107 protein-coding genes and 7 tRNA genes (2 of these 114 cut by a window edge) are annotated in these 115,343 nt (G+C 63.2%); 50 read left to right on the top strand and 64 right to left on the bottom strand.

Annotated elements, in window-relative coordinates:
• A protein-coding gene (locus tag AC1TQG_RS22745; RefSeq protein WP_482140500.1) for a phytoene desaturase family protein crosses the window boundary here: on the top strand, positions 1–327 show its 3' end. The gene continues 1,257 nt to the left of window position 1, outside the view; only the last 327 of its 1,584 coding nucleotides appear in the window; the start codon falls outside the window, past its left edge; its stop codon occupies positions 325–327.
• 26 nt (positions 328–353) lie between these two features.
• Here AC1TQG_RS22745 and AC1TQG_RS22750 read toward each other — a convergent pair whose 3' ends face one another.
• On the bottom strand, positions 354–1,343 hold the full coding sequence (locus AC1TQG_RS22750; protein WP_482140502.1) for a GAF and ANTAR domain-containing protein: 990 nt from the start codon (positions 1,341–1,343) through the stop codon (positions 354–356).
• A gap of 12 nt (positions 1,344–1,355) precedes the next feature.
• On the opposite strand from AC1TQG_RS22750, the gene AC1TQG_RS22755 reads away from it, so the two are divergent.
• The 3 genes from AC1TQG_RS22755 to AC1TQG_RS22765 all read left to right on the top strand — a co-directional run bounded on the left by AC1TQG_RS22755 (position 1,356) and on the right by AC1TQG_RS22765 (position 3,581).
• Positions 1,356–1,604 (top strand): hypothetical protein, encoded by a 249-nt coding sequence (locus AC1TQG_RS22755; RefSeq protein WP_482140503.1) that lies wholly within the window; start codon positions 1,356–1,358, stop codon positions 1,602–1,604.
• 297 nt (positions 1,605–1,901) lie between these two features.
• Positions 1,902–2,366 (top strand): STAS domain-containing protein, encoded by a 465-nt coding sequence (locus AC1TQG_RS22760; RefSeq protein ID WP_482140505.1) that lies wholly within the window; start codon positions 1,902–1,904, stop codon positions 2,364–2,366.
• Between the two features lie 291 nt (positions 2,367–2,657).
• Positions 2,658–3,581: a manganese catalase gene (locus tag AC1TQG_RS22765; RefSeq protein ID WP_482140507.1), complete on the top strand. Its 924-nt coding sequence runs from the start codon at positions 2,658–2,660 to the stop codon at positions 3,579–3,581.
• A gap of 30 nt (positions 3,582–3,611) precedes the next feature.
• Here the strand turns inward: AC1TQG_RS22765 and AC1TQG_RS22770 are convergent, their stop codons facing one another.
• The 7 genes from AC1TQG_RS22770 to AC1TQG_RS22800 all read right to left on the bottom strand — a co-directional run bounded on the left by AC1TQG_RS22770 (position 3,612) and on the right by AC1TQG_RS22800 (position 11,426).
• Positions 3,612–4,289, bottom strand: coding sequence for a TetR/AcrR family transcriptional regulator (locus tag AC1TQG_RS22770; protein WP_482140509.1), 678 nt, complete (start codon positions 4,287–4,289; stop codon positions 3,612–3,614).
• 52 nt (positions 4,290–4,341) lie between these two features.
• On the bottom strand, positions 4,342–5,487 hold the full coding sequence (locus tag AC1TQG_RS22775; protein ID WP_482140511.1) for an acyl-CoA dehydrogenase family protein: 1,146 nt from the start codon (positions 5,485–5,487) through the stop codon (positions 4,342–4,344).
• Positions 5,488–5,509: 22 nt separating this feature from the next.
• Positions 5,510–6,727: an acyl-CoA dehydrogenase family protein gene (locus AC1TQG_RS22780; RefSeq protein ID WP_482140513.1), complete on the bottom strand. Its 1,218-nt coding sequence runs from the start codon at positions 6,725–6,727 to the stop codon at positions 5,510–5,512.
• Positions 6,724–8,412 carry a class I adenylate-forming enzyme family protein gene (locus tag AC1TQG_RS22785; RefSeq protein ID WP_482140515.1) on the bottom strand — a complete coding sequence of 563 codons (1,689 nt, stop codon included), beginning with the start codon at positions 8,410–8,412 and terminating at the stop codon, positions 6,724–6,726. The genes AC1TQG_RS22780 and AC1TQG_RS22785 overlap by 4 nt, the downstream gene beginning before the upstream one ends.
• A gap of 4 nt (positions 8,413–8,416) precedes the next feature.
• Positions 8,417–9,169 (bottom strand): SDR family NAD(P)-dependent oxidoreductase, encoded by a 753-nt coding sequence (locus tag AC1TQG_RS22790; protein WP_482140517.1) that lies wholly within the window; start codon positions 9,167–9,169, stop codon positions 8,417–8,419.
• A gap of 10 nt (positions 9,170–9,179) precedes the next feature.
• Positions 9,180–10,001: an enoyl-CoA hydratase-related protein gene (locus AC1TQG_RS22795; protein WP_482140518.1), complete on the bottom strand. Its 822-nt coding sequence runs from the start codon at positions 9,999–10,001 to the stop codon at positions 9,180–9,182.
• A gap of 111 nt (positions 10,002–10,112) precedes the next feature.
• The gene (locus tag AC1TQG_RS22800; protein WP_482141431.1) at positions 10,113–11,426 is read right to left on the bottom strand and encodes a lipase family protein; all 1,314 of its coding nucleotides are present in this window, start codon (positions 11,424–11,426) and stop codon (positions 10,113–10,115) included.
• Positions 11,427–11,899: 473 nt separating this feature from the next.
• Between AC1TQG_RS22800 and AC1TQG_RS22805 the strand changes: the two genes are divergently transcribed.
• Positions 11,900–13,183 carry a competence/damage-inducible protein A gene (locus AC1TQG_RS22805; RefSeq protein ID WP_482140520.1) on the top strand — a complete coding sequence of 428 codons (1,284 nt, stop codon included), beginning with the start codon at positions 11,900–11,902 and terminating at the stop codon, positions 13,181–13,183.
• Between the two features lie 80 nt (positions 13,184–13,263).
• Here the strand turns inward: AC1TQG_RS22805 and AC1TQG_RS22810 are convergent, their stop codons facing one another.
• Complete coding sequence (locus tag AC1TQG_RS22810) at positions 13,264–13,863, bottom strand: NADPH-dependent F420 reductase (RefSeq protein ID WP_482140522.1); 600 nt, start codon at positions 13,861–13,863, stop codon at positions 13,264–13,266.
• A gap of 73 nt (positions 13,864–13,936) precedes the next feature.
• Complete coding sequence (locus AC1TQG_RS22815) at positions 13,937–14,668, bottom strand: SDR family oxidoreductase (RefSeq protein WP_482140523.1); 732 nt, start codon at positions 14,666–14,668, stop codon at positions 13,937–13,939.
• A gap of 104 nt (positions 14,669–14,772) precedes the next feature.
• On the opposite strand from AC1TQG_RS22815, the gene AC1TQG_RS22820 reads away from it, so the two are divergent.
• Complete coding sequence (locus tag AC1TQG_RS22820) at positions 14,773–15,621, top strand: LysR family transcriptional regulator (protein WP_482140525.1); 849 nt, start codon at positions 14,773–14,775, stop codon at positions 15,619–15,621.
• A gap of 64 nt (positions 15,622–15,685) precedes the next feature.
• On the opposite strand, the gene AC1TQG_RS22825 is transcribed toward AC1TQG_RS22820, so the two are convergent.
• The 16 genes from AC1TQG_RS22825 to AC1TQG_RS22900 form a co-directional block, all read right to left on the bottom strand.
• Positions 15,686–16,312, bottom strand: coding sequence for a thiamine pyrophosphate-dependent enzyme (locus AC1TQG_RS22825; protein WP_482140527.1), 627 nt, complete (start codon positions 16,310–16,312; stop codon positions 15,686–15,688).
• On the bottom strand, positions 16,309–16,821 hold the full coding sequence (locus AC1TQG_RS22830; RefSeq protein WP_482140529.1) for a thiamine pyrophosphate-binding protein: 513 nt from the start codon (positions 16,819–16,821) through the stop codon (positions 16,309–16,311). The genes AC1TQG_RS22825 and AC1TQG_RS22830 overlap by 4 nt, the downstream gene beginning before the upstream one ends.
• Complete coding sequence (locus AC1TQG_RS22835; protein WP_482140531.1) at positions 16,818–20,141, bottom strand: molybdopterin cofactor-binding domain-containing protein; 3,324 nt, start codon at positions 20,139–20,141, stop codon at positions 16,818–16,820. Before AC1TQG_RS22835 ends, AC1TQG_RS22830 begins: the two co-directional genes overlap by 4 nt.
• A complete protein-coding gene (locus tag AC1TQG_RS22840; protein ID WP_482140533.1) occupies positions 20,138–20,596 on the bottom strand; it encodes a (2Fe-2S)-binding protein in 459 nt (152 codons plus the stop codon). Before AC1TQG_RS22840 ends, AC1TQG_RS22835 begins: the two co-directional genes overlap by 4 nt.
• 6 nt (positions 20,597–20,602) lie before the next feature.
• Entirely contained in the window at positions 20,603–21,613 is a 1,011-nt protein-coding gene (locus tag AC1TQG_RS22845) for an ABC transporter substrate-binding protein (protein WP_482140534.1), read from the bottom strand.
• Between the two features lie 180 nt (positions 21,614–21,793).
• The gene (locus tag AC1TQG_RS22850; protein WP_482140536.1) at positions 21,794–22,579 is read right to left on the bottom strand and encodes a UTRA domain-containing protein; all 786 of its coding nucleotides are present in this window, start codon (positions 22,577–22,579) and stop codon (positions 21,794–21,796) included.
• Positions 22,580–22,664: 85 nt separating this feature from the next.
• A complete protein-coding gene (locus AC1TQG_RS22855) occupies positions 22,665–24,011 on the bottom strand; it encodes an NtaA/DmoA family FMN-dependent monooxygenase (protein ID WP_482140538.1) in 1,347 nt (448 codons plus the stop codon).
• A gap of 12 nt (positions 24,012–24,023) precedes the next feature.
• The gene (locus AC1TQG_RS22860) at positions 24,024–25,121 is read right to left on the bottom strand and encodes an LLM class flavin-dependent oxidoreductase (protein WP_482140540.1); all 1,098 of its coding nucleotides are present in this window, start codon (positions 25,119–25,121) and stop codon (positions 24,024–24,026) included.
• Positions 25,122–25,152: 31 nt separating this feature from the next.
• A complete protein-coding gene (locus AC1TQG_RS22865) occupies positions 25,153–26,838 on the bottom strand; it encodes an asparaginase domain-containing protein (protein WP_482140542.1) in 1,686 nt (561 codons plus the stop codon).
• Between the two features lie 152 nt (positions 26,839–26,990).
• Positions 26,991–27,758, bottom strand: a complete 768-nt coding sequence (locus AC1TQG_RS22870; protein ID WP_482140544.1) for an ABC transporter ATP-binding protein — start codon at positions 27,756–27,758, stop codon at positions 26,991–26,993.
• Positions 27,759–27,787: 29 nt separating this feature from the next.
• Complete coding sequence (locus AC1TQG_RS22875) at positions 27,788–28,651, bottom strand: ABC transporter permease (protein WP_482140545.1); 864 nt, start codon at positions 28,649–28,651, stop codon at positions 27,788–27,790.
• Between the two features lie 10 nt (positions 28,652–28,661).
• Entirely contained in the window at positions 28,662–29,516 is an 855-nt protein-coding gene (locus tag AC1TQG_RS22880) for an ABC transporter permease (RefSeq protein ID WP_482140547.1), read from the bottom strand.
• Between the two features lie 179 nt (positions 29,517–29,695).
• Positions 29,696–30,535, bottom strand: coding sequence for an IclR family transcriptional regulator (locus tag AC1TQG_RS22885; RefSeq protein WP_482140549.1), 840 nt, complete (start codon positions 30,533–30,535; stop codon positions 29,696–29,698).
• Between the two features lie 221 nt (positions 30,536–30,756).
• On the bottom strand, positions 30,757–31,503 hold the full coding sequence (locus AC1TQG_RS22890; RefSeq protein ID WP_482140550.1) for an IclR family transcriptional regulator: 747 nt from the start codon (positions 31,501–31,503) through the stop codon (positions 30,757–30,759).
• A 5-nt stretch (positions 31,504–31,508) separates the two neighbouring features.
• Entirely contained in the window at positions 31,509–32,798 is a 1,290-nt protein-coding gene (locus AC1TQG_RS22895) for a hypothetical protein (RefSeq protein ID WP_482140552.1), read from the bottom strand.
• On the bottom strand, positions 32,776–33,669 hold the full coding sequence (locus AC1TQG_RS22900; RefSeq protein WP_482140553.1) for a VOC family protein: 894 nt from the start codon (positions 33,667–33,669) through the stop codon (positions 32,776–32,778). Before AC1TQG_RS22900 ends, AC1TQG_RS22895 begins: the two co-directional genes overlap by 23 nt.
• A gap of 252 nt (positions 33,670–33,921) precedes the next feature.
• On the opposite strand from AC1TQG_RS22900, the gene AC1TQG_RS22905 reads away from it, so the two are divergent.
• Entirely contained in the window at positions 33,922–35,010 is a 1,089-nt protein-coding gene (locus AC1TQG_RS22905; RefSeq protein WP_482140555.1) for an acetamidase/formamidase family protein, read from the top strand.
• A gap of 135 nt (positions 35,011–35,145) precedes the next feature.
• Here the strand turns inward: AC1TQG_RS22905 and AC1TQG_RS22910 are convergent, their stop codons facing one another.
• Together AC1TQG_RS22910 and AC1TQG_RS22915 are read right to left on the bottom strand one after the other, a co-directional pair.
• Entirely contained in the window at positions 35,146–36,381 is a 1,236-nt protein-coding gene (locus AC1TQG_RS22910) for an MFS transporter (protein WP_482140557.1), read from the bottom strand.
• A gap of 277 nt (positions 36,382–36,658) precedes the next feature.
• Positions 36,659–37,534 carry an ABC transporter substrate-binding protein gene (locus tag AC1TQG_RS22915; protein WP_482140559.1) on the bottom strand — a complete coding sequence of 292 codons (876 nt, stop codon included), beginning with the start codon at positions 37,532–37,534 and terminating at the stop codon, positions 36,659–36,661.
• A gap of 450 nt (positions 37,535–37,984) precedes the next feature.
• Between AC1TQG_RS22915 and AC1TQG_RS22920 the strand changes: the two genes are divergently transcribed.
• Together AC1TQG_RS22920 and AC1TQG_RS22925 are read left to right on the top strand one after the other, a co-directional pair.
• Entirely contained in the window at positions 37,985–38,776 is a 792-nt protein-coding gene (locus AC1TQG_RS22920) for a GntR family transcriptional regulator (RefSeq protein ID WP_482140561.1), read from the top strand.
• A gap of 269 nt (positions 38,777–39,045) precedes the next feature.
• The gene (locus AC1TQG_RS22925) at positions 39,046–39,597 is read left to right on the top strand and encodes a flavin reductase family protein (RefSeq protein ID WP_482140563.1); all 552 of its coding nucleotides are present in this window, start codon (positions 39,046–39,048) and stop codon (positions 39,595–39,597) included.
• 7 nt (positions 39,598–39,604) lie between these two features.
• Here AC1TQG_RS22925 and AC1TQG_RS22930 read toward each other — a convergent pair whose 3' ends face one another.
• A complete protein-coding gene (locus AC1TQG_RS22930) occupies positions 39,605–40,174 on the bottom strand; it encodes a DinB family protein (RefSeq protein ID WP_482140565.1) in 570 nt (189 codons plus the stop codon).
• 199 nt (positions 40,175–40,373) lie between these two features.
• Here AC1TQG_RS22930 and AC1TQG_RS22935 point away from each other — a divergent pair, with 199 nt between their 5' ends.
• The 3 genes from AC1TQG_RS22935 to AC1TQG_RS22945 all read left to right on the top strand — a co-directional run bounded on the left by AC1TQG_RS22935 (position 40,374) and on the right by AC1TQG_RS22945 (position 45,287).
• On the top strand, positions 40,374–42,611 hold the full coding sequence (locus tag AC1TQG_RS22935) for an NADP-dependent isocitrate dehydrogenase (protein ID WP_482140567.1): 2,238 nt from the start codon (positions 40,374–40,376) through the stop codon (positions 42,609–42,611).
• 394 nt (positions 42,612–43,005) lie between these two features.
• Positions 43,006–43,650 (top strand): GAF domain-containing protein, encoded by a 645-nt coding sequence (locus tag AC1TQG_RS22940; protein WP_482140568.1) that lies wholly within the window; start codon positions 43,006–43,008, stop codon positions 43,648–43,650.
• 140 nt (positions 43,651–43,790) lie between these two features.
• Entirely contained in the window at positions 43,791–45,287 is a 1,497-nt protein-coding gene (locus AC1TQG_RS22945; RefSeq protein ID WP_482140570.1) for a sugar transferase, read from the top strand.
• 16 nt (positions 45,288–45,303) lie between these two features.
• On the opposite strand, the gene AC1TQG_RS22950 is transcribed toward AC1TQG_RS22945, so the two are convergent.
• Positions 45,304–46,482: a polysaccharide biosynthesis protein gene (locus AC1TQG_RS22950; protein ID WP_482140572.1), complete on the bottom strand. Its 1,179-nt coding sequence runs from the start codon at positions 46,480–46,482 to the stop codon at positions 45,304–45,306.
• A 354-nt stretch (positions 46,483–46,836) separates the two neighbouring features.
• Here AC1TQG_RS22950 and AC1TQG_RS22955 point away from each other — a divergent pair, with 354 nt between their 5' ends.
• The gene (locus tag AC1TQG_RS22955; RefSeq protein WP_482140574.1) at positions 46,837–48,198 is read left to right on the top strand and encodes a hypothetical protein; all 1,362 of its coding nucleotides are present in this window, start codon (positions 46,837–46,839) and stop codon (positions 48,196–48,198) included.
• Positions 48,191–49,708, top strand: a complete 1,518-nt coding sequence (locus AC1TQG_RS22960; protein WP_482140575.1) for a tyrosine-protein kinase domain-containing protein — start codon at positions 48,191–48,193, stop codon at positions 49,706–49,708. Before AC1TQG_RS22955 ends, AC1TQG_RS22960 begins: the two co-directional genes overlap by 8 nt.
• Positions 49,709–49,735: 27 nt before the next feature.
• Here the strand turns inward: AC1TQG_RS22960 and AC1TQG_RS22965 are convergent, their stop codons facing one another.
• On the bottom strand, positions 49,736–51,361 hold the full coding sequence (locus tag AC1TQG_RS22965) for a glycosyl hydrolase family 28-related protein (RefSeq protein ID WP_482140577.1): 1,626 nt from the start codon (positions 51,359–51,361) through the stop codon (positions 49,736–49,738).
• Complete coding sequence (locus AC1TQG_RS22970) at positions 51,354–52,523, bottom strand: glycosyltransferase family 4 protein (protein WP_482140579.1); 1,170 nt, start codon at positions 52,521–52,523, stop codon at positions 51,354–51,356. The genes AC1TQG_RS22965 and AC1TQG_RS22970 overlap by 8 nt, the downstream gene beginning before the upstream one ends.
• 258 nt (positions 52,524–52,781) lie before the next feature.
• On the opposite strand from AC1TQG_RS22970, the gene AC1TQG_RS22975 reads away from it, so the two are divergent.
• Positions 52,782–53,897, top strand: a complete 1,116-nt coding sequence (locus AC1TQG_RS22975; RefSeq protein WP_482140581.1) for a glycosyltransferase — start codon at positions 52,782–52,784, stop codon at positions 53,895–53,897.
• A gap of 57 nt (positions 53,898–53,954) precedes the next feature.
• On the opposite strand, the gene AC1TQG_RS22980 is transcribed toward AC1TQG_RS22975, so the two are convergent.
• The 7 genes from AC1TQG_RS22980 to AC1TQG_RS23010 form a co-directional block, all read right to left on the bottom strand.
• Positions 53,955–54,983 carry an ABC transporter ATP-binding protein gene (locus tag AC1TQG_RS22980; RefSeq protein WP_482140583.1) on the bottom strand — a complete coding sequence of 343 codons (1,029 nt, stop codon included), beginning with the start codon at positions 54,981–54,983 and terminating at the stop codon, positions 53,955–53,957.
• A gap of 5 nt (positions 54,984–54,988) precedes the next feature.
• Entirely contained in the window at positions 54,989–56,053 is a 1,065-nt protein-coding gene (locus tag AC1TQG_RS22985; RefSeq protein WP_482140585.1) for an ABC transporter ATP-binding protein, read from the bottom strand.
• 28 nt (positions 56,054–56,081) lie between these two features.
• Positions 56,082–56,984: an ABC transporter permease gene (locus AC1TQG_RS22990; RefSeq protein WP_482140587.1), complete on the bottom strand. Its 903-nt coding sequence runs from the start codon at positions 56,982–56,984 to the stop codon at positions 56,082–56,084.
• A complete protein-coding gene (locus AC1TQG_RS22995) occupies positions 56,981–57,937 on the bottom strand; it encodes an ABC transporter permease (protein WP_482140589.1) in 957 nt (318 codons plus the stop codon). The genes AC1TQG_RS22990 and AC1TQG_RS22995 overlap by 4 nt, the downstream gene beginning before the upstream one ends.
• Positions 57,938–58,374: 437 nt before the next feature.
• Positions 58,375–59,952 (bottom strand): AMP-binding protein, encoded by a 1,578-nt coding sequence (locus AC1TQG_RS23000; RefSeq protein ID WP_482141432.1) that lies wholly within the window; start codon positions 59,950–59,952, stop codon positions 58,375–58,377.
• Positions 59,953–60,013: 61 nt separating this feature from the next.
• Positions 60,014–60,829: an alpha/beta hydrolase fold domain-containing protein gene (locus AC1TQG_RS23005; RefSeq protein ID WP_482140591.1), complete on the bottom strand. Its 816-nt coding sequence runs from the start codon at positions 60,827–60,829 to the stop codon at positions 60,014–60,016.
• 10 nt (positions 60,830–60,839) lie between these two features.
• Positions 60,840–61,736, bottom strand: a complete 897-nt coding sequence (locus AC1TQG_RS23010; protein ID WP_482140593.1) for an IclR family transcriptional regulator — start codon at positions 61,734–61,736, stop codon at positions 60,840–60,842.
• 103 nt (positions 61,737–61,839) lie between these two features.
• On the opposite strand from AC1TQG_RS23010, the gene AC1TQG_RS23015 reads away from it, so the two are divergent.
• The 5 genes from AC1TQG_RS23015 to AC1TQG_RS23035 all read left to right on the top strand — a co-directional run bounded on the left by AC1TQG_RS23015 (position 61,840) and on the right by AC1TQG_RS23035 (position 68,105).
• Positions 61,840–63,810, top strand: coding sequence for a flavin-containing monooxygenase (locus tag AC1TQG_RS23015; RefSeq protein WP_482140595.1), 1,971 nt, complete (start codon positions 61,840–61,842; stop codon positions 63,808–63,810).
• 71 nt (positions 63,811–63,881) lie between these two features.
• A complete protein-coding gene (locus AC1TQG_RS23020; protein WP_482140597.1) occupies positions 63,882–64,706 on the top strand; it encodes an SDR family NAD(P)-dependent oxidoreductase in 825 nt (274 codons plus the stop codon).
• A gap of 54 nt (positions 64,707–64,760) precedes the next feature.
• The gene (locus AC1TQG_RS23025) at positions 64,761–65,570 is read left to right on the top strand and encodes an SDR family NAD(P)-dependent oxidoreductase (RefSeq protein WP_482140598.1); all 810 of its coding nucleotides are present in this window, start codon (positions 64,761–64,763) and stop codon (positions 65,568–65,570) included.
• A 108-nt stretch (positions 65,571–65,678) separates the two neighbouring features.
• Positions 65,679–66,449, top strand: a complete 771-nt coding sequence (locus tag AC1TQG_RS23030; protein WP_482140600.1) for an SDR family NAD(P)-dependent oxidoreductase — start codon at positions 65,679–65,681, stop codon at positions 66,447–66,449.
• 84 nt (positions 66,450–66,533) lie between these two features.
• Positions 66,534–68,105 (top strand): ABC transporter substrate-binding protein, encoded by a 1,572-nt coding sequence (locus AC1TQG_RS23035; protein WP_482140602.1) that lies wholly within the window; start codon positions 66,534–66,536, stop codon positions 68,103–68,105.
• A gap of 10 nt (positions 68,106–68,115) precedes the next feature.
• Here the strand turns inward: AC1TQG_RS23035 and AC1TQG_RS23040 are convergent, their stop codons facing one another.
• The gene (locus AC1TQG_RS23040; protein ID WP_482140603.1) at positions 68,116–68,343 is read right to left on the bottom strand and encodes a hypothetical protein; all 228 of its coding nucleotides are present in this window, start codon (positions 68,341–68,343) and stop codon (positions 68,116–68,118) included.
• Positions 68,344–68,653: 310 nt separating this feature from the next.
• On the opposite strand from AC1TQG_RS23040, the gene AC1TQG_RS23045 reads away from it, so the two are divergent.
• Positions 68,654–69,343 carry a M23 family metallopeptidase gene (locus AC1TQG_RS23045; RefSeq protein WP_482140605.1) on the top strand — a complete coding sequence of 230 codons (690 nt, stop codon included), beginning with the start codon at positions 68,654–68,656 and terminating at the stop codon, positions 69,341–69,343.
• Between the two features lie 409 nt (positions 69,344–69,752).
• Here AC1TQG_RS23045 and AC1TQG_RS23050 read toward each other — a convergent pair.
• From AC1TQG_RS23050 to AC1TQG_RS23060, 3 genes are all read right to left on the bottom strand, one after another.
• Positions 69,753–69,829, bottom strand: a tRNA-Phe gene (locus AC1TQG_RS23050).
• Positions 69,830–69,900: 71 nt separating this feature from the next.
• Positions 69,901–69,974 (bottom strand) — tRNA-Asp (locus AC1TQG_RS23055).
• Between the two features lie 35 nt (positions 69,975–70,009).
• A tRNA-Glu gene (locus AC1TQG_RS23060) sits at positions 70,010–70,082 on the bottom strand.
• A gap of 165 nt (positions 70,083–70,247) precedes the next feature.
• Between AC1TQG_RS23060 and AC1TQG_RS23065 the strand changes: the two genes are divergently transcribed.
• The 4 genes from AC1TQG_RS23065 to AC1TQG_RS23080 all read left to right on the top strand — a co-directional run bounded on the left by AC1TQG_RS23065 (position 70,248) and on the right by AC1TQG_RS23080 (position 75,320).
• Positions 70,248–71,093 (top strand): helix-turn-helix domain-containing protein, encoded by an 846-nt coding sequence (locus tag AC1TQG_RS23065; RefSeq protein WP_482140607.1) that lies wholly within the window; start codon positions 70,248–70,250, stop codon positions 71,091–71,093.
• 167 nt (positions 71,094–71,260) lie between these two features.
• Positions 71,261–72,166, top strand: a complete 906-nt coding sequence (locus AC1TQG_RS23070) for an ABC transporter ATP-binding protein (protein WP_482140609.1) — start codon at positions 71,261–71,263, stop codon at positions 72,164–72,166.
• Positions 72,163–73,221 (top strand): iron-siderophore ABC transporter substrate-binding protein, encoded by a 1,059-nt coding sequence (locus tag AC1TQG_RS23075; RefSeq protein WP_482140611.1) that lies wholly within the window; start codon positions 72,163–72,165, stop codon positions 73,219–73,221. The genes AC1TQG_RS23070 and AC1TQG_RS23075 overlap by 4 nt, the downstream gene beginning before the upstream one ends.
• Positions 73,218–75,320 (top strand): iron ABC transporter permease, encoded by a 2,103-nt coding sequence (locus AC1TQG_RS23080; RefSeq protein WP_482140613.1) that lies wholly within the window; start codon positions 73,218–73,220, stop codon positions 75,318–75,320. The genes AC1TQG_RS23075 and AC1TQG_RS23080 overlap by 4 nt, the downstream gene beginning before the upstream one ends.
• A gap of 22 nt (positions 75,321–75,342) precedes the next feature.
• On the opposite strand, the gene AC1TQG_RS23085 is transcribed toward AC1TQG_RS23080, so the two are convergent.
• Positions 75,343–76,245, bottom strand: a complete 903-nt coding sequence (locus AC1TQG_RS23085; protein ID WP_482140614.1) for an alpha/beta fold hydrolase — start codon at positions 76,243–76,245, stop codon at positions 75,343–75,345.
• A 49-nt stretch (positions 76,246–76,294) separates the two neighbouring features.
• Here AC1TQG_RS23085 and AC1TQG_RS23090 point away from each other — a divergent pair, with 49 nt between their 5' ends.
• Both AC1TQG_RS23090 and AC1TQG_RS23095 read left to right on the top strand, forming a co-directional pair.
• Positions 76,295–76,750: a nitroreductase/quinone reductase family protein gene (locus AC1TQG_RS23090; RefSeq protein ID WP_482140616.1), complete on the top strand. Its 456-nt coding sequence runs from the start codon at positions 76,295–76,297 to the stop codon at positions 76,748–76,750.
• 7 nt (positions 76,751–76,757) lie between these two features.
• Positions 76,758–77,267, top strand: a complete 510-nt coding sequence (locus AC1TQG_RS23095; RefSeq protein ID WP_482140617.1) for a flavodoxin domain-containing protein — start codon at positions 76,758–76,760, stop codon at positions 77,265–77,267.
• 43 nt (positions 77,268–77,310) lie between these two features.
• On the opposite strand, the gene AC1TQG_RS23100 is transcribed toward AC1TQG_RS23095, so the two are convergent.
• The 3 genes from AC1TQG_RS23100 to AC1TQG_RS23110 all read right to left on the bottom strand — a co-directional run bounded on the left by AC1TQG_RS23100 (position 77,311) and on the right by AC1TQG_RS23110 (position 80,221).
• Positions 77,311–77,895 carry a DUF1269 domain-containing protein gene (locus AC1TQG_RS23100; RefSeq protein ID WP_482140619.1) on the bottom strand — a complete coding sequence of 195 codons (585 nt, stop codon included), beginning with the start codon at positions 77,893–77,895 and terminating at the stop codon, positions 77,311–77,313.
• Between the two features lie 164 nt (positions 77,896–78,059).
• The gene (locus tag AC1TQG_RS23105) at positions 78,060–78,974 is read right to left on the bottom strand and encodes an alpha/beta fold hydrolase (RefSeq protein ID WP_482140621.1); all 915 of its coding nucleotides are present in this window, start codon (positions 78,972–78,974) and stop codon (positions 78,060–78,062) included.
• On the bottom strand, positions 78,971–80,221 hold the full coding sequence (locus AC1TQG_RS23110) for an MFS transporter (RefSeq protein ID WP_482140623.1): 1,251 nt from the start codon (positions 80,219–80,221) through the stop codon (positions 78,971–78,973). Before AC1TQG_RS23110 ends, AC1TQG_RS23105 begins: the two co-directional genes overlap by 4 nt.
• A gap of 124 nt (positions 80,222–80,345) precedes the next feature.
• On the opposite strand from AC1TQG_RS23110, the gene AC1TQG_RS23115 reads away from it, so the two are divergent.
• On the top strand, positions 80,346–80,942 hold the full coding sequence (locus AC1TQG_RS23115) for a TetR/AcrR family transcriptional regulator (RefSeq protein ID WP_482140625.1): 597 nt from the start codon (positions 80,346–80,348) through the stop codon (positions 80,940–80,942).
• 65 nt (positions 80,943–81,007) lie between these two features.
• Here AC1TQG_RS23115 and AC1TQG_RS23120 read toward each other — a convergent pair whose 3' ends face one another.
• Positions 81,008–81,814, bottom strand: coding sequence for a helix-turn-helix domain-containing protein (locus tag AC1TQG_RS23120; RefSeq protein WP_482140627.1), 807 nt, complete (start codon positions 81,812–81,814; stop codon positions 81,008–81,010).
• 98 nt (positions 81,815–81,912) lie between these two features.
• On the opposite strand from AC1TQG_RS23120, the gene AC1TQG_RS23125 reads away from it, so the two are divergent.
• Positions 81,913–82,749 (top strand): SDR family NAD(P)-dependent oxidoreductase, encoded by an 837-nt coding sequence (locus AC1TQG_RS23125; RefSeq protein ID WP_482140629.1) that lies wholly within the window; start codon positions 81,913–81,915, stop codon positions 82,747–82,749.
• Positions 82,750–82,857: 108 nt separating this feature from the next.
• On the opposite strand, the gene AC1TQG_RS23130 is transcribed toward AC1TQG_RS23125, so the two are convergent.
• The 3 genes from AC1TQG_RS23130 to AC1TQG_RS23140 all read right to left on the bottom strand — a co-directional run bounded on the left by AC1TQG_RS23130 (position 82,858) and on the right by AC1TQG_RS23140 (position 83,161).
• Positions 82,858–82,934: transfer RNA gene (locus AC1TQG_RS23130), tRNA-Phe, on the bottom strand.
• Between the two features lie 44 nt (positions 82,935–82,978).
• Positions 82,979–83,052: transfer RNA gene (locus AC1TQG_RS23135), tRNA-Asp, on the bottom strand.
• Positions 83,053–83,088: 36 nt separating this feature from the next.
• Positions 83,089–83,161: transfer RNA gene (locus AC1TQG_RS23140), tRNA-Glu, on the bottom strand.
• A 198-nt stretch (positions 83,162–83,359) separates the two neighbouring features.
• On the opposite strand from AC1TQG_RS23140, the gene AC1TQG_RS23145 reads away from it, so the two are divergent.
• Positions 83,360–83,788, top strand: coding sequence for a hypothetical protein (locus AC1TQG_RS23145; RefSeq protein ID WP_482140631.1), 429 nt, complete (start codon positions 83,360–83,362; stop codon positions 83,786–83,788).
• Complete coding sequence (locus AC1TQG_RS23150; protein ID WP_482140633.1) at positions 83,785–84,006, top strand: hypothetical protein; 222 nt, start codon at positions 83,785–83,787, stop codon at positions 84,004–84,006. The genes AC1TQG_RS23145 and AC1TQG_RS23150 overlap by 4 nt, the downstream gene beginning before the upstream one ends.
• A gap of 50 nt (positions 84,007–84,056) precedes the next feature.
• On the opposite strand, the gene AC1TQG_RS23155 is transcribed toward AC1TQG_RS23150, so the two are convergent.
• Positions 84,057–84,974, bottom strand: a complete 918-nt coding sequence (locus tag AC1TQG_RS23155) for an NmrA family NAD(P)-binding protein (protein ID WP_482140635.1) — start codon at positions 84,972–84,974, stop codon at positions 84,057–84,059.
• Positions 84,975–85,078: 104 nt separating this feature from the next.
• Between AC1TQG_RS23155 and AC1TQG_RS23160 the strand changes: the two genes are divergently transcribed.
• Positions 85,079–85,648 carry a TetR/AcrR family transcriptional regulator gene (locus AC1TQG_RS23160; RefSeq protein WP_482140637.1) on the top strand — a complete coding sequence of 190 codons (570 nt, stop codon included), beginning with the start codon at positions 85,079–85,081 and terminating at the stop codon, positions 85,646–85,648.
• Between the two features lie 3 nt (positions 85,649–85,651).
• Here the strand turns inward: AC1TQG_RS23160 and AC1TQG_RS23165 are convergent.
• A tRNA-Lys gene (locus tag AC1TQG_RS23165) sits at positions 85,652–85,727 on the bottom strand.
• A 271-nt stretch (positions 85,728–85,998) separates the two neighbouring features.
• On the opposite strand from AC1TQG_RS23165, the gene AC1TQG_RS23170 reads away from it, so the two are divergent.
• Positions 85,999–86,754, top strand: a complete 756-nt coding sequence (locus AC1TQG_RS23170) for a hypothetical protein (RefSeq protein WP_482140639.1) — start codon at positions 85,999–86,001, stop codon at positions 86,752–86,754.
• 15 nt (positions 86,755–86,769) lie between these two features.
• On the opposite strand, the gene AC1TQG_RS23175 is transcribed toward AC1TQG_RS23170, so the two are convergent.
• Positions 86,770–87,768 carry an oxygenase MpaB family protein gene (locus AC1TQG_RS23175; protein ID WP_482140641.1) on the bottom strand — a complete coding sequence of 333 codons (999 nt, stop codon included), beginning with the start codon at positions 87,766–87,768 and terminating at the stop codon, positions 86,770–86,772.
• 107 nt (positions 87,769–87,875) lie between these two features.
• Between AC1TQG_RS23175 and AC1TQG_RS23180 the strand changes: the two genes are divergently transcribed.
• The 4 genes from AC1TQG_RS23180 (at position 87,876) to AC1TQG_RS23195 (ending at position 92,509) form a co-directional block, all read left to right on the top strand.
• Complete coding sequence (locus tag AC1TQG_RS23180) at positions 87,876–88,484, top strand: TetR/AcrR family transcriptional regulator (protein ID WP_482140643.1); 609 nt, start codon at positions 87,876–87,878, stop codon at positions 88,482–88,484.
• A gap of 89 nt (positions 88,485–88,573) precedes the next feature.
• On the top strand, positions 88,574–89,056 hold the full coding sequence (locus AC1TQG_RS23185; protein WP_482140644.1) for a nuclear transport factor 2 family protein: 483 nt from the start codon (positions 88,574–88,576) through the stop codon (positions 89,054–89,056).
• Positions 89,057–89,237: 181 nt separating this feature from the next.
• Complete coding sequence (locus tag AC1TQG_RS23190) at positions 89,238–91,457, top strand: MMPL family transporter (protein WP_482140646.1); 2,220 nt, start codon at positions 89,238–89,240, stop codon at positions 91,455–91,457.
• The gene (locus AC1TQG_RS23195; protein ID WP_482140648.1) at positions 91,454–92,509 is read left to right on the top strand and encodes a PHP domain-containing protein; all 1,056 of its coding nucleotides are present in this window, start codon (positions 91,454–91,456) and stop codon (positions 92,507–92,509) included. Before AC1TQG_RS23190 ends, AC1TQG_RS23195 begins: the two co-directional genes overlap by 4 nt.
• Positions 92,510–92,847: 338 nt before the next feature.
• Here AC1TQG_RS23195 and AC1TQG_RS23200 read toward each other — a convergent pair whose 3' ends face one another.
• Positions 92,848–93,576 carry a guanylate cyclase gene (locus AC1TQG_RS23200; RefSeq protein ID WP_482140650.1) on the bottom strand — a complete coding sequence of 243 codons (729 nt, stop codon included), beginning with the start codon at positions 93,574–93,576 and terminating at the stop codon, positions 92,848–92,850.
• A 62-nt stretch (positions 93,577–93,638) separates the two neighbouring features.
• Between AC1TQG_RS23200 and AC1TQG_RS23205 the strand changes: the two genes are divergently transcribed.
• Positions 93,639–93,809: a hypothetical protein gene (locus AC1TQG_RS23205; RefSeq protein ID WP_482140651.1), complete on the top strand. Its 171-nt coding sequence runs from the start codon at positions 93,639–93,641 to the stop codon at positions 93,807–93,809.
• 20 nt (positions 93,810–93,829) lie between these two features.
• Here the strand turns inward: AC1TQG_RS23205 and AC1TQG_RS23210 are convergent, their stop codons facing one another.
• Entirely contained in the window at positions 93,830–94,297 is a 468-nt protein-coding gene (locus tag AC1TQG_RS23210) for an SRPBCC family protein (RefSeq protein ID WP_482140653.1), read from the bottom strand.
• Between the two features lie 101 nt (positions 94,298–94,398).
• Between AC1TQG_RS23210 and AC1TQG_RS23215 the strand changes: the two genes are divergently transcribed.
• Positions 94,399–95,052, top strand: a complete 654-nt coding sequence (locus tag AC1TQG_RS23215; protein WP_482140654.1) for an NUDIX hydrolase — start codon at positions 94,399–94,401, stop codon at positions 95,050–95,052.
• Positions 95,053–95,123: 71 nt separating this feature from the next.
• Positions 95,124–96,134, top strand: a complete 1,011-nt coding sequence (locus tag AC1TQG_RS23220) for an iron-containing redox enzyme family protein (RefSeq protein ID WP_482140656.1) — start codon at positions 95,124–95,126, stop codon at positions 96,132–96,134.
• Positions 96,135–96,145: 11 nt separating this feature from the next.
• Here the strand turns inward: AC1TQG_RS23220 and AC1TQG_RS23225 are convergent, their stop codons facing one another.
• Complete coding sequence (locus AC1TQG_RS23225) at positions 96,146–96,355, bottom strand: CDGSH iron-sulfur domain-containing protein (protein ID WP_482140658.1); 210 nt, start codon at positions 96,353–96,355, stop codon at positions 96,146–96,148.
• Positions 96,352–97,095: a HemK2/MTQ2 family protein methyltransferase gene (locus AC1TQG_RS23230; RefSeq protein ID WP_482140659.1), complete on the bottom strand. Its 744-nt coding sequence runs from the start codon at positions 97,093–97,095 to the stop codon at positions 96,352–96,354. The genes AC1TQG_RS23225 and AC1TQG_RS23230 overlap by 4 nt, the downstream gene beginning before the upstream one ends.
• A gap of 243 nt (positions 97,096–97,338) precedes the next feature.
• Here AC1TQG_RS23230 and AC1TQG_RS23235 point away from each other — a divergent pair, with 243 nt between their 5' ends.
• The 4 genes from AC1TQG_RS23235 (at position 97,339) to AC1TQG_RS23250 (ending at position 101,412) form a co-directional block, all read left to right on the top strand.
• Positions 97,339–98,811, top strand: a complete 1,473-nt coding sequence (locus tag AC1TQG_RS23235; protein WP_482140661.1) for an NCS2 family permease — start codon at positions 97,339–97,341, stop codon at positions 98,809–98,811.
• A 130-nt stretch (positions 98,812–98,941) separates the two neighbouring features.
• Positions 98,942–100,189, top strand: a complete 1,248-nt coding sequence (locus AC1TQG_RS23240) for an MFS transporter (protein ID WP_482141434.1) — start codon at positions 98,942–98,944, stop codon at positions 100,187–100,189.
• Between the two features lie 66 nt (positions 100,190–100,255).
• Complete coding sequence (locus AC1TQG_RS23245; RefSeq protein ID WP_482140663.1) at positions 100,256–101,176, top strand: alpha/beta fold hydrolase; 921 nt, start codon at positions 100,256–100,258, stop codon at positions 101,174–101,176.
• An 80-nt stretch (positions 101,177–101,256) separates the two neighbouring features.
• Entirely contained in the window at positions 101,257–101,412 is a 156-nt protein-coding gene (locus AC1TQG_RS23250; protein WP_482140665.1) for a hypothetical protein, read from the top strand.
• Positions 101,413–101,469: 57 nt separating this feature from the next.
• Here the strand turns inward: AC1TQG_RS23250 and AC1TQG_RS23255 are convergent, their stop codons facing one another.
• The 4 genes from AC1TQG_RS23255 to AC1TQG_RS23270 all read right to left on the bottom strand — a co-directional run bounded on the left by AC1TQG_RS23255 (position 101,470) and on the right by AC1TQG_RS23270 (position 106,609).
• A complete protein-coding gene (locus tag AC1TQG_RS23255; protein ID WP_482140667.1) occupies positions 101,470–102,162 on the bottom strand; it encodes a DUF305 domain-containing protein in 693 nt (230 codons plus the stop codon).
• Positions 102,159–103,661, bottom strand: a complete 1,503-nt coding sequence (locus AC1TQG_RS23260; protein ID WP_482141436.1) for an LVIVD repeat-containing protein — start codon at positions 103,659–103,661, stop codon at positions 102,159–102,161. The genes AC1TQG_RS23255 and AC1TQG_RS23260 overlap by 4 nt, the downstream gene beginning before the upstream one ends.
• A gap of 135 nt (positions 103,662–103,796) precedes the next feature.
• Positions 103,797–104,612 (bottom strand): hypothetical protein, encoded by an 816-nt coding sequence (locus tag AC1TQG_RS23265; protein WP_482140669.1) that lies wholly within the window; start codon positions 104,610–104,612, stop codon positions 103,797–103,799.
• Entirely contained in the window at positions 104,609–106,609 is a 2,001-nt protein-coding gene (locus AC1TQG_RS23270) for a serine/threonine-protein kinase (protein ID WP_482140671.1), read from the bottom strand. The genes AC1TQG_RS23265 and AC1TQG_RS23270 overlap by 4 nt, the downstream gene beginning before the upstream one ends.
• A gap of 157 nt (positions 106,610–106,766) precedes the next feature.
• Here AC1TQG_RS23270 and AC1TQG_RS23275 point away from each other — a divergent pair, with 157 nt between their 5' ends.
• The 6 genes from AC1TQG_RS23275 (at position 106,767) to phoU (ending at position 113,161) form a co-directional block, all read left to right on the top strand.
• Entirely contained in the window at positions 106,767–107,231 is a 465-nt protein-coding gene (locus AC1TQG_RS23275) for a DUF8021 domain-containing protein (RefSeq protein WP_482140673.1), read from the top strand.
• Positions 107,232–107,276: 45 nt separating this feature from the next.
• The gene (locus AC1TQG_RS23280) at positions 107,277–107,777 is read left to right on the top strand and encodes a nuclear transport factor 2 family protein (protein WP_482140675.1); all 501 of its coding nucleotides are present in this window, start codon (positions 107,277–107,279) and stop codon (positions 107,775–107,777) included.
• Positions 107,778–107,976: 199 nt separating this feature from the next.
• Positions 107,977–108,969, top strand: a complete 993-nt coding sequence (locus AC1TQG_RS23285; protein ID WP_482140677.1) for an acyl-ACP desaturase — start codon at positions 107,977–107,979, stop codon at positions 108,967–108,969.
• A gap of 28 nt (positions 108,970–108,997) precedes the next feature.
• Entirely contained in the window at positions 108,998–110,158 is a 1,161-nt protein-coding gene (dusB, locus tag AC1TQG_RS23290; RefSeq protein ID WP_482141438.1) for a tRNA dihydrouridine synthase DusB, read from the top strand.
• Between the two features lie 198 nt (positions 110,159–110,356).
• Complete coding sequence (locus tag AC1TQG_RS23295; RefSeq protein ID WP_482140678.1) at positions 110,357–112,408, top strand: LCP family protein; 2,052 nt, start codon at positions 110,357–110,359, stop codon at positions 112,406–112,408.
• 93 nt (positions 112,409–112,501) lie between these two features.
• The gene (phoU, locus tag AC1TQG_RS23300) at positions 112,502–113,161 is read left to right on the top strand and encodes a phosphate signaling complex protein PhoU (RefSeq protein WP_482140680.1); all 660 of its coding nucleotides are present in this window, start codon (positions 112,502–112,504) and stop codon (positions 113,159–113,161) included.
• Between the two features lie 10 nt (positions 113,162–113,171).
• Here phoU and AC1TQG_RS23305 read toward each other — a convergent pair whose 3' ends face one another.
• Together AC1TQG_RS23305 and AC1TQG_RS23310 are read right to left on the bottom strand one after the other, a co-directional pair.
• Positions 113,172–114,026, bottom strand: a complete 855-nt coding sequence (locus tag AC1TQG_RS23305) for a serine/threonine protein kinase (protein WP_482140681.1) — start codon at positions 114,024–114,026, stop codon at positions 113,172–113,174.
• Positions 114,016–115,343, bottom strand: the 3' portion of a protein-coding gene (locus AC1TQG_RS23310; RefSeq protein ID WP_482140683.1) for an FHA domain-containing protein. Its footprint extends 76 nt past the window's final position; 1,328 of the gene's 1,404 nt are visible here — the last part of the coding sequence; its start codon lies off the right edge, out of view; it ends in the stop codon at positions 114,016–114,018. Before AC1TQG_RS23310 ends, AC1TQG_RS23305 begins: the two co-directional genes overlap by 11 nt.

Here is a 115,343-nt window from a genome sequence, read left to right on the forward strand (position 1 = left end):
CCGGGATTCGGGGACCTGCTCGTCGGCCGACACGTACAGACCCCGGCCGACTTGACGGCCGCCGACGCCAACCTTCACGCCGGCGCCGTCAACGGCGGTACGTCCCAGCTGCATCAACAGCTGATCTTCCGGCCGACACCAGGGCTGGGACGGGCGGAGACGCCTGTGGAGCGCTTGTATCTCGGAAGCGCCTCAGCCCATCCAGGCGGTGGAGTGCACGGTGCGTGCGGACGTAACGCGGGGCGGGCCGCACTCTCTGCCGACGGCGTCAAAGGGCTCCCGCGTCGCTTCCTGGCGCGCAAGACCATCGATCTGTTCACCAGATAGCAGAAGGCGAGGCTCGCTCGAGGCGACTATCCGGTCTCCACCAGTTTCCGCGCCACCTCTGCAAGCGGCACGTTGCTGTCCTGAGACAGCTTGCGTAACAGTTCGAACGCCTGCACCGCATCGACGGAAAACCGCTCCATGATCATGCCCTTGGCCTGCCCGATGAGGTCACGACTCGCGAGCGCACTGTTGAACTGCACCTGTTGGCGCGCCCTGAACATGGCCAGCGCGGTGTGGGTGGCGTAGACGAAACCCACTTCTTCAGACTCCCGGGTGAACGCGTTCACCTCCTCGGAGAACAGATTCAGCGCGCCCATGGCACCTTCATGGGTGAACAGTTGAAATGACAGACTTGACCTGACGGCAGTTTCGCTTATTGCTCGCGCGGCGAACGCAGGAAACCGCTGCTCGTCATAGAAGTTGTTCATCCAAACCGTCGGCTGCTCCCACGCAGCTTCGAGGCAGGGACCTTCTCCCACCTGCTTCTGAATCTGATCGAGTTGTTCCACCACCGGATCCGTGACCCCGAGCGATTCGAACTCTTTCTTCTTCCGGACCAACAGCACGCCTGCGAATTGCGCCCCCGGCACATGAGTCACCGCGCCCGAGGAGATCGAGCCGATCAAGGCATCGACATCGTCCTGCGCCGATGACAGTTTGTGCATGTCTCGCACCAGTTCGGCAATGGTCGTGTGCACTTCGGCGTCCATCCAACTCACCGTTTCTGTCCAACGCTCACGGCGGGCTTCTTCCACCGACTCGCGGGTCAGTATACGCACGACACGGGTGGCCAACTTGCCGATGCTCCGCAGGACACACGGGGACGCCAACGGGAAGAATTGCTGAATTCGTTGTGCCGCCCGGTTTTCCCTCATGCGTTCGCAGAGGAAGCAATCTTGTGGCCATACATCCGCCGCCGTATCCCCAAGGGTGAAGACGTCCGGGATGAAGAAGATCGACTGCTGCCACTGCTGCAGGCCAATTCGTCCGAACGCACACTGGTTCGTCTCGGCCACGCCTGGGAGGCCGTGCGCCGTATCGCGCCGACCCGCCCCCACCCGGTGGTCGCCCGCCGACCTCCGGGCAACGCCGTTGCGGCACTTCCATTGACGATTCTCGATCGTGCGCGCGATCGCCTCGACGGACACGTGCGCAGCGACTCGGCCCTCGCGTCAACAGCGGCGGCGGGTAGCCGGACCATCGCCGGACTGGCCGGCCGAATCGAACACATGACCCCGCTGACCCGCGGCGACGATCCGTCGACCCACCGAAGCTGACCGGGGCCTGCTCTCACTCGACCGGTATCGGCGCCTCGATGTCGGCAAGGCCGTCCGCTGGTGGCCGCAAACGACGCGCGGACCTTTCCGTCCTGGACTGACGTCCCTGGTGACGAATTACCCTGCACCCCACATTCTTTCAGCCCACACCGAATCTCGGCCGGCGGCGGGACGACCTGAGGGGTTGCAAAGCCGGTCGATGACTGCAACTATTGGTCCAGGTTAAATGACTAGCCGTGCTCTGCGCCGGCGGTACCCTCATGCCTGCGCTTCCCATATCGTGTTCAGGGAGCGATTGTGAAGTCAGAATTCGAATTCGCCGAATATTCCAGTGCGGCTACATCCGCGTGTGGCCAATTCTCTATTTCCACGATCGCTTGCCACGACCTTTTTGTCCTGAGTGTGCGCGGCGACCTCGACTTGTTGACGGGCGATCAGCTGAGTCAGACCATCGACGAGGCCCTCGCCTCGGGTGCGAAAAGCCTGGTCATCGACATGACGATGACCGACTTCCTCGGCGCCGCCGGCCTCACCGCGCTCGACTACGGACGCCGACGAACCGAGACCGCGGGCGGACGATTTGCCGTGGTGGCCGCCGGCCGCGCGACAGCCCGCCCCATCACGGCACTCGGACTCGACAAGACGCTGAACATGCACCGCAGCGTCAACGACGCGATGGCTGCTTGCGGCCGAGGTGGCCCGGCGAGCCGCCGTCTCGTAACCGACGCAATCGGAGTGCATGGCCTCACCCGGCCTGCATGAACCGGCTACGCCATCCCGAAGACACCGGCTTGGCGCGATTCGTTCACCTTTTCTGATTGCCAGATATACGGCAGATTCACGGCTCGAATGCGGTGCCGGTGATCTGGGATGACAAGCACTCTCCGCAGGCAGATACCGATGTATGTCGCCGCGGCATCAGTTGCCGAAACAACTTGGGTTGCAACCTTTTCACTCCATTGGACCCGTTTGCCTCGGCGGTTGCCACCTCACGGCATGCCCTGCCACGGAAGGTCGAACACCTGCGATTTCCATAAACGACTGGATTCCAATATGTTTCGTCACACCGACTACCTGCAGTTCGATGTCAAGCCGGAGACTCCCGACCCCGTCTACGCCCGAAAGCTACAGGAGCTACTCGGCGGCGCGTTCGGTGAAATGACCGTCACCATGCAGTATCTGTTCCAAGGATGGAACTGCCGGATGCCCGGCAAGTACAAAGACATGATCATGGACATCGCGACCGAAGAGATCGGTCACGTCGAGATGATCGCAACGATGGTGGCCCGACTTCTGGAGGGCGCCCCGGCAACCGAGTCGAGCAAGGCCGCCGGGGGAGATCCGGTGACCGCAGCTGTGCTCGGTGGAATGGATCCGCAGCAGGCCATCGTTGCCGGCGGAGGTGCCCTCCTCGCCGACAGCAACGGGGTCCCGTGGAACGGCCGTTACATCATCGCCAGCGGCAATCTCCTCGCAGATTTCCGTGCGAACGTCACTGCGGAGGCCCAGGGCCGTTTGCAGACAGCTCGCCTGTACCACATGACCGACGACCCCGGCGTGAAGAACATGTTGAAGTTCAACCTTGCCCGAGACACCCACCATCAAAACCTCTGGCTCGCCGGGATCGAAGAGCTCAAGGCCGACGGTCTCGAGGAGACCATCGCCCCGAACGCGTTGCTGGACGAGGAATACTCCGAACACGCCGAGAACCTCTGGCATCTCTCCGACGGTGTGCACTCGGCCGAAGGTGGCTGGGCGAACGGAGTGGCCCCGGACGGTAGGCGCAACATGGGGATTCTCACGGATCCGCAGCCACTGGGCGGCAAAGGCCAAGCGCCGGCACCAGATCCCAAGCTCTACGCCACTTACGATGGCTCGCTCGGGACACCACGTGAGGCTGCACTCGGTACCGAAAAGGGTCTCATGGGCAAGGTGAAAGATGCCCTTGATCCCGACTCGTCACGCGACAAGGCCTAAAAGCGGACCACCCGTGTGCACTCAGGCACGTCAGTCACGATCAGAGCCGGCGAGTTTCTCCAGATAGGCGTCGAGCACCGCAGGGACGATCAGTGCGGACAGCTCATGTTGCAGCTGAGCCCGGATGTAGCTGTCCACCGTGAACTTCGGTGCGAAATGCCAGTGCTTCAGAGCCCAGCCATGCGCCAGCATCATCAGATCGAAGACCACCAGGTCGACATCGACGGGCTTCATCAAACCGAGTTCGATGCCGGTCTCGATGGCACCGCGCATCGGTGCGGAGGTCTCGACCTCCAGGTCCTTGATCTGCTCGCGGCCGGCCGCATCCAGGGTTCGACTCTCGCGGTATGTGAGGATCACGGCATCGCGATTCTCGTCGACGATGGTGGTGTACCGAGCGAATCCGGCTACCAACCGGTCAACCGGGTCGTCACCGGCACTGTCCATCGCGGGCTTGAGCTGGTCGCGGAACGTCTCCAGAATGTCGACGATCGTGGCCAGCAGGATGTCTTCTTTGTTGCCGAAGTACTTGTAGATCAGGCCCACGCTCACCTCGGCCTCGTCGGCCAGTGCCTGCATCGACATCTGGTGAAAGCCGGTGCGCTGCATCACGGTCACCGCCGCATCGAGCACCTGGCGCCGCCGGGACGAGACCCGTACCGCACGGACTGCCTCGTCGACAGTCAACTGCGCGTCTGACTTGGCCATGCGGTCCTCCTCTTCCACCTGATGCGAATTGATTCATCACCGTAGCGGATTGTCACATCTGCAGATCTTTGGCGATGATCGTCTTCATGATCTCGGTGGTGCCGCCGTAGATGGTCTGTATCCGGGCATCGACAAAAGCCCGTGCCACCGGGTACTCCCGCATGTAACCGTAACCGCCGTGCAGTTGCAGGCAGCGGTCCGCGGTACGCACCTGCAATTCGGTGGTCCACCACTTGAGTTTCGCCGCGCGGGTGGCGCTGAGCTCCCCCTTCACGTGTGCGGCGATGCAGTCGTCGAGATAGGTTCGGGCGATGTCGATCTCGGTCGACAGTTCGGCCATGACGAACTGTGTGTTCTGAAATCCCGAGACGGGCCGGCCGAACGCGGACCGCTCGCGCACGTACTCGAGAGTCCGGGCGAACACACCCTCCGCCGCCGCGACCGCACCCACCGCGAGTGACAGCCGCTCCTGCGGAAGGTTGTGCACCAGTTGGTAGAAACCCTGCCCTTCTTCACCGAGCAGGTTCGTCGCCGGCACACGCATATCCGTGAAGGCGAGTTCGGAGGTGTCCTGGGCGTGTAATCCGATCTTGTCGAGATTGCGGCCACGTGTGAATCCCGGGGTCTCTGCGTCGACGACGAGCAACGACAACCCCTTGTGACGATCCGGAGATGTTCGCACGGCGACGACGAACAGATTTCCGTTCTGTCCGTTCGAGATGAATGTCTTCGCACCGTTCACGACGTAGTGGTCGCCGTCTCGCACAGCCGAGGTGCTGATACCGGTCAGATCACTGCCGGTACCCGGCTCGGTCATGGCGATGCCCAGTACGGTGTCGCCGGTGACGACCCCGGGCAGCCACCGTGCTTTCTGCTCGGCGGTGGTCATATCGGTGAGGTACGGCAGCACCACGTCGTTCTGCAAGGAGAACGCGATCGCTTCGGAAGCCGCTCCGGTGCGGGCCGTCTCATCGATGACAATCGCGTTGTACCGGAAGTCATCAACGCCGGGACCGCCGTACTCTTCGGCGACCGTAAACCCCAGGAGCCCTTGTTGACCCGCGTCCGTGAGCAGGGAACGATCAAGCATCTTGTCCTCTTCCCACTTCTCATGGGCGGGGACGATGCGTTCGGCCACGAAACCGGCGACGGCATCACGGAAGTCCAGGTGTTCGACGTCGTGTGTCAGTGCGCTCATGTCGGTACTCCTTCGCCGCGTGTCAACGGAATGCGTTCTGACCGGTGAGGGCCTGCCCGAGGACCAGCTGGTGCATCTCGGGGGTGCCTTCATATGTGAGCACCGATTCAAGGTTCACCATGTGCCTGATGACCGGATATTCGAGGGATACGCCATTGCCGCCCAGTATCGTTCGTGCCGTGCGGCAGATCTTGATCGCTTCGCGGGTGTTGTTGAGTTTGCCGAAGCTGACCTGATCGGGACGCAGGCCGACACTGTCCTTGAGCCGGCCCAGGTGCAGGGCCAGGAGCTGGCCTTTGTGCAGTTCGACGGCCATGTCGGCGAGCTTGCCCTGGGTCATCTGGAATCCGGCGATCGGTCTGCCGAACTGCGTGCGCTGTGTCGAATAGTCCAGTGCGGCCTCAAAAGCTGACCGTGCTGCGCCCATCGATCCCCAGATGATCCCGAAGCGGGCCTCGGTGAGGCTGCTGAGCGGGGCCTTGACACCCCCGCCGCCACGCAGATCTGTGCTGGGCATCAACGCAGATTCGGGTAGACGGACGTTGTCGAGAACGATCTCTCCGGTGGCCGAGGCGCGAAGTGACAGTTTGTGTTTGATCTCCGGAGTACTCACCCCCGGAGTATCGGTCGGCACGATGAATCCACGAATCCCGCTCTCCCCCTGCCCGTCGTCGGTCTGGGCCCACACCACCGCCACATCGGCGATCGGCGAGTTGGTGATCCACATCTTGCTGCCGTCCAGGATCCAGTCCGAGCCGTCCTTACGTGCCCGGGTCTTCATCGCAGACGGATCCGATCCGGCATCCGGTTCGGTGAGTCCGAAGCAGCCGATGATGTTGCCTTCGGCCATCTGCGGCAACCATTGCTGCTTCTGCTCTTCGCTTCCGTTGTTCCAGATCGAGAACATCGCGAGAGATCCCTGCACCGACACCATCGATCGGATACCGGAGTCGCAGGCTTCCAGTTCGAGACTCGCCAGGCCATAGTGGACCGAGGTCGATCCGCCACAGCCATAACCCTCGAGATGCATTCCGAGGACACCGAGTGATCCGAACTCTTTGAAGAGTTCACGCGCATGTGGAATGCCGCCCTGCTCAAACCATTCCGCGATGTTCGGTGCGACGTGCTCGTTCAAAAATCCTCGGACGCTGTCCCGAACAGCGAGTTCGTCGTCGGAGTACGACAGATCCAGACCCAAGAGGTCGGTGCGGTCGAAAGTCGGTGCAGTTCTGGTATTCAAGATCCGGCTCCTTGTGTTTCGGGCGTCGGGCGGTGAAAGTGGCCGTCGGCCATATCGGTGCGTGCGGCCTCAGCCGCTTTGTAGTGAAGCTTCTTACCGGTCGCCGACAGTGGCAAGGATCCGACGAGGCGGTAAGCGCGGGGACGTTTGAAGGTCGACAACATGGGGTGATCGCGACAGTATCGGTCGAGTTCGTCGACGCCGAGTGCCGGATCGGATGTGACCACGTAGGCGACCACGACCTGGCCCCAACGGTCATCCGGTACCCCGACCACAAGGCAATCCGTGACGCCGGGGTGGCCGTTCAGCGCCTCTTCGATCTGCACGGGGTGGACGTTCTCGCCGCCGGAGATCAGCATGTCGTCTTTGCGCCCGACGATGGTGACGAACTCATTTTTGTCCCAGGTCGCCAGGTCACCGATGTGCAGCCAACTGCCCGAATACTTCGCCGCTTCCTGCTCGGGTGATTTGTAATAGGCCATCGCACTTTTCGGCGACCGCACGATGATCTCCCCGACCTCGGAGCCGTCGCGTGCGACCGTCTGATCCGGTCCGGCGAGTGAGCCGTCATCGAGGATCTTCACCACGGCGACGTCGTCGTCGATACATGCCCGACCGGCCGTACCCGCCATGGCCGGCAGGTCAGCCGGACGCAGGAAGGTGTTCCAGAAGCCTTCGGTGCTGCCGTATCCGTTGAAGATCCGGGGCGTGAGCACCCGCTGGTAGAGCAGTGCCGCGTCTCGTTCGAGTGGCGCGCCCATCGTGACGATGCCACGCAGGGACGACAGGTCTCGGGGTCGGTCCTGCTGTGCCTTCGCGAGCATTCCGAGGTTGGTTGGTGCCCCGATGAGGAAGGTCAATCCGAACTCCTCGACGTAATCGAGAGTGAGATCGGCATCGAATGTGCGTTGCGGCACCAGCGATGAACCGAGATAGAACGTCGGATTCGGTCCCGCACAATACAATCCGCCGCGATGGAACCAGGGTGTCATGTTGAGGGTGCGATCTTCTGGCGCCAGCGGAAAATGCATGATGACGTCGTGTGCGCTGAAGATCTCGATGGCACTGTTGAGCGGCACGGCTTTCGGCATGCCGGTGGTACCGGACGTGTAGAGACGGGAGGTCTCATCGAAGACGCCGCGGGTGACGGTCGGCGGATCGGCGGGACCTGTGGTGAAGTCATCGAACCTGATCGAGGTATGCCCGACGACCGGCTCTCCCGGACCGACCGCCACCAGCAGTTCGGGCACGTGGGCGGCGCGCTGGAGTGCGTCGGCCACCATGGCCGACAGGTCCACGTCGTAAATGAAGACACGGGGCCTGCTGATGTCGATGATCGTGGCCGTTTCACCGGCCGCCAGACGATAGTTCAGCGGCGACCCGACCGCCCCGGCGGCTTGGGTGGCGAGATAGAGTTGCGCGAACTCCGGGCCGTTGAACAGTTGGTAGGCAACAACATCACCGGGGCGCACCCCGGCCGCAACCAGCGCGGTCGCGATGCGGTCCACCCGGTCGCCCAACTCGGCGTAGGTCCACTGCGCCCCGGTGACCGGGTCGATCATCGCGACGCGGTCAGCGTAACGATGGACGTTGCGTCGAAAACCGTTGAGATAGGTGAACTCAGTTTCGAAATACGCCCGATAGGCGTGGGCGTCGTACTCTACGGGTGTGTCGGCATCGCTCATGGTGCTATCCCGCCATGGTCAGGCCGCCGCTGACACTGATCACCTGTCCGGTGATGAATGATGCGGCGGACGAGGAGAAGAACAGGACTGGCGCGGCGACCTCGTCGGGCCGGGCCAACCGTCGGAACGGAATCGCCCGGACCAGAGCATCTTTGAGCTTCTCCGCTTGCGCCTGGAACAACGGGGTGTCGGTCGGCCCCGGGCAGACACAGTTGACGGTGATGCGATGCCGGGCCATCTCCCGGGCCAGCGATTTGCTCAATGCGATGACACCGCCTTTGGCTCCGGCATAGATGGCCTCGCCTGAGCTACCGACACGACCGGCATCGGACGCCAGGTTGATGACCCGGCCGCCCGGGTGATCGGGATTGTCGGTTGCCACCTGAACCATTCCGGGCAGGAAGGCACTGCACATGTGCACGGGTCCGAGATAGTTGATGGCGACCACCTTCTCGGCGAATTCCGTTGATGCGTTGAGGAATTGATCCGTGCGATCCCAGCCTGCCGCGTTCACCAGGATCGTGGGAATCCCCAGCTCGGCGTTGACCTGGTCGCGGAGGGCATCCACCTGCGACCGATCTGCGATGTCCACACCCATCGGGGTGATCAGATCGCTGTGCTCGGCGGTCCGCTTGGCGGCTTCGAGATCCAGATCGGCGGCGGCGACGGCGATACCCTGGTCGGCCATCGCGAGCGTGATGGCCTTGCCGATGCCCGACCCTGCGCCGGTGACCACGGCGATTGTCTTGGTTCTCATGGTTGTCCTCTCAGCTTCCGACGTACTTGCCGAAGTCGGGGATCCGTTTCTCGGCGAAGGCGTGGGCGCCTTCGAGCCCCTCGGGTGAATGGGTGAACAGATCGAGGGCAGACATCGCGAGGTTGCTCAGACCGGCTTGATGATCGGTGTCGGCGTTGAAGCTCTGCTTGAGGAATCGCAGCGCAGTCGGGCTCTTCTCACCGATCTCGGCGGCGATGGCCTTCGCCTCGTCGAGCAGCTGGTCGGCGGGGACAACGAAGTTCACCAGACCCCAGCGTTCAGCCGTCGCGGCGTCGTACTGCCGGCACAGGTACCACATCTCCCGTGCGCGTTTCTCGCCGACGACCCGGGCCAGGAATGCCGAGCCGAAACCCGCATCGAAGGACCCGACCCTGGGTCCGGCCTGCCCGAACTTCGCGGTCTCGGAGGCGATCGACAGATCGCAGAGCACGTGGAGCACGTGGCCACCGCCGATCGCCACACCGTTGACAGCCGCGATCACCGGCTTGGGGACGTCCCGGATCAGCTTGTGAAGGTTGCCGATCTCGAACATGCCGCTCTCGGTGGGGCCGTAGTCCCCGGTTTCCGCACGTTGCTTGACGTCACCGCCGGTGCAGAAGGCCTTCTCCCCGGTCCCGGTCAGGATGATCGCCGCGATGCCGTTGTCAGCCCACGCCTTGCGGAACGCGCCGATCAACTCCTCGACAGTCTTGCCGCGGAAGGCGTTGTAGCGGCTCGGACGGTTGATCGTGATGACGGCGGTGCGGCCGTCGACCTCGTAAATGATGTCCTCGTACGTCGGAGAATCCCCATTGAGTGATTGAGTGTTCATAGTGAATGAATGTACATTCACTATACTTGCGTGTCAACGGTCACAGAAAGAAACAGCAGTTCACGTGCTGTTTTGCACACGCATCACGCCGCAAGGTGAGGGCGTGAATACCTAGCCTGCAGGAATGGGCAGCGGTGCCAGAGAGTTGCCAGGGGGGATCGAGGAGCAGTTGTCCGGAGGGGCTGCCCCGGCGAAATGCTGATCGAGGAAGCGGGCCGCTTCCGCCTGGAACGGGACGTACGCCTGGCCGTGGCTCAGTCCGGCGTACCGCGTGTAGTTGACCGGCACTCCCCGACCGCAATACGTGTGGGCCAGAGCCTGGACGTCTCGGGTGATCATGACCTGGTCACCGGTTTCATCGATTTGGCCGACGGCCAGGAACAGGGGCACATCAGGGGTTCCGGCGGTGCCCATGATGTTGTCGTTGATGGCACGGACCACCTGGGGTACCTGCAGCAGCGAAGTAAGGGGCGGGGCGACCATCTGGGCGTCGGTGAGTCCGGGATAGGCCGCGACGAACTGGTCGATGCACTGGTCCTGGACACGCTTGACGATCTCGGCGCCGTAGGAAGACAGAAACGACGAGGGGTTGAGATCGTAAGTCCGGTTGTACGCCACCACCAACGCCGGGATGACGCCCGACCAGTTCTGGCTCCCACTCACGTAGGGCAAATTGTGCGCCAGGTCGACGGGCAGACCGCCGCCCGCCGCAGCCACGATGTTCAGGTCGGGCGCGTAGGTGGGTGCAACCTCGGCGCCCCACTCGGTCGGGACCGACCCGCCCGAGTATCCGACAAGTCCGACCGGCGTGGACGAGGGCAGGCGCAGGACGGCTTCGGCCGCCCGGACGCCATCGAGTGCGGCGTATCCGGATTGACGCCCCACGGTCCATTCCAACCGTTGACCTTCGTAATCGGGGACGCTGACGTGGTAACCGGCAGTCAGATAGCCCGCGATCACCGACTGTCCGGCCAGCGACAGTTGACTGGGGTTGTTGCCCTGCAGGGTGTACGACGGGTCGCACTGCGAGCCGAGGGCGTCGTATGCGGTGTGGAAGGAGACGATCCGGGTATCTGCGGTTGGTGTGATCGGCCGGAATACCGTGGTCACGGTCGTCACCGGGGCACCTTGCTGATCGGTGGTCCGGTACAGCGCCTGCGTACCCGCGATCGGCGTCCTGAGTTCGCCTGCCGCGAAGGTGATGTCGCGGGTGCGGAGCACGGTCCCCGGCGCCACCGCATCCAACGGTCCGGTGTACGCGTAGAACGGATCCTCCGCGGGCAGTGGCGCCGCGGTCGCTGTCCCGGTGGATGATTCGATGGTCACCGGCACCACGAGTGCTGCGACCAGCAATGCCACGAACGCAACGACACCGAAGAAAGCCGAGCGTGAGCTGGTGTACCACCGACCATGAATCCAATTCATCGGGCTCATGGGAACTCCTTGTCGCCACTGCCGAAATCCAGACCGCCAGCAAAATCCAGACCGCCCGGAAGAATGTGCCAATTTTGTCACATTCAGGCAGCATTTACTCCATTTATTCCCGAATTGCCGAACGTAGTTCCCCTTGGCGTACGACAATCGGTATATTCCAGACTCGGAGATACCCGTCATCGATGGATAGTTAGATGCCCAAAACAGTTGCTGCGGTAGGCTTTCCGCCATTCTTGAACCACCACGCCGCCGTGGAGTGAGTTCGCCGACGGTCTCACCTATTGATATTCGGGCTATTGCGACAACTGGGACAATATGTCGATCTACGCCTCATTCCCTGACCTGCCAACCTGAAGCGGGCAAACACGAGTCCTGCGAGGGTAGATCGCCCTGGACACCCTCCTATTCGACGGTTTCAGGTCCGCGACCAGAAGGTGCCCACTGGCCCCACTAAGCTCGGGTACATGACAGTGCGGGCAGGCGTGATCGTGACCGGAACCGAGGTTCTCACCGGTCGGATCACCGATCAGAACGGCCCCTGGGTGGCTCAACAGCTCCTCGAGCTCGGCGTCGACATCGCGCACATCACGGTGTGCGGCGACCGTCCCGACGACCTGACGGCACAATTGCAGTTCCTCGCCGATCAACACGTCGATCTCATCATCACAACCGGAGGTCTCGGACCGACCGCCGACGACCTGACCGTCGCGACGGTCGCGGCGTTCTGCGGTCGTGAACTGCTCCTCGATACCGACCTCGAGGAACACATCGGCGGAATCATCAAACGGTGGCGCGGACGCCTGTCCTCCGATCCCGATCCTGCGCCGTTGCAAGCAGGTATCCGTAAACAGGCGATGGTTCCGCAAGGTGCACAGTCGATTCCGCCGACCGGCACCGCACCGGGCGTGGCGATCGGGGCAACCGGGCTACCTGCCATCCTGGTGCTCCCCGGCCCACCGCTTGAACTGCAGGCGATGTGGCCTGCGGCGCTGAAGACATCTGCGGTTACAGAGGCCATGGCCAACCGATCAGTGTTGCAGGAGTCCATCATTCGAGCTTATGGCCTCTCCGAAGCCGACCTTGCCGCGACATTGCGCGCCGCAGAACAAGATCTGGCCGGATTCGAAACCCTCGAGATCACCACTTGCCTGCGACTCGGAGAGCTCGAAATGGTGACCCGCTACCCTGATTCGTCGACTGCCGCCTACGCCGAGTTGTCATCGATCGTCACGGAACATCATGGCGCACGGATTTTTTCGACGGACGGTTCGACCATCGACGACCAGATCGCGGAACGACTTGCCGGGCATCTGACCGCCACCGCCGAATCATGCACGGGCGGCCTGCTCGCCGCGCGGCTCACCGACCGACCCGGGTCGTCGGTGTACGTCGTCGGCGCAGTCGTGGCCTATGCCAACGTGATCAAGACCGGCCTGCTCGATGTGCCATCGGAATTGATCGCGCAGCACGGAGCCGTCAGCGAACAGGTGGCCGCGCGGATGGCCGAGGGTGCGTTGAGCCGGCTCGGAGCCGATGTCGCGGTGTCCACGAGCGGGATCGCCGGCCCCGGCGGCGGAACCGATCTCAAACCGGTGGGTACCGTCTGCTTCGCCATCGCGGTCGCGGGTGAGCCGACGGTGACACGGACACAACAACTCCCGGGTGACCGCGCAAATGTTCGAGCACTCGCCGTCACGTCGGCGATGCATCTGCTCGCAGAAGTGCTGGACGCCACACCCCCCACGTGACGCTGTGCGCAACCCGGGCCGCAATATGGTGATGCATCAACCATTTCAGTTGTGGCTGAGCCTTGTTCCGCGGACCGGATTCACCGCGAGACGGTGATGTTGAACGTGGCGGTCTGCAAGGCGCCAACGAGTACGAAGAACATCGGGGCAAGGTGCTCGGTCGCCAACGCACTGTCGACACCGCCCAGATCGAGAATGCTCTCGTCGGGCCATCCCAGGTCGGTCAGCAAACCGGCGACCACAGTCTTGGCGGTGCTGTCATCGCCGCTGACGAAGACGGACGCCCGGGGCAGGGAGGCCAGTGGATCGACCATGATGGTGAAGTTCATCGTGTTGAGGGTTTTCACGACGCGGAGCTGCGGGAACCGGGCCTGTACCTGTTGGGCCACGCTGTCGCCTGGATACGCCATCGTCATCTGCGAGGTGAAAGCGCCTGACGGGTCCAGCACGATCTTGTCGCGCAAGACATCCGCCCCGATGTCCTGCAACGTGGCGAGTACGGCAGTGCCGGGGATCGCGGTGATCACCACATCAGCTGGGGCAACAGCGTTCTGTTGGCTGACGGTTCCGGCTTGCCCCGAAGGTGTCCGTGACCCGTAGACGACGTGGTGGCCGGCGGAAGCCAGTCGTGCGCCGAGTGCGGATCCGACTTTGCCAGTGCCCAGTATTGCGATGTTCATGAACTCTTCCTGTTTCGTGGACGCAAGTACCCACGGTGACGCGGGCTCGAACTGAGAATGAGATCGGCGACGATCACCAGGGAACGACCCCGGCGTCCTCGAAGAAGCCCCCTGTCGGACCGTCGTCCGCAAGAGTGGCCAGGGCGATCGCGGTCTGGGCGCCTTCTGTCGGACTGCGGACGCCGCGGAAGCCATTGAGGTCGGTGGCGACAAATCCTGGGCAAGCACAGTTGATCAGGATGTTGGTGTCTGCCAGTTCCTGGGCGTATTGCAGGGTCACCGCATTCAGGAAGGTTTTCGAGGGCGCATAGGCCACCGCAACCGGACCGGTTGTCGTTTCGCTGCCGGGACCAGATTGCCGGGTCAGCGAGCCCACGCTGCTGGACATGTTCACGATTCGTGGCGACGGCGATCGACGCAGCAACGGCAGCATGGCGTTGGTGACCCGAATGACGCCGATGACGTTGGTCTCGACGACCGCACGGACGAGAGCCGGATCGACAGTGGTCGGCTGTTGCGGACCGCCGCCGGTGATGCCCGCGTTGTTCACCAAAGCGTCCAGACGGCCTGCTCGCTCATCTATCAGGTCAGCGGCCGCAGCAACACTGCGGTCGTCGGTGACGTCCAATGGGACACCGAAGGCGTCGATGCCCGCTTCTCGAAGTCGGGCCACCGACTGCTCCCGTCGTGTCTGGTCCCGGGCTCCCACACCGACGCTCCAACCCAGCGCACCCATACCCGCCGCGATCTCGTAACCGATGCCCTTGTTTGCGCCCGTCACCAGGACGATCTTCGTTTCGCTCACGCCATCGATCATGCGTCCGGTCGATCAGATCCGTCCAAGACTGTTCAGGTCACAAGCGATACCCGCAAGGTATTGGAACTGGCCGCTGTGAGTACGCTGTTGCCGTGGAATCACGAGAGCTGCGGTACTTCGTCGCTGTCGCCGAAGAACTACATTTCGGCCGGGCGGCGCAGCGCTTGGGTATGGCTCAGCCACCCCTGTCCAGAGCGATCAGCCTACTCGAGCGGCGACTGGGCGCAGAGTTGTTGCGGCGCAACAGCCGAGAGGTGTCCCTGACCGACGCCGGCACCGTATTGCTGCGCGAAGGTCGGGTGGCGCTGGATGCGATGGAGGCCGCCGAACACCGCGCTCGTCGCGCAGCCCTGGCAGGCGCCGGCCAAGCCGAAGTGATCCTGGCTTCCAAAGCAGGAGCATCGAGCGAACTGCTGACGAAGCTACTGCACGCCTACGCCGCTGAACCCGGATCGATTCGCGTCGATGTGGTTCTGTGCGCGCCCGGCGAGCAAGCACAACTACTACGCAACGGTCGCGCCGACGTCGCCATACTGCACCAACCTTTCGACGACACAACAGGTTTCGATACCGAGGAACTTGTCACCGAAGATCAGATCGCGGTGCTTCCGGCCGGCCATCGCCTCACCACTCGATCCGACCTGCACCTCCGTGATCTGGCCGACGTACCCGAGCTACCCATGCCTCGCTGGCCCAGATCAGACGGCACCTATGCAGAGGGCCCAGGCCCCCAAGTCCACAGCCACGCCCAAGTTCTGCAGCTCATAGCCCTTGGCCGAACTCTGATGGTGGCGCCTGACTCCTGTAGGACGCAACTACACGATGACCTCGTCGCCGTACCGATTGTGGACGCGCCGAAAATCACCACGGTCATCGCCTGGCCACCACACAGCCGGTCGCGAGCTGTCGCCGAACTCGTTCAAACTGCACTTCGACTCTGAATCCGAGGTTCGTTCGGCCGTCCAGGTGAAGCGCTCACCTGGATTCAGGCCACTGAACGTGCCATCAGCTGTCGAGGATCGCACCCGGGGCACCCGTAGGATTCTCGTCGGCGTCGCGAGCAGCCAGGGCTTCTTGAAACAGCGTGCGGCACTGGACTCCTGAGTGTTGTCCCGGTCCGCCATAGGGCGACGGCTCCGGGGCCACCTCGACAACGGCAAGGCCCGGACCGGGACAGGACAAGAACTCGGCAAAGAGGATTCTCAGCTGTTCCTCGGTTGTCTCCGCAGCGATCAGTTGGACGCTGCGCAGTCCGGCGCCGCGTCCGATCGCAGCGAAATCCGCCGTTGCGTGCGTGCCGAGCGGTTGGCCACCACCCGTTTCGTACCGTCCGTTGTTGAAGACGACGATGTGGAGGTTCGGCGGAGCCGTGTTTGCGATGGTGAGCAGAACCCCGAGGTTCATCGCCAGGTCACCATCGCCTTCCAACAAGACGAAATGTAGGTGCGGCCGACTCACGGCAGCCCCGAGTGCCAGGGCAGGCGCGGTTCCCATCGGGTCGGACGCGTAGTACGTGAGCTGACTCGCGCCCTGATCACGCCAGGCCCGGCCTGCCGTTCCGAGGCTCGCGAAGACCACGGCGTCTTTGTCGAGACCGTGGTCGAGCGCACGTGCCACCGATGATCGCTTCATTCTTCAGAACCCGCCAGCACTCGTTTTGTGCACAGCAAGACCACGGGACGCTGCGTCATTTCTGCTTCGTCGAAGGCAGTCTCGAAGATCTCGCTGTCCGAAGAGGATTGCACCTGGTGAACGCGCAGGCCCACCGCGGACATGACACCGTAGGTGACCGAATGCTTGTAGGCCTGATAGTAGAAGTTGTCACCGGCGGCGCCACGGTCGGCGGCGATGACCACGAACGGAATCTGATGGTGGAGGCCGTAGCCCGCAAGGGCATTGGTGGCCAGAAGTAATCCGGCGTTCTGGCACAACAGGACCGACCGCGCGCCCATCAACGAGGCACCCGCGCAGATACCCACACCATCGTCCTCTCTGACGACGGACACGTGGCGAATGCTCTCTTCTTCCTCGACCTCGGCGATCAGGGGGCCGAGCCAACTGTCGGGCAGTGCGGCCGAGACCGTCACCCCGGCCCGTACCAGACTCCGCGTGATCGGTCCGGTCTGCGTTGAGGTGCTCAACGGGTTTCGCTCCATCGGCGGTATGCCTTGCGGGTCAGGCCGATCGCGGCCTGCATCTTCCACTCGTTACCCGGTAACGGATGTGCGCGATGCGCCAGTTCGAAGTCGAGCGCCTTCACCAGTTCCCCTTCGGTCGGTCGTACGTCCCGGAACGCGGATTCGACTGCAGTGGGATGCCATGGAGTGGGTGCCAGTGCACCGAAACACAGTCTGGGCCCCGACCACTGGCCACCATCACCGACGTGGGCGGACAAGATCAGCGACAACATCGCAAAGTCGCCGTCGTAGAGCCGGATCTTCTCGAAGACGGACCTGGCCACACCCGCCTGTGACGGCACGGTGACCGATTCGATCATCTCGTCCGGCAGGAGACTGAGTTCGCCAGGCCCGGAATAGAGTTCGCCGATGCTGACCGTCCGGGACCGACCGGGGCCGGTGATCTGGATCCGAGCGCCCAAACCGGAGAACACGGTCGCGAGATCCGACGGTGTCACGGCCTGACAGCGGTGCCCACCGAGTGCCGCGTGGTGGAACCGATGATCGCCGTCGACGGCATAACACGGACACGTGACGCCGCCGCGCTTGTAACAATCGAATCCGTTGCGGAAGTACCAGCATCTCTTGGCCTGCGAAAGGTTCCCACCCACTGTGGCAACGGCGCGGATCTGGGCGGACGCGATGGAGTCGACGGCTTCGGCGATCACCGGCATCGGTCCTCGGGCCCAGTCGGCGAGTTCGGTCAGGGTGACGGCGCCGCCGATCGTGAACGCCCCGTCCGCGTCGCGGATTACCCGGCGCATCGCGGTCACGTTCGCGGTACTGATCAACACCCGTGGCGCGATCAACAACTGTTGCTGCTGAACAAGGACATCCGTTGCCCCACCGACGACCACGGCGGCTCCGGCAGGTTCGTCGGCGAGCATCGTCACCGCTTCGTCGACACAGGTCGGAGAAGCCACCACTTCGACCTCCCTGCTCTCGGATCGGCGTGCCCAGCGTGTGCCATATCGGTCGAGAAGATGATGCAGACCAAGGGGATACAGTCGCCGAAAGGCCTCGATCTGCCACCGGGACGGCCTGCGGGCCAGGTGAAAGTGCCGGGTGGCCGGGACCGCAACGGCGCCGTTGTCGCGCAGCGCGGCGAGCAGGACGTCAGGTGTCAACGGAAGGGACCGGAACCGGATCCCGATGGCGTCGTACACAGCGTTGAGGACCGCGGGTGCCACTGGCACGATTGCCATCTCGGCCACGCTCTTTGCATCGAACGGACCCGCCGGCTCTGGCCCTTCGATCAGGATCGAACGGATCTCGGGGGCGGTGGTCGATCGCGGGACGGGGTAGTTGAGGTAGCTCGTATTGACCGTTCGCCCACCCTCGTAGATGAGATGCTCCCCCACCACGGCTCCGAGCCCCTGAACGACACCGCCGATGATCTGGCCATCGACGAGCGCCGGATTGATCGCGCGTCCCACGTCGTGCGCGGCAACGTACTCGATGATCTTCAATTCACCTGTGTCGAAGTCGATCTCGATCTCCACCGCGTGCGCCGCGAACGCGTAACTCGCCGAGATGTTCGGCCGGTCCAGACCGGTCCAGTAGGGCTCCATCTTCTCTTCGAGATATTCCGCCTCGACGCGCAACACCCCGGCACTGCTCTCCGGCGCATGCACGATCAGGTCTGCAAAATCTCCTGCCCCGGTGCGGCCCAGCTCTTCGAGGCGATCACGCAATGCCGTCGCGGCCTTGACCACCGCATGTCCACCCATGTGCGTTCCGCGTGAGCTCCAGGCGCCCATCTCCGGAGGCGCCTCATCCCAGTCGGTCATCACGACATCAACCAGGTCGAGAGGTACGCCAAGAATGTCCGCGGCGAGCTGTCCGAGGATCGTGCGCTGTCCGGTCCCGGCATCACTGCCACCGAATTTGACTGTGATGCGCCCGGTTTCGGAAGCCTCCACCGCCGCCGCACTGACATTGCCGCCGGGGTAGGCGTACGAGCCACTACCGTGCATACCGGCCGCAACGCCGACTCCACGGTAGGGCACCTTCGCAGACTTCTTCTCTGCCCAGCCGATCCCATCGCGCACCGCGTCGAGGCATTCGACGAGTCGATTCGATCCGATGCGCGCACCGGCCAGAGCGCGAGTATTCGGCAGGCCCGCGTTGAGCCGACGGAACTCGATCGGGTCGATCCGGCACTTCTGGGCCAACTCGTCGACCAACGATTCGACGGCCAGTGCGGTCTGCGGTTGCCCATATCCCCGGAACTGACCACCGGGAGTGAGGTTGGTGTCGACGAGTCGCGCACGCCAGATCGCAGCATCAGGCCGGTACATCGACCCGAGCACCTTGATGCCGGCACTCATCACGGATGGCCCGTAGTGGTTGTACGCGCCATTGTCGACGTCGATATCTGCTTCCAGCAGGCAGATTCGACCATCGGCATCTGCGTGGACGGTCATCTCGTTCCGGAAACCATGGCGCGGTTTGCTGAAAGCCAGCTCCTCGACCCGTGAGAACTCCACCATCACCGGCGCTCCGGTGCGTATCGACAGCAGTGCCGCGATGACCTCGTGCTCACTTACCTTGGATTTGGAACCGAAGCTTCCACCGACTGCGACGTCCCGACAGACGATCTGATCGGGGCGGAGCTCGAGCAGTTGCGCTAGTTCATGGATCACAAAGTGTGCCGCCTGAGTCGAGGTCCACAGTTCCAGTCGGTCGTCGTGCCACCAGGCCAGTGTCGTATTCGGTTCCATACAGGCATGTGACACGCGGGGATAGACGAAGACTCCGCCCGCGCGATGTGCACTGTTGCGCCTACCGAGACCCGGGTCGCCCCAGGCTCCTTCCGATTCGACAGCCACGTTCGAGCCCGACGATCGTCGGTGGATGCGGTGGGCAGATTTTGCCAGTGCGGCGGCGACGGTCAGCGCTGCCGGTCGTCTCCGGTACCGCACCACGATCTGGCGCAGGGCCTTCTCGGCGGCTTCCGGCGTCTTCGCTGCGACTGCGGCGATTTCCTGGCCGTGAAATCGGATCTCCCCCACCGCAAACGGTGTGCGGTCGGAGAACGTGCCACCGCTGTGCAGATAGCGTGCATTCGGTGGTAGATCTCGGGAGTCGACAACTGCAATCACGTCGGGCGACGCCAACGCGCCACTGAGGTCGACATGCTCGATCCGCGCACTGGCCGTCGTCGACCGCAGAATCTTGGCGTACAGCATCCCCTCGGGATGCATATCTCCTGCATATAGCGCTGTGCCGGAGGTCTTCTCATCCCAATCAAGCGCGCGGACACGCCGTCCCACGGAAGTCACCGCTGCGCCCCTCTCCGCTGCGCGACTGACTCGACTGCATCGATGATCTGAACGTATCCGGTGCAACGGCAGATGTTCCCGGCCATGGCCGTGACGATGTCTTTGCGCCCGGGTTCGGCCAGCTCACGCAGCAGAGCCGCCGCTGCGACAACCTGCCCCGGCGTACAGAAGCCACATTGGAATCCCGCATGGTCCGCGAATGCTTCACGGAGGTCGCGATCACCTTCGCCGAGGCCTGCCGCCGTGGTCACCGGCCCGGTGACCACGGCGGCGAGGCTGACGCAGGACAGCACGGCTTTCGAACCGACGAAGACGGTGCAGGCCCCGCACTCCCCCCGGCCACACGCAGCCTTGGGTGCGGTGTGGCCGTGCGCGCGGAGGACACGCAGCAGCGTATCCGCGGGGGCGATGTCCACGACCAATTCGGCACCGTCGACGGTGAGTGTCTTCTTCACTGCGACTTACGAGGTGACCACGAAGTCGGGCACGTAGCTCGATGCATCGGCCGGATCGTCCAAGATGTTCTCGTCTTTCATCATCTCGGCCATCCGGTCGAGTGCCGCAATGTTCACCGCGGCCGCATAGGGCGGCTCTGTCAGAGACTTGAGCACAGTGGCGTCCTGCTTGCATGCCTGCGCCTGGATCGCGTAGCGCTCGTCCTGGTTTGCCGGGAGCTCGATCTGTTCCGAAGCCTCGATAAGCGCTGCCTGGAATTCTTTGAAACTCTCGGGATCACTCTGGGCGGCATCGCCTTTGGCCACATACCCGGCAAAGACAAGCGGCTGGCCCGCACCCGCCACGACATAGGGGTTACCGAGTGATTTCAACTCGGGGAGCATGTTCTGTTCGGTGATCTGGGCAGCATCGATTCGGCCGGTCGCCACCGCGGGCCCCAGGTCCGCGAAGGGTAGCGCGACAAAATCCACCGTGGACGGATCGGCGCCGCCCGCCCGCATCCATTCGCTGGTGATGATCTGATTGATCCCGGCGACCTCGTTGACCCCGATCTTGGTTCCTTCCAGCGACTTGGCGTCGGTGTACTTCGAGTCCTTCTTCACAGCAACGGCATTGGCCTTGTTCGCCGAATCGGTCGGCGTCTCGTAGGCGGTTGCGATCCAGGCCAGGTCGATCCCCTGGTCGAGCGCGCGCATCGTCGAGAACGGGTTCGTGAACGCAAGGTCCACCTCACCGCTCTGCAACGCGGACAAACCTGCCGCGCCACCCTGGGCCCGAACCAATTCCACGTCGAGTCCGTGTTCGGTGAAGATGCCCTTCTCCTGCGCCCAGTACACCGGCATCTCGTTGCACAGTCCGAGTGTCGTCACGGACACCGAGCGAACTCCGTCCGCCGATTCGGCAGCAGGGGCCGGCGATGAGTCCGACCCGCAGGCGACGAGCACAGCGGCCATCAGGGATGCGGCGAAACCGGCACCGATCTGTCTGCCGTAGTGGCGGGAGGAAGCGTCGTTCATGAGGATCCTTACGCGATGTGGGAGATCCGACCACGGCGAGTGCGCGGTCGTTGATGCAATGCCATCAATGACGCGTTTCGGTTGTGAGTCCCGGCTATGTCCACGATGTTTCGCCCCTTGGCCGCTGGATCCGACCGCCTCGAGCAGCGTGTGACGACACCCGATGCCGTGTTACGCCGATCAGCCTCGTGGAGGATCGAGGGCAACAGTCACCATGTCGCTTCGATAGCGCGCATGGGAAACCAGCACGGTGTGTCCTCGTTCATCGAAGACCGTGGTGTCCATGTACAGGATCGGGGTTGTGGTGTCGACCTCGAGCAGCGCTGCGGCGGACTCACCTGCCGCGACGGCCGAAATGCGGCGATCAGCGGTCAAAGTTCCGTAGCCGAACCGATTTTCAAGGATCTGGTATAGGTCGTCGATTGCATCGTCGCGAGTGAATTCGTCATTCGGGCGCAGCGCCAGATAGTAGGTCCGCAGCTGCCTGGGCACACCATCGCCGATACTCAGCCGTTCGAAGATCGCCACCGATGTGGCATCGGGTGGAAAGACCTCGGCCAACGGTCCCGGTATGTCGGAAGAGACCTTCCAGCCGATGATCCGAATCCCGTTCCGATCGTCGTTCACACCCCCGGCAGCCGAATCGATCAGAAGGTCGAACCGACTGCGCCGATGGACGTTTGTGGTGTACGTACCGGCTCCCACCGAGCGGTGCAGGCGTTTCTCCGCAACGAGTGTCTGCAACGCCAGGCGGACACAGTTGCGCGAGGAATGAAAGGCACGCGCGATGTCCTCGTCGGCGGGCAATCGAGCGGCCGAACCGAGCCGGGTGACAACAATTGCCGAGATCAGATCGCGGAGACGACGCACCTCATCTTGGCGCCGATTGCCCTCGAGCCGCAGCAGATTGCTGTTGACGCGGTCCTGACGAAAGCGCGGCGGCCGGAAAGACGGAGGCGAACTCATTCTCCGATACCGTGATCCGTCACCGCATCCCTCCCAGGTCGCATGTTGTCGGTGCGAATGTGGCCACCGACGGCTGCGCTCAATGCTAGCCGAATGCCTCCAGCCCCAGGTTCTCCCGCAGGGTCGCGCCTGCGTACGACTTGCGGAATCGGCCGCGCCTCTGTAGCTCCGGAACCAGGAGGCCCACGACGTCGACGACGTCCCCGGGGGTCGATTGTGGGTGCGAGATCATGAAGCCGCCACGACTGCCCGTGGCTTCGAAACTCTCCTCCAGATAATCGGCGACCTCGCTCGGGGTCCCGACCACCGTGTGGTCGTAACCGGTGGCCTCGCGCCAGCCGTTGTCGATGAGTTCGGTCCGGGTCATCTCGTGATTTTCGTCGTACTTCGCGAAGAGGTCCCGGAAGGCCATCGGACTTGCATTGCGGGCCTTGGCCTCCGCCTGCAGATCACCGAGGGTGAAGGTCTCGGGCAGCGCCGCGAGGTCGAGACCGGTCTGATGAGACATGAACGCCGCGGCCCCGTCGCGGGGCAGGACATCCCGCAGCATCTCGCGCCGCGCCAGCGCCTCGGACCGGTCCCGGGCGACGATCACCTGGATGTCCCAGAGGATTCCGACCTTCTTCGGGTCGCGGCCACTACGGACCAGAGCGGCGTCGAGTTCGGTCCGGTGGTTGATGCGCTGACCCGGGTCCCAGGCCCCACCGAAGACGACATCGGCGAACTTCGAGGACGCGTCGATACCCCGGGGTGAGCCGCCTGCCTGAATCAGCACCGGTGCACCCTGTGGGCTCGGGACGGTGTTCAACGGTCCCACGACGTCGAAGAACTCGCCCACATGATCGATGGGCGCCACCATCGAGGCATCGGCCACCTGCCCGGTGACCTCGTCCCAGACGAACGCGTCGGGGCCGACACTGCGCCACAACGCCTGGCAGACGTCGATGAACTCTTCCATCCGTCGATACCGCGCGTCGTGGTCAGCCAACTCTTTGAAGCCGTAGTTGGCGGCATCTGCGCCCCGCGAAGAGGTCACCACATTGAAAGCTATTCGGCCGGAGGTGATGTGATCGAGCGAGTTCAGCAACCGCGCGACGTAGAACGGGTGCATGAAGGTCGAGGAATATGTCAGACCGAACCCCAGACCCGTCGTACCCTGCGCGAGTGCGGCGATGAAGGGACTCATGTCCTGCCTGGGCCAGCCGACCCCCCAGTGCACCGCTGCGTCGATCGACCCGCCGTAGGTCGACGGAATGCCGGTGCCGTCGCCGAAGAAGATCATGTCCAGACAACCGCGTTCGGCCATCATCGCGACTTCCTGGTACATCTTCAGATCCGGGAATGTGGCACCTGCCCACGATCCCGGCAGCCGCCAGCGGCCTTGGTGATGTGCAAAGGACATGTCGAGCGCCAGGCTCATTTCGTAGGACATGGGAAGCCGACCTCAGGCGGCGGGAAAAGTCGAAGGGACGGATGTCTCCGAAGGTGTCACCGGGTGGTCGAGCAACGGGACGACGTCGCGACCGAAGCGCTCCATACCTTCGAGAAAATCGTCAAAGGTGAGCATGATTCCCGAAGTGCCGGGGACTGCGGCAAGTTCGTTGAGCCGATCGGCGATGGTTTGCGCCGATCCGGTCAGCGGAGCGGCGCCGTAGAAGGGGCTGATGTCGGTCCGGTGACGCTGCGCGACTGCTGCGCTCGACCCGGTGGTGGCGGTATCCCTGGAATACTCAGCCACCATCGCGGCCAATGCTTCGTGATCGGCTCCCGCCACGTAGCGACTCACGATCCGGTCGGCCTCGGCGTCCGTGTCGGCAATGACCAGCGTTGCATTGGCGATCGCGGTGGGGTTCCTTCCGGAGTCGCGGCACGCCTGCGCCAACGCCGTGTTCGATCGCAGCACCGCTTCCGGCGTCGACCCGGCACCGAAGTGATAGTCGGCATACTCGGCGACGAAACGTCTTCCGCGGGGCGAAGAACCGGCCGAGACGAGGTCGATATGGCCTGCGGGTTTCGGTAGGCACTGGGCGTCATCGACCTGGAAGTATTCGCCGCGATACGTTGCCGCACCCTCGGCCCACAGCGTCTTCGCGATATGGGTGAACTCGGAGAGCCAGTCGTAGCGCACGTTGTAGTAGTCGTCGCCCGGCCACGCACCCATCTGCTGGTACTCCGTCTGGTTCCAGCCGGCGACCAGATTGAGTCCGAAACGGCCGCCGGACACATCGTCGAGCGTCGCCGCGGTCTTGGCGGCCACGAGTGGATTGATGGTCAACGGCGATACGGTTGCGTAGAGCTTGATGGTCGAGGTGACGGCGCACAGCGCCGCCGTCAGCGCCAACGGATCAACTGTGTTGTCCCAGTGAGACGTTGCGCCGCCGAACCCGCGGTATTTCAGCATCGACAAAGCGAAGGCGAAATCAAGTTCTTCTGCCTTGGCGACGATGCGCCGATTCAGGTCATAGGTGGGCATGTACTGCGGTGCGTCTCGCGACAGCACCCAGCCGTTGTTGCCCACGGGGAGGAAAACTCCATACTTCATTGTCAGCTTCTTCCGTACGATTTCCGTTGGTTCAATGTGTGTCGAAGACAGCCTGGTACGCGCGCACTTTCACCCGGATCGCGTCGATCTCCTCGTCGGTCGGCGCCTGCGGATCGGCTGCCGGGGGCACGCATCCGAACTTCAGCAGACATGCCATCAACAGCATGCGCGCCTTGGTCGCGGTGAGATTGCCTGCAGTGACGAACAATCCGCCCTGCCCGCCGTACCGCGAGACGTAACCTCCACCGCCACGACCCACCGCGACAACCGGAATGCCCGAATGGACTGCGAGTTTCATCGCAGCAAGCAGTGATTCGTACAGTCCCCCGTACGGCGACGATCCTTCGGCGATGATCCCGGACAGCGGGTACCGCGCGAGATTCGCCTTGATCCGGGCCAGTACCTCGACCTCACCGTCGACGGAGTCCGAGAAATCGTCGGCGCCGAAGTTGGCATATCGGTTGATGGTGACCTTGGGTAGGGCCGACTCGAGTAGGTTTCCTTCACCGTCCTTGATCGAAACATCGACCAGGACAGTGGATCCATCGACAGAAGCAACGCCTTGGACGGAATCGGGAAGCTGGGTCAGGCGCACCGCGGATGTGTGCGTGTGCCGCGCAACCGGAATGAAGGACAGCACGGGATCCCAGACGGTATTGCCCACGATGCCTCCATGCCCACCGGTGGCGATATAGCCGCCTGGACGTGCATCGGCCTTCTGCACCTCACGCGAGGTGAAGATCTGGCCGTTCTGCACCATGACGACACCCACTCGGTCCGAACCGGCCTCATCGGCCCACACGCGTGAGGCGATGTACTTCGTCGACTGGATCAGGTTGTGGTCACCGTCGTTACCGATGACCCCGTGTGGATACTGAGAGGCGTTGCCCACGATCGGATTCCCGGTATCGATCAGCAGGTTCAACCAATACAGCGTCTCCTCCGCCGTGGGACTTCCCTCCAGCCAGATGGCGCCGTCGTAGCCGCCCGCGCCGAGCGTCTGGGCGACCGAATTGGTCAGCCGCGCCAGCGTGGGCAGAGCGGGTTCGTGCCGAGTCGGCTTGTAAGGAAAATAGTCTTCGCCCAGCACCTCGGGTGAGATGTCGCCGTCACCGATGTCGGTACGTGCCGCCGCGGGTAGCCCCTTGGTGTAGCCGCCCGAAGGAGCAGCGCGCACGAAGTCGAAGTCCGCGACATCGCTGAGCAGGTTGTTGTACCCGAACTCGTCGATCCCGAAGCGGTCGATCTCGGAGAAGATCTGCGACGCATCGGGATAGAACTGTTGGCGAGGCTCCCCTGTCGAGGTGAACCCCGTGTCCCACGGGCGGCCGTCGGATTGGCGTCCGGCATAGGGCAGCAGATACGGGCCATCGGAAGGCCGGACGGTGACCCGGTACACGGGGATCCCGTCGACGCCCGAAGTTGTGCTGAAGTCACCGGTCACCGGATCGACGAAACCGTCCGGAGATACGTGGGATTCGGCAGCATCACGTTCCAACGGATGGGCCGAGAGGGCTTCGACATATACCGTCGCGGCGGCCGCGAGCCGCTGCGAGCGAATCGTGTCGAAGCCGACGCCCTGACCCGGCAGGCCACGGTCACGGCGCACGGAATCGCTTGTCCTCAGCACGCCGCTGTTCTGAATGGTTGCTCGCGGGCCCGAGAACACCGCGATCCGCGGCTTCCCGTTCGCACTCGACTGGTCTCCTGAACTCATACCCAAAGTAAAGACCAGCGGTGTTGCCATGGTGTAAAGCGCTGCAACGCAAGTGGTTACGCCATCCTGCGGGCTACCAATGGGCCTGTGTCCAGGCATTTGCGGTCAGACCCGAGTACTTGCGCCACTCATCGGTTGCCTTGCGGACAACGTCAGGCCACGACCGCTTCGGTCGGCCGCATCACGAGCTGGAAGACCTCGGTACGCAATTCGGCGAATCGCGGTTTCAGCTTGGTGGTCACCTGATCTCGGACATGCCCGAGATCCACCGGGATGTCTGCGACCAGATGACCCGGGTGTGCCGCCAGAACCAGCACCCGATCCCCGAGGTAGACCGCCTCATCGATGTCATGGGTGACAAAGGCGATGGTCACCTTGTACTCGTCGCGGACCTTCAGCACCAGGTCTTCGAGGTCCGCTCTGGTCTGCGCGTCGACGGCGGCGAAGGGTTCGTCCATCAACATCACCTTGGGTTCGACGACCAGCGCCCGTGCGATCGCAACGCGTTGCTGCATACCGCCCGACATCTGCCAGGGGTACATGTCGCCTTGTCCTGGCAGCCCCACCGAGGTCAACGCATGTTCGACCCGTTGGGCCACTTCCGATTTCGGCAGCTTGTACGCGGCCGCGGCCATGACCAGGTTCTTTCGAACGGTCATCCAGGGGAACAGCGACCGGCTGTAGTCCTGGAACACGACCGACAGACCGAAGGGAGGACCGTCGACCTGTTGGTCGCCGAGCATCACCTGCCCGCTGGTCGGTGACAGCAAGCCGGCCATCATCATCAGCAGCGTCGACTTGCCACATCCCGACGGTCCGACGATCGAGACGAACTCCTGTTCGCCGATCGCGACCGTGGTGGAGGCAAGCGCCAAACGCTCACCATAGGTCTTGGTGACCCCTTCGATACGAAGCTTCATGGCTCTCCCTGCGTGCGTTGTGGGTTGGTCTACAGATCGCGTAGCGAGCTTCGGCGCTGCCACCGCAGGACTCGCTTCTCGACGGTGGTCATGATGGCGTTCAGCGCGACACCCAGCACCGCGATCAGTAAGAATGCGGACCACATCTGCCGGTACTGAAAGGTCTGCTGATAGACCATGACGTTGTAGCCCAGACCCGCGGTCGTCGCATACAGTTCCGAGATGATCATCAAGATGAGCCCGATGCCGATACTCACCCGTAGCCCGGCCATGATCTGGGGCATCGCCGCCGGGAGCAGCACGCGGCGATAGAGGTCCAGTTTCCCGAGCTGCATGCTACGAGCACTTCGAATCCATTGCGGATCAACGCCCGCGACTCCGTCTGCGGTGTTGACCACGATCAGCCACACCGTGCCGAAGAAGATCAGGAAGATGTTCATCGAGCTGTTGGGACCGAAGATCTGGAACACGATCGGCAATAACGCGGCGTTCGGCAACGACATGAAGAAGCGCACGATCGGGTTGTACATCCCGGCCAGGATCGGGCTGCGACCCAGTGCCATGCCGAACACGACTCCGACAACCGCGGCCAGTCCCCATCCCGCAGCGAGCCGTCCGAGACTGACCGGAACGGTGTCGTAGAAGTCGCTGGAGAGGAACAACATCGACGGATCGCTCGACAGCCAGTCCTTGCGGAACTGCACAAGAACATCACTCAACGGCGGAAAGAACACCGTCGGCGAGGTCTGAGCGAATACTTCCCAGGCGATGAGCAGTGCCACGAGCAACCACAGCGCCCCGATCGGCGTCAGGATCCGACGAGCAGCGGCGAAGGTGGTCCGGGACTTCCGCTGGACGACCGGGGGCTGCGCCGCAACAACTTCAGGCCGCAACTCGGTGACGCTAGACAATGTGCACCCACTTCATCGAAGTCTTCTCGATTCGCACGAGAACTGTGTAGACGGTCATTCCGATGACACCGATCACCAGCAGCATCGCGTACACCACGTCAATCCTCAGCGCTTGCTGATACTGGACCATCAAGGTCCCCAAACCGGACTTCGCGCCGAGTAATTCGGCGCTGATGACCACGACCAGCGCAACACCGGAGGCGATACGCAGCCCGATGACGATGGACGGGAGCGCGCTGGGCAAGGTGACGTAGGTGTGTGTCCGGAGCCAGCCCCACTGCATGGATCGGGCGGCATCTTTTCGCATCGGTTCCGTGGATGCAACCCCATACATCGTGTTGATCAGGACGATCCAGAACGTCGCATACACCGCGACGGACACCTTCATGTCCAGGCCGAGTCCGAAGATCAGGATCACCACCGGGATCAGAGCCGTCGCCGGTATCGAGCGAAACACGTTGACCGCCAATGTAGCGGGGAGCGTGAGCCACGGAATCGTGCTGATGAGCAGTCCGACCGCAATGGCGGTGACCGAGCTGAGCACCAACCCGGCAAGCCACGCCCACATCGTGTCGCCCAGGCTCGACAGGAACTCGCTGTCGGTCAACAGGTCGGGCAGAGCGGCGGCTACCGCCCAGGGATACGGCAGGGAACTCGACGGCACGAGTTCCAGTGCAACGGCCACCGTCCACGCCAGCAACAACGTGACGATTCCAAGGGCACCCAGGCCGACGGCACGAGCCCGATCCGGATTCATCATCACCTTGCGCACGCTTGCGACAGCTCGGATACCCGTGGAGGGCTTCGCGTGCGACGCAAGCTCTTGTTGCGACGTCGTCGTGATCATGGGCTGCACTCTCGATTTGTATGTGAGTTCAGTGCGAGACGTTGTCTCGCACTACGCGACAATTCGACCAAGGCGTGACTGCGCTGTCAATTCGCCGAGGTTCCCAATCCCAAGATTTACCAGCGTGTTTCACACCCGTAACCTGCCGATCCGACCAGAAATACACGCGTCCACCGCAGTCAGCCCGGTCCGAGCTCGGAGGACAGAGCCTCCGCGGCGCTCTTGAGGGCGGTGATATGCCGGTCGATGTCTCCGCTGACCGACACAGACGTGGCAACCACTGCCAGGGCCGCCACGATCCGGTCACCGGCGAACACCGGGGCCGACAACGTCCGAAAACCGTTGACCACTGGCGATTTCACCGAGACGTAGGTGGAACGGATGCGTTGGAGCTCGTCAGCGAATTCCGGATTGGTGCGAAGTTCCGTGCGCGCCATCGCAGCGTCGGATTCGGGAAGAAACGCACAGAAAACCCTTCCCTGCGCCGAGGCCGTCGGGGAAAGCCGTGCACCGACGCGGACCGTCACCCGTGCCACCTGCTCGGTATTGTCGTTGGTGGCCACCACAATTGGACTCTCCCCATCCCAGACGCTCAGGACCACCGTCTCCCGGACCTCGGCGAGGAGTTTTTCCATATGGACTTCGGCACTCTTGATGACTGGCAGACCCGCGCGGGCCGCTGCCGCGAGCGTCATGACATGTGGCCCCAATGAGTACATGGATTCACCGTCATCGAATCGAATGAGGTTCGCGTCCCGCAGCGCCTTGGTGTAGCGATGCGCGGTCGCCTTGCTGGTATTGAGCACCACGGTGATCTCACCCAGGCTCATCCGCGGACGCTGGGGGGTGAACGCCGCGAGGATCGTTGCGGCTCGCTCGACTGCCTGAATGGCCGGTAGGGCCTTGGCTTCCGGTTCCGGCACCGGGATCGGCACCGTCACCGCGGGTTCATCCGCCATGACCGCCCACGTCCGCTCCCACTGGATCGCCGGCGGATTCCGCGATTCGATACCGCACATGATTCCTCTCCCTGGATGCCGATGTCGACCGGCGTGACCACGGCTGCTGCCCGAATGCGGGCCGGAGCATGGCGCTACTGGGAGGCTAAGTCGCGAACCACGTCTACGTCAATGCGGGATACCATCTCGCAATATGACAGACAGTTCGTATCGCCGTCGTAACAATCTGCGTCGGTCAGCGGACACACAACACCCCGGACAGTAGGTGTGCCCGACGCATGTCATCCGTTGCCGAGGGCCGCCGACAGACGCTCGGCGCTGCTGCGAAGCGCGTCGATATTTCGCTGAACCTGTTCATCGGTTGCGACCGACGTCGCCACCACCGCGAGTGCCGCAACAACGTGATCGGCCTGGAACACCGGGGCGGCCAACGTGCGAAGTCCGTTGACAACAGGAGATTTGACCGAGACGCCACTCTCACGAATGCGTACCAGTTCGGCGGCGAACTCGGGATCGGACTGGATTTCGCGGCGCAGCATCGGGACCTCCTCGTCGGGGAGGTAGGCGCAGAACACCCGCCCTTGCGCGGACGCGGTCGGCGACAGCCTGGCACCGAGGCGCACGGCGACGCGCGCCACATGATCGGTGTTGTCGTTGGAGGCGACCACGATAGGGCTTTCGCCGTCCCACACACTGAGCACAACCGTCTCCTGGACCTCCCGGAGGAGCTGCTCCATCAGCGGTTCTGCAAGCTTGATCACCGGTAGCCCGGATCGGGCCGCGGCCGCCAACGTGAGCACCTGGGGGCCAAGCGAATACACCGTTTCGTTGGGGTCGTAACGGAGTAGGTTCACCTCGCGCAGCGCCTTGGTGTAGCGGTGCGCCGTCGCCTTACTGGTGCCCAGCGCCGCGGTTATCTCGTTCAGCGACAACCGCGGACGAGCCGGGGTGAAGGCAGACAGGATGACAGCAGCACGTTCGACCGCCTGGATGACTGGCGCACCCTTTTCTTCCGGTGTCTTGGCCACCACCGTCACCTCTTCTCTCCAGCCGCCCATCTGCCACCGATGTCGGCGTAAATATGCGCAAAGCGCATCAGTTCGCTGACTCGCAGCACGTCGCGATCGGCATCGTTGTCGTCCGCCACACTAACCGGCCCTGTCCGGACGGTTTCGACACCGGCCTCGCGGAGCAACGCACCGTCTGTGGATCCGGTCCAACCGGTCACGTCAGGGGCACGTCTTCCGTGGTGACTCTGCCATACTGCGCGGGCAGTGTTCACGAACACAGAATCTTGTGGCGTGACACCGGCATCCTGCGGCGTCGTCAGCTCCACTGCGACAGTGCAGCCCTCGAGGGGACTGCCCGCGAAGGCCCGGTCCATTGCCGAACAGAGATCGGCGGCCAGGTCGGCGACGACATCGCCGGACAGGGTGACCAGGTACACGTAGAGGTCGACATGGGACGGCAGCAGATCGGGTTTGCGAACCGACCCCGCCCTGATCGCGCCGATCCCCGCCTCACGCCCGATCTGACCATCGCGGTGGCCACTGCGCGTCAGCCGGTGGCGCCAGTCCTCGAATGCGGCGCATATCGCGCCGATGTGAACGGGGAGGCCACCGGGTGGATGTGCACGGTCCCGGCTCAGCACCGCCCCCCGCTGACCCGAAACCCGGATACGCAGATATCCCGCGCCGGGTTCCTCCCACAGCACTCCCGGCGGACCACATTTCGCGACAATCGCGGCGCCAGGTGGTGGGTAGGCCTCGAGATGGTCCTTCAGACCGCTGTAGACCGCATCGGCAGGACCGGGACGCTCACCAAGCGTGTTCTCATGTGTTCCGCCACCGGCAAGCACCAGTCGAAGGGAGCGGGGTGCGGACGTCGACAACAATGTTGCAGCACTGGCGAATCCGACCAGCGCCGCTGCCGCCGGACCGCGCGCCACCCCGAGACCGAACGCCGACACGGCATCTCCTCGCCGGGTGAAGCCCACCTGTGCGTCTGCCCAGGACCCGGTGACGTCGTGATCGGCTGAGCCGATCCCCGTCAGGGACGTGTCGAGGTGGGAGTAGACAAGCAGATCGTCGCGCGACGCAACTCTCGTGCAGCACACCAGGTTTGCGCCGCCACTACCGATCTCGTCCACCGTGAACGCCAAGGCCGGCCAGCGTCGGCAGGCCCACCGGGCGAGCGCATACGCGGTTTGCCGCTCATCACCCCGCGGTGTCGGCGCTCCGGTGAGAACACCGATCGCCCCGAGCAGGCTGTCGATGCCTGTCGGGTCGGTGTCGTCAGGGTCAGTGTGCCCAGGTCCGGTCATCGGCCTCCGCACGCCAGATGTCGATATTTCGCGGATCTCGTTTGAGACGACGCGGACGGTGCGTCTCATGTTCCTCCGCGGAGAAGATGCGGTGTCCGTCACAGAGTTCGTAACGGGGCCCGTGCTTTTCGTCGAACAGATAGAACGCGATCGAGGTCGACGCCGAGTGGTTCACCACGTCGCCGAGAATCTTCACGCCTTTGTACTGGGCTCGCGCACGGCGCCGCATCACACCGTCCATGTCGCCCATGATGAAGCACAGGTGCTCCAGTGCGAACTTCGTACTGCGACGTATGGCCAGGCTGTGGTGATAGCGGTCTTCACACCGCAGAAACGCCGTGAAGTCCTCGACATAGTCAGACGGCATGAACCCGAGGACATCGAGGTAGAAGGCCAGGGTCTGCTCGTACTTGTCGGTCACGATGAACGGATGGACCAGCCGCTGCGGCCGCAGGTCCGGCCACGGCTCCTCCGCATATTCGAGGAGGCCCGTGAACAACTCCACCAGAGTGCCGTTGGGGTCACGAACCGCAAAACCTTCCTGGCACAGCCCTTTTGTCCCATCGGTCAATGGCAAGACCTCATGCCCCGAATCGGCAACCCGGCGCCGAAGATCCGCGAGATCTTCATCGGCGACGTGGAAACCCACACCGTCGTAACGGAACTCGGTCAGCGACGGATCGGAGATCAATTCGATACTGTGGTGCTCCAGGCCGACCCGAAGGTAGGCATGGGTGTCGTCATGGCCTTCGACGGCAAGGCCGACATGGTATTCGAGGAACTCGATGGTGGCGGCCATGTCGGGGACCGCGAGGCGCACAAATGCTGCGCCTGCGGGCCCCCGACGGCGGTTGATGCCTGGTTCGGACACGGACCTTGCCTTTCGTATGCGTGGAAGCCGTTGGCGCCCACGTGTGACCACCGTTCGCCAGCGGATACGAAAAGGGTAAGAGCCCTAAGACTGACCGTCAAGCGATGTGGGACAACGTCTCGTAATGCAACACGTACGTAACCTAAGGGCAGTGATCGGTCACTAACGTCCATGTTGGGGCGAGAAGCTCGTGCCCCACCCCCAGACACCCGACCCTCACCCTCATCTCCCCGCTCGAAAGGTTCATCCTCCATGCCCATCTTGCAACCACACTCCGGGGAACGTCTCGGCGATCACTACGTGGCCGCGTCCCCCAAGACGGTGTCGTGGGGACGGCTGCCGACTCCGGATCGTGAACCCGTTCTCACCATCGCCTCCGGCGAGACCGTCACCATCGACACCATCTCCCACGAGGGCCTGATGGAAGATCAGGGACGAGATCCACTGTCATACTTCGGCTCCCACGGTGTATCGGCGGGAGATGTCCTCGAAGACCTCGTCGAACTGGCCGCATCCGACGTGGTGCACACCAGGGGGCCGGACGGCCCACACGTTGTCACCGGACCGATTCACATCGACGGCGCAAAGCCCGGCGACATCCTCAAGGTCGAGTACCTCGACCTCACACCCCGTGTGCCCTACGGCGTCGTCTCGAGCCGTCACGGACTGGGCGCATTGGCCGGCGAACGGCCGGTCAGCGATGAGACCGGTGAGCCCGTACCGATCATCAGCCAGTTTTGCACTGCGGACATCGACGAGTTCACCGCAACGATGAGGTGGGGTGACAAACGACGAATCACGTTCCCGCTCAGCCCATTCATGGGCCTGTCCGGACTCACCGCCAACACCGATGTCGCCCTGAACACCATCCCACCCGGGGCACACGGCGGCAATCTGGACGTCCGCGACCTGGGACTGGGGTCGACGATGTACCTACCGGTCCAGGTGGACGGCGCCGGTTATTACATGGGCGACCCGCACTTCGCGCAGGGCAACGGCGAGGTCTCGTTGACCGCGCTCGAGGCGTCGCTGCGTACGACCGTTCGGCTGACGGTTCTCTCTGCGGCGCAGGCCTATCCCGCCACCGGGGCCATCGACGGCCCGTTCGGCGAGAGCCCCACCCACTGGATCACCATGGGGTTGGATCAAGACCTCAACGAAGCCATGAAAAAGTGCATCCGCGAGGCGATCCGGCTGCTCAGCCAGGTCGCCTCCGTCCCGGAGTCCATCGCCTATCTGTACCTCAGTGCCGCAGGCGATTTCGTGGTCAGCCAGGTCGTGGACGACGTCAAGGGCGTGCATTGCCTGATCCGCAAGGCCGACTTCCCCGCCTGGATCTAGAACAGGAAGCAGATCCGCCCCTGCCGGTAACCTTTCGCGGGCTGCCTGCAGGGGCGGATCTGTCCATCCGGGGTGTTCGAGCACGCTGTTCATCACGCCGCCCGTTGATCCCACGACGAATCGCAGCAGCGAGGTTCAACCCGTCGGCGTCGACCGGGTGGCAATTCTGATCCGTTTCAACACCGCGGCGGCGACCGCCGCGACGCAGGCGACGCACGCGAAGGCGAATGGCCACGACGTCGTCTCGACGATCACCCCCATCAGCGGCGGGGTGATCGCCATCCCCGCCGCGACGGCGGTGTTCTGCACCCCCAGCAACAGCCCGATCCTCGTGGGTCCGGCCAACTCCCCGATCGCCGTGAACGCGAGGCCGTTCCAGCTGATCGACGACAGACCGGCGCATACCAGCACGATGACCGCGACGGCCCCGCCGATCATCTCCCCGACGACGGCGAGCGCAAACAGCACGCTGGTCACCACCGCTACGTGCTGCAACGGGGCCAGACGCACCCCCTTGCGATCCGACCACGCACCAAGTCCGATACGTGCCGCGCCCCCACCGAGTTGGACGAGTGCGAGCACTCCGGCGGCCGCGATCGCCGACATCGCGTGCCCATCAACCAGATAGACCACCAGAAATCCCACGACCGTCAGTTGCGGCACGACAAGAAGAAACGAAACGACGCAGAGTTGCACGAGGACGCGGGTGCTGCCCGCGTGAACATCGGACTCGCGCGTCCGCCCCTCCGCTTCCACCGGCCCGTCGGGTTCGCGGATGAACACGAGCACCACGACCGCACCGACGCCACAGACAGCCGACGCGAGGAATAGCGCACCACTGAGTCCCCATGCCCTGGCCGCCGCAGGCAGCGTCACTGCCGCCACGGCCGCGCCGAGGGGGATCGCGGTCTGCCGCACACCCATCGCAAGTCCGCGTTCGGAGCGCGGGAACCACAGGATGACCGCACGCCCACTGGCGGCGTTCACGCTTGCACATGAGGCCCCGGCCAGCGCCATCGACACCATCAGCGCCCACATCGATGTCGAGAGGGCGGCGCCGATCAGGCCGCAGGCGCCGAGCACGAGACCGACCGTCATGACCCATCGTTCACCGATCCGATCGGCGAGAAAGCCCCACGGCACGAGAAACAACATCAGCCCGATCGTGCTCGCGGCCAACACGAATCCCAGCGCGGTGAGCGACAGGGAGAACTGCGATCGCAACACGGGCGACAGGCTGGGCATGCCCTGCAGCACCGACGCTGCCGAAGCCTGGGCAAAAACACCTGCGGCCAGCACAACCCATCGGTATCGGGGTTTGCGGGCGGCCGCGGGCACCACGACCAACGCTTCTTCTTTCATCTGCGTCATGCCGCGCCACTCTCCGCCCACCACATAGTTCATCTTGTAATGCGCGATACCGTCGTGTCAACCAAGATAACCGTTCCCGATGTGCTTTCGCCGCGGTCGGCCCGGATCAAATTGCCCACCACCACGACCACGATGAGAGACCGTCGAATGCCTGCCCCTACCAACACCTCTGGGGCCACGACCACCGGCGGGGCCGGGTGATCAGGCGGCAAACAGCGATGGCCCCCGGATTCCTCCGGGGGCCATCTCTGTCTTCGGGAGTCGGAGTCAGCCGAACTCAGCCGACCTGGACACCTGGAGCCACCAGGGATTCGAGGTCGGGCATGCTCTCGAGCTGATCGGACTTCAGTGCCATCTGGGCCATGTCCTCGAGGACCGCCATGTCGACGGACGAGGTGATGGTGTTCCCGGGCAGTTCCAACAATGTGGCGGCGGGCGTCTTGCAGACGGCACTGGCGATCTCGAAGGACTCCGCCTCGTTCGCCGGGTCGTGAATCTGCTCAATCGACTCGTTCATCGCCGCAAGCCACTTGTCCTCCACGCCCGGATGATCCTTGATCCAGTCGGTCATGCCCGTATACGTCGCATAGATCGCGTAGCCACCATTCGCGGACGTGAACGCGTTGCCGATGGAGTCCAGGGTGCCGGAATTCATGGCGAGAGCCGAGGCCGGAAGCTGACCTGCATCGACTCGACCCGACACGACTGCCGGCCCGAGCTCGGGAAAGGGCAGTGCGACGAACTCGACCTTCGACGGATCGCCATCGGCCTCACGCACCCAGTTCTCGATCATGATCTGATTGATGCCTGCGAGTTCGTTGACGGCAACCTTCTTGCCCTCGAGATCGGCGGCGCCCTTGATGTCCGACCCCTTCTTCACCGCGACACCACCGGCCTGCGGCGCGGGTGGCTGAGCGCTTGTATACGCGGCACTGACAACAGTCAGATCGATTCCCTGCGCCTCGGCACGGAAGATGCTGAACGGGTCGGTGAACGCGAGATTCACCTCACCGGGCTGCAACGCCGCGATCCCCGGCGCCCCACCGACTCCCGGCACAACGGTGACGTCGAGTCCGTGTTCGGCAAAGACTCCCTTCTCGACGCCCCAGTAGAGGTAGCGCTCATCGCAGAGATTGAGGCTGCTGACCTTCACGGAAATCGGCGCGTTGGGATCGGCCGAGCTTCCCGAATCCGATGAACTCCCGCCACAGGCGGCCACCATCAACGTGGCTGCGACGGCTGCAGTGACTCCAAAAGTCCTGACTGTTGGACGCGTACAAATCACGGGGCATTCCTCCTGAGCGGACAGAGCCGCACATGCATAGTCGGTGAACACATCTCTGGACACGCGATGCGATCTTGCTATGGGAGATGGTGTTCTCATCAGATTGCCCGTCGGTCGCGGGGCCGTAACACTCGCGTTTCGCCGGGCATCCGGCATCAAACCCGACGTCTTCGCGCAGCTCACGCGGCCGCAACCACAGTCGACCAATCCGGCTTCGCCACCCCGACACGGGTTGGTAAGTCCTTGCCACACCCGGCGGTCCGTGTTGGTAACCTCACCGTTTCGTTGCAGCAACACCAGTTCCGTAGATGTACAGGTGTGGAGTACGGAAAGTTCCCTCGGAGCGTCACCAGCCATGCCCTCCGGGTTCGCACCGGTGAGCGTCGGCGTGAGGAAGCACGTCGCCTACGGGACATCCTCAGCGGCACACTCGAGCACCAACCCGATCAAGTGACACGACTACCTGACGAGTCCGCCCTCTCGAAAGGTCATGGCGCATCGCGAAACACCGTCCGCGAAGCCTTGCACCTACTGGCCGACGAGGGACGCATTCGGCGTCAAGTCGGAACCGGCAGTTTCCCCGGCATGATCCCGAGTCGGTACAGATTCGACAGGTTGTTGGACGGCTCGGAGATCGCGGGGCGCTACGCACGCCTCGATTCCGCTCTCCTGGGACTGAGCGTTCTCGAGTCGATCCCGGACACCCTGAGAACGAGTCTGGACCTGCCTGCTGATGCAACGCGTCTGGCCGTCTTCGAGCGCGTCGAGTCTGCTGATGGCACACCCGTGGAACTGCGCACCTACCTGCTCCCCCTGGTGGCCGCAGATGTCATCGACGAGACAATCGCGGCCGGCGACGTGTACGCGTACATCGAGATGGGACAACAGAGGTCCATCGCATCGGCGGCTCGCGCGGTCTCGGCCGTCGCCGCCGATGCCGGTGTCGCGACCATCCTGGGCGTGCCGGAGAGCACACCGCTGCTCTTTCTCGAATCAACCCTGTTCGACGACGACGGTCGCGTGCTCCTGGTGACCTACGGCCGACATCGCAACGACCGTGTCACCGTCACGTTCAACGCCGTGCGAGAACGCAGCCTGCCCGACACCTGATAGGCACGCAGGCGCTTCGAGGTTGCCTCCATGTGAGCATTCCGTGTTGGGCACGTTTCGCCAGGTGAGGACGTGGCGTTCGCGCTTCTGAGCGGGTACAACCGGCCCCAAACCAGGCCCTGCGCCACCCGGCCCTCGGCTGCTTAGATGCAACAGTCCCCCTCCCGTCGCCGCCAGAACGCATCCTCGTCCGACCTCGATGCCATCCACAGAATCTCAAGGCCGATGGCGATCCGGAATCAAGTAACTGACAGAAAGAGGCATATCGCATGCAGGTCACCATCGTGGCGGACACGAAGGCCGATTCCGCTCGAACGGCATCGGCCGTGACACCGACCCACACCGACGAACGAGTACTGCGGGATGCCTTCGGACACTTCCCGAGTGGCGTGATCGCGATCTGCTCGATGGTCGACGGCGAGCGGACAGGTTTGGCGGCGAGCACCTTTGTGCCCGTGTCACTCGACCCACCACTGGTGGCGTTCTGTGTGCAGAACAGCTCGACCACCTGGCCGAAGATGCGCGGCTCATCGCATCTGGGTATCAGCGTGCTCGGCGAGGCACACGACGCGACGGCGCGCCTGTTGGCCGCCAAGACCGGTGATCGTTTCGCCGGTCTGGTGACCGAAACCAGCGAAGCAGGAGCGGTTTTCATCGACGGCACCAGCATCTGGCTCGACACCTGCGTGGTCGATGAGATTCCGGCCGGTGACCACGCGATCGTCCTGCTGTCGGTCAACGGACTCACCGTATTCGACGACGTCGCACCGATCGTGTTCCACCGCAGCGCCTTCCGAAAGCTGCAACGCACCGCCCCGTGACGGCTGCTCACTCGGCCGGAAGACCGGCCCAGTCCGAACCCTCCGAGATGGCAGCCATGGTGCTCTGTCCGTCGAGAGCCTCACGGATGATGTCGGCGTGCCCGCAGTGATGCGCCGTCTCGCGAAGCAGATGCAGCACCATTGTGCGGACGGACGCCCACTCCCGCTCGGGCTGCCAGGGTGCCGTCGGTTGCGGGATCAACTCGTCGAGGCTCGCCACCTCGGCGATGACGCGGTCGTAGCCGGCGGCGGCGCTGTCGTATTCGTTGATCCAGTACTCGAGCGTTTCGTCGTCCCGGAGCGTGTACACGTCGGCGAGCTGGCTCATGTCGAACTCAGCGTTCTCGTCGCGCTCCCGGATCGTCTGCGCGTGTCCACGTTCGCCTATGGCGAGGTGCTTGATCAGACCGCCGATGGTGAGTTCGCTGACAGTCGTCCGTGTGCGGGCCTGAGCGTCGGTGAGGTTGCGTGCCGTGACTTTCAGCAGGGCCCGCTGGTCGGAGAGAAGCGTCAAAATGTCCGCTTTTTCGCCGGTGACGGGGACAGTGAGAGCGACGGAGGTGTAGGTGCCTGCCATGATCGAGTCCTTTCGGGAACTGATGTGAACAGTGCCCACGTTATGACCCATATAGGACAGTTACGGTCCGCAATTGTGGCCGCAACTATAGAGTGCTTCCGAGGTGTCCGCGCTCACAGGGGCCTCGGGTCCTAAGATTACGGACACGGGGGTAGACGGACCGATGCATGACGCGACGAAACTGGAGACGAAGGCGAATATGAACGCAAAGCAGCCGACCATCATCTACACACTGACGGACGAGGCGCCGATGCTTGCGACACACGCATTCCTCCCGGTTGTACGTGCGTTTGCCGATGCGGCCGACATCAACATCGAGTCGAGTGACATCTCGGTTGCGAGCCGCATCCTTGCCGAGTTCCCCGATTACCTGACGGACGATCAGCGGGTGCCGGACAACCTCGCCGAACTGGGCCGTCTGACACAACTGCCCGAGACCAACATCATCAAACTGCCGAACATCAGCGCCTCGGTACCGCAGCTGGTCGAGGCCATCAAGGAACTCCAGGCAAAGGGCTACAAACTCCCCGACTACCCGGGCAACCCGAAGACCGAAGAAGAAGCCAAGGTTCGGGATCGCTACACCAAGTGCCTCGGAAGCGCAGTGAATCCGGTTCTCCGCGAGGGTAACTCGGACCGCCGCGCACCGAAGGCCGTCAAAGAATTCGCCCGCAAGCATCCGCACAGCATGACCGAGTGGTCGATGGCCTCGCGGACCCACGTGGCGCACATGCGCGAAGGCGATTTCTACCACGGCGAGAAGTCGATGACCGTCGACGGCGACCGCGACGTGAAGATGGAACTGCTGACCAAGAGCGGCAAGACGATCGTCCTCAAGCCCAAGGTCTCCCTGACCGACGGCGACGTCATCGACAGCATGTTCATGAGCAAGAAGGCCCTGATCGAGTTCTACGAGGAGCAGATGGAGGACGCCTACAAGACGGGCGTCATGTTCTCGCTCCACGTGAAGGCGACGATGATGCGGGTCTCGCACCCGATCGTCTTCGGGCACGCCGTGCGGGTCTTCTACAAGGACGCATTCGCCAAGCACGGCGACCTGTTCGACGAGCTGGGCGTCAACGTAAACAACGGCCTGTCGGATCTGTACAGCAAGATCGAGTCGCTGCCCGCCTCGAAGCGTGACGAGATCATCGAGGATCTGCACAAGTGCCACGAGCACCGGCCGGAACTCGCCATGGTGGATTCGGCACGGGGTATCTCCAACTTCCATTCGCCCAGCGACGTCATCGTCGATGCGTCCATGCCCGCGATGATCCGGGCAGGCGGCAAGATGTGGGGCGCCGATGGTCGCCCCAAGGACACCAAGGCCGTCAACCCGGAGTCCACCTTCTCCCGGATTTACCAAGAGATGGTCAACTTCTGCAAGACCAACGGCCAATTCGACCCGACCACCATGGGCACTGTCCCCAACGTCGGCCTGATGGCACAGAAGGCCGAGGAGTACGGCTCACACGACAAGACCTTCGAGATCTCCGAGGACGGCGTCGCCAACATCACCGACCTGGCCACCGGTGAGGTCCTGCTGTCGCAGAACGTAGAGGCCGGCGACATCTTCCGTCTGTGCATCGTCAAGGACGCCCCGATCCGCGACTGGGTCAAGCTGGCCGTGTCGCGCACCCGCGATTCCGGGATGCCGGTCATCTTCTGGCTCGATCCGTACCGCCCGCACGAGAACGAGCTGATCAAGAAGGTCAAGACGTACCTCAAAGATCACGACACAGAGGGCCTCGACATCCAGATCATGTCTCAGGTCCGCGCCATGCGGTACACCCTCGAGCGAGTGGTCCGCGGCCTGGACACCATCTCCGCGACCGGCAACATCCTTCGTGACTACCTCACGGACCTGTTCCCCATCCTCGAACTCGGCACCAGCGCCAAGATGCTCTCGATCGTGCCGTTGATGGCCGGTGGCGGCTTGTACGAGACAGGCGCAGGCGGTTCGGCTCCCAAGCATGTCAAGCAGTTGCTGGAAGAGAACCATCTGCGCTGGGATTCGCTCGGCGAATTCCTTGCTCTCGCCGTCAGTTTGGAAGACCTCGGCAAAAAGACCGGCGACGCCAGGGCAGTGATTCTGGCCAAGACGCTGGACGCGGCGACCGGCAAGTTGCTGGAGACCAACAAGGGTCCTTCACGCACCACCGGTGAACTCGACAACCGGGGCAGCCAGTTCTATCTCGCCATGTACTGGGCGCAAGAGCTGGCCAACCAGACCGAGGACGAGGAACTGCGGAAACACTTTGCCGCGCTGGCAGATACGTTGGCGAAGAACGAAGACTCCATCGTGAAAGAGCTCAATGACGCCCAGGGCAAGCCCGTCGACATCGGCGGCTACTACCTGCCGGACGCCGAGGCGGCAACTGCTGTGATGCGCCCGAGCAAAACCTTCAACGAGGCTCTGAGTTCCGCGCAGGCCTGAACCACGGTTCACTGATCCGCTCCACTTCCACGAATCCGCTCCAGTTGCAGCACGACGCAACTGGAGCGGTTCGCTATGGGTGGAGCGGATCGCTTTAGGTGGAGTGGATTTCTGTTGTGGCATCCATGCCAATTATCGTCAAATCTGAAATAGCCGTCGCGAAACGTCATCCTCGCAATGGTCGCGAAATGCATCCTCACGGCATACTCGGAGTCAGCCCTCCCTGGCCGACCGGGTTATCGATGGTCTGGCAGGCACAGTGGCGGCACCAAATGTGTACTCGACAGGCCGATCGCGGTAGTACAAAAGCGTGCTACCGCTTCACGAAAGATGAGAAATGGATCCACTGCGCTCGACGGACGCAAAAAGTTCTGCCAATTCGAGCGACCACGGAGTGGGTGAACGACAAGAGACGATCGCGGATTCCCCTGACCGATCCGAACGCGCCCCTCGCGACCATTTCTCAGCCGTCACCGGTGCATATGCCGATCCTGCTCTTCTTGCCGTTCTCGAAGGTCTACGTTCGCCCGACGGGGGTGCGCAATCCCCACTCTGGTCGGTGCTCGGCGACAGCGAACGGCTGCGCGCGGCTCACGACACCGGACTACTCGAGCCGGGACCTCATCCGGCGGTCGATCAGATTGTCGGCCTGACCATCGAGGCAATCGGGATCCCGTATGCCGCGCTGAACATCATCACCGACGTCGAGCAGGTACACGCCGCGATCGCCTCCCGCTCAGGTGACATCGGAGACCGACGGACGTATCCCCTCACCGATTCGCTCTGCGTGTACGCGGTGGCCAGCGGAGCCCCACTCATCATCGACGACATCGCCGACCATCCGGTACTCGGGGACCATTCGTCCGCCCGAAGCGGTGCGGTCGGCGCATACATCGGCATTCCGATCATCGACGACGCGGGTCAGGCGGTAGGTACGCTCTGCGCCTGGGACACCGATCCGCATCATTGGTCGAGCGGCGAGATTCAGATAATGAGCGACCTTGCCGACGTAGTCCGAAACGTCATTTTCGATCATTAAAATCTCAGCACCCGATATTAATTCGAAGGTCGACTGAGACCAATGATCCGCGCTCGAACCGAGCGCGGATTGCGACGGCACAGATAGAGTGTGATTAATTGTGAGTGCGCCAATTTTATCGGTGAACTGGCTCGTCGTGAATGGAGTGGGAATTGCCACAATTACTGGAGGTCGAACCATCGACCAGCCCCAGTGGCCCCCCGCGTATTTCTCCGACTTCTCGAAGAACATTCGGCGAACTCATTCGGACCGATCCGTTGAGCACCATCACCACAATTTCCATAGATGTGTTGTCTGCGTCGATCGCGGTCGGACTCGCCTGGTGGTGGGTGCTCACGTCGGATTCACCCCACCCACCTTTGTGGTGGCTCGCGCTTTTTGTTCCTGTCGTCGTGATCGTGATGGGGTTGCGATCGTTATATCACCGCTCACTCAACCGCCGATTCCTCGACGAGTTCTATGGAATCCTCTCCTCTGCCGCGATCGCGACGATGCTCTTGCTGTGCAACCTGGTCATTTTCGGGATCACCGATCGGCCCGGGATAGCCGTGACGAAGTTGTGGGTGTGCGCCAGCATTCTCATACCGGTCGGGCGCCTTGTTCGTGTGTTGGTCCAACGCCGATTGCAACGGCACTCCCATCTGGTGTCCCCCACGCTGGTCATCGGGTCCGGGCCGGTCACCCAGCACGTCATCGATCGAATGATCGCGGCTCCGGAACACGGGATGAACCCCGTCGGCGTGCTGTCGGCCGAAACCCTCACCCGCGGTGACCAAAGGCTCGACACCGACCAAGTGCCATACCTGGGCACTGTTGACCAGCTGGAAGACGCCATTGCCAGCACTCAGGCCGAACGTCTCGTCGTGGCATTCACAAACGTTCGCTGGGAGATGCTGACGGCAGCGGTCCGCATCGCGCACCGCCACGGACTACGGGTGTGGGTGGTGCCCCGCATGTACGAGGTGATCGGCTCGAAGAGCGTCGTCGACCACATCGGCGGTATGCCGCTGCTGTCTGTGCCCCACACCAATCCACGCGGGTGGCAATTTCGCGCCAAACACATCAGCGACCGCGTCACCGCGGGCCTTATCCTGCTGGCGATCTCACCCATCTTCCTGTTGCTCGTAGCGTTGGTGCGGTTGAGTTCTCCCGGGCCGATCTTCTTCGCTCAGCAACGGGTGGGGCGTGACGGGCAGGTCTTCGGCTGCCTCAAGTTCCGGTCGATGCGGCTGCCCGATCCCGCCACGCCTGCGTATGTTCCGAAAGTCGGCAACGCACCGGGCGGAGTCGAGGGTGTCGATCGACGGACACGGATCGGAAAGCTCATGCGGTCGACGTCGATGGACGAACTCCCCCAGCTGCTCAATGTCCTTCGGGGTGACATGAGCCTGGTCGGACCTCGACCCGAACGTCCCGAATTCGTAACCCTTTTCGAGGCGCAGATCCGCCGCTACGGCGAGCGACACCGGGTCAAGGCCGGCGTCACGGGGTGGGCCCAGGTCAACGGCCTGCGCGGGCAGACATCCATCGCGGACCGCGCCGAATGGGACAACTACTACATCGAGAACTGGTCGCTGTGGCTGGACATCAAGATACTGCTGCTGACCGTGCTCGCAGTGCTCAAACGGGCCGAATGATTCTGGCGCACAGTCTTCATGCCTTCTCGGATGCGAGTCTGTGAGCTCGCTTCCTGTTCACGAAGACCGATTGGTACTCCGGCGCCAACCTTGAAGCGGCCACGTGATACGGCACGAACATGAGTACCTCGGTGATGACAAACGACACGAATACCGCAGTGCTGGAGTGAAAACCGAACAAGAAGGCCAGTCCCAGCACAACGTAGAGAGCGGTGTTCGCAGCTCTGAGCCAGAAGACCATCTTCGTTTGCCCCGCCCGTCGCAGCGCGGCAAACGGAATGGTCGTGATCAGCATGCACACCTTCCACATGCATGCGATTGCCAGACCGACATACAGCGAGCTGCTCCAGGCGGGACCGAAGATCAAGCTCCACAGTCCCAGGTACGCACTGCCGAAGATCGCAGCCGTGCCGGCAACAAGGATCAACGCGACGCCTGCCACCTCACCCTTGTGCCCATGGGCGAGTTGGCGCACGCGGCCATAGGCGAGGATCGGTTCAAGAATTCCCGAAATGGTTGAGACAACCCGGAAACCAACAGCTGCCGACGGGCCGAGAATCGCCAGGATGAACGACGCCAATGCTGGTTGCACCATGCCAACTGTCGCGGTTTCGCCGGTAACCCACGCAGCTCTGGTCAGGTCAGGCGGTAGACCCGTTTCCCGCCGGTCCGGCAGTGGCCAACACCTGATGAGGATGGCCAGCAGAGCACCCGCGGCCAGAACCCTTATACAGTTGGAGTTCTCGTGCACGGCAAGGATCAAGGCGCTCAGACAGCCAACCATGAGGACTGAGGCGGCAACAGATTCGAGCTTCCAACTGCCCCGCACGACTCCGATCGTGCGGGCCATCAGCAATCCCGACGACAGTCCCAGCACACCGATCAGCGTGATGACCGTTGGCGGTACCGGTGGACTCACGATGAGAAGGGTCCCGGACACAAGGCTCAGCAACACCATCCACCAGGGCATCGATATCTTGTGGTCTGCCTCTGGGGTGGCAAGGCGGGACTCGACGACGAACGCCGACAGTAGCTGGGCCACGTAGGTTCCGATCGCCAGCGAAACAGCCAGGCGGCCCTGTTGGTCGATGGGCGCGACGCGCGCGAATACTGCGATGAAAATTGCGGGGAAAGCGTTGAGTGCCAGCCCGGCGGCGATTTGCACCAGCGGCTCGACGCGCTTCCCGTCAACCACTGACCGTATTCGTGTCACCACACGTCGGCCTCGCCGGTCACGTCCATGAATTCTTCGAAATAGGTGTCGTAGACCGCTCCACGATGCGACGCCCGAATATTCTCGCCAGTGGGATTCAAGCTGGTCGGGGTAATTCCTGGTAGCAAGTGAGTTATTGCACTTCTGCACCGAAATGTACGCTCCACCTGTAGTACTCTATGTCACGGATTGGCTACCGTGCTCGCTGAGATCGAGCCACTTTTGTTTGTGATGGAGAGGACTCAGCGATGGGTTGTGCGACATCCTTTTCCACCGGTCGATATTTCGGTCCCGCCCGGCCGCAGAATTGTTGCGCAATCACACCCCGCCATCAACATGCAGTTTGATTTTCTGCCGAAATCGGCCGCGGAGAGTTTGCCGCGTAGCAATGCACCGACATGGTGGCTCGCGCCGGCCGTTGTAATCCTCATCCCGGTCCTCGGGTCGTTCATTGCGTGGGCGTCCTTGATCGGCTGGTGTTCGGCCGGGGGATGCCCGGCGGGCTCATGGATGGACCTGCGCGGATTTCTTCAACCGGCCCCGTTCACCGTTCCCGGCGTGACGTTGCTGGCTGTCTGGTACGGAGCTGTCGTTGTCCTGGCGACAGTAGGTTGGCGACTGGGGCTCGGGACAACGCCGACACCGGAATTCGTCGAGCGCACCACCGGTCCGACGTTCGAGCGGCGGTACTTTTTCCTCATCCTCGCGGTGTCCGCGATCGGCGTCGGGTATGCGTACTCCCGAATCGCCGCCGCGACATCGATCAGCGACGCTTTGACCACCCAGACCGGCAATACGTTCACGGAGGCGCTACCGGATTCGGCCGGTATGGCGACGCTTCGGTATGCGACCATCCTGGCGGCACCCATCAGCGTCTACCTGTGGCGAAAAAAGGTGCTGCACCCCGGATTCATGCTGTTCGCAGTCTTACTCCTGGTGGCGAACTCGATGATTGCGTCTCGCCTATCGCTGCTGATGGCGGTCGTGGTGTACGTCGTCTTGCAGACCGCGGTTCCCCGCGAACCTGCCGGTGCCGACCGTAAATCAGTACGGCCTTGGCAGCTGTTCGTCGCGGTTGCGATCATGTTCACGCTCCTCACCGCACTCAACTTCATCCGGAACGGCAACTATTACCGCGATGCGGGTGTGTCGAATCCGATCGCGATGAACCTCTACCAGTCCGGCGCCTACCTTGCCGTGCCTGCACAGGTGTCCATTGGAGTGGCAGATGCGGTCATGCGCGGATCCTTCGACAACCCCGGGGCCCCGGTCGACTCGGCGGCGGCTGCGCTGCCCAGCTTCCTGGTCCCGGCGCACGAGGTCAGGGCCAAGGAATCACTGGGCGGCGACTCGTACGAATTCACTGTCTCATTTGCGCCGAACTTCACGACCAACTCCGAATTCGCCGATACCTACGCAGATTTTGGAGCGTGGGGATGGCTTTACACGCTTCTGCTGTTTCCGCTGGCCGGTTACGTCTTCGGGCGGTTCCTGACATACGGACCAGTGGTTGCCGGATCGGCCGGGGTTATTGCCTACTGCTTTGCCGAAGTGTGGCGTATTCAATTGTTGACCCAGGGAATTACCCTTTTCCTCGTCCTGCTGACGCTTGCTTGCGTGTTCTTGGCGGCACGGGGACCGTCCATCGGAAAGCTGGAACGCATGGTTCCGAGAGGAAATGTGAAGTCACTTGACTAGCAACTTTGCGGGTACTGCATATCGACCGGGCAATGCGGGCAGCGAATGGCTACGGTCCGCGGTTGCCGCGGTCCGCAATCGCTGGATCGTCTTACTACTGGGAGCGTTGGTCGGCGGGCTCCTGGGCGCGGTCCTGACCACTGCGCAGTCGCCGAGCTACGAGTCGTCGGCGGTGATCTACCAGACGCCCCACTTCGGTGACACCGATGGTATGAGTCGTCAGCGGACCGAGGCGTACACGAAATTGCTGACCTCTGACCTGGTCATCGAAACCGCGCTTGAAAACACGGGACTGGCGATGTCGATCTCCGATGTGCGTGAAATGACCACGGCCAGCGCCAACGTCGGAAGCGCGATCCTGACGGTGACGGTCCGTGCGGACGACGCGGACACGTCCGCAGAGCTTGCCAACGGCCTGGCACAAGCGCTTCCGGGCACCGTCTCGTCGCTGGACGGGATCACCTCTGCGCCCGAACAGCCGGCGACGGTGGACGGGATCACCTCTACGCCCGAACAGCCGGCCACGGTGGACGGGATCACCTCTACGCCCGAACAGCCGGCGACGGTGGACGCCGACCCGGTGCGGTTGTCCGTGATCAGCCCGGCTCTGTCCGACGACGCCGAGGGCGGCCCGAAGTATGTGCGCAACACCGCACTCGGCGTGGTCGCGGGACTGCTGGTGGGCTTGCTCTACGCGTATCTGCGGACACAGGTGAGCCGAAGAGTTCAGGATGCGGGCGCACTCGGCAAGTTTCTGTCCGGGCCGGTGTCGGCAGGCATTCCTACCGACAAGGCTCTGGAATCCGGTCTCGTCGACTATCAAAGCAACAGTCCTGCGGCCGAAGCATTCCGCCGGCTTCGCGCCGTGATCGCCGACCACGAACCCGGCCGGGGCGATTGCCGAACCATCGTCGTTTCAAGCGCGGTCAGCGGTGACGGCAAGACAGCGGTCGCGGTGAACCTCGCAGTCGCTCTCGCAGAGAGCGGAAACGAGGTCGTATACGTCGACGCGGCCCCACCAGACACCGAGGGCTCCGGGGACCAGGCCGCACCGGCCGGGTTGTCCACCTACCTTCAGGGTGATGGTGACATCGGCCGATATGTCTCTGCGAGTAGATATTCGAAACTCTCGCTCATCTCAAGCGGTCCCGCGGCGGCCGGTTGGTCCGAGCTGATCGGCACCGGTCGGATGCGCACCGGACTGGCAGATCTCGCCACTCGCGCCGACTACATCATCGTGGACACCGCACCGCTGGGTACCCGATCCGATGCGCTCGTGCTGGGACGTTGGGCCGACGGCATCCTGCTGGTGGCGCGGTCCGACCACACCAGGTATGCAGAGCTGAGTGCTGCCCTCGAGCGCTTGTCATTGGCCGGAGTCCGCATGTGCGGCGTTGTGCTCAATGACTTTCCGAGGCCACTGGTCCGCAGCGTGCGCAAACGAGGCAAACGATTGTCAGGTACTCATCTGCTGGCACCTGCGTCCCGTCCCGTCAAAACAATCGTCTGACCAAGGGCCGGTGGGACATCGGGTTCGTCATCGGCAGGCCACGAAGATCGGCTCTCCCTTCGGCGGGTTGGTGGTCACGGCGCCGATGGTCACCTCGGTGTTGCCGGGTGACCCACCGACGCACCGGTCGCTATAGATCAAGATCGGCAGCCACCCCGAAGGCGCTTGCGTCCAGACCAATTCCGCGGTCGACACCGTCCCGGACGAGCCGAGGAACTGGACGAATGGTCCGCCACCTTCGGAACTGATCGGAGGGCCGGTCACCGTCACGCTGAGCTGGTCGATCTCGAAGTCCGGTGAGTTGTGAGCAGAGAACGCCAGCCCCGGCTTCGTGCTCGTTACGGAGACGGTTCCCAATGAGATGCCCTGCGCGGTCTGCAACCCGACGGCCCCGGTGCCCTGGGCGATCTCTGTGTCGGTCACGGAACAATCCGCCAGTCGGACACCGGTGACCGGTTGTGCTGCGACTGATTCCATGAGAACGGACCAACTACGGCAATCGGATACGGTGACCCCCGAGATGTCGAGGTCGAAACGGCTGAACGCGTCGCCGGTTGACCCGTTCGGTCTTGCGAGTACGTGCAACCCCATCTGCGAGTTCTCAATGGAGAGCCCAGTGAGGCTCACTCCTCGCGATGCCACGTAGCGCCACCCGGCATTTGAGTCAGCCGCGGCCGAATCGACCATGACACCTGCACCATTCGTCTTGCCACTGACCGTTACCCCGGTGATCGTCGACCGGTTGACACCGGCCAGACGCATCCCGTTCGCCGCACCGCCCGTCACGACCACATCGGAGATGCTGAAGTCGGCATTCGACCACCCGGTCAGAGCGGGGAACGAGAAGGTCTCGGAAGCATTGTCGAACTGGTTCTCCGCGGTGTGATAGGTCACCAGGGCCAGACCGTCGTCACCAGTATTGGTCGCTGAAAAGCGTTCGATGCTTCCGCGGCGGCAAGCGTTGAAGTGAAGTCCGTCGGCCATCGTGTTCTCGACGTGGAGGCCGTCGACACTGATGTCGGAAACGCCCATCATGATCACACCCGCCTGCGGGCTCGACTCCACTCTGCAGTTCAGCAGGCTCACCTCGCTCGCCGGACCGTTGGAGCCGGTCCAACCACTGGGGACGGCGGACGTTTCCGATGGGTAGCCCACGACCCGGATACCGTCGCCCATGGACCGCTGCGCCGGCTGCGTTGCCCATCGCACCGTCACGTTCTGCAGGGTTACGCGCTCCAACGGGCCGCGCAACACGATGCCGTGGCTCGTGCCGGCACCGTTGGCGTCGAGATTGTCCATCAGCAGTTCGGCGCCTGCGTCGAAGTCGATGGAAACGTCGGAGATCCCGGCTATCGAGATCGCCGCGGCGCCTGTCGGATTACGCTCCGCGAAGCGATACCGGCCAGCCGGGAAACGTAAGACGTCTCCAGCCCTCAACGCGGCGACGGCATTGCGGATGGCAACGGAATCATCGTGTAAGCCATCACCCACGGCGCCGAAAGCGCGGACATCGCGGATCTCGCCGTCGTCGGCGACGAGGCGAACGCCGTGGGTGGATACGGGCAAGGCGGCGGAACACGAGGTGAGCACCAACGCTGCCGGGAGCACACCGAGAAAACTACGACGCGATAGCGCCGGCGACCTGTCAGGCAATGGATCTCCTCTTCAATACCGAACAAATCGTCTCGGCCGTCACCGGCGACGAAATCTCCGACTGGCGCTGCTTGACATGCAGCTGCCCACGATCACTCAACAATGCCCTGGCGGCGTCGTCATTGCAGTACTTCTTCATGAGCAGCGCCAACGCCGCAGCGTCATGCGGGTCGAAATACTCGGCGCCGTGACCACACGTTTCCACCAGGACCGGGATGTTCGACGACAGGACAGCGGTATTCGATGCCATTGCCTCCAGCGGCGGGAGGCCGGCACCCTCGTACAGCGATGGCATCACCAGCAAGTCCGCGCGCGCCACCAGTGCGCGCAACCGGTCGAAGGGAAGTCGGCCCGTCAGCTGCACCCGGTCACCCAGGCTGTCCACGAGCCGGTTGACTCGCTCGTCGAGCGTTCTGAGCGACTCATCGCCACCGGCTATCACCAGTTTGTGCGGAACCGAATCCGATATCGCCGCAAACGCATCGAGAAGCACCGGCAGGTTCTTGTGCCGCTTGATGTTCCCGACATACAACACATACGGCGGCTGAATCGGTGACGGTGCAGGTTCGGGCGGAGAAAACCAAATATCGTCGACTGCGATGGGCGTCACGAGCATCTCGGCCGAAGGGGCGATCGCGGCCATGGAACGCGCGGTCGCCTGGGACGGCGTGAAAATTGTTTCCGCCCGCCGTGCGCTGAGTCGCAGCATTGTTCGTGCGTACGCGTTCTTGGCCAGATTCTGGTCGCTCAACTTGTTGTCTTCGATATGGAGGGTGTCGTGCACCGTAGAAAAAAATCGGACGTTTCGACGACGTGGAGACAAAAGAGCAAGAGGAAAAGGATAGTGCGGAACCCATAGTGCCTGGGGACGCGTCAATGACAATGCGCGACCCCACGCACGTTGTTCCTGCGTCGAATACATCCGGGCATCGGCAGGATCCGAGAGAACCACGCGCGTGTTTGCGCTGATCACAGGTATCGCGTTTCGATCGGCGAGTATGGCCAGACTCAATCTACGATCGTTGAGTACCTGTTCGAGAAACGGGATCTGGGTCCTGATGTAAGTGCCGATACCGCTCTGACGGATATGCCGGGCATCGAACAACACGTCAACGGGTAGCACGCTGTCGCTGCTCGCCTGAGCGGCGCGGGAAGTGTCCACGAATTCATTGTCGCAGGTTTGACAATTCGACGGAAACGTTTGTTCGTGTGGTGACACGACGACCCCCAATATAAAATGATATCTTCGGGCACGAACGAACTGACTATCTGCTGGGGCAGCGGAAGTTCTTCAGCAGCATTTCTCGGCAAGCGAAGGGCGACTTTGCGTGGATATCCGCAATTCTCAATTGGCCGGTTCCCCGGATGAAATGGACGTATGCCGAGTGATTGCCACCTGTCGCGGACTCCCGAAACAATCATGACCGATCCCCGGTTGGCAATAGTCCACGAGCGATTCACGGAGATCGCCGGTTCTGAACACGTCGTCGAGCAGATGTCCGTGACGTGGCCGCACGCCGCCGTCCACGTTCCACTTGCCCGTCCGGCGGGCATACCGGCAGGCCTGTCGTCCCCTCCGGTCACGACTTGGGTTGACGGCGCTTACCGCCTGCTGGGGAAGTCTTCTTACGCCCCGTTGATGCCGTTGCTGCCAAGAGCCTTTCGCGGCATGAAACTGGGTCCGGTAGATGCGGTGGTGGTGAGCCATCACGCCTTTGCCACGCAGGTCGCATTCGCCACCGACGCCCCGGTGATCGCATACGTACACAGTCCGGCGCGCTGGGCTTGGGATCCTGCCTTTCGCGCGCAAGAAGCCGGGGGCGCCGCCGGTGCGGTCGTGCTCGCAGGACTGGCGCGGGTGGCGCGGCGAGACGAGTTGAGAGCCGTGGACCGGCTCACGCAGATCGTCGCGAACTCGACCGAGGTCGCCGACAGAATTCACCGTTGGTGGGGCCGGGACGCAGTGGTGGTGCATCCACCCGTGGACACAAACGGTTTCACGCCTGATCACTCGATCGAGCGGGAGGACTTCTTCCTGCTCGCCGGTCGTCTGGTCCCCTACAAACGGCCGGATCTCGCGATCATGGCCGCGCGGCGGGCCGGTAAACGACTCGTCGTCGTAGGTGATGGCCGATGGATGGACGTCTGCAAAGAGCTGGCTGCCGCCGACACGATCTTTGCCGGGAGACTCCCCCACGATCAACTGCTGGCACTCTACCGGCGCGCACGAGCTCTGATAATGCCCGGTGTCGAGGACTTCGGCATCGTTCCGGTCGAGGCGATGGCCACCGGGACGCCGGTGATCGCTTTGGGCGAGGGGGGCGCGCTCGACACGGTCATCCCGGGCGAGACCGGGGTTCTTGTTCCCACCGGTGACGACGAACAGGTGGTCAGCGGCCTCGCCCACGCCATGCAGGCGTTCGATCCGACCGATTTCGACTCAGAGAAGATCCGCACGTGGGCCGAGGGTTTCTCGCGGAAAATGTTTGGTGAGAACATGATCGGTGTTGTCGACGGCGTACTCAAAGCCCGCTGACGACACCGACGTCCGGCAACTTCTGCTGCACTGTCAGGGACCCGTTGCCGCGTAGCACTAACCCACAAGTCTTTTGGCGGACCTTTCTTCGTTGCTCTCGGGCGTTGGTTCGAGCGGGAAGTGACAGGCGGCGAACTGCCCGGATTGAATCTCCCTGACTTCGGGTTCCGTTGTGGCGCAGAGATCTTGGGCGTTGGGGCAGCGAGTGCGGAAACGGCATCCGGTCGGCGGGGCCAGGGGTGAGGGTACGTCGCCTTCGAGCGCCGGTCCGGCGAATCCCTTGTCGGGGTCGGTCAGTGGCACCGAGTCCAGCAGTGCGCGGGTGTAGGGGTGAGCGGGGTTGTCGTACACCTGGACCGAGTCGCCGAACTCGCAGACCTTGCCCAGATACATCACCATGACGTTGTCGCTGACGGTGCGCACGACGCCGAGGTCGTGGGCGATGAACACCACGGTGAGGTCGAACTCCGCTTTGAGTTCTTCGATGAGATTGAGGATTTGGGCTTGCACCGATACATCGAGTGCGGAGACGGGTTCGTCGCAGATCAACAGTCGCGGGTTCAGCGCCAGAGCGCGGGCGATGGCCACGCGTTGGGCTTGGCCGCCGGAGAGCGCACGTGGGAGGACGTCCGAATAGCGTTCCGGGGAAAGACCCACCGAATCGAGGACCTTGGCCGAGGTGGTGGCGCGGTCAGCTTTCGGAGCGCCCGCCACGGCCATCCCTTCCACGACGATGTCTTTGACGGATCGGCGCGGATTCAGGGAACTGACCGGGTCTTGAAAAATCATCTGCATGTCACGCCGCAGCACCCGCATGGCCTTTTCGTCGGCCTTTTCGATCCAATCATTCCCGAACCGGATCCGGCCCGCGGTGACCCGGTCCAGGCGCAGGACCGCCCGGCCGGTGGTCGATTTGCCGCAACCGGATTCCCCGACGATGCCCAGGGTTTCGCCGGGCAGCACATCGAAGCTGATCTTGGAGACCGCCTGCACGGTGCCGGCGCTGGTGGGATATTCCACGACGAGGTCTTCGACGCGCAGGAGTGCCTGATCGCCGCGTAGATGCGCGGTGCCGCTGCCAGCCATGAGTTCTACCTTCCGGACAGTTCGAGGGTTTTGATGGGCTGCGGCAGCACCGGGTGCAGACACGCCACCTGGTGATCGCCGCCGGCTGACTGCAGCGTCGGGCCCGGTGTGACGCAGTCGGATTGGACGTGTTCGCATCGCGGCGCGAACCGGCATCCGGGCGGTGGCACGGTGGGGTCGGGCAACGAGCCCGAGATCACCCGCAAGGGCGCATGCCGGGCATGGTCGATCGTCGGTGTGGCACCCAGCAGCGCGTGGGTGTAGCGATGCATCGGCGCCTCGAACACCTCACGGGTGGAACCGACTTCGGCGAGGCGGCCTGCATACATGACCGACACCCGATCGGTGCGTCCGGCGACGACGGCGAGGTCGTGGCTGATCAGCATCATGCCCATGTCGCGTTCGCGTTGCACCCGCCGCAGCAGGTCCAGGATCTGGCGCTGGATGGTCACATCAAGCGCGGTCGTCGGCTCGTCGGCGATCAGCAGGTCCGGCTCACACGCCAGCGCGATCGCGATCATCACCCGCTGACGCATCCCGCCCGACATTTCATGCGGATAGTTCTTCAGCCGCCGTTCCGGATCGGGAACCCCCACTTCCTGAAGGAGTTTCAGTGCCCGGCTGCTCGCTTCGGAACGACTGACCCCGAGGTGCTTGCGCATCCCTTCGGTGAGTTGACGCTCCACCCGCACCACCGGATTGAGGGAACGACCCGGGTCCTGGAAGACCATGGCGATCTGCTTCCCCCAGATCTCCAGCGTCTCTTTCTTGTTCAGGGCCAGCAGATCCCGGCCCTGAAAGGTCACTTCACCCGAGCGTGCAGAGCGCGGCGGCATCAGCCCCATGATGGCCCGGGCCATCACCGACTTGCCCGAGCCGGACTCCCCCACGACCCCAAGTGCCTGACCGGTGTCAAGCGTGAGGGACACATCGTCGACAGCCCGAACCGTCCCGCGAGCGGTACCGATGTACGCCCGAAGATTGTTCACCTCGAGCAGCGGCCCGCCACGCTTGCCTTTCGCGAGATCTGAAGGGTTGCCGGGCCGTTCCATCTCGGACTCAACGCTCATGGTCACTCTTCCTGGGCTCGATCATGTCTCAGTGCTGGATTGTCTTGTCGAACTTCATGCGGAGGTGGTCGCCGAGCTGATTGAGGGCGAAGACGGTGAAGAAGATGGCCAGCGCCGGGACGAAGACCAGGTGCGGCGACGTCGCGAGCGCGTCTTTGCCGTCACTGATCATTCCGCCCCAACTGGGCGTGGGTGGGGGGATGCCCAGTCCGAGGAAGCTCAGGGAGCCTTCGGCCACGATCAGGGCTGCCATCACGATGGGCAGATAGGAGGCCAGTGGCGCGATGACGTTGGGCAGGATCTCTTTGAACAGGATCCGGGAGTGTCCGGCGCCCATATTCCTTGCGGCACGGACGAACTCTCGCGATGACCAGGCCATCGTGTTGGCGCGGGACAGGCGGATGAACGCGGGGATGACGACCAGGGTCAGACCGGCGAGCATGGTCGTGACGCTGGGTTCGAAGATCGAGGCCAGTGCCAGCAGCAGGATCAGGGGCGGGAAGGCGAGCATGGCATCGGCCAGCAGTGAGATGCCGTTGTCGAGGTGGCGACCGAAGTAGCCACCCACCAATCCGACCAGCGATCCGATGATGAATCCGACCAGTCCGGCAACGGTTCCCACGACCAGCGAGACACGGGCGCCGTAGATGATTCGGGACAGCTCGGACCGTCCGAAGTTGTCGGTCCCCAGGAGCAGATCGAGTGATCCGAAGGCCGGATTCAGTCGGGGTGCGCCAACGGGGATGTCGTAAGGGGCGATGGGGAGCAGGTTGGCGAACAGCGCGGCCAGGATCAGTGCGACCAGCCAGCCCACCGACAGGTACACCAGAAATGAGCGGGGTTTGCGGACCGCGGGGACCACCAGTGCCGGTGTCGTAGGGGTGTGCGGACCGGCGGTGGGGAGGGGTTCTTTGGTGATCATGTCGGTCATGCTGTGGCCGCCACCTTCCGGACGCGTGGGTCGATCAGTCCATAACTGAGGTCGACGATGGTGTTGATGGAGACGTAGACGACGGCGACGAACACCACGATGCCCTGCACCATGATCAAGTCGCGCGTGGTGATGGATGCGGCGATCAATTGCCCCAAACCTGGTAGCCCGAAGAGGGTTTCGACGATCACGGTGCCACCGATCAAACGGCCCAGATTGATGCCGGCCAGAGTGATCAACGAAAACGACGACGGCCGGAAGGCGTGCCGGAACATGACGTAGGTGCCCGACATCCCTTTCGCGCGAGCCGCGGCGATGTAGTCCTCGCCGAGAGTGCCGATCAGGTCGGTGCGCAGTAACCGGTGGAAGGAGGCGATCTCGGTCAGTGCGATCGCGATCGCAGGCAACAGCGCGCTCTGCAGATTCAAACCCAGTCCGTCACTGATATCGGACCAACCAAGGACCGGGAATATCTGCAGCTGGATCGCGAAGAAGTAGATGAGGATCGGGCCGGCAATGAACGCCGGCACCGACAAGAAGACCGCCGAGAGCGCGTTGATGCCGCGATCGAGGGCCGACCCCGGCCGCGACGCCGAGATCACACCCATCACGATCGAGACCACCAAAGCGATCAACAGGCCCAACGCTGCCAGCTCCAACGTCACCGGCAGTCGCTCGAAGATCGCCTCGGTGACGGACTGATTGGTCAACGGCGAGGTACCGAGGTCCCCGGTCACCGCATTACCCAGCCAGTCCAAATACTGCGACCAAACGGGCCTGTCAAGCCCCAACTGCGCATCCATTTCCGCAACAGCTTCGGGGGTCGCATTATCACCAAGAATGACCTGCGATGCAGAACCGGGGGCCAAACTCAGCAAACTCACCACCGCAATGGTCACCAATAGGACCACAGCAATGCTGCGCGCGAGACGCGTCGCAATTGTGCGAAGCATGAATAGTCAACTTTCGTCCTGAGCGAGGGGCTGAAGGAGCTTGTGACATGCCGATTTATGTTGATTACGCGGAACGGACTGCGCACCATGGCATGTGTGACCCTGAGCGCTTTCACTGGTTTCTTGTGACAAACGCCGCATTGACAGCGACTGTGTTCTCACAATAGAAGAACGGTCCTCTCAATGGCAATACCCAAATCGGACTTTTCTCAGGAGCTACTGCCGGCGAGAGCAAAACACAAATTCGCACGAGAAATGAACAGCCGCGGCTTACCAGCACGCGAATTGTGGAAGATTCACAATCCCGAAAGGATGATGCCGATCCGACATCTAAAATTGGCGCGCCAAATAGGCGCTACCACAACATATTCAAATGCCGCAGTATGCGACGCGGCCTGTCACCTCCGACAGGCCGCGGTGCTCGGGCCTTGTTTATGTCATCTGGCACCCTCGATACGGAGGTCGGCGATCTGTCGACGCACGTGGTGTTTCTGGACCTTGCCGGATGCCGTCCGCGGAAAGTCTTCCACCTCATGGAGCTCTTCCGGCCATTTCTGTCTGGCGGTGCCGACGTCCGCGAAATGCTGTTGAACCTCGGAGAGCGTCGGCATCACCTGCCCGGGTTTGACCCGCACAACGGCGGCAGTGCGTTCCCCGAATCGCTCGTCCGGCGCCGCGACGACCACGGCTTCCGCAATCGCGGACATTTCAAGCAAAACGTCCTCGACCTGCGCAGCACTCACATTCTCGCCACCGCGAATAATGATGTCGGACTTACGATCTGTGATCGTCAGATAGCCATCGTCGTCGATCACCCCGATATCACCGGTGCGGTACCAGCCATCCTCGTCGAACGCCTGTGCCGTCAGTTCCTGGTCCGTATAGCCCAGACACAGATCCGGTCCGCGACTGAGGATTTCACCGTCCTGCCCCAACCTGATCTCCACGCCCAGCTTCGGATTGCCGTCCGTCAGCAGGCGCTTGTCCTCGGGAGCCGTCGTGACCGACCCGGTGATCGAGGGATGTTCGGTACTCCCGTATGACCGGGTGACGATGATGCCCAGGTCAGAAAGACGCCGGGTGACCGCGGCAGGAACCGTCGATCCGCCGAGTCCGATGTATTTGAGGTAATGCAGATGGTCCGGGGTGAAGTCGGGGTGATCCAGCAGGCTGGTCACGAAGTACGTCGGTCCGCCACCGATCGCGACACCATCGGAGTCCATCAGGGCGATCACCCTGGTCGGATCCCACTCGTCGCAGAGGTCGACAGGGGTCCCCTCGAGCACCGGGATCAGGAAAGCCCCCAACATGCCGATGAAGTGGCCGACCGGGAGCGCGGTGAGTTGCCTGCCGCGGTCCGCTTGATAGTTCGCCAGTAGTTGCCGGGTCTCGAATGCCAGTGTCTGATGAGTGTGGATGACACCCTTCGGATCACGCGTCGTCCCCGAGGTGTACGCAATCAATGCCGGGTTGGTCGGGTCGACGTCGAGTGCGCCCGCCATCGGAAGGTCATCGAGCAGGTCGTCGAAGTTCAGGCCGACCACACCCACAATCGGAACTGCCGCACTGACTTCCGGAGCGTAGGTCAGACGCCCGAACCGCTCGGCAGTGATGAACACGCGCGGCTTGGCGCGCTCGAGTATGAAACCCAATTCCTTTGGGCCATAGAAATGCACGATCGGAACGACCACTGCACCGAGCAACGACGATGCCCAGAACGTGGCCGCGGCCTCCATCCAGTTCGGGAGTTGAAAGGCGATGACATCCCCTGCTCGCACGCCTCGGGACCGCAAACCTGCTGCCAGCCGACGGGCAACCAGTTCGACGTCGGCCAATGTTCCCGAGTACGGCCGCACTTTCGAATGAATCCGGAAGTGAACCCCCGCAGAGTCGTTCAAACCCTTCCCGAGAATTTCTCCGAGCGACTCGTCCGTCCACCACCCCATCGCCTCGTAATGCGCTCTCAGGTGGTCGGGGAGGTGCCGAACCGGAATTTCGCTGATCGTCGAATCCATCTGCTTAACAGTTCCTTTCACGATCTGAAGTGTGTCTCTGGCTTGATGCGGCGAGTTGGACTCAGGTGTGTGCGATCGGATCGAGCAGCTCTGCGAGTTGCTCGACCATGTATCCGATCGCGAGGTTTGAACCGGGGGTTGACGGATACGAGAGGTTCCAGATGTGCGGTTCCCCTTCATGCACCTTCAGACGCACATCGACCCCGGCTTCGGCAGCGATGCGACACAGGAGCAACGAGTCGTCTCGGAGCACCTCGGAATCGCTGACCTGCACGATGATTCGCGGTTGACCCGCCCAATCTCCGAGTACCGGCGAGACCAACGGATCCGTTGCCGAGGTCCCGGCCAGGTAGCTCGCTGCGGCTTCGGACGCCTGATCGTGTGAGAAGCGGGCGTCGGTTGCGGCATTCTCGGCAAAACTCGCGGCAGTATTCCGCAGGTCGGCCCAGGGTGAGAACAGGAATGCGCCGGCAGGAGCGGAGATCTCGAGTTGCCGTATCCGTAGCAACAGCGCCGCGGCCAACCCACCTCCCGCGGAATCCCCCCATAGCACCAGACGTTCGGGCCCGATCTGCTCGATGATCGACCGGTAGGCGGTCAGTGCATCGTCCACCGCGGCGGGGAAAGCACTCACGGTCGAGAGGCGATAGCCCACGGAGAACACCTGGGTCTTGCAGGCGACCGCGATCCGGGACACGCTCTCGGAGAACATCTGCGGGGACCCTTTGCGGTAGCCGCCTCCGTGGAAATGAAGCAGCGCGGTGTCGGTACTCGCGCCGCGCGGCCGGATCCGCAGCACCGGTACACCCGCGAAGTCGAGTTGTTCGATCTCGACGGTGACGTCCGGATCGGCTGCAGCAAAATCTGTTTCGGTCATCGCCTCCCTTTCAGAGAGCTTCATTCCAGTCATGGGTCGGTGCGCGACCGCCGATCTGCCTCGTCAACAGCTGCGCCGAAGCGATGACGGGCTGTGCTGCCGTCGCGATCTCTTTGCCTACGAGCTTGCCGATGTGAAGCAGGGTGAGACAGAAGACAACCCGGCCATCGGGGTCGAAGACCGGCGCCGCGATGTTCCCGACGGTGTATTCGACATCCGGATCGACCTCCAAAACCGCATAGTTCGGTTGGTCGTCAAAGAACTGTTCGAGCAGCGCCTCGCGTAGAGCGAGATCGTTCGGGCGTTCGGCGAGGTCATGGGTCAGTGAGCGCCGTACCGGGTTCGGATCGTCCAGCCCCACCGTGTAGCCCCGTTGCCGTACCGCTGGACCGTACGACTGGAGATAGTCGGCCACACGTTCGTGCAGATCTCCAGGCATTTCCAAGATCCGCTCGCGCAACTCGGCCGGTGCCATCCATGCCATGAAGGGCTGCCCGAACGGGGGCTGCAGTGGTATCCGCTGTCCCGGAGCGAGTTCGAGCGCTCGCCCCGTCGGCTTGCCTTCGACGGCCATGCAGAGGATGTCCCTGCCGACCATGACGGTGCCCGAGCACTCGTGGCCGGTGGACGCCGCCAGAGCTGCCAACTCCTTGCGCGCCAGTTCGATAACCGGGTTGGCGCCCGCTGCCGCGTGCCCGGCAGCCAGCACCGCGGGGCCGAGTGTGTACGTCTTGTGGCGAGGGTGCCGCGACACGTAGCCCCCATCGCCCATGGCCTTGAGCACCGCAAACATCGAGCCCGGACTCACATCCAATGCCTTCGAGAGCTCGCTCAGCGTGAAGGTGCCGCGCTCATTCACCGTCAGAAAATCCAGTACTTGCAGTGCGCGCCGCGCCGAGAGGGACATCCAACTCCTTCTGTGACCAAATCGTTGACGTGATGTTCGCCTCAGGCTAGCGTAATCCACCAAGTTCCGAAACACTTTTCGAAATGATGAAAAAAGGTGGGAAATGCTGAACGAAGTCTTCATGCGAAAAGCTTTGGAAAGTTCGAATCTGCACGCCCTGCGATTGGCGCTGCTGCACGCCACCGGCGATCAAGAGCTCGCGGCAATGAAGCTCGAGCTGGTGCCGATCCGCAGCGGCGCCGCGTTCGAGATGACGATTGCCGAGGAATCGCGGGCGGACCTGTTCCGCAAAGCGGAAGAGTTCGTGTCCAACAACGCCGCCACGTACATCCCGCGAGAACTCGACGAAGATGAACTCCGCGCGATGATGGAACTCGCTCTGGGTCACGAGCTCACAGACGCAGAGTTCGCGGTGGCGCGGACCATGCCCGCGGTCGAGAAGTTCCCGCTTTTCACCAAGTGGACCGAGCAGCGCCCAGACCGCGCCGATGATTTCACCGTTGTCATCGTCGGCGCGGGCCTGTGTGGAATCGCGATGGCCGTCCAACTCGAGCAACTCGGCATCTCGTACGTGCTCTACGAGCGGCGACCAGATGTCGGGGGTACCTGGGCCATCAACACCTACCCGGATGCGCGCGTCGACACGGCGAGCACCACGTACGAATACAGTTTCGTGAAAAACCATCCGTGGACCGAACAATTCGCGCGGCAACCCGAGGTGCGCGGCTATCTCGAGATGGTCGCGAAGTCATACAACGTATTCCAGAACATCAGGTTCGAGCACGAGGTGCAGGCAGCCGAATTCGATGAGTCGTCATCGATGTGGTCGCTACGGGTGTCCGACCGAAATGGCTTGGCCGAGAACGTGACCAGCAATTTCGTCGTGACTGCGACGGGGCTGTTCTCGACTCCGAAGAGGCTCGACACCGAGGGTATCGAGGAGTTCACCGGCGAAGTCATCCATACGACGGAGTGGACCGACGAGCACAGCGCGAAGGGCAAATCGGTCGCGATCATCGGCAACGGTTCCACCGGCGTCCAGATTCTGTCCCGGATCGCCGAGGACGCCGAGCAGGTTCACGTGTTCCAGCGAACCCCCCAATGGATCGCGCCCCGCGAAGGATACGGCGAAACCGTGAGCCCGGAAATGCGGTGGATTCTCGACAACATTCCGCACTACTGGAACTGGGCCCGCACCACGGCACTCAAACCCAACAATCCCCGCGACACGATCCAGCCGGATCCCGAATGGCGCGCTGCCGGTGGCATTTTCAGCAAGAGCAACGATCGGCTCCGGACAAATCTGACCCAGTACATCCGATCCCAGGTCGATGACCGCGCCGACCTCGTCGAAAAGCTCATACCCGACTACACGCCCGCGGCGCGCCGTCCGGTGGTGGACAACGGCTGGTACCGATCGCTCACCCGGGACAACGTGGAACTGGTGACCGACGGCATCGAAAAGTTCACCGAGCATGGGATCGTCACCGTCGACGGCACCGAGAGACGAATCGACATGGCGCTCAGCGCGGTTGGCTTCGAGGTGACGAAATGGCTGTGGCCGATCGACTTCCGCGGACGCGGCGGCGTCAGTATCGAAGATCGATGGAATCTGCCGGGAGGTCCGCGGGCATACCTGGGCCTCGCGATCCCCGAGTTCCCGAACCTGTTCGTGCTCTATGGCCCCAACGCGCAGCCGGCAACCGGTGGCGGCATCGGCGTCGGCGGGCTCCCCGCGTGGATGGAGTCGTGGGTGGGTTACATCGCCAGGGTGATCGTCGCCGTCGTAGAAGACGGGAACACTTGCGCCGAGGTCACCGACGAGGCCTTCTGGGAGTACAACAATGCGATCGACGACGAGGCGAGCAAACTCATCTGGCTCGATCCTGCCGCGAACCCGAAGCGGAACTACTACGTCAACGAGCACGGGCGGTTGGGTACGAGCACCCCGATGTCCGGACTCGAGCTCGCAACGCGGCTTCTGCATCTCAATCGAGCAGATTTCACGTTTTCCACTGTGGCACAGGGCTCTTCGGATGCTGACGGAACCGACGAACTCGAGACCGTGGCCTGACGCTCCCCGCGACGCATCACAACCCCGACGTCCCCTGCACTGACCACCCGAGAGAAAGCCGAGAACACAACATGATCGATCTAGGACTGGATGGGGCCCGCGCCATCGTCGTCGGCGCAGGCTTCATTCCCATGCGCGCCGGGAACGGGCGCGGTTCCGCGTTGCAACTCGCCAGGGCCGGTGCCACCGTCGCCTGTGTCGACAAGGATGCCGAACGCGCCGAACAGACCGTCCGGGAGATAACAGCCGAGGGCGGCAAGGCATTCGCGATCGTTGCCGACGTGCTCGACTCCGGGGAGGCTCGGCGCGCGGTCGACGAGGCGGCGGCACAGATGGGCGGACTGGACGTATGCGTCGACATCGTCGGTGGCGCAATGTGGAGCAAGGCCGCCGACATCCCGGATGAAGACTGGGACGCGCAGATCCTCCTCAATCTCACGCAGGTCTTCTATGTGTTCAAAGCTGCTATCCCGCACTTGATCCTGAATGAGAAGGGCGGCTCACTCATCGCCATCACCTCGGTCGACGGAATCGGTTCGTCCCGCTTCCATGCCGGATATGGGGCGGCCAAGGCCGGCGTCGTCTCGCTCGTGAAGACGTTCGCCGATGAATACGGCAAGCACGGCGTACGGGTCAACTCGATCGCACCCGGCAACGTCGGCGGCGGCAACTGGGATCTCCCGGAGATCCCATTCGGTGAGGATGTCGTCAATGCACTCGCACCGCCCCGCGGCCGCGACATCGCCGATACCGTCCTGTTCCTCGCCTCCGGCCTCTCCGCGAAGATGACCGGTCAGACGCTGGTCGTCGACGGTGGCGCAGTGATCCAGAGTCCCTGGCGCATGACCGAGGACCAGATCGGCCGCAATGCCGCGTTCTCGAATGCGTCGTCCTAGCTCGAGCGCCAGAGCGTCTGTGATCACCGGCCGCGGAACCAGAACGGAGCACATATGACCGACAGCCATATCCCGGCTGTGACCGACGCTTTTCTCGTGACCGACAAAGTCGCGCTCATCACCGGCGGGGGCAGTGGCATCGGCCAGGAGACGGCGATCGTGCTGGCATCGGCAGGAGCGCGTGTGATCGCCACGGACATCGACGAATCCGGTCTGGCGCAGACGCGTTCGCGGGCCGGGAACGAAGGCCTGTCTATCGACACTCGTCACCTGGACGTCTCCGATCCTGTTGCGGTGTCCAGAACGGTCGATGACGTTGTCGCCCAGCATGGTCGGCTGGACATCCTGGTCAACGCGGCCGGCATCATGATCATGCGAAACGCACTCGAGGTGACACCCGAGGAACTCGAGAAAGTACTTCGCATCAATGTCGGCGGCACGTTCTTCGCATGCCAGGCAGCGGGTCGGGTGATGTCGGCCGGTGGGAGCATCATCAATCTCACCTCGGCCATCCTCGACCGGTCCAGCCCCGGACGGATCACCTACGCGATCTCGAAAGGCGGCGTTGCGCAATTGACCCGCACCTTCGCACTGGAGTTGGGATCGGCAGGCATCCGCGTCAACGCCATCGCTCCGGGATGGGTCGAGACGGGTATGACCAATCAGCACTGGACCGATGCCGACGGTTCCATCGATGACGACAAGCGAGAGAAATACATCACGATGATGACCACGGCGTCGCCGCTCGGAGTGGTCGGCACCACCCGCGACATCGCGCTGTCTGCGCTGCAACTCGCCTCTGGGGCGGGCTCTTTCATCACCGGCCAAGTGGTGCGGATCAACGGTGGTTCATTCATGGCGTAGCTGCCATCGGCCACAAGACGAAATCGACAACAGGCACCCCGCAACCGCGGAGCGAATATGCCTGCGGAACAAAGTGATCCGCGATAGCGGAAGAAGAGGACCAGATTCATGGGTGCAAGGCTTGAAGGCAAGGTCGCAGTGGTGACAGGCGGTGCCAGCGGCATCGGAGCGCAGACCGCACGTCGATTCCTGCGTGAAGGTGCACGAGTCGTGATCGCTGATGTCAATGACGAACTGGGAAAGACGGTCGCTGACGAGCTGGGGCCGCAGGCGCTCTTCGTGCACGCCGATGTCACCTCGCAGGACGATTGGGATCAGCTACTGCGGGTGACTAGCGAGCAATTCGCGCCGCTGGACGTGCTCGTGAACAACGCCGGTGGCGGTCGCGGCGTCGGCAACATCGTCGACGAAGTGTACGAGGGTCATCAAGCAATCCTCGAGTTGAATGTCTCCTCGGTGTGGATGGGCACGCGTGCTGCCCTGCCCATCATGGCCGAAAGCGGAGGTGGGTCGATCGTCAACATCTCCTCGATCGACGGGCTCGTCGGCGTAGCGGGGATGACGACGTACGCCGCGTCGAAGTTTGCGGTCACGGGCCTCACCCGAACTGTGGCGTTCGAGGGCGGTCCACTTGGCGTGCGGGTCAATTCGGTCCATCCCGGGTTCATCGAGACGCCGATGGTCCTCAAGAACACCGGCAAGGTGCGCGCTCGCCTCGAGTCGGCGGTGCAGAAGCAGCCGATCGCCCGGTTCGGCAAACCGGAAGACGTCGCCAACGCCGTCTTGTTCTTCGCCTCCGACGAGAGCTCCTACTGCACCGGCACATCTCTCGTTGTCGACGGCGGTCAACTCGCAGGCCCGCATCGGGAACCGATGTGATCATCAGTCGATGACCGGCAAGTCCACTCTCACCTTGCTATCTACTTCGGTTCGCCCACAAGTCAATTCACTGAAAGGTCGACGATGATTCGACAAAGACGTCTACTCACCGCGGCAATCGCTGCGGTGTGTTCTGCCACCCTCCTACTGACCGCCTGCGGTTCGTCCTCCTCCCCCGGCGGGTCGTCTGCGGACGTCGGGGATCCGGTGGCCGGCGGTGCCGGGCGCATCATCCAGGTCAGCGAGCCACGCACCCTGGATCCGGCGGCACTGGGAAATGTATGGGCCACTCAGCCCGAGCTCGGCAATGCGCTCTACGGGACCTTGATGATCAACACCCCCGATTCGCTCGACATCGAATACAAGATGGCCGAGGACTTCTCGACCACCGACGGCGGCAGCACCTACACGATGAAACTTCGGCCGGGCCTGATGTTCACCGATGGGACTCCGCTCGATGCGGAAGCGGTCAAGTTCAACTGGGAGCGCATGCGTGACCCGGCGCTGGGGGCGGGAGCGAGCAAGGTCAGCCCACAGATCGCCGGAACCGAGGTGATCGACCCGACGACGTTGAAAGTCTCGATGGTCACGCCGAATTCGCACTTCGCCCAAGCGGTCGTCACCAGCACCCTGAACTGGATCGCATCCCCGACCGCTCTGCAGAAGGGAAAGCAGGAGTTCGACAAGGCACCGATCGGAGCCGGCCCGTTCACTCTGACCAGTTGGACCCGTCAGGACGAAATTGCACTCACGAAGAACCCGGGCTATTGGGACGCACCCAAGCCGTACCTCGACACACTCACGATTCAGTTCGTTCCTGACGCCGCTCAGCGCTACAACGCTGTCATGAGCAACGCTGTCGACCTCGCCTCGGAATCGAACGCCGCGAACCTGCAAAAGGCCGAGGGTGCCGGGCTGAAGAACGAACTCGTCGATGCCGGCGGTGGCTACTACATGGCGATGAACACCCGGCGCGCACCATTCGACGACGAGAGGGCTCGCAAGGCCGTGTCCTTGGCCTTGGATCTCAACACCATCAACACCGTCGTCTACAACGGCGCGGGCGTGGTGCCGACGACGCTGTTCCCCGAGGTTTCCCCGTTCTACAGCGATATCCAGTTGTCAGAGAACAACAAAACCGAAGCACAGGCCCTGTTCGATGAACTCGCCGCCGAAGGCAAGCCCGTCTCGTTCGACTTCACCTCGTTCTCGACCACCGAGAACAAACAGACCGGCGAGGCCGTGCAGGCCCAGCTGAGCGCCTTCGACAACGTCAAAGTCGGGATCAATGCCCTCGACTCCAGCGCGATCGGCGCCGTCGTTGCCGGGCGGGACTTCCAGATGGTGGTCACGTCGGCAAATGTCCTGGATCCCGACACCGAACTGTGGACCAGCTTCCATTCCCAGTCCAAGGGCAACATGAGCGGAATCAGTGACCCCCAGCTCGATGCAGCGCTCGACGCCGGTCGGGTCGGCACCACCGTCGAGGAGCGTAAAGCGGCCTACGACATCGTGCAGGAGCGCATCGCCGAAGTAGTTCCCGGCGTGTTCTTTGTCCGGTCGACACCCTCGGTGATCGCCGGACCCAACGTGCAAGGCATCGTCATGTACGGACTCGGATCACCACTGCCCGAAGAAATGTGGCTGACCGACTGACTTCCTCGCATCAAAAGATAGGAAGGGCCCCGGCTTGCAACGCATGCATGCCGGGGCCCTGCCCATTGCCTGTTGCGCCCGAGCTGATTGCTGCGGGCGGCGGAGAGTCTCGAGGCGGCGTGGCCGCATCGTCACCGTACGCAATCAGGACTGCCGCCCAGGCAACCGCCGCGCAGGTCGCAACACCGCGGGAGAGAACCTTCCGGTTGCGTTCCCGGATTTCGGTGGTGGACGCCATATTGATCACCTCCAACCCCAATCGTCTGCGTCGTAGAGACGACGGTTCCACCTGGTTCGACTGCACACACGAGTACTGCGCTACTCGGTTTCACAAGCCTCTATGCGGAGGATCCACGTACCTGGGCGCCGAACACCGCCGGGCACGTGTTCCGCTTCACGCCGCCCGCCTGCGACAAACAAAGCTAGGCGTAGTAACCTTTCCGTGTCCTCGCTGATACCAAAAAGTTACCTCTTACGAAACGGACATATTTGTGGCTCGACACCGACTGAATGCCCAGGCCCCGTCCCTGCCCGCCACCATGGCGCTCATGGACTGCGCATCACGCACCAGCCGAGGGGGTCAGCACCGGACCGCCAGAAGTAGCGTCATTCCGGCAACGGCAACAGCAGGCGCGTTCGTGGCCGTGGCCGGCGCAATCGGTCTGACAGTCGGCGGAGCCGCCCAGGCCGCCGCACAGCCTGCGCCCACCCCGATCAACCTCGAGGCCATCTCACCGCTGGCCGCGCACCCCGCATTGTCGTCGCTGCCCTCGGACGTGACGCTGCCTGCACCACTCGACGACCTCGTTCGCGACCTACTACCGCCGAACCTGTTCGAACCGGGCGCAGGGCCCACCGCATCGCCGGCCTCGGGCACGGTCACCTCGGGCTACGGCGCTCGATGGGGCACCACCCACTACGGCCTGGACATCGCCAACGACATCGGCACCCCGGTCTACGCGGTCACCGACGGAACAGTTCTCGAGTCCGGCCCCGCTGACGGTTTCGGACAGTGGGTTCGGGTCCAGCAAGACGACGGCACCATCGGCGTCTTCGGACACGTCGACGAAAGCTTTGTGACACCCGGTCAGCAGGTACGCGCCGGCGAACAGATCGCCACCGTCGGCAACCGCGGACAATCCACCGGCCCGCATCTGCACTACGAAGTGTGGGCGCAAGACGGCTCCAAGATCGACCCCGAGGTGTGGCTGAACAACCGCGGAGTGAGCGTCAACTGATCCGGTCGGGCAGGCCCGGCGCGAGACGATCAACCAGAAAGATCAGTTGAGTTCGTAACCGCGCCACGCGTTGCCAACGAGGACACCGATAGGGCTCTGGCTTGCAGAAATGCAGGCCAGGGCCCTATCTCTCACTGGACTGCTCGGATCAGGATCTTCCACTCCACCTTCCGGTGGGCCGCGATTCGATCGATCGCCGTGTGGTGATCACCGAAAGGCTTGCACGCGAGCTGGTCCCGTGGCGTGAAGACTCAGCCGCCACCGCCTGCGACGACAACTGCGGCCCACTCCTTCGCTCCCTACCCTCTGGCGGGAACTTGCACGACCACATAGTCAGCGGCCTGAAGGTCGGGAGCCCGGTCGCTGTAGGCAAGATAGGCGTCAATACGCCCTGAACTGTACAAATAGATGGTGGCCAGAGTCGGGATCGAACCGACGACCTTCCGCTTTTCAGGCGGACGCTCGTACCAACTGAGCTACCTGGCCGAACGACACCCAGGCGAACCTGGATGTCAGTCGCAATCGCTTGCGACCCTCCGGCAAGCCGGAAATCTAAGCGACCCTGACGGGACTCGAACCCGCGACCTCCGCCGTGACAGGGCGGCGCGCTAACCAACTGCGCTACAGGGCCATGCTTGCTCTGCCATCGCGAACGATGGCAATGCGTACCCCCTACGGGATTCGAACCCGCGCTACCGCCTTGAAAGGGCGGCGTCCTAGGCCGCTAGACGAAGGGGGCCGGTGTTCTCCTTTGGGAGCTGAATCAGCATATGACACGCAGCCGAATGCGAGAAATCGAGCCCTCAACCTGCGAAGACTCCAGGGTCAGCGGCGCTCCTGGACGGCATCCGAGGTACTCGACGCCGTCGGCAGATGCGCCCGGGGCTGAAGTATCGTCATCGACATGGCCTCGCCCACTCGTGATCACGCGGGCGTCGGGTCGTGGCGCCGCGAGCGGGGCACTGTGGTCCGCCGGTCCACAACGGTCACCGACAGCACACCGCTGTCGTTCGTCATCTTTGCCGAGTCGGAAACGGCCGGTGTGCCGTTGGAGTACGAGCCGCACTCGCACCCCACGCACGAGCTGGTGTGGGTGCGCAAGGGAACGCTGACGGCGATCATCGACAAACGCGTGTTCACCGTCTCGGATGGATACGCGCTGTGGCTACCGGCCGGGACGGTCCACGCGGGAAGGCTGACAGCGAATGCGCAGTTCTCTGACGCGTATTTCGCTCCCCATCAGACACCCGTTGCGTTCGAAGGACCGACCACCATCGAAATGACTCCGGTGCTGGAGTCCCTACTCGCCCATCTGGGGCGCACCGATCTCGATGGCACCGCCAGGGCCAGGGCCGAGGCGGTCGTGTTCGACGTACTCGAGCCGTCGAAACATCAACTCACACTACAACTGCCGGGCGATGCCAGGATCGACGCGATCGCAAGGGCACTACTCGAAAACCCTGCGGACGACCGCGCATTGGACGAATGGGCGCGCACCCTGGGCATCAGCGAGCGCACGATCACACGAGTGTTTCGCAGCACCACGGGACTGCCGTTCGCACAGTGGCGACAGGTGCTGCGAGTTCACCAGGCGCTGACCTTGCTGACTGAAGGCTGCGCGGTCCAGACCACCTCCGAACTACTGGGCTACGCACAACCCAGCACCTTCATCGACGCCTTCCGGCGAGTCATGGGAACGACCCCGGGCACCTTCGTCGGGACGCTACCGGAACCTCGCGAGATGTCCTGAATCCCGTATCGGTTGTCTCAATGTCTGTATTGCAGACAAGCCCATCCACCCCTATAGTCCCTTATGCAAGGGTTGCCTAACCTCTGCTGAACACGTGCGGACCTGCTGGTGGTTGAACGACGCCCCCGAAAGTGACGTGCTCCGCCACTTCGATCAGAGCTGACTCCATGACCTCCACAGATGCTGCGCGTCCAGACGCGACAACGAGCGCACCCGCTCTGGTCGGCGACGCATTGACCTTGAGGTACGGCAAGACCGCAGTGGTCCACGACGTCTCGATCACCCTGCAACCCGGCCGCATCACCGCCCTCGTGGGACCCAACGGGAGCGGCAAGTCCACTCTGCTGCGTTCATTGGCTCGCCTGCATCGGATCGACGAAGGGCAGGTACGACTCGGCGGCGTCGACGGCCGGCCTGAGCGGGCTGCGTCACTACTCAGCGCACGTGAGTTCGCCCGAGAAGTCACCCTGTTCTCCCAATCACGGCCCGCACCGCAAGGCCTGTCTGTGAGCGAAGTGGTGGCGTTCGGACGTCACCCGTACCGCCGCGGCTTCGCGGGGTTGTCCGCCGAGGATCGCCGCGCCATCGACCACGCGATGAGTGCCACCGGAGTGCGTGAGATGGCCGACCGTGCCGCCGGAGAGCTGTCTGGTGGTGAGGTGCAACGCGTTTGGCTGGCCGCCTGCGTCGCCCAGGACACCGAGGTCATCCTCCTCGACGAACCCACGAATCACCTTGACCTGCGGTACCAAATCGAGACTCTCGACCTGGTCCGCGATCTCGCCGAGGAGCACGGCGCTGCCGTCGGGATCGTCCTCCACGACCTCGACCACGCGGCGCGCGTCGCGGACACCCTGATCCTGTTGTCTTCCGGACGAATTCACGCGGCGGGTTCCCCGCTCGAGGTTCTCACCGCGCGAAACATCAGCGATGTCTACGAGATCGATGTCGAGGTCGACGTCGACCCCCGCACGAACCGACTTCGCATCGACCCCGTCGGACGGCACCCCGCCCGGATCTCGGTCGATGCCACTCATCCCCGTTCCATCCGTACTCGAGAGGACCTTTCGTGACCCGCTTCAATCGAATCGCCACCGCGTCATTGGCTTTCGCCGCCGCGCTGGCCGTCGGCGCCTGTGGCACCACCAGTGCAGACAAGGCCGACAGCAGCGCCGTGGCGCCGCCGCCTTCGCAAAGTTGCAATGACGACACGACGACAACGTCCACGGGCCCGGTCTCGTTGACCGACGGTGTCGGCCGCACGGTCGAACTCGACGAGCCCGCGAAGCGAGTGGCGGTGCTGGAGTGGCAGCAGATCGAAGATGCACTCACCTTGTGCGTCACGCCTGTCGCGGTCTCCGACGCCGAGGGCTACAGCACATATGTCAGTGCCGAAGAGCTCCCCGCCGGCGTCGCCGATATCGGCACCCGGGAAGAGCCCGACTTCGACACGCTGTACGCCACGAACCCCGACCTCATCATCATCGAGGCATTCAGCGCCGACGACGAGATCATCGCCCAGCTGGAAGCACGCGGCGTACCCGTGCTCGCCACACTGGGGGCCAATGGTGCAGACCCGATCGGGAACATGAAAAACGTGTTCTCGATGATCGGCGAGGCCACCGGCCGCACCGACCGGGCCGACCAGGTACTGCAGCAGTTCGATGAACATCTCGCGGCAGCGAAGACAAAGGTCGCGAATGTCGACCTCCCCACGCGGGACTTCCTGTTCTTCGATGGATGGATCGAAGGCGCAAACGTGATCATCCGCCCTTACGGTGACGGGGCGCTGTTCACCGCGCTCGGCGAACAGCTCGGAATGACTTCGGCCTGGACGAACGAGATCAACGAGGTGTACGGCAGCGGTGGAGTGGATCCCGCATACGGACTCGCCCAGACCGACATCGAGGGCCTGACCGCCGTCGGCAACGCCAACCTCTTCTACTCGACCGACGACGAAGCCGAGAGCTATGTCACCGAGCTGGAGAAGAGCCCGATCTGGACGTCGCTGCCCGCCGCCGCGCAGGGACGCGCGTATCCCTTCCCGCCGGGAGTCTGGGGCGCCGGTGGCCCGCTCTCATGCCAGCAGGCAGTAGACGCCTACGTCGACGTCCTCACCACCGCTTGATCGCCACGCGTGACACCGACACCGGGCAGCAGTCGCTGCCCGGTGTCGGCGTTCGCCGCGGCGCCGGCGGAGTGGCTGTGCTGGCCACGCTTCTCGGCGCGGTTGTCCTGGTCGGGATGTGGCACCTCACGCAGGGAACATCCGGTGTCGGGATGTGGGATCTGCTGCGCCTTCTCGGCGGAGCAGAAGACAACGTCGGCGGCGTACCGGTCCGGGACGTACTGACCGGATCGCGGCTGCCTCGCCTATTTGCCGGTGTCGCAGTAGGTTTCGCCCTCGGCGTGGCCGGAGCCCTGCTGCAGTCGATCACCCGCAACGTCCTGGCCTCCCCCGACACACTCGCCGTCACCGCCGGATCGTATTTCGCACTCACGCTGGTCGCCGCGCTCGGCCTCTCCGTGCCGCTGTGGGCTTCGAGTGGCGTCGCATTCCTCGGGGGCATCGCCGCGGCGGCCGTGGTCCTGGGACTTTCCGGTCGCGCGGCGGGCACCGGAACCACACGGCTCATCCTCGCGGGCGCAGCGATTGCGATGGCACTCGACGCATTGACCGCGATGCTGCTCATCCTGTTCAAGGAGAACACCACCGGCCTGTTCGCTTGGGGCAGTGGATCGCTCGCTCAGCTGAACATCGACGCATTCGTTCGCGCGGCCCCGATCATCATCGTGGTGTTCTGCGCGGCACTACTACTCTCGCGCCGACTCGATGTACTCGGTCTGGGTGACGACGCCGCATCAGCGGTGGGTGTACCGATCCAGTCCACCCGCGTCATCGCGGTGATCTGCGCCGTACTGCTGACCGCCATCTCGGTGACCTTGGCCGGACCGATCGCCTTTCTCGGACTCGCCGCCCCCGTGCTGGCCCGCCTGATCGCCGGACGCGTGCACACGCTGCGCAGGCATATCTTCCTCGTACCGGTCTCGGGATTGCTCGGGGCGTTGCTGATCCTGCTCGCCGACGCCTCGCTGCGTGCGGTGATGGGCGCCCAGGCCGCCACCTCGATTCCCACCGGCATTCCCACCGCACTGCTGGGCGCGGTGCTGATCGTGATCCTCGCACTGCGACTTCGTGATTCGGGGTCGACCAGGCAGCCGCCTGCGCAACGGATCGGTATCCGCTCCCGTCGCCGGTTTCTCATCGCCGTGATCATCGCGGCGGTGTTGCTGGTCGTGGCCATCATCGTCGATCTGCTCGCCGGAAGCCTGTGGCTCCGTACCGGCGACCTCGCACTCTGGCTTCAAGGCACTGCACCCGACCTCGTCGGACGAGCTCTCGACGAACGGTTCCCGCGCGTGGCCGCCGCTGTACTCGCCGGCGCAGCGCTCGCCTTGGCGGGCTGCGTTGTGCAAGGCACAGTGCGCAATCCGTTGGCCGAACCCGGGATTCTGGGCATCACGGCCGGTGCCGGATTGGGCGCGGTGAGCGTGGTGACATCCGCCGGTGGTGGCGGGCGCCAGGCAATCATCGTCATGGCAGTCGTCGTTGGGATGGCGACGTTCGCGTTCATCGCCCTGCTGGCCTGGCGCGGTGGACTCCTGCCCGACCGCTTCGTGCTGATCGGGATCGGTTGCAGCTACGGCATCAGCGCCGTGACCACGTTCCTTCTCCTGCGCGCCAATCCGTGGGACACCCCCCGCATCTTCACCTGGCTGTCAGGTACGACCTATGGGCGCACGATCCCCGATGTCATACCGATCGCAATAGCCCTCGTTCTCGCGGTACCGGTGCTGTACGGGATGCGACACCAGCTCGACATCATTGCCATCGATGAGGACACCCCCCGCGTTCTCGGCATCCGGCTCGAACGCACCCGCCTGATCCTGCTCGCGATCGCGGCATTACTGGCTGCCCTCAGCGTCATCGCGGTCGGTGTCGTCGGCTTCGTCGGCCTCGTCGCACCACATCTCGCTCGCGGCATCGTCGGCTCCCGGCACGGACGTGTCATCCCGGTCTCGATGATGCTCGGCGCACTGCTCGTGTGTGTCGCCGACATCCTCGGCCGGACACTCATCGCGCCCGCCCAGGTGCCGGCCGGACTCATGATCGCCTTGGTCGGTGCACCCTATTTCGTTTGGCTGCTCAGCCGCTCACGCGACTAGCTTGGTGCCCCGCTGCAGCTGATCAATTCTCTTGCTGCAGAAATCCTTTGATGAGAAAACTGATCAGCTCGGGGCGTTCGGCAATCAGATTGTGGGTTGTTCCGGGCACGATGCACAGCTGTGCGCCCGGGATCGATGAAGCAATCAGCAGGCTGTGGTCCGGGCGGATGGTGTCGCGGTCCCCCGACATCACCAATGTGCGTGCGGTGACCCCGGCGAGGTCGGCCGGTGCGATCTTGGGCTCCGCGGTCCAGAGGCGAAATAGCTTGGCCAACACGATGTCTGCGTGCGCAGGTCCGTCTGGAGAGAGCCGCTCGTAGTGCATCCGCTCGACATCGGGCTCGTCAGCGCCTTTGTCCGCAGCCTCTACCGGCGAGTCGAGGACGGGAGCACCGACGGTCTCGGCCGAATCCGTGAACGCGGAGGGGTCCAGGTTCGCGCTGATCGAGACCAATGACCGGATCCGCTCCGGGTGATCGATCGCGAGCAACAGACCGATGATCGCACCATCGCTGTAGCCGATCACGTCCACCGAGTCCAGGCCCTGAGCGTCCAGGTACTCCAGTGTGTCGGCGACACCGCGGGCGTAGTTGTAGTCCTCGTCGATATCGGCCGATCGACCGTGACCGGGACGCTCGTAGGCGAATACCTGATGGTCCGGTACCAGGGCATCGGACTGCGCCCGTAGCGACTCGAGCGAGCAGTAGCCACCGTGCAGAAGCAGTACCGGACTACCCCGGCCGTCGACCTCCGAATACAGGTCCATTCCGTTGATCCGGAGATACGCCACTTGTTTTGTCCATCCCTCGACCCGGGCCGCCGCTGCGCGCATGCGATTGATCCGTTTGCTCGACAGACAGAGTACTTCGCTCCATCTGCCGAACCCTGACCACGGCGTCGCCAGGAGCGCGACAATCAATGTCATCGAATCTCCATGACGTTTCATAAATCAGACAACATGAAGGAAGCGACCCATGAGCTTTGAAACACGCGCAGGCACTCGTGGTGGCAGCAAGCCATCCGGCCCCCTGTTCCGGCTGGTCAACAAGGTGATGGCCAAACGGATCCGCCGCGGGGGCGACTTCAGAGGACATAAAGCACTCGTCCTGCACACGATCGGCGCCAAGACCGGACAGGAGCGCTCCAACCCGGTCAACTGGTTTCCTGGGCCCGAGGGCAGCTGGCTGATCGTGGCGTCGGCGGCAGGCGCGACCGGGAATCCGGGCTGGTACTACAACATCAAGGCCCATCCGGACAAGATTCGTATCGAACTCGCCAACCGTACGATCGAAGTCAAGGCAGACCAACTGCACGGCGCCGAACGAGAGAATGCCTGGAACGACATCACCGCCAGCGCACCACAATTCGCGGGTTATCAGGAGAAGACCGACCGCGAACTCCCCATCATCCGCCTCACCCCGCGGCACTGACGGCATCGTGCTCGAGATCTTGGTGGCAACCGCAAGCCGGCACGGAGCAACCCGGGAAATCGGCAATCAGCTCGGTGCCCAGATCTCCGCAAGTCTGAAGGAGCTCGGCATCGAAGCCAACGTCGAGGTGCGAGATGTCGACGAAGTCGATGACCTCGCGGTGTACGACGCCCTGGTCCTCGGCAGCGCCGTCTACATGGGTCGTTGGCTCAAGAATGCACGCAAACTCGTCGATCGCGAAGCTGAAACCCTGCAGGCAATCCCGGTGTGGTTGTTCTCGAGTGGGCCGGTGGCCACCGACGACAAAGCCGTCCCCGAGTCGCCATGGGAGCGCGTCGAATGGGCCGAAGACCACCACACGTTCGGCGGCAAACTCGACCGGTCAACCCTCACTCGGGCCGAGCGGTTCGTTGCGTCCATGGTTCATGCTGCCGATGGCGACAATCGCTCGTCGGCCGAGATCGCCGAGTGGGCGCAGAAGATCAGCGAATCACTCGCAGCCACCACTTCCCCATAACCCGACAACCTGCCGGCGCGCCCGCCTACTGGAACGCGGGGACCTACAAGTCCTTCAGAGCGTCCTGAAGGACGTGATCAACGTCTTTCGGGTCGATGCCGAGTTCTTCGGCAATATCCTTCTCGGCTTGCTTCACGGCCTTTTGAATTGCTTCCTTGACCTTGCTTTCACCAACTACGACGAGTCCCGCCTGACCGGGGTCGATGAAATCGCCGAGATGTTTCACGTCTTTCCGTGACATGCCTTTGGCAAGGTGCCCACTCACACCCCCGACAACGCCACCGAGGGCCGCCGTCGCGAGGACAGAAGGCGGAAAGATCACACCCAGCACCGCGCCGGCGGCAATCCCTCCCCATGCACCGTGGCGAGTCGCTGTTTCATCCTTGTTTGCGTGCACTTTGCCGTTGGCGTCCTTCGTGACGACAGCTGCGTCATACGAGCCGACCAGACCTCCCGCATGCAGCTCTTTGACCGCCTCGTAGTCGCTTTGGGCCGCGGCCTCGCTCGAATATGTAGCGATGTAAATGAATGTTTCGTCGTTCTTGCCCATCATGTTCTCGCTTCCGGCGTTGATGCAGTCGGTTGACCACAGACCCAGACTGCACAGCCCGGCTACGCCTGTCCTCACCCGTACAGAGTGATGTCGAGCACCGAGCTCGCCGAAATACACTCCAAAAACAGTCTCTCGTTTCAGCGCCGCACATGGCAATCGCTGAAGGCAAATTGGTTTTGTTTCCCGTCGCTGCATGCTCGGCCCGACACTCCCTGCGTACCCGGTGACGGTTTCCCAGTTCAGAGGAACTCGAGAAGCAATTCAATCGCCGCCGACGGGTTCTCCTCGAACAGATAGTGTCCGGCGTCTGAGATGACCCTGGTGGTGACGTCATCGGCCCCGACTTGCATCGTGACGCCAACGCCTTCACCCCACCCCAGGGCTCCACCGATGGCGAGAACGGGCAGGGTGAGGCGCTGCTGTTGGCGAATCCTGTTCTGCGCGATCGTCGTATCGAGAGCGCGGTAAAACTCGAAGCTGGTATGTAGGCCGACTGGATCTCGGGTTATCGCGTCGACGTACTCGCGGATTGCGTAGTCCGGGATCGCCGACGGCGTCGCGGCCTTGGTGCGGAATTGCACGGCAAAGAAGTCGTATTCATGTCCCCGGACGAGGATTTCGTTCAACGCCGGTAGACGGTTGAAGGCGAAATGCCACAGCTTTTCGTTGACAGACGAGTCGCTGAAGATCGGAGCCGACGGAGTCAGCCCGGGGATCGCCGCTTCCGCGACGACCAACCGATCCAGCACGCCCGGGTGATCTGCAGCCAGCGCATAGCCCGTCCACACGCCGAGGTCGTGGCCGACCATGGAGAACCTGGAGTGTCCGAGCGCTGCCATCAAGCCGACCATGTCGCGAGCCAGACTTGCGGTGTCGTAGCCGCCCTCGGGTTTGTCCGACAGCCCGATCCCGCGCGGGTCAGCAACAACGATGCTGAACCTGTCGGCCAACGCCGGCATCACATGACGCCAGGCGTACCAGGTTTGAGGCCACCCTGCGACAAGCAGTAGCGCCGGCCCATTGCCGCCGGTGACCGCGTGCAGCCCAACTCGGCCGGTGTCGATGATGGAACTGGAGAATCGTTCCGCGAAGCCGGCAGGCAAGTTCGGGACGGTGGATGCACTCCCTGCGCGAGTGACATTGACAGCCTTCATGATTGGACTCCTGATTTCGAATTGGACGTGCCGGCGCGGGATGGTTCGACATCCCGCCGGAACGACATTGTTGATGCGCCGACGACAGTCACAATCACCACGACCAAGAGGAGAGTCGAGACTGTGACCCCGAAGAGCTGGTCGAACTTGCCGAGCGCGAGAGTGGGAATCGTTGTCCCGAGATAGGCGGCCAGGAAATAGGTCGCGACCAGATCGGCACGACGGTCGGGATCGGCGAGGCGCTGCGTGATTTCGATACCTCGCCCGAAGATCAGCCCCACGCCCACGCCCGCGACGACGGTCCCGGCGACAAACACGGCCAGCCAGTTCCCCAGAAGTCCGACTTCGAAGACACTGACGCCGACAACCAGAGCAGACGGTCCGGCGAACCGATCCGCAAGCCATGGCGGATGCGGGACGAACTGCACGACCAGTGCCGCAAAGAACACGATGCTGACGACCGCCGCGACAACAGCACCATTGCCGATTCCCAGCTGTCCCGTCAAGAACGACGGAACGAGGGACGAGAACAGGCCGTTCACCGCGAAGGCAGCGAAGACCAGGAACGCTAGGCGAACAAAGGTGCCACGCTCCGGTCCGCTGGGAACAGCAGGACTACGGAGGTGAAGTCGAGTACCCGGGCGGCGGTTGACCGTCTCGGGAATGGCGAACGCGGCCAGGACAGAGATCCCGAGCCCGCCGAGATATAGCCAGAACACCAGGTGCACGGGATCGTTGAGCAGCTGTGCGAGAAGTCCCGATCCAAGGACCCCCAATCCGAGCCCACCCATGTTCGCCACGGTGGCCATCGCGGCGGCGAGGTGTGCGCGGTCCCGCCCGGCAAGCTCGCCGAGGGCAGCGGTCGCGGTTGCCGTGATCACCCCAGCGGCCAAGCCGAATACGAATCGAGCCACCACGAGATGGGTCAAAGTTGTTGCGGCGAGGAAGATCACGGTACTCACGCCCAGGACAACCAGCGCCGCCACAAGCACGGGGCGGCGGCCGAGCCGGTCGGATAACGACGCCAGGACAAGTAGTGCGATGACCACGCCGAAGGCGTAGGCGGCGAAGATCAGCGTTGTCGCAAACGATCCGAAATGCATCTCCGGCGCCCAGAACTGATAGAGCGGAATCGGCACGGTGCCGCCCATCATCACCAGACCGTAAATGGCCACCACGAGCCAGAACCCGATCGTCCGCCGCCGCGTCATCCCCAACACGATCGGCTTGTCATCCTGCACAGTCACCGGATCAGCCTCTCCTGCCACGGAATTCGAATCCGCAACACCATCTTGGTCCAATCAGTCCAACATAGTTGGAACGATCGGTCAAATTTGGCGGTATGATCGTAGGTGAATGAAAGGAATCGAAATGGCGGGACGAAAACAGTTCGACGTCGACCAGGCACTCGACCAGGTGATGACCGTGTTCTGGGAACGCGGGTACGCCGAGACATCTCTCGACCTCATCGGTGCTGCAACGGGCCTCGGCAAAGGCTCTCTCTACGGAGCATTCGGAGGTAAGCAAGAGCTGTTCCGACTGTCCCTGGACCGTTACGCTGACACCTTCGGTGAGCAGTACGACGCTGCCCTGAACGCTCATCCCGACAATCCGGCCGCCGCAGTGAGCGCGTTCTTCGACGTCATCTTGGCGCGCATCGCCGAACCGACGATGCCCGGCGGATGCTTGGTCGCTCTATCCGCTGCGGCCGCACCGACTCTCGATGAAGCGAACCGTGATCACGTCAAGGAACTGCTCGGGCGCCAGCGTGGGCGCATCCGAGCGGCGATCTCTGGTTCTTTCGTCGACGAGCTGATCGCCGACAATGTCGCCCTGTTCGTGGTCAGCACCAACCAAGCACTTGCAGTCATGGATCGTGCCGGGTCAACCGCCGAAGAGCTTGAAACAATTGCGCGGATGGCCGTACAGACTGTCGAAACGATGACTCCCCCGAGCCCTACGCGTTAGAGATTCTGGTTTCCGACGGTGAATGTGGCGTCGACCATTGGGTGGCCAGATACCACTGACAACGATCAGTGACCATGGTCCTTGAGCTTCTCCAGCGCGGCCGCGGCCGGCGAATTCGGCTCCGCGCGATAGATCACGAGTTCTTGGCCGGGTGCCGAGCGCACATCGAAGGTCTGGATGTGTAGTTCGAGGTCGCCGACGACCGGATGCCGAAACCCCTTGGTCTTCAGGCGACGTCCGCGCACCTCGTGATCCGTCCACATGGCGGCGAACTCGGTGTCGGAGGCCAGTAGTCCGTCCCGCACCTCACAGACCCGCGGATCGTCGGGCTGCGCCGTCTCCAACAATCGAAACCCCGCAACCGTGCTCGCGGCCACCGCAGCCCAATCCGCATACAACGCGCGAACAACGGGATCGCAGAACACCGATTCCAAAAGATTGCGCGTGCCGGGAAAACCCATGAACAGCTTCTCCCCCAGCGCATTGGTCGCGATGACGTCGAACGCGTGACCAAGAATTATCGCCGGATGCTGCGGCCATTCGTCGATGAGCGCGGTCAACTCGGGTTCGACGATTCCGGCAGTAGGCGTCGCGCGAGGAGGCGTGAGCCCGGCCAGGCGGTACAGGTGGGTCAAGCCGTGCTCGTCCAGCAGCAGTGCGCGACCGATCGAGCGCGCAACCTGAGCCGATGGCGACAGTTCACGGCCTTGCTCGAGCCGCATGTAGTAGTCGACGCTGACATCGGCGAGCAGCGCCACCTCTTCGCGACGAAGACCGGGCACCCTGCGCCGGTCGTTGCTGTTCAGGCCGACGTCTGTCGGCTGCACTCGGGAACGGTGAAGGGCAAGGAATTCGCCCAGCGACGATGGCATCCCGCCGATGCTAGTGCCGCATGTTCGTCACTGGGTGCGGCGCACCCAGGAAGGGAGCGGCGTTCCACAGCGCCGCCCGTCGCGCGACGCTGGAACACATGACAAGAACACACGAACAATCCACCACCCGTTGGCTCATCACGGGCGCGAGCCGAGGCCTCGGACGAGCCTACGCAACCGCAGCGCTCGAGCGTGGCGACCTCGTCGCCGCCACCGTGCGGAACGCATCCGATCTCGACGACCTGCGCGACATCTATCCGGATCAGCTGTACATCGACACCCTCGACGTCACGGACCGCGACCGGGCCCGGGCTGTGGTCGCTCAGGCTGCGGAACAACTTGGAACACTGGACGTTCTGGTCAACAACGCCGGATATGGGCACTTCGGTACCGTCGAGGAGCTGTCCGAATCCGATCTTCGCTCACAGCTGGAGACCAACCTCTTCGGCGCCCTGTGGACCTCTCAGGCGGCGATCCCGATCATGCGGGACCAGGGACGCGGGCGCATCATCCAGATCTCCAGTCTCGGTGGGATCGGCGCGTTCGCCAATCTCGGGGCGTACCACGCGTCGAAGTGGGCGCTGGAGGCCATTTCCGAGTCTCTTGCCCTGGAGGTCGCACCATTCGGCATCAAGGTCACCATCGTCGAACCGGGTGGATACGAAACGGACTGGGCAGGCGCATCGTCTCGTCATTCCGCTCCCCTGCCCCAGTACGAGCCGCTGCGCGCCGCCGCCGCCGCACGACGCGGAAGCCAGGTCTCGGGATCCCCTGAGCGCGCCGCTGACGCACTTCTGCGAGTCGTGGACAGTCCAGAGCCCCCGCTACGCGTCGTCTTCGGCGGCCACGCCCTCGGCATCGTCCAGGGCATCTACGAACGTCGCCTGGCGGAATGGTCGCAATGGGAGGACATCAGCAAACTCGCCCAGCAGTAGCCGAAATACGTTGCTGCACACGGGCCGATCGGACCCATGGAACAAAAAAATCCGATCCTCGCGGAGGACCGGACTGAAGGCGCTAAGCCTGTGAGCTGGGAAAACTAGTGGTGGCCAGAGTCGGGATCGAACCGACGACCTTCCGCTTTTCAGGCGGACGCTCGTACCAACTGAGCTACCTGGCCGAACGATATCCGGGCGAACCTGGATACCTAGTCGAAATTTCTTGCGACCCTGACGGGACTCGAACCCGCGACCTCCGCCGTGACAGGGCGGCGCGCTAACCAACTGCGCTACAGGGCCATGCATGCTTTGCCATCTGCGCACGATGGCATTGCGTACCCCCTACGGGATTCGAACCCGCGCTACCGCCTTGAAAGGGCGGCGTCCTAGGCCGCTAGACGAAGGGGGCCGGTGTTCTCCGTTTGGGAGCTGAATCAGAATATGACACAGTTGCAGTAATTCCCAAATCACCTGATCAAGCCCTATTTTCAACCACAATTCCCATCTCTGGGTGCTTTCGCGCGCGTAAGCTGGAGCCAGTCGAACCTCGTAGCTCGCGGAGTCCCGTTGGTCATCTTCGACTCGTAGCCGAATCAGGCTGATCGCCATGAGCTCTACGATTTCCGTCCGAGCAGATACCGACGCCGCACACAATCGCCTTTTCCCCGACCTGGATGCCTATCAGCTATGTCGTCCCGGGCACACGACCGAGGCATTGCCAGTGGTCACCGGCATCCGAGAACAAGACCCCGACCTGGTGCCAGGCGACCTACTGTCCGAATGGGACATCCTGTTCTACCCGTGCACCTCCAATGCTCCAGCCCTCGCCATCGGCGACGTCGTTGCCTGCCGGTCTCTACGGCGGGCACGTCACTCGCGAACCACGATCACCGATCCGGACTCGCACCCCATCGTCCTGTTGGCGGCCGACGTCTCCATGGCAAGCGCCAACGAGGTCTGGACGAAAAGCCTGGTAGACCACAACGCCACGCTGTCGGGCCTGCTGCACCACTACGAAGCTCAGGACCAGCCATGATCGAACGCCTGGATCTCCCCCCGACGGCACGAAAGCTCAACGCGAGTCTCACCGCGTTTCAACGCGAATTCGATGCGAGCCCGGAGGTGACGTCAATGCTGCAGTTCCTGCGGCGTGAAGTGGTCGAAGCGGTGACGACGTTGGAAAACGACCTGACCATCAGCGAATCACGCGCGGCCGCACAGGAGATCAGACACGAAACCCCGACCCCGGCCTGACATCAACAGGGCATCGACTCGAGTCGAGTCATGTTATAGCAGAACGCGTCTCAGACAGCTTCACGCAGATGTTCCCGGGCCCAGTCGTCGAATGGCGTGACGGAGATTCCGAGGGCGCGGGCAAAGTGTGGCCGGGCCGGCTGGACGGCAAAATTCATCCAATCGAGTCCGATGCCCATCGGCGGCATCCCGGCGGCCGTGGCCTCCTCCAGGGACATGTCGGGGGCAGTGAACTCGGATCCCAGGTGACGAGAGAGGGTTTCGGCGATCTCCGTCATCGACAGGAAGTCACTCGCCAGCTCCAGTTCGACCTCGTGGAACCTCGCCGGCTCGGCGACAATGGCGGCGACCGCGGCACCGATGTCGTCGACCGCCACCAGAGACACCTGAGTCTTGGGCTTGAGCAGACTCACCAGGCCACCCTCGACTCCGCGGGGCAACATGTATGCCTCGGAGGGCAGGAAGTTCTCCATGAAGGTGCTGGGGTTGATCAGCGTCCAGTGCGCGAACCCTGCTGTCCGGACGTGTTCCTGGATGGCCGATTTCGTGCCCAGAACAGGCTCCAGGACCGCCCAGCGACCTTCGGCCCAGCCGGGGCTGTCGGTGTAGTTCACGATCCCGGAGACAGCGGTATAGATGAACTGATGCACCCCTGCCGATTTCGCGGCTTCGATGAGATTGATCCCCTGCGCCAATTCGCCTTCGAATGCACGCCCGGCGATGTCCGGCATCTGAATCGAGAAGACTGCGCGCGCCCCTTGTGCGGCGCGAGTCAGCGATTCACGATCGTCGAGGTCGCCGATCGCGAGCTCGGCACCCAGTGCGGCAACAACTTTCGCGCGATCTGTCCCGGGATCGCGAACCAGGGCCCGTACCGGCGTACCTGCCGCGAGCAGAGCACGGACAGCTGCGCCGCCCTGGCGGCCGGTGGCACCGGCGACCAGTACGGGTGCGGTTTCAGTGGTCATGGGTTCCCCTAGGAGTCAGTTGACGAATAAGTGGCGGGGCCCGCCAATTAGCTTCCGATAGACTAACGGCGGCCCCCGCCACTTAGCAACCCCGGAGATGATCGATGACCGTTCAACGTGCCGACGCGCGGCGCAACTACACACGGATCCTGGCTGTCGCCGAAGAAGAGGTTGCCGCGCATGGTGCCGACGCGTCGATGGAACAGATCGCCCGGACTGCAGGTGTCGGTTCGGCGACCGTACGCCGCCACTTCCCGAGTAAGCAGGCGTTGCTGGAGGCAGTGTTCGCCGAACGGACCGAGGCCTTGTGCACCCGGGCATCGGCACTAACCGATGCGCCCGACGCGCGCGCGGCACTACTCGACTGGTTGGGTGCGCTCACCGATTACGCGACATCGGCGCGCGGGGTGGCCGACCTGCTGGCGGGCGGTGCCATAGACGATCAAGACCACGTCGATGCCTGCGGCGCAAAACTATCGGGTTCAGCAGGCCCACTACTGCAAAGAGCAATACAGGCAGGGGCCGTGGGGCCCGGAATCACTCTCGGAGACCTGATCACGCTCGTCACGGGCCTCGCGCTGGCCACCGAACATCATCCGGATCCCAGTGCCGAAGCACGTCGTCTGCTCACCCTGACCCTCGAGGGCATCAGCCCGCGAGGGTTGCCCGGGTGAACGTGGTGCCCCCTGACGGGCTCGAACCGTCGACCTGCGGATTAAAAGTCCGTAGCTCTACCAACTGAGCTAAAGGGGCATGCTCTGGAACCACCGGTTTCAGTGCGCTACGGAGTTTACAGACGGACCCGCCGGAGACGAAAACGGGGCATGGACTCGGCGGGTCGGGACTCCCCACGCAGGTCTGCCCTACGCGCGCAGGTGCCGCCGAACCGGGTACCCGATCCGAGAACCTGCACGGAATTTGATTGAATGCAGTTTCACCGCTTCGCGGTAATTCACGTACTTGAAATAGTTTTATGGTCTCCTCTTTTGGGCTCGCAAATTACAAACAGATCGGGGTTTCCTTGATGCGTACGGGTTTGAAGCGGTTGATGACAGTCGGAACCGCAGTTGCAGTGGCCTTCACGCTCGCGGCGACGCCGGTGGCACAGGCCGACCCGGCACCGGGACCGAACCCATTGGCGGCCATCGAGGCAACCCCGGCGGCACTGTCCAATGACCTCGTCGCGCAGCTCGAATCAGCCAACAGGCAGCTCAGCAGGCTCGGCTTCGCCCCCTTCTTGTGGCCGACCGCCGCCGTCAACTGCTCACAGGCACCCGGCACACCCCTCGGGGTTGTGCCGGCAGTCGCCGGCGCGATGTCGGGGCCATACACCCCTGGACTCGGATATCTCGCCCTTCAGAATTCCGCCGATCCGACAAGGCCTTTTGACTTCAATGCCGTCAAGAGGGGCGAAGTTCTCTACGGATTCTTCCCAGCAGGCATCGCCAACGACAGTGCGAACAAATCCGGCATGAATGTGGGTTGGTTCAACGTCAATACAATGCAGGGTGGATTTGTCCCGATGGGCAGCCTGTCCGGCGCGATCCTGACGCCGATCAAGAACCAGGTCGCCAAGCTCCCGGCACCGCAACAGGTCGCGGCCCGTGCCGCGGTGGCTGCGGCGGAGACCGTCCTGAACCGATTCCCCCAGGCGGGATCAAGGGCAGCAGTAGTCAAAACCGGCCAGGGCATGGTGTTGTCCCTTGTCGTCGGGTCGGTCACCCATTCGAGCGGCACCTGCTACTTCCTGCCGACCGTCGGACTCCAGGACGTCGACTGACGATCGGCTGACCGCTCAGACGAGTTCGGCCTCCACCGTCGTGCGATCCAGCGCCGGATCGGTGCCGAGGACGTAGGTCGATTCGGTGTGGGGAACCGTTGTACCCCCGGCCACCCGGGCCTTGGCTTCCTCGAACTCCGGCGTCGAGCCCATTGCCGCGTACAAACCGTTGAGGGACGTCCATACCGCGGTCCGGCGCGCGGTGCGCTCCAGAACGTTCGGCGGCTTGTACATGACGAGTTGAGCCGCCCAGCTCGGCATGGTGTCGCGGATGGCCCAGTCGACGGCGCCCTGCATCGGGTCGGTCAGGTTGTTCCCGGTGGCCATCGCGTTGCCGTGGGTCAGACCAAGTTTCGGCACATAGGACTTCAGAAGGTCCAGCGTCTCGGCCTTGGTGGTCGGCAGATCGTCGCCACCGAGGGCGTGGCCCACCCGCACGAACTCGCCGTAGTACCGGTCGAGTGCTTTGCCGCGCAACGGCCGCGGGTGATAGATCTCGTGCGCGGTCGCGATACCCCAGACCACGGTTGCGTAGTTCCAGCGCAACCACTCTGGATCGTCGGCGTCATAGGGCAATCCGTCGGGCCGGGTTCCCTTGATGGTGTGGTGCATCGACCGGACGGTCCGCGCCAGCCGCTCGGCGGTTTCCGTGGAGCCATAGGCGGTTCCGATGAAGAACGCCACCGAATGGCCCAACCGCACCGAGAGGCCGGCGGGGTCGAGCTGCCCGGTGGGCAGGCCCGACTCGTCCTTCCCGACCAGCCGCGAATGATGCATTCCCATCCAGAAGATGCTCGGGTCGAGGCGCTCGAGATAAGACGCGCATTGCAACCCGAAGATCAGGGCCGGGGTATGCGAGTGGACGTGCCACACCGCGCTGTCGGGCCCGAACCATCCCGGATCGCCTTCCGGACCGGCGAACTCCATCCCCCGGAAATAGTGACTGCGAATATCGCGGTCGAAACGGTGATTGATCCACTGACCAGCAATTTGATGAGGCAACGGTGGCAACATCGAGCATCCCCTCCCACGTGTGGATACGTATGTGACCAGAATAGTGTTTGGTGACACCTGTGACCAGAAGTTCGAAATAGTGGTCCCGGCGGACGTATGCTGCGGTCATGTCGACCCCCACCCGCTGGGCCGGTGTTCCGCTGAATGATCGCCGCACCGAGCGGCGATCACTCCTCGTCGAAGCCGGATTCACCCTGTTCGGCGCGGGCGGTGAAGCTGCTCTCTCGGTCCGTTCCGTCTGCCGCGAATGCGGCCTGAACACCCGCTACTTCTACGAAAGCTTCACCGACACCAACGACCTCCTCGGCGCGGTGTACGACCACGTGGCCGCAGGTCTCGGCGTAACCGTCGAGCATGCGATCGAGAACGCCGCCGACTCGGTCCGCGACCGGACCGCTGCCGGTATCCGGGCGGTGCTCGGTTTCAGCTCCGCCGACCCCCGCCGGGGCCGGGTCCTGTTCACCGACGCCCGGGCCAATCCGGTACTCATCTCACGGCGGGCGCTCACCCAGGACATGCTGCGCGACGTCGTTCTCGCCGAAAGCGGGCAATCGCATCCCGACTCCAGCCCGGTCGCCGCTCGGGTCGGCGCCTCGATGTACACCGGCGCCATGGCCGAACTCGCCCAGGACTGGCTCGTGGGAAACCTCGGCGACGATCTCGACGCGGTGGTGGCCCACGCCGTCCGGCTCGTGCTGCGCGCCATCCGCGCATAGGGGCAGGGGTTCGAATCCCCTTAGTGCCGCTTCCTTTCGAGTTTCCCGATCGGCCACGCAGTCCCTGCGCATTCGATAGCGTCGAGTCCATGTCATTTCCGGAAACCGAAGCGTCGCTCGATCAGGACACCCTGTTCAAACTCCTTGCCATGGAGGAGATTCGGCAGTTGAAGGCTCGCTATTTCCGGATGCTCGATACCAAGGACTGGGCCGGGTTCACCGCGGTGTTCACACCCGACGCCGTCTTGGATTCCGGCGCTTGGACGATCACCGGCGCCGACACCATCGCAGACCGGGTCTCCGCCTCACTCGAGGGCATCACCACGGTGCACCACGGCCACACCCCGGAGATCACCATCGACTCCCCGACCACCGCACACGCGATCTGGGCGATGGCAGACGAACTACACGCAGGCGGCAACCCGGAAAAGGGCCTCACGGGGTCCGGTCACTACCACGAGGAATACACCCGCACCGGCGACGGCTGGCAGATCAGCCGATCGAAGTTGACCCGCCTACACATCTCACCGCTGCCCGGGGGCTTTCACGTCGCGATCCCCGGCGACAGCTGAAAAAGCAGACCTCTACAGCTCTGAAGAGAGCACATACGGAGAAATCCGGGGCACTGTGGCGCGTCGGCGATGAATTTCTTGGAACCTCAGGGTCATCCCTTATAGATCGACGCTCCATTTTGGTTCAAGATGGAGAACGTCGATGTAAACCGTCCCATCTGCCGCAGCCCCGGAGGCCGCCATGGACCGTTATACCGCATTCATCATTCGCCGCCGCTGGCTGATCATCGGAAGCTGGGTGGTTGTCCTGATCGGCGCGATCTTCGCCGCCTCGATGTGGGCCGGACCAACCACCACATCCTTCACCTCGGACACCCGCACCGAATCCGGCCGGGCCGCTGAGCTTCTGGAGCAAGCAGGCCAAGAGAAACAGGCAAATGCGACACAGATAGTGATCGCCGCACCCGACGTCAACGGCGGAGTACGAAACCCAGAAGTCGAGGCCGCGGTCTCCACGCTGGTGGAGGAGATCACCGCCAGTTCCCCCGAGGTCAGCGTCACCGACCCCTATGGACCCCAGTCGCAGATCTCGGCCGACGGCCGAATCGCAGTGGCCCCACTTGACGTCGGCACCGGAACCGACGCCGAGGTGCAAGACCGGATCGACGACATCAAGACAATCGCCGAAGACAACCAAATAGCCGGTGTCGACGTCGAATTCAGCGATCCACGCTTCGACGACGCACCCCCGAACGGTACAGCCGAGGCAGTCGGCGTATTCCTCGCGTTGCTCATTTTGCTTGTCGCATTCGGATCCGTTGTCGCAGCGGGACTTCCGATCCTGTCGGCGCTGTTCGGCGTCGGCATCGGCGCATCCGTTCTGATCCTGGTGCAGAACTTCATGGATGTCCCGAACTTCGCCATCTCATTGACCTTGATCATCGGTATCGGCGTCGGTATCGACTACGCGTTGCTCATCGTCACCCGCTTCCGATCCGGAATCCACGACGGACTCGATGTCAACGACGCCGTGACCATCGCGATGCTCCGCGCCGGCCGATCCGTGCTGTTCGCAGGCGGCACCGTGATCATCGCAATGTGCGGCATCCTCATCTCCGGAGGCGACATCGGCCCAGCCCTGACCTTCGCGGCCATTGCCGGCGTGCTGGGCACCCTCATCGCCTCGGTGTCCCTACTACCTGCACTGCTCGCTGTCATCGGCACACGCATCAACCGGCTCTCGTTGCACTGGCTCCGTAAACGTAGGGGCAAAGACCCCGACAAAGCGCTGGAAGGCGTGTGGGCGAAGAGGTGGAGTGCCCGCATTCAGGCGATGCCGTGGGTTGGCGTCTCGGTCGCGTTGCTCATCCTCATCGTCTTGTCGATACCGGCGTTCCAGCTTCGGCTCGGATTTTCCGATGCCGGTAACCGAAACACCAGTGCCACCACCCGCGTCGCCTACGACTACGTCACCGAAGGCTTCGGCGTGGGTGCCAACGGGCCGCTGATCGTGGTCGCCGACTACCCGGCAGGCAGCAATCCGCAGTCCGAATTGGAGGCTTTGCGCACCGCCATCGCCGCCGATCCCGATGTTGCGAAAAATGGTGTGGACCAGGCGTTTCCGGTGGGACAAACCGACGGACGGGAGATCTCGATCATTTCGGTGAACCCGGCCAGCGGCCCACAAGACGAGGCCACCACAGAGCTTGTGGAGCGCCTGCGTGACAAAACCATCCCCAACGCGCTTGGATCCGATTCGGACGTCAATGTCCAGATCACGGGCCAGAGCGCCGGATCCATCGACTACGCCGAGATCACCCTGGACCTGCTTCCCTGGACCATCGCTGCGGTGCTGGCAGCAGCATTTGTTCTACTCGTGCTGGCGTTCCGGTCGATTGTCGTCCCGGTCAAAGCCGTGATCGTCAACGTCCTGTCGCTCGGCGCGGCCTACGGCGTGATCGTTGCCATCTTCCAATGGGGTTGGGGTGCGGAGATCTTCGGTGTCGGCCGGCCTGGGCCGATCGACAGCTGGGTTCCGATGATGCTGTTCGTCACCGCGATCGGACTGTCGATGGACTACGAGGTCTTCCTGGTCTCACGAATCAAGGAACGCTACGTACACACCGGCAATCCCACCACGTCGGTCGCCGAAGGTCTCGCAAGCACAGCCCGGGTGATCACCTGCGCGGCGCTGATCATGATCTGCGTGTTCATGTCGCTGGCATTCCTGCCCGACCGCAGTCTGAAGATCCTGGGCGTCGGCCTGGCCGTGGCCGTTTTCATCGATGCCAGTATTGTCCGACTGTTGTTGGTGCCCTCGACAATGGAGATCCTGGGCAAGGCCAATTGGTGGTTCCCGACGTGGCTCGAGTGGATTCCACGACTCGACGGGATGCATCAGGACGAGGACCAGCCAACTCCCGACCAGACGCCTAAGGTCGGCGATAAACTCACCCAGTGAGATCAGTCGAACCATTGAGCGCACCGATCGGTGCCGCGGAGGCATTGCGCCGCATCGCATTCCTGCTCGAACGAGCCCGCGAGGGGACCTACCGCGTCGAGGCATTCCGCAAGGCGCTGAAAGTCGTCCAGAAACTGGCGCCGGACGAATTGCGCACGCTGGTGACGGGCGGCCGATTGACCGATCTTCCCGGCATCGGGAAATCCACTGCCACGGTGATCACCCAGGCAGTCAACGGAGAACTACCCGACTATCTGAAGACCTTGCAGGAGAATGCAGTTGCATCCCTGGCATCCGGTGGCGACGATCTCTACGCGTCGGCTCGTGGCGATCTGCACTGCCATTCCGACTGGAGCGACGGCGGATCGCCCATCGACGAGGTGGTCCTGGCCGCAATCGAACTCGATCACAGCTGGTTGGCCCTGACCGACCACTCCCCTCGCCTCACCGTGGCCAACGGACTGTCCGCCGAGCGCCTGACCGAACAGATCCGTGTCGTCGACAAGATGAACAGCGCACTGGGCGATCGGTTTCGGCTGCTGCGCGGCATCGAGGTCGACATCCTCGACGAGGGTTCACTGGATCAGACCGACACCATGCTCGACCAGCTCGACATCGTCACGGCCTCAGTGCATTCCAAGCTGGCCATGGATTCCGGGCCGATGACACGGCGAATGGTGGCCGCCGCCCGCAACCCATACGTGAACGTCCTGGGACATTGCACCGGTCGCTTGGTGACCGGAGGTCGCGGCAAACGCGCGCAGTCAAAGTTCGACGCCCACAAAGTATTCGAGGCTTGCGCCGAGTCGGGAACCGCAGTCGAGATCAACTCACGACCCGAGCGTGTCGACCCACCAGACGATCTCATCCGGATTGCCATGGACCTCGGTTGCCTGTTTGCCATCGATTCAGATGCCCACGCGCCCGGTCAACTCGACTTCAAGGCACTCGGCTGCGAGCGCGCAGAAAGCCTCGGAATCGATCCCGACCGCATAGTCACCACTTGGCCTTTGCCGCGACTTCTTGAATGGGCGGGCGGCTCGCGGCGGTAATCCACGTGCGGCCCTGATTCATCGGGGGCAAAGTCGACGATTCCACTTCTTCGAAGTGAGAATTTCGTTTGTCGTTTGGCGAAAAATGACGTCAATTTTGATCTTCTGTGTCAGAATCAAAACCCTGCGGGAGCGGAAGTTCGATGCCGACACAGACGGGGTGGGGGGTTGCGCCAAAGTGATTTTGGCCGTCCTCGCCCCCGACCCACAGACGACAGTCCTGGTTGCGAAACAGCCAGATTGACGCCACCGAGCGTGCTTCGTCCACCACCGGGTGAGCCCTTCAGGGGAGCATTCGAGTCCGACGAAGCACGCTCAACGGCGTTGAGGCCTGCCAACTATTTTTCGACGGCGATTTCTGCTCCGAGCTCATATCCCGGGGCCATCGGCAACGTATCGCCGCTCCAGAACCGGCCAGGGTCAAACCAATTCGAGCGCTTGTCGGTCTCGAGTAATCCCATCGCCTCGTAGGTCATCGCGACGACCTCGGCACAATATGCGGTCTCAAGGCCGGTCTTGTCTTCGGATTCTCTACGTTTGCTGATCCGCTTACGCACCGTTTTGTCCAGCACCGGCACACCCCTGGTGAGGTCGGCGGCCGTGGGTACCCGCCCCTTGAACCACCGGCCGGCGAGCTTGGCGGTCGTCGGAAACGCGGTGCCGTCCATGCGGGCAATCACCTTGAGCAGCAGATCCTCCTGCTGCCGACCCGCATACGGCGTGATCTGGCGAATCCAGCAGCGCTGGCCATATTTGTCCATCCACTGCAGCGCCGCCTCACGCGCGTCATTGAGCTGGACACCGCGATGATTCGTCCCCGTCCACATGTCGGTCAGCTTGTTGCCGAGTTCGGCATGCCACATCAACGGCGGCAGGTCGTCGAGCACAACCGCCATCGCCACATGGTTGACCGGGCTGTTGGTCAGAGCCTGGATCGCCCGGTCGGGCCCAGACCTACCACGAAACAGCCATACGTCCCCGGTACGGGTGGACTCGAGCGCCTTGTCGAGGGTGATCGCCTCGGTCCTGTTCGGATGCACACCCGAAAGACTAAACGCCGCAGGCATCACCGGCGCGACGCCGCGGTTATCACCGGCGCAACGATTGTTCGACGGCTATTGTTCGACGGGTGCACAGTGCGTGGAAATGGATCGGACTCGCGGGCGTTGTCGGGGTGGCCGCCGGTGGGGTGTTGGTCGGCCGAGATGTCCGCCAGCGAAACTCATATACGCCCGACGACATTCGGGCCCGGCTCCACAAAAGATACGAAGAAGCCGGGGCGTCCGACGAGTCCCCGTGACGTTTGTCCGGGGATTCGACTCAGGCGAACCGCGCAGCCAATGCCCGTAGCGTCGCGCTGATCCCGTCACCGTTCTTCTTGTCGAACCCCATGACCTCGAGCATCTTCGGCGACTTCGCGGTCGAATAGTCGAAGGTCTCGGTGACCTTGGTGGTGGTCGGCGATATCTGCTGCAGTTCCCAGCGCCAGCGGTGACCGAGCGGATGCTGCCATTCGACCAGCTTGTCGTCCTCGAACGCGGTCACTCTCGAGGTGATCTTGTACGGGAATCCGTACTGCTTCATCCCGACGCTGAATCTGGCGCCCTCGCTGAGCCTGTCCGGCCCCGTGACCGGGATGTCGCGCACCGTGCCCGACGCGTCGAGTTCGGGATGCCGGTGTGGATTGGCGACTAGTGCAAAAACCTCGGCCGCAGGCGCATTCACCACAACCTGGCGTGCGACCTTGCGGGGGCCCACATCAATTGTCGACACAGCAGCATCAGTCATGACGCCAACCTACTCCGATCCGACCGCACGTCAGCCGACATCGAAGGGCTTTCCCACCTCGCCCTCCCACTGCCCGTCGCCGATGCGGCACAGTAGGGAACATGGACGGCGAAACACCGAAGGCTCCGGGTTCGAGATTCTGGGAGACCGGCGATCCCGAAGCGATCCGCGCAAACATCGTCGCCACGCTGGAAAACTTCGACCACAACTCCGCCGAACTCGACGGCACCCGGGCAGCAGCCGTGGTGCTCGCGGTGACCAGTCGTGACGGCGAATACGGCATCTGGCTCACCAAACGTCCGTCGAAGATGCGGGAACATCCAGGCCAGTTCGCGCTGCCCGGTGGTCGCATCGACCCAGGTGAGGATTACGCCACCGCCGCGCTACGTGAACTACATGAGGAACTCGGCGTCGAAGTCGATCGCGCGGATGTCCTCGGCCGGCTCGACGACTATGTGACCAGGTCGGGATACATCATCACCCCCATCGTCTGCTGGGCCGGACCCGACCGCGAGACCACGCCGAATCCCGGAGAAGTCGCCCACCTGTTCTTCATCCCGATGAACGACCTGCAGGTCGAACCGCGGTTCGTCACCATCCCGGAATCGGACCGCCCGGTGGTCCAGATGCCGTTGCTCGGATCGCTGATCCACGCCCCGACCGGAGCGGTGATGTACCAGTTCGCCGAGGTTGTTCTCGGCGGTCGCCACACCCGCGTCGACCAATTGGAGCAGCCGGTGTTCGCATGGCGCTGAGACGCGGGAGACAATGGTCTCACCAGCTCCGATCAGGTTTCCCACATCCCGACCTCGGGTAGGAGTACCAAGTGACTACATCTGTGGGTTCCATCGCGCGGACCTTGCCCCGAGCCTGCGGTCCGTTGTCGTCGACGGTCATCGCTGCGCTGACCTGTCCGGCCTCGTCGTCGGCAGGCACCAATTTGTCGGTCGACACCGGCGACAGCGACCCTTACGGCCTGGACCTGCAACTGGCCCTGTACGTCTGCTACGAGCTGCACTACCGCGGGTTCACAGACGTCGACGATGACTGGGAATGGAATCCCGACCTGCTGCGGCTCCGGGCCGAACTCGAGCGCCGCTTCTCCGCCGCACTGGTCGCCGACATCGATCTCGCCGGCAGTGCCGGTGATGCAATCAGCGCTCTACTGACCGAACCGGCACACGGCAGGGGTCCGTCGTGGTTCCTCAAGGAGCAGGGCACCTGGGATCAGATGCGCGAGTACTTCATCCATCGTTCGATCTATCACCTGAAGGAAGCCGACCCGCACGCGTTTGCGATCCCGCGCCTGACCGGGCAGGCCAAAGCATCGTTTGTCGCCATCGAGTTCGACGAATACGGCGGTGGTCGCGGAGAACACGTGCACCAGAAGCTGTTCGCCGATCTACTCGAAGCCGCCGACCTGAACTCCGACTACCTCGCCTACATCGAACAGGTGCCTGGTGAATCCCTGGCTTTGGTGAACGTGATGTCGATGTTCGGACTGCACCGCAACCGGCGGGGAGCAACTGTCGGACACTTCGCGGCCACCGAAATCACCTCGCCGCCAGGGTCGCAGCGACTGGTACACGCGCTCGAACGCCTTGATGCCCCCGATGCCTGCGTGCACTTCTATCGCGAACACGTCGAGGCCGACGCCATGCACGAACAAGTCGTCCGGCACGACGTGATCGGCGACCTACTGGCCCGCGAACCCGACATCGAATCCGACGTCGTGTTCGGCGTCAAGGCGTTCCTGTACCTGGAAGACAAACTCGCCGATCATCTGATGGCTTGCTGGACCGACGGCCGGACCTCGCTCCTCAACCCAACCGGTTGAGGACCGAGGTTTCAATCCGCTTTATTCGCTGAGCTTTTCCGTCGGTGGCTGGTGTCGCACAGCGGAAAGTTCTTGCTGCGCTTGCATGCACAGATGGCCACCATGAACCGGTCCGACTCGACCACCCGGCCATCGGGCATCTCGATACTCACCGGTCCCTCCACCATGAGCGGGCCTCCCGCCACCACCCGGACCACCCGCCGATCGACCGGTGCGGTCATGCGTCCGAGCCCGGCTTGTCCGCGCGAATCACACACAGTTCTTCAAAACGATGGCCCGGCTCCAGCATTCCCACCGTTTCGAGCCACCGCGCATTCGTGTTCATCACCGGTCCGAACGGAATCTGCAGACGTTCGACAACACGCGCGTTCAATCCGCCTGCACGCAACATCGTCACGGAACGTTCGACATCGGCGAACTCGGATTGCACCAACAGAAGTGTGCCCTCGTCGGCCAACAGATCCGGGGCGACGATGCACAACGGGTCGAGCAGCGAACGACCGTCGCGGCCACCATGCCAGGCGCGGGTCAGCCCCACTTTGCCGGGCAGCGCGTTGCTGTCCGGTACATAAGGCGGGTTGGACAAGACCACGTCGTACGGTCCGTGCGCGAGCGCTTCCGGTAGCGATCCCTGGCGCGCGTCGACCTGCACACCGAACGCGGTTGCGTTGTCGAGGGCACAGGCGACCGCGGGCGCGGAGATGTCGAAGGCCGATACATGACCGGCACCCAGCACGGCGGCTCCGATGGCAAGCACGCCGCTGCCCGAACACAGATCCAGCACCCGCCGCCCCGCGACGAGGTTCCGCTCGGCCAGCGCCGTCAGCAGCAGTCGCGAATCATCCTGAGGTGCATACACACCAGCCGGTACGCGGATGGAGTCGTAAACCGTTGCCACGTCGATCACCGGATCGTTGGTGTTGTCGGTACGAACTGTCGGCAGTGGCTGCGCTGCGACCATTATTCGGGCTCCTCGTCGATCTGCGGTTGGTCGACCACCACCAAGGCTCGCGCGGTGGGTCGTATACGTGGAGATTCCCTGTCATCTCACGTTGTAAACACCAACGCGTCGACCCCGCGCATCGCCGCACCAGTTGGCACGGAAACCGCCAGGCCCAGCGGTTTGTGTCATACAACGCATCCTTTGTACGATCTCGAACGAATCGGTTCGGCCACTGTCGGTCAACCGGGATGGGCACGAGGGATGGCAATCGAGAGCAGCGACACCGAACAGAAAGAACCGGTGTCGGCGATCGACCGGTATTTCAAGATCAGCCAACGCAATTCAACCCTCTCCCGCGAGATCCGTGGCGGTTTGGTGACGTTCTTCACGATGGCATACATCGTGGTGCTCAACCCGATCATCATCGGCGGCGTTCCCGGCAACTCGAGGAATGCCGACGTCCTGGGCAACGTCCTCCCCCTGGCCCAAGTGGCCGCTGTCACAGCACTGGTTGCCGGCATCATGTCGATCGTCTTCGGACTTGTCGCCAACTATCCGTTCGCGATTGCCGCCGGCCTCGGCATCAACAGCCTGCTCGCGGTGTCCATTGCCCCGCAGGTCACCTGGCCCGAGGCCATGGGACTGGTGGTGGTCGACGGCATCATCATCGTCCTGCTGGCGGTCACCGGTTTCCGGAGTGCGGTCTTCCGGGCGATCCCCAGTGAGCTCAAGGCCGCGATCGCGGCCGGTATCGGCGCGTTCATCGCCTTCATCGGCTTCGTCGACGCCGGATTCGTCCAACGTATCCCCGATGCCGCAGGCACCACCGTGCCGGTGAGCCTTGGCATCAACAACTCGGTCGCCACCTGGCCCGCCCTCCTGTTCGTATTCGGGATCCTGCTCATGGGAGTCCTGGTGGTCCGCAAGGTCCGCGGCGGCTTACTCATCGGAATCGTTGCCACCACCGTCCTGGCGATGATCATCGAGCAGATCGCCGATCTCGACTCGACGATGACCGACCCCAAGGGATGGAGCCTCAACATCCCGGAGATCCCCAGTTCCATCGGCGATGTGCCCAACCTGAGCCTGGTCGGTGACGTCGACGTTTTCGGCGCCTTCACCCGCATCGGCGTGCTGTCCGCCTCCGTCCTGGTGTTCGCGTTGGTTCTGTCGAACTTCTTCGACGCCATGGGGACGATGACCGGGCTCGGCAAGGAAGCCGACCTGGCCGACAAGGACGGAAACCTGCCCAACATCGGTAAAGCGCTGGTCGTCGAGGGCACCGGCGCCATCGCCGGTGGTATCGGATCAGCATCTTCCAACACGGTGTTCGTCGAATCCGCCTCCGGTATTGCCGAGGGTGCCCGCACCGGACTGGCCAACGTGGTCACCGGCGTGCTGTTCCTGATCGCCATGTTCTTCACGCCGCTGTACTCGATGGTTCCGCTCGAAGCCGCAGCCCCGGCCCTCGTGGTGGTCGGCGCGATGATGATCTCGCAGGTGCGCGACATCGACCTGACCCGCTTCGAATACGCGTTGCCGTGCTTCCTGACGATCGTGGTCATGCCGTTCACCTACTCGATCGCCAACGGCATCGGCGTCGGATTCATCTCCTGGGTGGTCCTCGCGACCGCCCGCGGCAAGGTGCGCACCATCCACCCGCTGCTCTGGTTCGTGGCCGCGATCTTCGTCCTCTACTTCGCGAAGGAACCGATCGAGAACCTGATCGGCTGAGTTGCCGTTCGCCGGCGTGATGGGGTTGGCAGCGGGCGAGAGTTTTATTTAGTTGGTTCTGTGCAACTAACGTGGTGTGGTGCATGAGAGACGAGAGATGACCCGGGTGCGTTCGCGAACGCTGCCTGCGATGTTCTCGTCACTCGGGGTCCGCAACTATCGGCTCTGGGCAAGTGGCCAGGTCGTCTCGCTGACCGGCACCTGGATGCAACGCATCGCACAGGACTGGCTGGTCCTCGAACTCTCCGGCGGCAGCGGGATCGCGGTGGGCATCGTGATGGCCCTGCAGTTCGGCCCCACCGCCGTACTGTCCCTTCCCGCCGGTGCCCTCGCCGACAGGTTCGACAAGCGCAAGCTTCTCATCGGCACCCAGGTCGCGATGGCACTATGCGCGCTGATCCTGGGTGTGATCGATGTCAGCGGGGCCGCAACCCTGCCGATCGTCTACGTGCTGGCTTTCGCGCTCGGATGCATCTCGGCGATGGATGCCCCGGTCCGGCAGTCGTTCACCATCGAGATGGTCGGCCCCGAACAGCTGCCCAACGCGGTCGCACTGAGCTCGCTGACGTTCAACACGGCCCGCATCACCGGCCCCGCGCTCGCCGGGTTGCTGATCACACTCTTCGGCACCGGTCCGGTGTTCCTGATCAACGCCGCCAGTTCGGTGGCAGTTCTGGCCGCACTCGTGGCGATGCGCAGCGGTGAACTGGTGCGCGGTGCGCGTTCGGTCACCGATCGCTCGATCCGCAGCGGCGTTCGTTACGTCCGCAGACATCGCCACCTCATGGTGATACTGGCGACCATCTTCATGGTTTCCACGTTCGGCCTGAACTTCCCGCTGTCCCTGTCACTGCTCACCGCCAACACCTTTGAAGGCAACGCGGGCGGCTACGGATTGCTGGCAACGATGCTCGCGGTCGGCACCCTGGCCGGCGCTCTGGTCGCGGCACGACGTACCAAACCCGTCCGTCTGCGACAGTTCTTTGCCGGGGCGATCGCCTTCGGGATCCTCGAAGTGGTCGTCGGGTTCATGCCCACGTTCACGTTGGTGGCCTTGATGTTGATCCCGGTCGGCGTTGCCAACATCGCCTTCAGCACGGCCGCGATGAACATCATGCAACTGTCGGTCGATTCGGACATGCGTGGTCGCGTGATGGGCATCTACATGCTCTGCTTCCTCGGCGGAACACCCATCGGAAGTCCGCTACTCGGCTGGCTGGCAGAGATCACAGACCCGCGCATGCCGCTGATCCTCGGCGGCATCATCAGCGCGATCTCGGCCACCGTGTGCGCCATCGTCCTTCTGAAGGTCACCCATCAGCGCCCCACATTGGAGCGCGGAAAGCTGAGTCTGTCCACAACAGAGACCGTCGGCTGAAGCACTGCCCGACCTACGGTCGAGAATTCGCCCCCACCCGCACGGATCGAGTGCGATCCTGGGTGCGTGATCGATGTCGAACGGCCCAAGCTCGAGGGCAACGTCGCTGTCGGTGAAGGTCGGCGCATCGGTATCGCCGAGTTCGGTGCCGCCACCGGCCGGGCCGTCTTCTGGTTGCACGGCACACCCGGTGCCCGGCGACAGATCCCGATCGAAGCCCGGAGATACGCCGAACGCGAGAACATCCGGATCATCGGCCTCGACCGTCCCGGTGTCGGATCGTCCACCCCGCACCGTTACGGGTCCGTCCATGCGTTCGCCGACGACGTCTCGACGATCGCCGACATCCTGGGTATCGGACGCTTTGCCGTGATCGGACTGTCCGGCGGTGGCCCGTACGCGCTGGCCGTCGCCGACGCGATACCCGAGCGGGTGGTGGTCACCGGCATCCTCGGCGGGGTCGCGCCGACCCAGGGTCCGGAGGCGATCGACGGCGGTGCGATGGAGTTCGGCAAGCTGCTCGCGCCGCTGCTCCCGACGCTGGGGATGCCGATCGGTCGGGTGCTGAGCTCATTTCTCCGTGTGGCCCGCCCGGTGGCCGAACCCGCCATCGGACTCTACGGTCGCTTCTCCCCCGCCGCCGACCGCGAACTGCTGCAGCGTCCCGAATTCAAGGCCATGTTCCTCGACGACCTACTCAACGGCGGCCGCAAACAAATGGAAGCACCGTTCGCCGATGTTGTTGTGTTCTGCCGTGATTGGGGCTTCTTGGTCAGCGATATAACCGGACCGGTGCGATGGTGGCACGGCGATCGCGACCACATCATCCCGCACGCACATGGCGAGCACGTGGTGGGATTGCTGGCCGACGCGAAACTCGTCACCATGACCGGGGAAAGCCACCTCGGCGGACTCGGCATGGCCGTCGACATCCTCGCCGAGCTGATGAGCGTGTGGGATCAGCAGACCGGGATCCTCATCCCCTGACCCCGCTCGCCGTACACATGCGGGACGTACGCTGTTCTCGGGTCTCGATCAGATACCTCGACCGATCAGAGAGGCAAACGATGTCCGACTGGGTGCGCAAGATCAAAGAAGAAGCCAAGGAGTTCGTCGCGTCCGCCGAGCAGGAACTGACCGTCCTCGAAGGTGTCGACGGAGTCGATCCGCTTGACCCCGACCACGACGAAGAGGACGAGGAGAACCCGAAAGAGCCTGCCTGAACCTTCGATTGAGCGACACATGGGCCCGTTCGACGGCACTTTCGGCCCGCTCGACGATCAGGACGGGTACGGCAGCGCTTGTCCGCCGCGCTGGTTGAGCATCACCGTCATCACGCCGATCTCTTCGGACTGCTCTTTGACCATGGCTGTCGCAGCCCGCCGGATCGCGGGATCCCCGGCCTCCTGGCTGGCGTGGGCCGCCATGTCGATCCCGCCCTGATGATGACGGATCATCAACTGCAGGAACAGGATCTCCGCCTCTACGCCCGCGGCGTTGTGCAACGCTGTGAGCTCGTCGCCATTGGCGGTACCCGGCATTGCTGTCGCAGTGGAATCGTCATGCCCGGCCGGGGCCGTTCCATCGGGCGCCGCCGGGGCCGTCCCCATGTGGCCATGGTCTTCCGGCTTCATCCAGCTCATCGTCTGATCACTCTGCAACGGCGCATCGAGCATCTGCAGCCATCCGGTCATCTGGCCGATCTCGCGCCACTGGGCGGCCTTGAGCTGATTCACCAGGCCACGTACATCCGGCGAACTGTCGACCGACATCATGTCGGTCATCATGATCGCCTGCTGATGATGCGCCGACATGTCCTGGGCAAAACCGATATCCACCGCGGTTGCTTCCGTCTGTGGCTGCGCGGTGTCGTTGTCGGGGCTGATGGCCAGCCCGATACCCAGTCCGATGATCAAGGTGATCACCAGAGCCGAGGCGGGCCACCACCAGCGACGAAGGGTTGATTCAGTCACCGCGGCGGGTACACCGAGGGATCCAGCTGCAAGGTCATGAACCCATTGTCCATGCACGTCACCCACAGTTGGTCGCCGTGGAACTCCGGGGGTGACAGACACCAATCGGCCGAGAGGTCGCCGCCTGCCAACCGGTTCTGATCGCTGATGATCCCATCTGCGCGCGCTTCCCCCTGCAGCACTGCGCGGGCCACCGCGAGCGTGCCGAGAATTGCCGGCAACTCGACCGAACCGAACAACGCATGACTCGAATTGGTGAGCTGCCCGACCTTGCCACGCTGTGCCGGCGGGTTGAAGTACGCGATCTCCCGGAAATGATCAGGATCTCTGATGTCGAAAACCCGGATGCCCGACTGAATCCAGCCACAGGCCATGGCAGTCGGATCGACCCGGCGATCGATGGCGCAGTAGTGCGCGTCATAGCCGAAGACCCCGTTGCCGGCCGTACTCTGCGCCCAGCGGTTCGCATTCTCGGGCAGGTTGATCGCCAGCTTGATGGCGTTGCGCTGCGTGAGATTTGCCGAGTTGCTCGCGTCGAACAATTTGACGCCGCCCGAACCGGCCTCGTCGACCGAGAAGAGAAATGGCCGGCCGTCATACGTCGCGTAGATGTTGTGCTGCGTGACCTGACCGTCGGCCCAGTACTTCTCTCCGAGATGCGGCATCAGCTGGGGCACAATGGTTCTGGGCTTGCGGTTCTGAACGTCGGTGACGTCGATGACCGTCAGTCCGAACAGGTTCGCCAAATATAGGGTGTTGCCATCGGGCGAGAATCCCATGCCGTGGGCTTCGACTCCGGTGATCCCCGACCAGACGATCATCGGGTTACGCGGATCGGTGAGGTCGACGGCACTGAGATACCCCGGAGCGATACCGGATGCCCAGTAGGTGTTTCCGTCCGGCGAGAAGTCGCCCTCGTGGGTGGTGATCGGCATCGGCATGCTCAATTGGGAGCCTGCGCCGGTGTTCAGCAGTCGCGGGTGGGCGCAATCGCCGGAAATGTCGTAGACCGAGATGTAGCCGCCGCCCTCGAGAATCCCGACCCCGGTCCCGACCAGGAGACCGCGTTTCTGGTTGACCTTCAACGACTCCCACGTGCCACCCACCATGGCTGGTTCGGTGAGCACCGCGGAGAGTTTCGGGGTTCGCGGATCTGACGCGTCAATGACTTGCACCCCCGGATTTGGTCCGAGGAAGCTTGCCGGAAATGTCGACCCTGTGTACGAACAGTTCTTGTAGGTGGCGCTGACGATGCCGGCGCCCTGCCCCTGATACTGCCCGATCAGATCGAGGTTGCAGTTGTAGCCCTGGGTGCTGCGCCCCGACTTGCGGTCGGCCAGCGGGACTTCGCCCTGGATCCCCGTCTCCACCCGGTCGCCCTCGCGACACGAGGCCGGCGCGACCGCGGTCGGCCAGACATCGGTGAGGTCGTTGTAGCCAGGCGGTGCTGTCGCGACGGCCGGACCGGCCACAGCCAAGCCGGCCAACACCATCGTCATCGTCACCGCAACCCGACTCAAAGCGCGAACGATTTCATCCCGCGACACGTGTCCCCCTCCGGACGCACCACATTGTGCTGTCGCGGACAGTACCGCCGAGAGGTCCGGCGAAGGGGGGATTTGCCGATTCTGGCGTCAGTTGATGACAGGCAGGCTGTTGGCCAATGCAGTGAGTTCGTCCACCGTGGTCCCGGTGTCCACCGCGCCGAGTTCGATATAGACGCCGGGATGAGAGTCGACCGTCAACCCGATCCACTTGGTCTCTCCGACAGGGTCACCCACCACGGCTCGACCCCCTTGCCAGGTGGTGCTGCGGACATCGGTCCAGCCACGGATCTCCGTCATCCGCGACTCGAGCTGCTCCGGGCTGACATAGAAGTCCGTCCAGAGGTCGTACTCGGTGCCGTCGACCTCCAGGGCACATCGGAAGCCACCCTTGATGAACAGTTCACCCGAGCCGTCACGGTCGGTCCCCTCTTCGGGAGGAAGGGCATCGAACCTGGTCTCGCACATCATCGCGTTCCAGCCTTCCTCGGACGGCGCGGCAGGAAGCAGTTCGGCGAGTTCCGCCGCAGGTTGCGCAAGCAAACCCCACCCGGCTCCGACCTCGACGGTGGCTCCGGCGCTGGGTTCTGACAGCCGGCCCTTGTCGTCGACCGCTCGGACCGAATACTCGACCGTTGTCGAACCTTCCGGAGCGACGGCGGAGGCGTCGGTGAACTCACGATCCGAACCCGTGTACACAACCTCGGTGCCCCGACTCAGCAAGAACGACTCGGCATCGGAATCCGCAGACCACGTCACCTTCACCACGCCGCCCTCCTGGGCGGCCTTGATGCTGGACGGCTCCGCGACATCTCCCGCGCCCCGGACAAAATAGGTGACCGCCATTGCGACCACCAGCGCCACGACCGCACCGACCACCACCAGTGGCCACGCCCAGCGCTTCACAGCGGAAGCTCATCGAGTACGGCCGCGGCATCGGCATTCTTGCCGTTGTCCATGACCACCGAAACGTCGTACCTCTCGAGATCGGGGTCGTCGAAAGCGAAGAGCAACGTGCCCGCCCAGTCGCTCTTCGGTCCGTCACCCTGGTAGAGCAACCCGCGTACACCCTTGTCGGTGGTGACCGTGGCCGTCTGAAGGTCCAGGCTGTTGAGGTAATCATCCCGCGCCTGCTTGGATTCGAACTCCCGCAACCGCACCGAGTACTCACCTTCGGTGGAATGACACAGGATGGTGCCGGTTTTGGGAACATCGGCGTCGACCGATCCGACACCACCCCAGCACGCCTCCCCGGTGACGGTGTCGGTCGACAGCGGGCTCGGACCCACGATGTCTCCGAACGCCGCCGCCAGCTCCTCGACCCCGTGCCAGCGCTGCGTCACCACGACTTCCCCACTGGCCGGACCATATGGGGAGGCATCGCGGTCGCCGGAACGGGCCGACACCGAATACGTGTATGCACCCGGTAGTGGCACCGGCTGCGAATACCGGGGATCGCTACCGACGTAGATGATCGTTTCTCCTTGGCGCAGCGCGTATTCGGAAGCGCCGTCGACGGCAGGCCAGCTGATGTCCACCGCGGTCTCACCGACTTCTGCGGTGGGTTGTCCCGGCGTGGCAAGCGCATCGCCACCACCGAACATCAACAGCCCCACAACAACTCCGACAACCACAGCGAGAGCCACGATCGGGCCTGCCATCACCGGAGCGCGCTTGAACCACGGCGGCTTGTGCCCCGGCCCCCCGGAGGCCGCACCAAAGGGGACGAAGCCCGCACCCGGCGGACCTCCCGGTGGCGGTGTGGTCTGGCTGTAATTCGGATACTGCCCGCTCGGCACCTGCGGACTCGATGGCGACGAATGTCCGCCGACCGGCGGGCCGCCCTGGTATCCCGTGCCACCACCGGAATGACCGGGATTTGATTGGTACGGATTCGACTGGGGCCGAACCAGATTCGCCGACGGTGGAAAGGTGATCGCGGCGGTCGCGGGCGCCGGGCCATGATGACCCGCATGGGGCGGACCGGGTTGCGGCAGAACCACATTCCCCGGGATCGGTGCAAAAGCATGTTGTGCCCGAGTGCTCTGTTGAGCCCCGCCACCCTGCAATGCCTCTTGCGCGGCCTCGGCGAGTTCTCGTCCGGAGTTGAATCGGTCGGCGGGCTTTTTGGCCATCGCCCGGGCGATCACCGCAGCCATGGCCGCCGGGACCGCGGGATTGGCAGCCGCCGGATTCGGTGGCGGGTTGAACATGTGCGCAGCCATCAGCCCCTGACTCGTCGGGGCATCGAACGGCGCTGTGGCCGTGAGGAGTTCGTAGAGGCTGCAACCCAGCGCGTAGATATCGGCGCGGTGATCGATCTCCTCCCCACCTACCTGTTCGGGTGCGCTGTACCGCAGCGTTCCCACCGTCATACCGACCGAGGTCAGGCTGCTGTCGGTTTCCTGCGCCATCCGCGCGATCCCGAAATCCGTGAGTTTCACCGCGTCCGGATTCATCGGATCGGAACCGGGCGTGATCAGGATGTTGCCGGGTTTGACGTCGCGATGGAGAAGACCTTTGCGATGCGCGTAGTCGAGACCGTCGGCGACCTTCGCGATGATCGTGACCGCCAGACGCGGGTGAAGCGGTCCGCCCGACAGCATTTGGGCCGCATCCGTGCCGGGAACGAACTCCATCGCGATCCACAACTGGCCCTCGTGCGTGCCACGATCGAGCACATTCACCAGGTTCGGATGACTCAGCGGCGCGACCAGGTCTGCCTCGCGCTCGAACCGTGCACGGGTGTCCGGGTCGCTGCCGTAGGTGCTGTTGAGGAGTTTGATCGCGTCGGCGCGTGGAAGTCGCGGGTGCTGGGCCTTGTAGACCTCACCCATTCCGCCACGGCCGATCAACTCGAGGATCTGATAGCCACCGATGTGAGACCCGATCGCCACACTCATAGCCACTCGACCTTTCTCGTCACCCGCCGGCGGCGAGATGCGGTCGATACTATCGACAGCCGCCGACGGCACACCAGGACTCGAACAGCGATTAGTCCGTCTGATCGATCACGAAGAACTTCCCCGCCCAGCGGATTGAGCACATACGCTTACTCTCATGAAATCTGCCGGATCCCGGTTCCTCGTCGGCGCTGCATTGATCGGGGCTGCGCTGCTGACGACGCCGACACCCGCCATGGCCGGCGATCAGAGCACAACCTGCACGGCCGACGCGCAACGCGTCGGGGCACAGACGTACGTTGCCGCGCTTGCCGATCCACGACTCGCCTACGACGTACCACTGGCGGAGGACGTCATCCGATTCGAGAACGGACTGCAGACCGGCTTCTCCGGCTCGTTCATGAAAGCCGAACTTGCTGCCCACCTGCAGTACGGCGGCATCACCGGAATCAGGAACGCGACGTGGCGCCAGCACGGCAATCTGGTGCGATCGGTGTACGACCTCGACTACGGCTTCGCCGGTGTCGACCTCGCCGGAGCCACCGTCGACGAAACATTCGCCTTCGACGACCAGTGCCGGATCAAACGGATCGATGCGACGATCACCGTCCACCTCGCCTGAGCGGCAGCAGGCGGACACCATTGACGACCAGGGGAGAAAGAGCAGATGGGGCAGTTCACCAAGGCTGAACTCGAGTCGGAGTTCAGCAAGTTCAAGGCGGTCAACGACGCGGTCGCGGTCACTGGCGACTGGAATCGGTGGGCCGACCAGTTCACCGAGGACGCCGACTATGTCGAACACGCGCTGGGCACGTTCAAAGGACGCGAGGAGATCCGGGCGTGGGTCAACAAAACGATGGGACGCTTCCCCGGCAATCACATGGTCGGATACATCTCGTTGTGGCACGTGATCGATCCCGACACCGGCCGGGTGATCTGTGAGATCGACAACCCCATGCGTGACCCCGGCGACGGCAGCGTCATCACGGCCACGAACATCACGATCCTGACGTACGGCGGCGACGGCCTATGGGCAAAAGAAGAAGACGTATACAACCCCGCAGAGTTTGCCCAGGCGGCCAAAGCCTGGTGCAATAGGGCGCAGGAGCTGGGAAATCTCACCGAAGAGGCTTCTGAATGGCTCATCAAGTTCGGTAAATATGTCTGAAGCCCCGCGTTAGCTGCACCACAATCCCACAATGTCAGGTAACACTGACTTGCGCGGGCACGACGCCCCTGAGGTACTGATAACAGCTGGTGTGGCGCCGCTTTTACTGGCCGAGCGCGCCGCGCAACAACTTGGGTGACGGCATCACGATCCCGTACCCTGAAGCCTTACAGCCTAGCCCTTCCTGGAGGAATATCTGATGGCACGCGAGTTGACCCAACTTGAGCTACTGAAGGAACTGTCACCGGCGGCCGAAGAAAACGTCAACCGCCACCTGCGCACGACCAGGGATTGGCATCCCCACGACTACGTGCCGTGGGACGACGGCCAGAACTTCGCCGCGCTCGGTGGCGTCGACTGGGATCCCGAGCAGTCGCAGCTCAACGAGGTTGCCAAGGCCGCCATGGTCACCAACCTGCTGACCGAGGACAACCTGCCGTCCTACCACCGCGAGATCGCCGAGAACTTCTCGATGGACGACGCGTGGGGACACTGGGTCGGCCGTTGGACCGCGGAAGAGAACCGGCACGGCATCGTGATGCGTGACTACCTCGTGGTCACCCGCGGTGTCGATCCCGTGGCCCTCGAAGAGGCCCGCATGATCCACATGACCAACGGCTATTCGCCGCTACAGGCCGCCGGCGACCGCGCCGACGAATTGGGCGAAGAGGCAGCAGGCATCCTCCGGTCGGTCGCATACGTGACCTTCCAGGAACTTGCCACCCGCGTCTCGCACCGCAACACCGGCAAGGCCTGCAACGACCCCATCGCCGATCGGATGCTGCAGCGCATCGCCGCAGACGAGAACCTGCACATGGTCTTCTACCGCAACATCTGCGGTGCAGCCCTCGATCTCGTCCCTGATCAGGCGATGAAGGCGATCTACGAGATCGTGTCCAACTTCCAGATGCCCGGCGCCGGCATGCCCAACTTCCGCCGCAACGGTGTCCTGATGGCCAAGCACGGCATCTATGACCTGCGTCAGCACCTCGAAGAGGTTGTCCAGCCCGTCCTGCGCAAGTGGAACATCTTCGAGCGCGACGACTTCGGACCCGAGGGCCAGAAGCTCCGCGAGGATCTCGGGGCCTTCCTCGAGAAGCTCGAAGCCGACACCCTCAAGTTCGAAGAAATGCGTGATCGTTCGCTGGCGCGCGAAGCCGCCAAGCGCGAAAAAGCCGCTGCCGCTTCCTAAACAGAAAATCACTGAACTGACCGCGTTACTGCCAGACACCGTCACCACCCCGGCCCTGCGGATCGGGTCCATCGAGCTGTCCAGCCCGGTGGTCCTGGCCCCGATGGCCGGGGTGACCAATGTTGCCTTCCGGACCTTGTGCCGCGAACTCGAACTCGCGCGCACGGGCACCGTCGCCGGACTCTACGTCTGCGAGATGGTGACCGCCCGCGCGCTGGTCGAACGGCATCCGGTCACGATGCACATGACCACCTTCGGTCCGGAGGAAAACCCCAGGTCAATGCAGTTGTACACGGTTGATCCCGAGTACACATACGCTGCCGCGAAGATGATTGTCGACGAGAATCTCGCCGACCACATCGACATGAACTTCGGCTGCCCGGTCCCCAAGGTCACCCGCAAGGGTGGCGGTTCGGCGATTCCGTACAAGCGCCGACTGTTCGCGAACATCGTTGCCGCGGCGGTCCGCGCCACCGAGGGCACCGACGTCCCGGTCACGGTCAAGTTCCGGGTCGGCATCGACGAAGACCACCACACCCACCTGGACGCCGGACGTATCGCGGCCGCCGAGGGGGCGAAAGCTGTTGCGCTACACGCACGTACCGCGTCACAGCGCTACTCCGGCACTGCCGACTGGAACCAGATCGCACGCCTCAAAGAGCACGTCACCGATGTTCCGGTACTCGGCAACGGCGACATCTTCGAACCCGCTGACGCCACCCGGATGATGTACGAAACCGGCTGTGACGGCGTGGTCATCGGCCGCGGCTGCCTCGGCCGCCCGTGGTTGTTCGCCGAATTGAGTGCCGAACTGAACGGCACTCCAGCCCCAGCCGCCCCAAATCTCGGCGAAGTGGCGCAGATCATTGTCCGGCACGGCCAACTCCTCGCCGACCATCACGGTGAGTTCAAAGGCATGCGTGAGATCCGCAAGCATGTCGCCTGGTACCTCCGCGGGTTCCCTGTGGGTTCGGAACTCCGCCGCGAGATGGCGTTGGTCGAAACCGTCACTCAGCTGGCCGACCTCGTCGGACAATTGCCCGCTGACGTGCCGTTCCCCGACGACGCACACGGTCCGCGTGGCCGCCAGGGGTCACCATCGGCGGTGGCACTCCCCGAGGGCTGGCTCGACGATCCCGACGACGAAGCGGTCCCGGCAGGGGCCGAGGTCATGCATTCGGGCGGCTGAATCAGCCCCACCGCCGCGGTACCGTTCGCGAACTTCAGATTCATGCTGTCGCATCTTGGCGCTCGACAGCGCACATTCTCATCCCTCACATAGGGATGCGCCCGTTTTGGTCAGTATCATCGAAACGGCGCCGTGCCCGCTGAATGTTCAGACGGGCCTGAGATACAGCTCGGCGCCCAGATGGCTGAAGGAACATGGGTGAGCGACGACGAACTCCGGGCACGTGCGTCCGCGGAACGCCGCGATGAGATTCGCCGTCAGCTCGGTGCACCCTCTGACGAGGTGCTGCGGGAGCCGACCAGCCGCGAGCTGATCGAGGGCGACCGCAATCGGCTGACCGTCCGCGAGCTGCTCAATCGGATGAATTCAGCGGCCAGGTCCGAGGACACGGATTCCGGCACGGATTCCGGCGATGCCCCGCAGAGCCCTGCGCCGCCCAGCTCTGCCTCCACGCCTCGACGTCTCCGGCGCGTTAGCCCGGCCGATGCGCCGACCGAACAAATCGTCGGAGCCGGAGAACCCACGTTCGTCGAGGCCGACGCCAACACCGAGGTCATACCCGCCACTTCCGACGCCACGGTCAACAAATACATCCCGCCGATCAGCGCTGCGGCGCAGATTCCGGAACTGTCCACCGAAGACACCGTGGCCAGGGCGCCGCGCGCAGTGAGCTCCGGTCCCGCGACGGCCTCACGTCGGCGCGCCACACCACCCGAAGTCCGCGACCACAAACAGCTCATGCACCGCGCCACCGTGGGTGGCCGTGTCCTCATCGCACTCGCCTGCGTGTTGGCGCTGCTCGGTACGGGCGCGGTGTGGGGCTATCAGAAGGTCAAGGACAGCGGCTGGAATACCGTCGACGCGGTGAATCCCGACAACGACCAGATTCGCGACAAACAGCTGCAGAACGGCGACGAGACCTACCTGATCGTCGGCACCGACACGCGGGCCGGGCAGAACGGCACCGTCGGCGCCGGGGACAGCGAGGATTTCGAGGGCAGCGCCCGCTCGGACACCGTGATCATGGTGAACATCCCGGCCGACCGCAGTCGTGTTGTGGCAGTGTCGTTTCCCCGCGACCTGCAGGTCGACCGGCCCGAATGTGCAGACTGGAACAACGACGACGGCAAATACACCGACGACGACATCCCATCGGCAACCGGCGTGAAACTCAACAGCGTGTACGGCGACGGCGGCCCGAAGTGCCTGGTCGACACCCTCACCTCCATGACCGGCCTGAACATCAACCACTTCATCGCCATGGACTTCTACGGGTTCGAGCAGGTGGTCAACAAGATCGGCGGCGTCGAGGTCTGCTCGACAACACCTCTGAAGGACTACGAACTCGGCACCATCCTCGCCAAGCCCGGCACGAAGACCCTGAAGGGCTCCAAAGCCCTGGACTACGTACGGGCCCGCAACATCGAAACCGAGGGCAACGGCGACTACGGACGGATCAAACGGCAGCAGCTGTTCATGTCGTCGCTGCTGCGTGGAGCACTGTCCAGCCAGGTCCTGACGAACCCGAGCACGCTGAACGGCATCATCGACACCTTCATCAAGTACAGCTATGTCGACCAGGTCAACACCGACAACCTGGTGGAGCTCGGACAGTCGATGCAGGGGCTCGATGCCGGCCGAGTCACCTTCTTGACCGTGCCGACCTCGGGTACCGCAGAGGACGGGTCTGGCAACGAGATCCCACGACTGGACGACATCGACGCGATCTTCAACGCGATCATCAACGACCTGCCGCTCCCCGGGGAGAAGACCGAAACCCCCGAATCCGGCACACCGACGCCCGGCCCGACGACAACTGCGCCCAAGCCTGCGGAGGTGACGGTCACCGCTCTCTCGCCGTACTCGGTTTCACTGCGCGTACTCAACGGCACCGGCACCAGCGGGATCGCCGCCGAAACCGCCAACGACTTGGCCAACTACGGCTTTGAGATCTACGGCGTCGCCGATGCCTCGGAAAACCGCACCGACACCGTGGTCCGGTACGGCCCGGGTCAACAGGGATCCGCCGCGACGGTCGCCCAGATGATCCCCGGTGCCACGATCCAGGCGGATTCAACGGTCAGCTCGGGCGTCGAGGTCATTCTGGGCAGCGACTTCTCCGGCACCTTGAACGACGCCCCGGCCGAAGGTACGCAGGTCAGGGTCCGAGAGTTGCCACGGGAGTCCAATCCCGACGAACTCCCCAACGACCTCACGGTCACCAACGCGGGTGACACCACCTGCGCGTGATGATCGGATCCGAGCCCCAGTACACGGCTGCCGTTCATTTGCAGTTCACCACCTGACAACCATTTGCCCTGCTTGTGGCAGTACGGTGGGGATATGCGTAGTGCGTACATTGAGCAGATGGCAGAACTCAACGGAGTTCTGGGACAGATGTGTGAGTTGGCGGGGATCGCGATGGAGCGGTCCACCCAAGCCTTGCTACAGGCTGATCTGGCCGTGGCCGAAGAGGTCATCGGCGCCCACGAACGGCTGACGACCCTGTCGACCACAGCCGAGGAACGGGCCTTCGCCATCCTTGCACTGCAGGCGCCGGTGGCCGGCGACCTGCGGGCGATCGTCAGCGGATTTCAGATTGTCGCCGACATCGAGCGGATGGGCGCGTTGGCGTTGCACGTCGCGAAGGTGGCCCGCCGACGTCATCCGGCCAAGGCTCTCCCGGAGGAAGTCAACGGCTACTTCGCCGAGATGGGCCGCCTGGCCGTCGCCATGGCATCGAGTGCTCGAGAGGTTCTCAACACCCAGAACCCGGAAGACGCACTGAAACTGCAGGACGATGACGATGCCATGGATGATCTGCACCGGCATCTGTTCACCGTTCTGATGGATCGTGACTGGCCGTACGGCGTGGCCGCCGCCGTCGATGTCACGCTGCTCGGCCGTTACTACGAGCGCTTCTCAGATCACGCAGTCCTCATCGGCCGTCGCGTGGTCTTCCAGGCAACCGGTCAGACACCGGAGCAGTTCTCCGAGGTCTGACCCCCGGCACTCATCGGCTGTCCGCGGCGATCTCGGCGATACGATCGCCGAGTTCGGCCGCGGTCCGGAATCGGTCACTATGCGGTGCAAGGCATTCCGACACCAGATCCCGTTCGGCAGCTGAGAGCGCAGCGCTGAGTTCGGGCTTGGTCGACTGCACTGTCCGGATTGCCACCAGCGGTTGCATGTCCGGCAGCTCGCCATAGAGCCCCTCACCGGTCAGCGTCCGATGAATCGTCGCTCCCAGCGCCCACAGATCCGTTGCCCGCGAGGGCGCTTGGCCGACCAGCATATCGGGATCCGCGAACTCGAGCGTCGCCGATGATCCGACGCCGCTGACCGCGGTCGCCGCTGTGATCACCCGTGCCAGGCCCAGCGCACTGAGCACACCTGCCGGCCTGTCCTGATCGCCGCCGATCATCACATTGGCGGGCTTGATGTCACCGTGGACCAGACCCGCCTCGTGCAAGTCGTGAGCCCCCCGTGCGGCGCCTTCGAGTACCGCCAACGCCTGTTCGCGTTGCAGTGGCATGGCGGGCGCAGCCATCGATCCGCCCGCCAGGTAGTCCATGGAGTACATGAACTGATCGCCCAATGCTGCCTCGTACAACCGAAGCAGGTACGCCGAACGGACTTCGGAGAATGTTCGGAGTTCACGGACGCCGCGGTGAAATGCATCTTCGCCCACCGGGTTCGAAAAGACCTTCAGCACAACATGTTCAATACCAAGTGAGAGCCGCTCCGGCGTCACCGCGAGGTACGAGATCCCGTGACTGCCCGCGCCGAGGGACCGGACGATCTGGTAGTCGGCAATCGCGGCGGGCGGTCTACGTTCACCGGATCCCGACGGCGGATCAACGTACATCGCTCACCCTCCCATGTGGAGACTCGAACAGCAGCGATCGGCTACCCACCCGCAACTGCGATCCCGGGTAGAGCACAGCTTCTTGCCCACGTCGCAACGTGATCCAGCCGGGAGCTCGGGGATGTCGCACATGGGTGCCGTTGACCGAACCGGCATCGATCACGCGAACCTCCCAATCCACAAGGCGCAGTTCACAATGCGCGCGCGACATCGAACCGGAGGTGTCGTTTATCCGGATCGGGTCCAAAGGCCCGATCCCGCCGGCGGCCACCCCACCGCGGCCGGCGACCATCGGTTCGGGGTCACGGCCGATCAACAGATCTCCGGCCACGACGTAGGTGGAACCGTCGTCGATCACCAACAGCCCCAAGGGCGGTCGCGGTCCTTGCACCAACGCGCCTGTGTGCCGGTCGATCCTGATACCGCAGCGCGTGCAGACCGGGAGGCGCGGATCGTTGATATGCCCGTTGACACAGAGCAATCCGTGGATCTGCAGCTTCTGCTCGCGTGCAGGCACTCTCGAGTTGGCGACTTTGACAGGGCGGTTGGCCACGTCGGTCGGCGCCGATGACAGCGCCGAATCCAACACATCCTGGGGTGGGACCAGCGTCGGTTCGGCAACACCTTGACGGAACCCGGCGGGTTTACGCGGGCCGCCGACGATGGGGAGCGGACTCCGGGCGCTCTGCGTCACCTCTTCGTGATCGTCGAGCCGAACGGACAACATCGGTGGTGCCAAACGTATTTCGGCGTCGCTGTCGGTGGCACCGACCATGAGCGGCGTGGACTCCGGTGCATCGGCCACCGGCGAGGTCTGCGGGATCATGTAGACCGCACTGTCGGTGGACGGCGACGCGGACGGCCACAGGATCATCCCGGCTCCCGGGGCTGCACCCTTCTCCAGGGAAAAGATGTGCGACGGCGCGATCCCGGAGGCTCCGATGGGACCGCCGGAGAGCGGGTCCGTCTCGTCGATGGTGACGGCGACCGCATAGAGGCTGCTGGGATAACTGCGCTGGACCAGGAACCCGGAGTCGGCCCCGCGCACCACCTCTGGGGACGCGAGTTCGGTGACGTACATCCGCGCGGTCGCGCCGCCGTAGACGAATACCTCGAGCCCGCCGCGGGAATCGGTCGAGATGACCGCGAAGTCGGGACTGTTGTCTTCGTTGGCCAGCAACCACTTGGTCAGTGACCGCAGTCGAGAACTTTCCTGCGTCCCGGACTCGGACGGCAGTTCTGTGGCGATCCGCGCAAGATCAGTCAGTGTCGCACTGCTTTTCATCGGATCGGCATCGATGAGCAGCAGCGACGGTC

The organism is Williamsia sp. Y844, assembly GCF_056786475.1.

Excerpts from the sequence above, each read along its gene's own strand:
- AC1TQG_RS23155 (WP_482140635.1), bottom strand. The coding sequence starts at position 84,974 with ATGACCACTGAAACCGCACCCGTACTGGTCGCCGGTGCCACCGGCCGC.
- AC1TQG_RS23090 (WP_482140616.1), top strand. The coding sequence starts at position 76,295 with ATGAGCTTTGAAACACGCGCAGGCACTCGTGGTGGCAGCAAGCCATCC.
- AC1TQG_RS22885 (WP_482140549.1), bottom strand. The coding sequence starts at position 30,535 with ATGTGCGGTATCGAATCGCGGAATCCGCCGGCGATCCAGTGGGAGCGG.
- AC1TQG_RS22995 (WP_482140589.1), bottom strand. The coding sequence starts at position 57,937 with ATGCTTCGCACAATTGCGACGCGTCTCGCGCGCAGCATTGCTGTGGTC.
- AC1TQG_RS22990 (WP_482140587.1), bottom strand. The coding sequence starts at position 56,984 with ATGACCGACATGATCACCAAAGAACCCCTCCCCACCGCCGGTCCGCAC.
- AC1TQG_RS23185 (WP_482140644.1), top strand. The coding sequence starts at position 88,574 with ATGTCATTTCCGGAAACCGAAGCGTCGCTCGATCAGGACACCCTGTTC.
- AC1TQG_RS23215 (WP_482140654.1), top strand. The coding sequence starts at position 94,399 with ATGGACGGCGAAACACCGAAGGCTCCGGGTTCGAGATTCTGGGAGACC.
- AC1TQG_RS23015 (WP_482140595.1), top strand. The coding sequence starts at position 61,840 with ATGCTGAACGAAGTCTTCATGCGAAAAGCTTTGGAAAGTTCGAATCTG.
- AC1TQG_RS23210 (WP_482140653.1), bottom strand. The coding sequence starts at position 94,297 with ATGACTGATGCTGCTGTGTCGACAATTGATGTGGGCCCCCGCAAGGTC.
- AC1TQG_RS23200 (WP_482140650.1), bottom strand. The coding sequence starts at position 93,576 with ATGCCTGCGGCGTTTAGTCTTTCGGGTGTGCATCCGAACAGGACCGAG.
- AC1TQG_RS22955 (WP_482140574.1), top strand. The coding sequence starts at position 46,837 with ATGCAGTTTGATTTTCTGCCGAAATCGGCCGCGGAGAGTTTGCCGCGT.
- AC1TQG_RS22795 (WP_482140518.1), bottom strand. The coding sequence starts at position 10,001 with ATGAACACTCAATCACTCAATGGGGATTCTCCGACGTACGAGGACATC.
- AC1TQG_RS22935 (WP_482140567.1), top strand. The coding sequence starts at position 40,374 with ATGAACGCAAAGCAGCCGACCATCATCTACACACTGACGGACGAGGCG.
- AC1TQG_RS23045 (WP_482140605.1), top strand. The coding sequence starts at position 68,654 with ATGGACTGCGCATCACGCACCAGCCGAGGGGGTCAGCACCGGACCGCC.
- AC1TQG_RS23120 (WP_482140627.1), bottom strand. The coding sequence starts at position 81,814 with ATGCCATCGTCGCTGGGCGAATTCCTTGCCCTTCACCGTTCCCGAGTG.
- AC1TQG_RS23230 (WP_482140659.1), bottom strand. The coding sequence starts at position 97,095 with ATGGTCGCAGCGCAGCCACTGCCGACAGTTCGTACCGACAACACCAAC.
- AC1TQG_RS23065 (WP_482140607.1), top strand. The coding sequence starts at position 70,248 with ATGGCCTCGCCCACTCGTGATCACGCGGGCGTCGGGTCGTGGCGCCGC.
- AC1TQG_RS22860 (WP_482140540.1), bottom strand. The coding sequence starts at position 25,121 with ATGAAGTATGGAGTTTTCCTCCCCGTGGGCAACAACGGCTGGGTGCTG.
- AC1TQG_RS22870 (WP_482140544.1), bottom strand. The coding sequence starts at position 27,758 with ATGAAGCTTCGTATCGAAGGGGTCACCAAGACCTATGGTGAGCGTTTG.
- AC1TQG_RS23275 (WP_482140673.1), top strand. The coding sequence starts at position 106,767 with ATGAAATCTGCCGGATCCCGGTTCCTCGTCGGCGCTGCATTGATCGGG.
- AC1TQG_RS23020 (WP_482140597.1), top strand. The coding sequence starts at position 63,882 with ATGATCGATCTAGGACTGGATGGGGCCCGCGCCATCGTCGTCGGCGCA.
- AC1TQG_RS23170 (WP_482140639.1), top strand. The coding sequence starts at position 85,999 with ATGCGTACGGGTTTGAAGCGGTTGATGACAGTCGGAACCGCAGTTGCA.
- AC1TQG_RS23025 (WP_482140598.1), top strand. The coding sequence starts at position 64,761 with ATGACCGACAGCCATATCCCGGCTGTGACCGACGCTTTTCTCGTGACC.
- AC1TQG_RS23190 (WP_482140646.1), top strand. The coding sequence starts at position 89,238 with ATGGACCGTTATACCGCATTCATCATTCGCCGCCGCTGGCTGATCATC.
- AC1TQG_RS22805 (WP_482140520.1), top strand. The coding sequence starts at position 11,900 with ATGACAGTGCGGGCAGGCGTGATCGTGACCGGAACCGAGGTTCTCACC.
- AC1TQG_RS22895 (WP_482140552.1), bottom strand. The coding sequence starts at position 32,798 with ATGACCGGACCTGGGCACACTGACCCTGACGACACCGACCCGACAGGC.
- AC1TQG_RS23030 (WP_482140600.1), top strand. The coding sequence starts at position 65,679 with ATGGGTGCAAGGCTTGAAGGCAAGGTCGCAGTGGTGACAGGCGGTGCC.
- AC1TQG_RS23280 (WP_482140675.1), top strand. The coding sequence starts at position 107,277 with ATGGGGCAGTTCACCAAGGCTGAACTCGAGTCGGAGTTCAGCAAGTTC.
- AC1TQG_RS22910 (WP_482140557.1), bottom strand. The coding sequence starts at position 36,381 with ATGACGCAGATGAAAGAAGAAGCGTTGGTCGTGGTGCCCGCGGCCGCC.
- AC1TQG_RS23070 (WP_482140609.1), top strand. The coding sequence starts at position 71,261 with ATGACCTCCACAGATGCTGCGCGTCCAGACGCGACAACGAGCGCACCC.
- AC1TQG_RS22865 (WP_482140542.1), bottom strand. The coding sequence starts at position 26,838 with ATGAGTTCAGGAGACCAGTCGAGTGCGAACGGGAAGCCGCGGATCGCG.
- phoU (WP_482140680.1), top strand. The coding sequence starts at position 112,502 with ATGCGTAGTGCGTACATTGAGCAGATGGCAGAACTCAACGGAGTTCTG.
- AC1TQG_RS23010 (WP_482140593.1), bottom strand. The coding sequence starts at position 61,736 with ATGTCCCTCTCGGCGCGGCGCGCACTGCAAGTACTGGATTTTCTGACG.
- AC1TQG_RS22850 (WP_482140536.1), bottom strand. The coding sequence starts at position 22,579 with ATGAGTTCGCCTCCGTCTTTCCGGCCGCCGCGCTTTCGTCAGGACCGC.
- AC1TQG_RS22810 (WP_482140522.1), bottom strand. The coding sequence starts at position 13,863 with ATGAACATCGCAATACTGGGCACTGGCAAAGTCGGATCCGCACTCGGC.
- AC1TQG_RS23260 (WP_482141436.1), bottom strand. The coding sequence starts at position 103,661 with ATGACGATGGTGTTGGCCGGCTTGGCTGTGGCCGGTCCGGCCGTCGCG.
- AC1TQG_RS23160 (WP_482140637.1), top strand. The coding sequence starts at position 85,079 with ATGACCGTTCAACGTGCCGACGCGCGGCGCAACTACACACGGATCCTG.
- AC1TQG_RS23285 (WP_482140677.1), top strand. The coding sequence starts at position 107,977 with ATGGCACGCGAGTTGACCCAACTTGAGCTACTGAAGGAACTGTCACCG.
- AC1TQG_RS23040 (WP_482140603.1), bottom strand. The coding sequence starts at position 68,343 with ATGGCGTCCACCACCGAAATCCGGGAACGCAACCGGAAGGTTCTCTCC.
- AC1TQG_RS23240 (WP_482141434.1), top strand. The coding sequence starts at position 98,942 with ATGTTCTCGTCACTCGGGGTCCGCAACTATCGGCTCTGGGCAAGTGGC.
- AC1TQG_RS22945 (WP_482140570.1), top strand. The coding sequence starts at position 43,791 with ATGGAGTGGGAATTGCCACAATTACTGGAGGTCGAACCATCGACCAGC.
- AC1TQG_RS22845 (WP_482140534.1), bottom strand. The coding sequence starts at position 21,613 with ATGAACGACGCTTCCTCCCGCCACTACGGCAGACAGATCGGTGCCGGT.
- AC1TQG_RS23250 (WP_482140665.1), top strand. The coding sequence starts at position 101,257 with ATGTCCGACTGGGTGCGCAAGATCAAAGAAGAAGCCAAGGAGTTCGTC.
- AC1TQG_RS22800 (WP_482141431.1), bottom strand. The coding sequence starts at position 11,426 with ATGAATTGGATTCATGGTCGGTGGTACACCAGCTCACGCTCGGCTTTC.
- AC1TQG_RS23270 (WP_482140671.1), bottom strand. The coding sequence starts at position 106,609 with ATGAGTGTGGCGATCGGGTCTCACATCGGTGGCTATCAGATCCTCGAG.
- AC1TQG_RS22905 (WP_482140555.1), top strand. The coding sequence starts at position 33,922 with ATGCCCATCTTGCAACCACACTCCGGGGAACGTCTCGGCGATCACTAC.
- AC1TQG_RS23115 (WP_482140625.1), top strand. The coding sequence starts at position 80,346 with ATGGCGGGACGAAAACAGTTCGACGTCGACCAGGCACTCGACCAGGTG.
- AC1TQG_RS22785 (WP_482140515.1), bottom strand. The coding sequence starts at position 8,412 with ATGAGCGATGCCGACACACCCGTAGAGTACGACGCCCACGCCTATCGG.
- AC1TQG_RS22925 (WP_482140563.1), top strand. The coding sequence starts at position 39,046 with ATGCAGGTCACCATCGTGGCGGACACGAAGGCCGATTCCGCTCGAACG.
- AC1TQG_RS23125 (WP_482140629.1), top strand. The coding sequence starts at position 81,913 with ATGACAAGAACACACGAACAATCCACCACCCGTTGGCTCATCACGGGC.
- AC1TQG_RS22880 (WP_482140547.1), bottom strand. The coding sequence starts at position 29,516 with ATGATCACGACGACGTCGCAACAAGAGCTTGCGTCGCACGCGAAGCCC.
- AC1TQG_RS22825 (WP_482140527.1), bottom strand. The coding sequence starts at position 16,312 with ATGAAGCGATCATCGGTGGCACGTGCGCTCGACCACGGTCTCGACAAA.
- AC1TQG_RS23235 (WP_482140661.1), top strand. The coding sequence starts at position 97,339 with ATGGCAATCGAGAGCAGCGACACCGAACAGAAAGAACCGGTGTCGGCG.
- AC1TQG_RS23000 (WP_482141432.1), bottom strand. The coding sequence starts at position 59,952 with ATGGATTCGACGATCAGCGAAATTCCGGTTCGGCACCTCCCCGACCAC.
- AC1TQG_RS23145 (WP_482140631.1), top strand. The coding sequence starts at position 83,360 with ATGAGCTCTACGATTTCCGTCCGAGCAGATACCGACGCCGCACACAAT.
- AC1TQG_RS23150 (WP_482140633.1), top strand. The coding sequence starts at position 83,785 with ATGATCGAACGCCTGGATCTCCCCCCGACGGCACGAAAGCTCAACGCG.
- AC1TQG_RS22855 (WP_482140538.1), bottom strand. The coding sequence starts at position 24,011 with ATGTCCTACGAAATGAGCCTGGCGCTCGACATGTCCTTTGCACATCAC.
- AC1TQG_RS23175 (WP_482140641.1), bottom strand. The coding sequence starts at position 87,768 with ATGTTGCCACCGTTGCCTCATCAAATTGCTGGTCAGTGGATCAATCAC.
- AC1TQG_RS23035 (WP_482140602.1), top strand. The coding sequence starts at position 66,534 with ATGATTCGACAAAGACGTCTACTCACCGCGGCAATCGCTGCGGTGTGT.
- AC1TQG_RS22765 (WP_482140507.1), top strand. The coding sequence starts at position 2,658 with ATGTTTCGTCACACCGACTACCTGCAGTTCGATGTCAAGCCGGAGACT.
- AC1TQG_RS22985 (WP_482140585.1), bottom strand. The coding sequence starts at position 56,053 with ATGAGCGTTGAGTCCGAGATGGAACGGCCCGGCAACCCTTCAGATCTC.
- AC1TQG_RS23225 (WP_482140658.1), bottom strand. The coding sequence starts at position 96,355 with ATGACCGCACCGGTCGATCGGCGGGTGGTCCGGGTGGTGGCGGGAGGC.
- AC1TQG_RS23305 (WP_482140681.1), bottom strand. The coding sequence starts at position 114,026 with ATGTACGTTGATCCGCCGTCGGGATCCGGTGAACGTAGACCGCCCGCC.
- AC1TQG_RS23085 (WP_482140614.1), bottom strand. The coding sequence starts at position 76,245 with ATGACATTGATTGTCGCGCTCCTGGCGACGCCGTGGTCAGGGTTCGGC.
- AC1TQG_RS23105 (WP_482140621.1), bottom strand. The coding sequence starts at position 78,974 with ATGAAGGCTGTCAATGTCACTCGCGCAGGGAGTGCATCCACCGTCCCG.
- AC1TQG_RS22790 (WP_482140517.1), bottom strand. The coding sequence starts at position 9,169 with ATGAGAACCAAGACAATCGCCGTGGTCACCGGCGCAGGGTCGGGCATC.
- AC1TQG_RS22975 (WP_482140581.1), top strand. The coding sequence starts at position 52,782 with ATGACCGATCCCCGGTTGGCAATAGTCCACGAGCGATTCACGGAGATC.
- AC1TQG_RS22930 (WP_482140565.1), bottom strand. The coding sequence starts at position 40,174 with ATGGCAGGCACCTACACCTCCGTCGCTCTCACTGTCCCCGTCACCGGC.
- AC1TQG_RS22980 (WP_482140583.1), bottom strand. The coding sequence starts at position 54,983 with ATGGCTGGCAGCGGCACCGCGCATCTACGCGGCGATCAGGCACTCCTG.
- AC1TQG_RS23180 (WP_482140643.1), top strand. The coding sequence starts at position 87,876 with ATGTCGACCCCCACCCGCTGGGCCGGTGTTCCGCTGAATGATCGCCGC.
- AC1TQG_RS23005 (WP_482140591.1), bottom strand. The coding sequence starts at position 60,829 with ATGACCGAAACAGATTTTGCTGCAGCCGATCCGGACGTCACCGTCGAG.
- AC1TQG_RS22770 (WP_482140509.1), bottom strand. The coding sequence starts at position 4,289 with ATGGCCAAGTCAGACGCGCAGTTGACTGTCGACGAGGCAGTCCGTGCG.
- AC1TQG_RS22775 (WP_482140511.1), bottom strand. The coding sequence starts at position 5,487 with ATGAGCGCACTGACACACGACGTCGAACACCTGGACTTCCGTGATGCC.